The organism is Janthinobacterium darwini, from assembly GCF_051380905.1.
Classification (GTDB): domain Bacteria; phylum Pseudomonadota; class Gammaproteobacteria; order Burkholderiales; family Burkholderiaceae_D; genus Janthinobacterium.
On the sequence record NZ_JBNYXX010000006.1, the window covers coordinates 1 to 111684 of the forward strand.

The 111684-nt window shown below is 62.1% G+C and carries 112 protein-coding genes, 1 other RNA gene and 1 riboswitch (1 of these 114 only partly in view); of the genes, 46 read left to right on the forward strand and 67 right to left on the reverse strand.

Going from position 1 to position 111684, the window contains the following annotated elements; translation table 11 throughout:
• The first annotated feature begins 467 nt into the window (after positions 1–467).
• From cobT to ACQ4WZ_RS24520, 13 genes are all read left to right on the forward strand, one after another.
• Positions 468–1508, forward strand: coding sequence for a nicotinate-nucleotide--dimethylbenzimidazole phosphoribosyltransferase (cobT, locus tag ACQ4WZ_RS24460; protein WP_436574717.1), 1041 nt, complete (start codon positions 468–470; stop codon positions 1506–1508).
• Positions 1509–1512: 4 nt separating this feature from the next.
• Positions 1513–2319, forward strand: coding sequence for an adenosylcobinamide-GDP ribazoletransferase (locus ACQ4WZ_RS24465; RefSeq protein ID WP_101483962.1), 807 nt, complete (start codon positions 1513–1515; stop codon positions 2317–2319).
• A gap of 4 nt (positions 2320–2323) precedes the next feature.
• On the forward strand, positions 2324–2878 hold the full coding sequence (locus tag ACQ4WZ_RS24470; protein WP_436574718.1) for a histidine phosphatase family protein: 555 nt from the start codon (positions 2324–2326) through the stop codon (positions 2876–2878).
• A gap of 44 nt (positions 2879–2922) precedes the next feature.
• A riboswitch (cobalamin riboswitch) is annotated at positions 2923–3163 on the forward strand.
• A gap of 127 nt (positions 3164–3290) precedes the next feature.
• Positions 3291–5162: a TonB-dependent receptor domain-containing protein gene (locus tag ACQ4WZ_RS24475; protein ID WP_436574719.1), complete on the forward strand. Its 1872-nt coding sequence runs from the start codon at positions 3291–3293 to the stop codon at positions 5160–5162.
• An 89-nt stretch (positions 5163–5251) separates the two neighbouring features.
• Positions 5252–6277, forward strand: coding sequence for a FecCD family ABC transporter permease (locus ACQ4WZ_RS24480; RefSeq protein ID WP_436574720.1), 1026 nt, complete (start codon positions 5252–5254; stop codon positions 6275–6277).
• On the forward strand, positions 6274–7041 hold the full coding sequence (locus ACQ4WZ_RS24485) for an ABC transporter ATP-binding protein (protein ID WP_436574721.1): 768 nt from the start codon (positions 6274–6276) through the stop codon (positions 7039–7041). Before ACQ4WZ_RS24480 ends, ACQ4WZ_RS24485 begins: the two co-directional genes overlap by 4 nt.
• Positions 7042–7043: 2 nt before the next feature.
• Positions 7044–7688, forward strand: coding sequence for a cob(I)yrinic acid a,c-diamide adenosyltransferase (cobO, locus tag ACQ4WZ_RS24490; RefSeq protein WP_133988597.1), 645 nt, complete (start codon positions 7044–7046; stop codon positions 7686–7688).
• Between the two features lie 7 nt (positions 7689–7695).
• Complete coding sequence (gene cobU / locus ACQ4WZ_RS24495; protein ID WP_436574722.1) at positions 7696–8262, forward strand: bifunctional adenosylcobinamide kinase/adenosylcobinamide-phosphate guanylyltransferase; 567 nt, start codon at positions 7696–7698, stop codon at positions 8260–8262.
• Positions 8256–9209 carry an adenosylcobinamide-phosphate synthase CbiB gene (gene cbiB / locus ACQ4WZ_RS24500; protein WP_436574723.1) on the forward strand — a complete coding sequence of 318 codons (954 nt, stop codon included), beginning with the start codon at positions 8256–8258 and terminating at the stop codon, positions 9207–9209. The genes cobU and cbiB overlap by 7 nt, the downstream gene beginning before the upstream one ends.
• Entirely contained in the window at positions 9202–10188 is a 987-nt protein-coding gene (gene cobD, locus ACQ4WZ_RS24505; RefSeq protein WP_436574724.1) for a threonine-phosphate decarboxylase CobD, read from the forward strand. The genes cbiB and cobD overlap by 8 nt, the downstream gene beginning before the upstream one ends.
• Positions 10185–11084 (forward strand): cobalamin-binding protein, encoded by a 900-nt coding sequence (locus ACQ4WZ_RS24510; protein WP_436574725.1) that lies wholly within the window; start codon positions 10185–10187, stop codon positions 11082–11084. Before cobD ends, ACQ4WZ_RS24510 begins: the two co-directional genes overlap by 4 nt.
• Positions 11081–11878: an ABC transporter substrate-binding protein gene (locus tag ACQ4WZ_RS24515; protein ID WP_436574726.1), complete on the forward strand. Its 798-nt coding sequence runs from the start codon at positions 11081–11083 to the stop codon at positions 11876–11878. Before ACQ4WZ_RS24510 ends, ACQ4WZ_RS24515 begins: the two co-directional genes overlap by 4 nt.
• Positions 11875–13329 carry a cobyric acid synthase gene (locus ACQ4WZ_RS24520; protein ID WP_436574727.1) on the forward strand — a complete coding sequence of 485 codons (1455 nt, stop codon included), beginning with the start codon at positions 11875–11877 and terminating at the stop codon, positions 13327–13329. The genes ACQ4WZ_RS24515 and ACQ4WZ_RS24520 overlap by 4 nt, the downstream gene beginning before the upstream one ends.
• Positions 13330–13332: 3 nt before the next feature.
• Here ACQ4WZ_RS24520 and ACQ4WZ_RS24525 read toward each other — a convergent pair whose 3' ends face one another.
• Positions 13333–14487, reverse strand: a complete 1155-nt coding sequence (locus ACQ4WZ_RS24525) for a hypothetical protein (RefSeq protein WP_436574728.1) — start codon at positions 14485–14487, stop codon at positions 13333–13335.
• 207 nt (positions 14488–14694) lie between these two features.
• Between ACQ4WZ_RS24525 and ACQ4WZ_RS24530 the strand changes: the two genes are divergently transcribed.
• From ACQ4WZ_RS24530 to yacG, 6 genes are all read left to right on the forward strand, one after another.
• Positions 14695–16167 (forward strand): DHA2 family efflux MFS transporter permease subunit, encoded by a 1473-nt coding sequence (locus ACQ4WZ_RS24530; RefSeq protein ID WP_243857848.1) that lies wholly within the window; start codon positions 14695–14697, stop codon positions 16165–16167.
• 73 nt (positions 16168–16240) lie between these two features.
• Complete coding sequence (locus ACQ4WZ_RS24535) at positions 16241–17437, forward strand: type II secretion system F family protein (RefSeq protein WP_101483948.1); 1197 nt, start codon at positions 16241–16243, stop codon at positions 17435–17437.
• A 107-nt stretch (positions 17438–17544) separates the two neighbouring features.
• Positions 17545–18414, forward strand: coding sequence for a prepilin peptidase (locus ACQ4WZ_RS24540; protein ID WP_133988604.1), 870 nt, complete (start codon positions 17545–17547; stop codon positions 18412–18414).
• A gap of 34 nt (positions 18415–18448) precedes the next feature.
• Positions 18449–19096 (forward strand): dephospho-CoA kinase, encoded by a 648-nt coding sequence (coaE, locus tag ACQ4WZ_RS24545; RefSeq protein ID WP_101483946.1) that lies wholly within the window; start codon positions 18449–18451, stop codon positions 19094–19096.
• Between the two features lie 62 nt (positions 19097–19158).
• Positions 19159–19914 carry a cell division protein ZapD gene (zapD, locus tag ACQ4WZ_RS24550; RefSeq protein WP_133988606.1) on the forward strand — a complete coding sequence of 252 codons (756 nt, stop codon included), beginning with the start codon at positions 19159–19161 and terminating at the stop codon, positions 19912–19914.
• Between the two features lie 11 nt (positions 19915–19925).
• Positions 19926–20114 (forward strand): DNA gyrase inhibitor YacG, encoded by a 189-nt coding sequence (gene yacG, locus ACQ4WZ_RS24555; protein ID WP_101483945.1) that lies wholly within the window; start codon positions 19926–19928, stop codon positions 20112–20114.
• 3 nt (positions 20115–20117) lie between these two features.
• Here the strand turns inward: yacG and ACQ4WZ_RS24560 are convergent, their stop codons facing one another.
• The 6 genes from ACQ4WZ_RS24560 to secA form a co-directional block, all read right to left on the reverse strand.
• A complete protein-coding gene (locus ACQ4WZ_RS24560; protein ID WP_436574729.1) occupies positions 20118–20534 on the reverse strand; it encodes a PIN domain-containing protein in 417 nt (138 codons plus the stop codon).
• A gap of 6 nt (positions 20535–20540) precedes the next feature.
• Positions 20541–20750 (reverse strand): FitA-like ribbon-helix-helix domain-containing protein, encoded by a 210-nt coding sequence (locus tag ACQ4WZ_RS24565; protein ID WP_101483943.1) that lies wholly within the window; start codon positions 20748–20750, stop codon positions 20541–20543.
• Positions 20751–21009: 259 nt separating this feature from the next.
• Positions 21010–21444 carry an NUDIX domain-containing protein gene (locus ACQ4WZ_RS24570; protein ID WP_101483942.1) on the reverse strand — a complete coding sequence of 145 codons (435 nt, stop codon included), beginning with the start codon at positions 21442–21444 and terminating at the stop codon, positions 21010–21012.
• Complete coding sequence (locus tag ACQ4WZ_RS24575; protein WP_101483941.1) at positions 21441–22307, reverse strand: ATP-binding protein; 867 nt, start codon at positions 22305–22307, stop codon at positions 21441–21443. Before ACQ4WZ_RS24575 ends, ACQ4WZ_RS24570 begins: the two co-directional genes overlap by 4 nt.
• Positions 22304–23542: a bifunctional glutamate N-acetyltransferase/amino-acid acetyltransferase ArgJ gene (gene argJ / locus ACQ4WZ_RS24580; RefSeq protein WP_101483940.1), complete on the reverse strand. Its 1239-nt coding sequence runs from the start codon at positions 23540–23542 to the stop codon at positions 22304–22306. The genes ACQ4WZ_RS24575 and argJ overlap by 4 nt, the downstream gene beginning before the upstream one ends.
• Positions 23543–23682: 140 nt before the next feature.
• The gene (gene secA, locus ACQ4WZ_RS24585; RefSeq protein ID WP_436574730.1) at positions 23683–26451 is read right to left on the reverse strand and encodes a preprotein translocase subunit SecA; all 2769 of its coding nucleotides are present in this window, start codon (positions 26449–26451) and stop codon (positions 23683–23685) included.
• Positions 26452–26729: 278 nt separating this feature from the next.
• Here secA and ACQ4WZ_RS24590 point away from each other — a divergent pair, with 278 nt between their 5' ends.
• A complete protein-coding gene (locus ACQ4WZ_RS24590) occupies positions 26730–27239 on the forward strand; it encodes a DciA family protein (RefSeq protein WP_101483938.1) in 510 nt (169 codons plus the stop codon).
• 146 nt (positions 27240–27385) lie between these two features.
• Here the strand turns inward: ACQ4WZ_RS24590 and lpxC are convergent, their stop codons facing one another.
• From lpxC to ACQ4WZ_RS24605, 3 genes are all read right to left on the reverse strand, one after another.
• A complete protein-coding gene (lpxC, locus tag ACQ4WZ_RS24595) occupies positions 27386–28321 on the reverse strand; it encodes a UDP-3-O-acyl-N-acetylglucosamine deacetylase (protein WP_101483937.1) in 936 nt (311 codons plus the stop codon).
• Between the two features lie 75 nt (positions 28322–28396).
• Positions 28397–29239, reverse strand: coding sequence for a DMT family transporter (locus ACQ4WZ_RS24600; protein ID WP_101484870.1), 843 nt, complete (start codon positions 29237–29239; stop codon positions 28397–28399).
• Positions 29240–29399: 160 nt separating this feature from the next.
• The gene (locus ACQ4WZ_RS24605) at positions 29400–30173 is read right to left on the reverse strand and encodes a helix-turn-helix transcriptional regulator (RefSeq protein WP_101483936.1); all 774 of its coding nucleotides are present in this window, start codon (positions 30171–30173) and stop codon (positions 29400–29402) included.
• A 104-nt stretch (positions 30174–30277) separates the two neighbouring features.
• Here ACQ4WZ_RS24605 and ACQ4WZ_RS24610 point away from each other — a divergent pair, with 104 nt between their 5' ends.
• A complete protein-coding gene (locus ACQ4WZ_RS24610) occupies positions 30278–31045 on the forward strand; it encodes a class I SAM-dependent methyltransferase (protein WP_436574731.1) in 768 nt (255 codons plus the stop codon).
• Positions 31046–31110: 65 nt separating this feature from the next.
• Here ACQ4WZ_RS24610 and ACQ4WZ_RS24615 read toward each other — a convergent pair whose 3' ends face one another.
• From ACQ4WZ_RS24615 to rnpB, 17 genes are all read right to left on the reverse strand, one after another.
• Complete coding sequence (locus ACQ4WZ_RS24615) at positions 31111–31617, reverse strand: peroxiredoxin (RefSeq protein WP_101483934.1); 507 nt, start codon at positions 31615–31617, stop codon at positions 31111–31113.
• Positions 31618–31851: 234 nt separating this feature from the next.
• Positions 31852–33060, reverse strand: a complete 1209-nt coding sequence (gene ftsZ, locus ACQ4WZ_RS24620) for a cell division protein FtsZ (RefSeq protein WP_101483933.1) — start codon at positions 33058–33060, stop codon at positions 31852–31854.
• Between the two features lie 154 nt (positions 33061–33214).
• On the reverse strand, positions 33215–34447 hold the full coding sequence (gene ftsA / locus ACQ4WZ_RS24625) for a cell division protein FtsA (RefSeq protein ID WP_010394955.1): 1233 nt from the start codon (positions 34445–34447) through the stop codon (positions 33215–33217).
• A 45-nt stretch (positions 34448–34492) separates the two neighbouring features.
• On the reverse strand, positions 34493–35311 hold the full coding sequence (locus ACQ4WZ_RS24630) for a cell division protein FtsQ/DivIB (RefSeq protein WP_101483932.1): 819 nt from the start codon (positions 35309–35311) through the stop codon (positions 34493–34495).
• Between the two features lies 1 nt (position 35312).
• The gene (locus ACQ4WZ_RS24635) at positions 35313–36281 is read right to left on the reverse strand and encodes a D-alanine--D-alanine ligase (protein ID WP_436574732.1); all 969 of its coding nucleotides are present in this window, start codon (positions 36279–36281) and stop codon (positions 35313–35315) included.
• 1 nt (position 36282) lies between these two features.
• Positions 36283–37686 (reverse strand): UDP-N-acetylmuramate--L-alanine ligase, encoded by a 1404-nt coding sequence (gene murC / locus ACQ4WZ_RS24640; RefSeq protein WP_101483930.1) that lies wholly within the window; start codon positions 37684–37686, stop codon positions 36283–36285.
• Between the two features lie 10 nt (positions 37687–37696).
• Positions 37697–38791: an undecaprenyldiphospho-muramoylpentapeptide beta-N-acetylglucosaminyltransferase gene (gene murG, locus ACQ4WZ_RS24645; RefSeq protein ID WP_133988612.1), complete on the reverse strand. Its 1095-nt coding sequence runs from the start codon at positions 38789–38791 to the stop codon at positions 37697–37699.
• Positions 38788–39999 carry a putative lipid II flippase FtsW gene (gene ftsW, locus ACQ4WZ_RS24650; RefSeq protein WP_101483928.1) on the reverse strand — a complete coding sequence of 404 codons (1212 nt, stop codon included), beginning with the start codon at positions 39997–39999 and terminating at the stop codon, positions 38788–38790. Before ftsW ends, murG begins: the two co-directional genes overlap by 4 nt.
• Positions 39999–41555, reverse strand: a complete 1557-nt coding sequence (gene murD, locus ACQ4WZ_RS24655) for a UDP-N-acetylmuramoyl-L-alanine--D-glutamate ligase (protein ID WP_436574733.1) — start codon at positions 41553–41555, stop codon at positions 39999–40001. Before murD ends, ftsW begins: the two co-directional genes overlap by 1 nt.
• On the reverse strand, positions 41555–42730 hold the full coding sequence (gene mraY / locus ACQ4WZ_RS24660) for a phospho-N-acetylmuramoyl-pentapeptide-transferase (RefSeq protein WP_101483926.1): 1176 nt from the start codon (positions 42728–42730) through the stop codon (positions 41555–41557). The genes murD and mraY overlap by 1 nt, the downstream gene beginning before the upstream one ends.
• 2 nt (positions 42731–42732) lie before the next feature.
• Positions 42733–44163, reverse strand: a complete 1431-nt coding sequence (locus tag ACQ4WZ_RS24665) for a UDP-N-acetylmuramoyl-tripeptide--D-alanyl-D-alanine ligase (RefSeq protein WP_436574800.1) — start codon at positions 44161–44163, stop codon at positions 42733–42735.
• 11 nt (positions 44164–44174) lie between these two features.
• Complete coding sequence (locus ACQ4WZ_RS24670; protein ID WP_436574734.1) at positions 44175–45683, reverse strand: UDP-N-acetylmuramoyl-L-alanyl-D-glutamate--2,6-diaminopimelate ligase; 1509 nt, start codon at positions 45681–45683, stop codon at positions 44175–44177.
• A gap of 8 nt (positions 45684–45691) precedes the next feature.
• Entirely contained in the window at positions 45692–47470 is a 1779-nt protein-coding gene (locus ACQ4WZ_RS24675; RefSeq protein ID WP_101483924.1) for a peptidoglycan D,D-transpeptidase FtsI family protein, read from the reverse strand.
• Positions 47470–47739, reverse strand: coding sequence for a cell division protein FtsL (gene ftsL / locus ACQ4WZ_RS24680; RefSeq protein ID WP_034748894.1), 270 nt, complete (start codon positions 47737–47739; stop codon positions 47470–47472). The genes ACQ4WZ_RS24675 and ftsL overlap by 1 nt, the downstream gene beginning before the upstream one ends.
• On the reverse strand, positions 47736–48713 hold the full coding sequence (rsmH, locus tag ACQ4WZ_RS24685) for a 16S rRNA (cytosine(1402)-N(4))-methyltransferase RsmH (RefSeq protein WP_101483923.1): 978 nt from the start codon (positions 48711–48713) through the stop codon (positions 47736–47738). The genes ftsL and rsmH overlap by 4 nt, the downstream gene beginning before the upstream one ends.
• A gap of 9 nt (positions 48714–48722) precedes the next feature.
• The gene (mraZ, locus tag ACQ4WZ_RS24690; RefSeq protein ID WP_101483922.1) at positions 48723–49151 is read right to left on the reverse strand and encodes a division/cell wall cluster transcriptional repressor MraZ; all 429 of its coding nucleotides are present in this window, start codon (positions 49149–49151) and stop codon (positions 48723–48725) included.
• Positions 49152–49812: 661 nt separating this feature from the next.
• Positions 49813–50152: RNase P RNA component class A (gene rnpB / locus ACQ4WZ_RS24695), an RNA gene on the reverse strand.
• Between the two features lie 235 nt (positions 50153–50387).
• Between rnpB and ACQ4WZ_RS24700 the strand changes: the two genes are divergently transcribed.
• The gene (locus tag ACQ4WZ_RS24700; RefSeq protein ID WP_436574735.1) at positions 50388–52091 is read left to right on the forward strand and encodes a thiamine pyrophosphate-binding protein; all 1704 of its coding nucleotides are present in this window, start codon (positions 50388–50390) and stop codon (positions 52089–52091) included.
• Positions 52092–52164: 73 nt separating this feature from the next.
• On the opposite strand, the gene ACQ4WZ_RS24705 is transcribed toward ACQ4WZ_RS24700, so the two are convergent.
• From ACQ4WZ_RS24705 to ACQ4WZ_RS24750, 10 genes are all read right to left on the reverse strand, one after another.
• Positions 52165–52707: a hypothetical protein gene (locus ACQ4WZ_RS24705; RefSeq protein ID WP_101483920.1), complete on the reverse strand. Its 543-nt coding sequence runs from the start codon at positions 52705–52707 to the stop codon at positions 52165–52167.
• Between the two features lie 150 nt (positions 52708–52857).
• The gene (locus ACQ4WZ_RS24710; RefSeq protein ID WP_101483919.1) at positions 52858–53922 is read right to left on the reverse strand and encodes a porin; all 1065 of its coding nucleotides are present in this window, start codon (positions 53920–53922) and stop codon (positions 52858–52860) included.
• Between the two features lie 973 nt (positions 53923–54895).
• Positions 54896–55351, reverse strand: coding sequence for a nuclear transport factor 2 family protein (locus tag ACQ4WZ_RS24715; protein WP_101483918.1), 456 nt, complete (start codon positions 55349–55351; stop codon positions 54896–54898).
• Positions 55348–56115 (reverse strand): SDR family NAD(P)-dependent oxidoreductase, encoded by a 768-nt coding sequence (locus ACQ4WZ_RS24720; RefSeq protein WP_101483917.1) that lies wholly within the window; start codon positions 56113–56115, stop codon positions 55348–55350. The genes ACQ4WZ_RS24715 and ACQ4WZ_RS24720 overlap by 4 nt, the downstream gene beginning before the upstream one ends.
• Entirely contained in the window at positions 56112–56663 is a 552-nt protein-coding gene (locus tag ACQ4WZ_RS24725; protein ID WP_243857852.1) for a DUF3833 domain-containing protein, read from the reverse strand. Before ACQ4WZ_RS24725 ends, ACQ4WZ_RS24720 begins: the two co-directional genes overlap by 4 nt.
• A 14-nt stretch (positions 56664–56677) precedes the next feature.
• The gene (locus ACQ4WZ_RS24730; RefSeq protein ID WP_436574736.1) at positions 56678–57940 is read right to left on the reverse strand and encodes an MFS transporter; all 1263 of its coding nucleotides are present in this window, start codon (positions 57938–57940) and stop codon (positions 56678–56680) included.
• Positions 57937–58485, reverse strand: a complete 549-nt coding sequence (locus ACQ4WZ_RS24735) for a chalcone isomerase family protein (RefSeq protein WP_436574737.1) — start codon at positions 58483–58485, stop codon at positions 57937–57939. The genes ACQ4WZ_RS24730 and ACQ4WZ_RS24735 overlap by 4 nt, the downstream gene beginning before the upstream one ends.
• 2 nt (positions 58486–58487) lie before the next feature.
• On the reverse strand, positions 58488–59714 hold the full coding sequence (locus tag ACQ4WZ_RS24740) for a class I SAM-dependent methyltransferase (protein ID WP_436574801.1): 1227 nt from the start codon (positions 59712–59714) through the stop codon (positions 58488–58490).
• A 26-nt stretch (positions 59715–59740) separates the two neighbouring features.
• Complete coding sequence (locus ACQ4WZ_RS24745; RefSeq protein WP_133988618.1) at positions 59741–60535, reverse strand: DUF1365 domain-containing protein; 795 nt, start codon at positions 60533–60535, stop codon at positions 59741–59743.
• Complete coding sequence (locus tag ACQ4WZ_RS24750; protein ID WP_436574802.1) at positions 60525–61835, reverse strand: NAD(P)/FAD-dependent oxidoreductase; 1311 nt, start codon at positions 61833–61835, stop codon at positions 60525–60527. Before ACQ4WZ_RS24750 ends, ACQ4WZ_RS24745 begins: the two co-directional genes overlap by 11 nt.
• 202 nt (positions 61836–62037) lie before the next feature.
• Here ACQ4WZ_RS24750 and ACQ4WZ_RS24755 point away from each other — a divergent pair, with 202 nt between their 5' ends.
• From ACQ4WZ_RS24755 to rpoH, 5 genes are all read left to right on the forward strand, one after another.
• Entirely contained in the window at positions 62038–62988 is a 951-nt protein-coding gene (locus tag ACQ4WZ_RS24755) for a MerR family transcriptional regulator (protein WP_436574738.1), read from the forward strand.
• 165 nt (positions 62989–63153) lie between these two features.
• A complete protein-coding gene (gene ftsY / locus ACQ4WZ_RS24760; RefSeq protein ID WP_101483911.1) occupies positions 63154–64212 on the forward strand; it encodes a signal recognition particle-docking protein FtsY in 1059 nt (352 codons plus the stop codon).
• 8 nt (positions 64213–64220) lie between these two features.
• A complete protein-coding gene (locus tag ACQ4WZ_RS24765; RefSeq protein WP_133988619.1) occupies positions 64221–64964 on the forward strand; it encodes a cell division ATP-binding protein FtsE in 744 nt (247 codons plus the stop codon).
• Positions 64961–65881: a permease-like cell division protein FtsX gene (ftsX, locus tag ACQ4WZ_RS24770; RefSeq protein WP_101483909.1), complete on the forward strand. Its 921-nt coding sequence runs from the start codon at positions 64961–64963 to the stop codon at positions 65879–65881. The genes ACQ4WZ_RS24765 and ftsX overlap by 4 nt, the downstream gene beginning before the upstream one ends.
• 486 nt (positions 65882–66367) lie before the next feature.
• Entirely contained in the window at positions 66368–67261 is an 894-nt protein-coding gene (gene rpoH, locus ACQ4WZ_RS24775) for an RNA polymerase sigma factor RpoH (RefSeq protein ID WP_070222520.1), read from the forward strand.
• 89 nt (positions 67262–67350) lie between these two features.
• Here rpoH and ACQ4WZ_RS24780 read toward each other — a convergent pair whose 3' ends face one another.
• Positions 67351–67617, reverse strand: coding sequence for a hypothetical protein (locus tag ACQ4WZ_RS24780; RefSeq protein ID WP_101483908.1), 267 nt, complete (start codon positions 67615–67617; stop codon positions 67351–67353).
• 172 nt (positions 67618–67789) lie between these two features.
• Here ACQ4WZ_RS24780 and ACQ4WZ_RS24785 point away from each other — a divergent pair, with 172 nt between their 5' ends.
• A complete protein-coding gene (locus tag ACQ4WZ_RS24785) occupies positions 67790–68242 on the forward strand; it encodes a hypothetical protein (protein ID WP_101483907.1) in 453 nt (150 codons plus the stop codon).
• Between the two features lie 3 nt (positions 68243–68245).
• On the opposite strand, the gene ACQ4WZ_RS24790 is transcribed toward ACQ4WZ_RS24785, so the two are convergent.
• Both ACQ4WZ_RS24790 and ACQ4WZ_RS24795 read right to left on the reverse strand, forming a co-directional pair.
• Positions 68246–68593, reverse strand: a complete 348-nt coding sequence (locus ACQ4WZ_RS24790; RefSeq protein WP_101483906.1) for an antibiotic biosynthesis monooxygenase family protein — start codon at positions 68591–68593, stop codon at positions 68246–68248.
• On the reverse strand, positions 68590–69705 hold the full coding sequence (locus ACQ4WZ_RS24795; RefSeq protein ID WP_436574739.1) for a cytochrome P450 family protein: 1116 nt from the start codon (positions 69703–69705) through the stop codon (positions 68590–68592). The genes ACQ4WZ_RS24790 and ACQ4WZ_RS24795 overlap by 4 nt, the downstream gene beginning before the upstream one ends.
• A 76-nt stretch (positions 69706–69781) precedes the next feature.
• On the opposite strand from ACQ4WZ_RS24795, the gene ACQ4WZ_RS24800 reads away from it, so the two are divergent.
• The 5 genes from ACQ4WZ_RS24800 (at position 69782) to ACQ4WZ_RS24820 (ending at position 76323) form a co-directional block, all read left to right on the forward strand.
• The gene (locus ACQ4WZ_RS24800; protein WP_133988621.1) at positions 69782–70480 is read left to right on the forward strand and encodes an ArsR/SmtB family transcription factor; all 699 of its coding nucleotides are present in this window, start codon (positions 69782–69784) and stop codon (positions 70478–70480) included.
• Positions 70481–70619: 139 nt separating this feature from the next.
• Positions 70620–71474, forward strand: coding sequence for a DUF3667 domain-containing protein (locus ACQ4WZ_RS24805; RefSeq protein WP_436574803.1), 855 nt, complete (start codon positions 70620–70622; stop codon positions 71472–71474).
• A gap of 73 nt (positions 71475–71547) precedes the next feature.
• Positions 71548–72279 carry an ABC transporter ATP-binding protein gene (locus tag ACQ4WZ_RS24810; protein ID WP_436574740.1) on the forward strand — a complete coding sequence of 244 codons (732 nt, stop codon included), beginning with the start codon at positions 71548–71550 and terminating at the stop codon, positions 72277–72279.
• Positions 72279–74603 carry a CPBP family intramembrane glutamic endopeptidase gene (locus tag ACQ4WZ_RS24815; protein WP_436574741.1) on the forward strand — a complete coding sequence of 775 codons (2325 nt, stop codon included), beginning with the start codon at positions 72279–72281 and terminating at the stop codon, positions 74601–74603. The genes ACQ4WZ_RS24810 and ACQ4WZ_RS24815 overlap by 1 nt, the downstream gene beginning before the upstream one ends.
• 67 nt (positions 74604–74670) lie before the next feature.
• Complete coding sequence (locus ACQ4WZ_RS24820; RefSeq protein WP_166674639.1) at positions 74671–76323, forward strand: patatin-like phospholipase family protein; 1653 nt, start codon at positions 74671–74673, stop codon at positions 76321–76323.
• A 70-nt stretch (positions 76324–76393) separates the two neighbouring features.
• Here ACQ4WZ_RS24820 and ACQ4WZ_RS24825 read toward each other — a convergent pair whose 3' ends face one another.
• From ACQ4WZ_RS24825 to ACQ4WZ_RS24845, 5 genes are all read right to left on the reverse strand, one after another.
• Positions 76394–76612 carry a YqaE/Pmp3 family membrane protein gene (locus tag ACQ4WZ_RS24825; protein ID WP_101483901.1) on the reverse strand — a complete coding sequence of 73 codons (219 nt, stop codon included), beginning with the start codon at positions 76610–76612 and terminating at the stop codon, positions 76394–76396.
• 80 nt (positions 76613–76692) lie between these two features.
• A complete protein-coding gene (locus ACQ4WZ_RS24830) occupies positions 76693–77274 on the reverse strand; it encodes a TerD family protein (RefSeq protein ID WP_436574742.1) in 582 nt (193 codons plus the stop codon).
• Between the two features lie 39 nt (positions 77275–77313).
• Positions 77314–78009 (reverse strand): TIGR00266 family protein, encoded by a 696-nt coding sequence (locus ACQ4WZ_RS24835; RefSeq protein ID WP_436574743.1) that lies wholly within the window; start codon positions 78007–78009, stop codon positions 77314–77316.
• A 188-nt stretch (positions 78010–78197) separates the two neighbouring features.
• The gene (locus tag ACQ4WZ_RS24840) at positions 78198–78773 is read right to left on the reverse strand and encodes a TerD family protein (RefSeq protein WP_034784897.1); all 576 of its coding nucleotides are present in this window, start codon (positions 78771–78773) and stop codon (positions 78198–78200) included.
• Between the two features lie 143 nt (positions 78774–78916).
• Positions 78917–79996, reverse strand: a complete 1080-nt coding sequence (locus tag ACQ4WZ_RS24845) for a DUF475 domain-containing protein (protein WP_101483898.1) — start codon at positions 79994–79996, stop codon at positions 78917–78919.
• Positions 79997–80111: 115 nt separating this feature from the next.
• On the opposite strand from ACQ4WZ_RS24845, the gene nhaR reads away from it, so the two are divergent.
• The gene (nhaR, locus tag ACQ4WZ_RS24850) at positions 80112–81014 is read left to right on the forward strand and encodes a transcriptional activator NhaR (protein ID WP_133988624.1); all 903 of its coding nucleotides are present in this window, start codon (positions 80112–80114) and stop codon (positions 81012–81014) included.
• A gap of 11 nt (positions 81015–81025) precedes the next feature.
• Here the strand turns inward: nhaR and ACQ4WZ_RS24855 are convergent, their stop codons facing one another.
• Positions 81026–82045: a serine hydrolase domain-containing protein gene (locus tag ACQ4WZ_RS24855; protein WP_436574744.1), complete on the reverse strand. Its 1020-nt coding sequence runs from the start codon at positions 82043–82045 to the stop codon at positions 81026–81028.
• Between the two features lie 183 nt (positions 82046–82228).
• Between ACQ4WZ_RS24855 and ACQ4WZ_RS24860 the strand changes: the two genes are divergently transcribed.
• A complete protein-coding gene (locus ACQ4WZ_RS24860; protein WP_101483895.1) occupies positions 82229–83563 on the forward strand; it encodes an MFS transporter in 1335 nt (444 codons plus the stop codon).
• Positions 83564–83683: 120 nt separating this feature from the next.
• Complete coding sequence (locus ACQ4WZ_RS24865) at positions 83684–85024, forward strand: hemolysin family protein (RefSeq protein WP_101484864.1); 1341 nt, start codon at positions 83684–83686, stop codon at positions 85022–85024.
• On the opposite strand, the gene ACQ4WZ_RS24870 is transcribed toward ACQ4WZ_RS24865, so the two are convergent.
• The 6 genes from ACQ4WZ_RS24870 to ACQ4WZ_RS24895 are packed head-to-tail and all read right to left on the reverse strand — an operon-like array spanning position 85025 to position 90187.
• Positions 85025–86101 carry an AI-2E family transporter gene (locus tag ACQ4WZ_RS24870; RefSeq protein ID WP_436574745.1) on the reverse strand — a complete coding sequence of 359 codons (1077 nt, stop codon included), beginning with the start codon at positions 86099–86101 and terminating at the stop codon, positions 85025–85027.
• 42 nt (positions 86102–86143) lie between these two features.
• Positions 86144–86737 (reverse strand): SCO family protein, encoded by a 594-nt coding sequence (locus tag ACQ4WZ_RS24875; protein WP_436574746.1) that lies wholly within the window; start codon positions 86735–86737, stop codon positions 86144–86146.
• Positions 86734–87633: a heme o synthase gene (gene cyoE / locus ACQ4WZ_RS24880; protein WP_101483892.1), complete on the reverse strand. Its 900-nt coding sequence runs from the start codon at positions 87631–87633 to the stop codon at positions 86734–86736. The genes ACQ4WZ_RS24875 and cyoE overlap by 4 nt, the downstream gene beginning before the upstream one ends.
• A complete protein-coding gene (locus tag ACQ4WZ_RS24885) occupies positions 87634–88803 on the reverse strand; it encodes a COX15/CtaA family protein (protein WP_101484863.1) in 1170 nt (389 codons plus the stop codon).
• 18 nt (positions 88804–88821) lie between these two features.
• The gene (locus ACQ4WZ_RS24890; protein ID WP_101483891.1) at positions 88822–89451 is read right to left on the reverse strand and encodes an SCO family protein; all 630 of its coding nucleotides are present in this window, start codon (positions 89449–89451) and stop codon (positions 88822–88824) included.
• A complete protein-coding gene (locus ACQ4WZ_RS24895) occupies positions 89432–90187 on the reverse strand; it encodes an SURF1 family protein (RefSeq protein WP_101483890.1) in 756 nt (251 codons plus the stop codon). The genes ACQ4WZ_RS24890 and ACQ4WZ_RS24895 overlap by 20 nt, the downstream gene beginning before the upstream one ends.
• Before the next feature lie 36 nt (positions 90188–90223).
• Here ACQ4WZ_RS24895 and ACQ4WZ_RS24900 point away from each other — a divergent pair, with 36 nt between their 5' ends.
• The gene (locus ACQ4WZ_RS24900) at positions 90224–90424 is read left to right on the forward strand and encodes a twin transmembrane helix small protein (RefSeq protein WP_101483889.1); all 201 of its coding nucleotides are present in this window, start codon (positions 90224–90226) and stop codon (positions 90422–90424) included.
• A 122-nt stretch (positions 90425–90546) separates the two neighbouring features.
• Here ACQ4WZ_RS24900 and ACQ4WZ_RS24905 read toward each other — a convergent pair whose 3' ends face one another.
• The 6 genes from ACQ4WZ_RS24905 to coxB form a co-directional block, all read right to left on the reverse strand.
• Positions 90547–91407, reverse strand: coding sequence for a cytochrome c oxidase subunit 3 (locus ACQ4WZ_RS24905; protein ID WP_101483888.1), 861 nt, complete (start codon positions 91405–91407; stop codon positions 90547–90549).
• 40 nt (positions 91408–91447) lie between these two features.
• Positions 91448–91654, reverse strand: coding sequence for a DUF2970 domain-containing protein (locus tag ACQ4WZ_RS24910; RefSeq protein WP_101483887.1), 207 nt, complete (start codon positions 91652–91654; stop codon positions 91448–91450).
• Positions 91655–91663: 9 nt separating this feature from the next.
• A complete protein-coding gene (locus ACQ4WZ_RS24915; protein ID WP_101484862.1) occupies positions 91664–92224 on the reverse strand; it encodes a cytochrome c oxidase assembly protein in 561 nt (186 codons plus the stop codon).
• Positions 92225–92237: 13 nt separating this feature from the next.
• On the reverse strand, positions 92238–92354 hold the full coding sequence (locus tag ACQ4WZ_RS24920; protein ID WP_216350353.1) for a cytochrome oxidase small assembly protein: 117 nt from the start codon (positions 92352–92354) through the stop codon (positions 92238–92240).
• Positions 92355–92422: 68 nt separating this feature from the next.
• A complete protein-coding gene (gene ctaD / locus ACQ4WZ_RS24925; protein WP_133988628.1) occupies positions 92423–94009 on the reverse strand; it encodes a cytochrome c oxidase subunit I in 1587 nt (528 codons plus the stop codon).
• A 13-nt stretch (positions 94010–94022) separates the two neighbouring features.
• Positions 94023–95231, reverse strand: a complete 1209-nt coding sequence (coxB, locus tag ACQ4WZ_RS24930) for a cytochrome c oxidase subunit II (RefSeq protein WP_101483885.1) — start codon at positions 95229–95231, stop codon at positions 94023–94025.
• A 78-nt stretch (positions 95232–95309) separates the two neighbouring features.
• On the opposite strand from coxB, the gene ACQ4WZ_RS24935 reads away from it, so the two are divergent.
• Complete coding sequence (locus ACQ4WZ_RS24935) at positions 95310–95537, forward strand: hypothetical protein (RefSeq protein ID WP_133988629.1); 228 nt, start codon at positions 95310–95312, stop codon at positions 95535–95537.
• A gap of 159 nt (positions 95538–95696) precedes the next feature.
• On the opposite strand, the gene ACQ4WZ_RS24940 is transcribed toward ACQ4WZ_RS24935, so the two are convergent.
• Positions 95697–96620 (reverse strand): methyltransferase domain-containing protein, encoded by a 924-nt coding sequence (locus ACQ4WZ_RS24940; protein WP_243857854.1) that lies wholly within the window; start codon positions 96618–96620, stop codon positions 95697–95699.
• A gap of 57 nt (positions 96621–96677) precedes the next feature.
• Between ACQ4WZ_RS24940 and ACQ4WZ_RS24945 the strand changes: the two genes are divergently transcribed.
• Together ACQ4WZ_RS24945 and trmL are read left to right on the forward strand one after the other, a co-directional pair.
• Positions 96678–97433: a ComF family protein gene (locus tag ACQ4WZ_RS24945; RefSeq protein WP_101483883.1), complete on the forward strand. Its 756-nt coding sequence runs from the start codon at positions 96678–96680 to the stop codon at positions 97431–97433.
• A 36-nt stretch (positions 97434–97469) separates the two neighbouring features.
• On the forward strand, positions 97470–97940 hold the full coding sequence (gene trmL / locus ACQ4WZ_RS24950; RefSeq protein WP_101483882.1) for a tRNA (uridine(34)/cytosine(34)/5-carboxymethylaminomethyluridine(34)-2'-O)-methyltransferase TrmL: 471 nt from the start codon (positions 97470–97472) through the stop codon (positions 97938–97940).
• On the opposite strand, the gene ACQ4WZ_RS24955 is transcribed toward trmL, so the two are convergent.
• The 8 genes from ACQ4WZ_RS24955 to ACQ4WZ_RS24990 all read right to left on the reverse strand — a co-directional run bounded on the left by ACQ4WZ_RS24955 (position 97937) and on the right by ACQ4WZ_RS24990 (position 108033).
• Positions 97937–98683: a hypothetical protein gene (locus tag ACQ4WZ_RS24955; RefSeq protein WP_180338578.1), complete on the reverse strand. Its 747-nt coding sequence runs from the start codon at positions 98681–98683 to the stop codon at positions 97937–97939. The two genes, trmL and ACQ4WZ_RS24955, sit on opposite strands and share 4 nt — an antisense overlap.
• Positions 98684–98698: 15 nt before the next feature.
• On the reverse strand, positions 98699–99628 hold the full coding sequence (locus ACQ4WZ_RS24960) for a hypothetical protein (protein ID WP_436574747.1): 930 nt from the start codon (positions 99626–99628) through the stop codon (positions 98699–98701).
• Between the two features lie 339 nt (positions 99629–99967).
• Complete coding sequence (locus ACQ4WZ_RS24965; RefSeq protein WP_436574748.1) at positions 99968–103663, reverse strand: tubulin-like doman-containing protein; 3696 nt, start codon at positions 103661–103663, stop codon at positions 99968–99970.
• 37 nt (positions 103664–103700) lie between these two features.
• Positions 103701–104156 carry a hypothetical protein gene (locus ACQ4WZ_RS24970; RefSeq protein WP_101483878.1) on the reverse strand — a complete coding sequence of 152 codons (456 nt, stop codon included), beginning with the start codon at positions 104154–104156 and terminating at the stop codon, positions 103701–103703.
• Positions 104157–104200: 44 nt separating this feature from the next.
• Entirely contained in the window at positions 104201–105670 is a 1470-nt protein-coding gene (locus ACQ4WZ_RS24975) for a hypothetical protein (protein ID WP_436574749.1), read from the reverse strand.
• Positions 105667–107151 (reverse strand): hypothetical protein, encoded by a 1485-nt coding sequence (locus ACQ4WZ_RS24980; protein WP_436574750.1) that lies wholly within the window; start codon positions 107149–107151, stop codon positions 105667–105669. Before ACQ4WZ_RS24980 ends, ACQ4WZ_RS24975 begins: the two co-directional genes overlap by 4 nt.
• A gap of 124 nt (positions 107152–107275) precedes the next feature.
• Positions 107276–107758, reverse strand: a complete 483-nt coding sequence (gene rfaE2, locus ACQ4WZ_RS24985; RefSeq protein WP_133988637.1) for a D-glycero-beta-D-manno-heptose 1-phosphate adenylyltransferase — start codon at positions 107756–107758, stop codon at positions 107276–107278.
• 29 nt (positions 107759–107787) lie between these two features.
• Positions 107788–108033 carry a DUF3717 domain-containing protein gene (locus tag ACQ4WZ_RS24990; RefSeq protein WP_101483874.1) on the reverse strand — a complete coding sequence of 82 codons (246 nt, stop codon included), beginning with the start codon at positions 108031–108033 and terminating at the stop codon, positions 107788–107790.
• Between the two features lie 134 nt (positions 108034–108167).
• On the opposite strand from ACQ4WZ_RS24990, the gene ACQ4WZ_RS24995 reads away from it, so the two are divergent.
• The 6 genes from ACQ4WZ_RS24995 to ACQ4WZ_RS25020 form a co-directional block, all read left to right on the forward strand.
• Positions 108168–109100 carry a hydrogen peroxide-inducible genes activator gene (locus ACQ4WZ_RS24995; RefSeq protein ID WP_101483873.1) on the forward strand — a complete coding sequence of 311 codons (933 nt, stop codon included), beginning with the start codon at positions 108168–108170 and terminating at the stop codon, positions 109098–109100.
• 76 nt (positions 109101–109176) lie between these two features.
• Positions 109177–110031: a 4-hydroxybenzoate octaprenyltransferase gene (gene ubiA, locus ACQ4WZ_RS25000; protein WP_101483872.1), complete on the forward strand. Its 855-nt coding sequence runs from the start codon at positions 109177–109179 to the stop codon at positions 110029–110031.
• A gap of 107 nt (positions 110032–110138) precedes the next feature.
• A complete protein-coding gene (locus ACQ4WZ_RS25005; protein WP_046683402.1) occupies positions 110139–110495 on the forward strand; it encodes an ElaB/YgaM/YqjD family protein in 357 nt (118 codons plus the stop codon).
• 56 nt (positions 110496–110551) lie between these two features.
• On the forward strand, positions 110552–110938 hold the full coding sequence (locus ACQ4WZ_RS25010) for a phage holin family protein (protein WP_101483871.1): 387 nt from the start codon (positions 110552–110554) through the stop codon (positions 110936–110938).
• Positions 110935–111285 (forward strand): hypothetical protein, encoded by a 351-nt coding sequence (locus ACQ4WZ_RS25015; RefSeq protein ID WP_133988639.1) that lies wholly within the window; start codon positions 110935–110937, stop codon positions 111283–111285. The genes ACQ4WZ_RS25010 and ACQ4WZ_RS25015 overlap by 4 nt, the downstream gene beginning before the upstream one ends.
• 91 nt (positions 111286–111376) lie before the next feature.
• A protein-coding gene (locus ACQ4WZ_RS25020; RefSeq protein WP_133988640.1) for a DUF3455 domain-containing protein crosses the window boundary here: on the forward strand, positions 111377–111684 show its 5' portion. The gene runs 250 nt beyond the window's last position; the window shows 308 of its 558 coding nt (coding positions 1–308); it begins with the start codon at positions 111377–111379; the stop codon falls past the right edge of the window.

Genomic DNA, 111684 nt, shown 5'->3' on the forward strand with positions numbered 1-111684 from the left:
CATTTTATTGGCACCGTCTTGCGACGGGTCGCTCACTCAAAAAACTGACAGGCTACTTCCGAAGAAGTATCCTATTTCATTATTTCTTGTGAACATTTGATATTTTAAGTTTTACAGTGATCCGAAGATCACTGCTGCACTTACATCAAATGCCCACACTTATCGACTGTTAATTGTTAAAGAACTGTGATCGGTACTGCTTTCGCGCTATCGACAAAGCGTTGTGTTTGTCAGCTGCGAAGAAGGAAGAGTATGAAGCGTTTCGGCCATTTCGTCAACCCCGTTTTTCAGCGCATTGCACTTAAAAACTTTTCTCACTTTACTCGGCATTTGCATGCGTCGTTCAGCGAGGGGGCGAATTATAGCCCTGCCCCGCACGCCCCGCAAGGGCTATTTTGCAGCTGAGCAAATATTGCTGTGTGATATCGTAGCGCCGGAAATACCCTGCCACATCCACCTTGACTGCCATGCCTATCCCACACATCACCCCCACCGCCAATCCCGTACTGGCCAGCGCACTCGAACACGCCATCAATAGCAAGACCAAGCCGCTGGGCAGTCTGGGCCTATTGGAAACCCTGGCCCGCCAGATCGGCCTGATCCAGCAAAGCGCGCAACTAGCATTGCGCCAGCCTGCCATCATCGTTTTCGCGGCCGACCATGGCGTGGTCGCCGAAGGCATTTCCGCCTATCCACAAAGCGTGACCTGGCAAATGGTGGAAAACTTCCTCGGCAATGGCGCAGCCATTAACGTCTTTGCCCGCCAGTCCGATTGCGCCCTCTATATAGTTGATGCTGGCGTGAACCATGATTTCGGCCCGCGCGACGGCTTGCTTGATCGCAAGCAGGGTCCCGGCACCCGCAACTTTGCCAACGAACCCGCCATGAGCCAAGAACAATGCATGGCCGCCATGCAGGCCGGGATGGACCTGGTCGCCACGCTCGACGGCAATGTGCTGGGCTTTGGCGAGATGGGCATCGGCAACACCACCGCTGCTGCCGCCCTGATGCACAAGCTTACGCAAACGCCTGTCACCGAGTGCGTGGGCGCCGGTACCGGCCTGTCAAAGGAAGGCATACTACACAAACAGCATGTGATCGAAGCTGCCATCGCGCATCACGCGGCAGTCAATGAGCCACTCGACGTACTGGCCACCTTCGGTGGTTTCGAAATCGCCATGATGGCCGGCGCCATGCTCAAAGCAGCCGAGCGGCGCATGATTTTGCTGATAGATGGATTCATCGTCAGCAGCGCCCTGCTGGTGGCGGCGCGGCTGCAGCCTGCCATCCTCGATTACTGCGTGTTTTCGCACTGCTCCGATGAAAACGGCCACCGCCAGCTGCTGGCCAGCCTGGGCGCGCGTCCGCTGCTGCACCTCGATTTACGCCTCGGTGAAGGCACGGGTTCGGCCCTGGCCTTGCCGCTGCTGCACGCAGCCGTCAACTTCATGCGCGAGATGGCGACCTTCGCCTCGGCCCAGGTCAGCGAAAAGTCCACGCCAGACTAAGATCATGACCAATCCCGTTTCCGCCGCAGTCCACCAGTGCCGCCTGTTCTTCATTGCGCTGCAGTTCTTCACGCGTCTGCCCATCCCGCGCTGGGTGGGTTTCGAGCCGGACTGGCTGCAGCACGCCTCGCGCTACTTCCCCCTGGTGGGCGTGGTGGTGGCAGCTATCAGTGGCGCCGTGTATCTGGTAGCCAGCTCGCTCCTGCCAGCACCAGTGGCCGTGCTGCTGGCCGTCGCCGCGGGCATTTATCTGACGGGCGCCTTCCATGAAGACGGCTTCGCTGACATGTGCGATGGCTTTGGCGGCGGCATGACGCGCGAACGGGTGCTGGAAATCATGAAGGATTCGCGCATCGGCGCGTATGGCGCCATCGGCATTCTCAGCCTGCTGGCCATCAAGTGTGCGGCCCTCGCATCGCTGCCACCTGCCACGGTGGTGGCGACCTTATTCATCGCCCATCCACTTTCACGACTGGCCGCCGTTTCCCTGATCTGGCTCATGGACTATGCGCGCGACGAAGGCAAGTCCAAGCCAATGGCGCAAGAGATGAGCACCAGTGAATTCGTCATTGCCGCTACCTGCGGCCTGCTGCCCGCCATCGTCTGCGGCGCCTTGGGGATATTTTACTGGGCCGCGCTGGCCTTTGCCGTCGTGGCGGCGGCAGCTGCCGCTTTCTGGCTGGGCCGAAAGTGCCAGCACCGCCTGCAAGGCTATACGGGCGACTGCCTTGGCGCCGTGCAGCAATTGGCGGAAGTGGCGGTCTATCTGGCCATCCTGTCCAGCTTCCAACCACCCACACGCTTCTATTAACAGCATGCGCCTGATCCTCGTCCGCCACCCCACGCCGCAAGTGACCAGCAGCACCTGCTATGGCTGCAGCGATGTGGCGGTGGCACCGCAAGAAATAACCACGGTGCGCGCCAGTCTGCAAGCCACTTTGCCGACCGGCGTCCCGCTCTACGCCAGTCCGCTGCGCCGCTGCGCCGACCTGGCGGCAGCCTTGGCGCAAGACTTGCTTGCCAGCGCCCTGCACTTCGACGCGCGGCTGGCGGAGATGGATTTCGGTGCCTGGGAAATGCAGCCCTGGCACGCGATTGCGCGCGCGGACATCGATGCCTGGGCTGCCGACCTGGCCCACTACCGCCCCGGCGGCGGCGAGAATGTGCTGGCGATGGCCACCCGCGTCGATGCGTTTTTAGGCGATCTGTTGCGCGAAAAACACGAAACAGCCGTCATCATCTGCCATGCGGGCACCATCCGCCTGCTGTCAGCATTGCAAGCCCGGCTGCCATTGGAAGAAACTGCCCTTCTGGCCGCTCATTCGGCCCACAAAATCGCCTATGGTGCGACGGTCGTCGTCGATTTCTGATATCGAATCGTCCAGCCAGACATTTCAGTCTACGCCCACTGCACGTATAATGACCGGGTTTTGGTGCTCGCGCTCATGTCCATGAGCGCAGTTAAACGGGAAACACGATGCCGCAACCGCGGCGAACGTGTGCTGCCCCCGCAACGGTAAGCAAGTGTCGCCACTCCCGACAGGAAGCGGTCGACTAGCTATCTCTGACAACCACTGTGCCGCAATTATCAAGCATGGGAAGGTGGGATAGCCGTACTTGCCAGCCCGGATACCGGCCAGGACAGGTGGAAGTGTGCGAACGGGGATGTTCGCGATCCGAATGGCTGCTAGCCATCTTCGATCGTCATCGTCAGTTCCCACTTCTGTTCAATCTGGCCTACGGGGACGTCGGCTGGTTGCATATTACTAACTGAAAATTATCATGACCCATGCTGTTTCCCGCCACGCGGCGCTCACGTCGCTCGCGCTAGCTATTGCCGCACCAGCCGCTTTCGCTCAATCCACGCCGGACACCTTCGACCCCATCGTCGTCACCGCCAACCGCTATCCACAGCACCTGAGCGAAGTGTTGAGCGATACGCAGACCATCAGCGCGGAAGACATCGCGCGTTCTGGTGCTGGCTCGCTGGTCGACCTGCTGCAAAAGCAGCGCGGTATTGAAGTGAGCCGCAACGGCGGCGCAGGCACCTCGGCCAGCGTGTTCATCCGCGGCGCGAACAGCAATCAGAATATCGTCCTGGTCGACGGCGTGCGCATCGGTTCGTCCACCCTGGGCACGGCCAACTGGAGCGCTCTGCCCCTGTCGAGCATCGACCGTGTTGAAATCGTCTATGGTCCATTAAGCACCATGTATGGCGCCGATGCCATCGGGGGCGTCATACAGATCTTCACCAAGAAAGGCGACGGCGCCACGCGCTTTTCCGCTTTCGCTGGTTACGGCAGCAACAACACGCGCCAGGCTGAAGCCAGCGTTGCCGGCTCGACGGGTGGAGTGAACAGCTTCAGCTACGCACTGGCAGCAGGCAAGGAAAAATCGGATGGCTACTCCGCTTCCAAGCTGGGCGCCTCTTCGTTCACCTACAACCCGGACAAGGACGGCTACGAAAAGGAAAGCGTCAGCGGCCAATTCGGCTATCAGATGGCCAAAGGCCATGAAGTCGGCCTGGTATTCCTGAATAGCGAACTGAAAGCCCAGTACGACGCCGGCCCAGGTTACGATGCGCGCAGCAACCAGAAACTGCAAAACGTCTCCGTCTTCACGAAGAACGAATTCCTGCCCAACTGGACCAGCGAATTGCGCTACGCGGAAGCACGCGACAAGTCGGGCGATGACAGCAGCGCGGCATCGTATGGCAAAAGCCAGATCGACACCAGGCAGACCGACATCACCTGGCAGAACGACATCCGTATCGGCCGCGACAATCTGCAACTGCTGGCCAGCTACCGCGATGAAGACGTCATGTCGAGCAGCACGCCGGAAGTGACGGGCGCACGCAATACCAAGTCCTACGCAGCGGCATACAACATGGTGCGCGGCGCGCACCTGTTTAATATCAGCGGCCGCCGCGACGACAACTCGGCATTCGGCTCGCACAACACGGGCAGCATCGCCTACGGCTACCGCATCAGCAATGCGCTGCGCGCAAACGCCAGCTATGGCACCAGCTTCCGCGCACCGACCTTCAATGAGCTGTACTACCCCGGCTACGGCCTGGCATCGAACAAGCCGGAAACTGGCCGCAATGCGGAATTTGGCCTGCACTACAACGACGGCGTATCGCAAGCCAGCGCGACCTACTACCATAACAAGGTCACAGACCTGCTGGTCAACACCACGCCATGCCCGGACCCGCTGTTCAACGGCAGCTATGGTTGCGCCTACAACGTCAACAAAGCCCTGCTCGAAGGCGTGACCCTGGCAGCCAGCCGCAAGTTCGGCGCCTTCAATGTCAGCGGCAACATAGACCTGCAAGACCCACGCGACGAAACCAAGGACAAGCAGCTGCAGCGCCGTGCCAAGCAGCACGCCAACTTCGCTGTTGACTACACGCTGGGCGCGCTGACCTCGGGCGCCGAATGGCAGCTGTCTGGCAAACGCTACGACGATGCCGCCAACAAGAATGTCCTGGGCGGCTATGGCCTGGTCAATCTGTACGCCACCTACCAGTTCGCCCGCGACTGGTCGATGCTGGCACGCTGGAACAACATCGCCAATAAAGACTATGAACTGGCCCGCTTCTACGCGACACCAGGTTCGAAAGTCTTCGTCGGCATACGCTACGGCATGAAATAAGCACATGGCTATGATGTAAACTGCGGGCGATGGCATCGTGGTCACCGCCCGCAGTTGCAGTTCTGCAGTTCCCGATTTTAAGGCAGTACATGCACCCATTTTTCCGCAACATGCGCCACCGCGCCACCGTGATCCTCACGGTGCTGGTCGTGTGCGCCGTTGCCAGCCTGATTTTCTCCGGCATGATCGGTTCGATCGCGATTCCGCTCGCCGACCTGCCTTCCGCCCTGTTCCATGTAATACAGGGCAAGACCGATACCCTCGCCGCCACCCTGCTCGACCTGCGCCTTGGCCGCGCGCTGACCGCCTTTGTCACGGGCGCGGCACTGTCGCTGGCGGGCCTGATGATGCAGGCCCTGCTGCGCAATCCCCTGGCCGACCCGTATGTGCTGGGCATTTCCGCTGGCGCCTCCGTGGGCGCGCTGGCCGCGCTGCTGTTCATGTGCGCGCTGTGGGTGGTCGACGCGGCCGCCTTTGCAGGCGCCGTCGGCGTGTCCATGCTGCTGTATCTGTTTGCCCGCCGCGACCTGCGCGGCGGCACGGCGGCCGAAGGCGGCGCCTCGCTCTTGCTGCTGACGGGCGTGATCCTGGCCTCGGCCTGCATGGCCATCGTCACCCTGATGCTTTCCATCGCCCCGGAAAGCCGCTTGCGCAGCATGGTGTTCTGGATGATCGGCGACCTGTCTGGCGCCCCCGCGCGGCTGATGCCCTGGCTGATGCTGGCCGGCGCCATGGTCTTTGCACTGCGCTGCGCACGTTCGCTGAACGTCATGGCCCTGCACGCGGAAGCAGCCAGCACACTGGGCGTGCGCGTGGGCGCGCTGCGCAAGGGCCTGTTCTTCTGTTCCGGCCTGCTCACGGCCAGCGCCGTCACCAGCGCCGGCAGCGTGGGTTTTGTCGGCCTGATCGTGCCGCATGCGCTGCGCTTTGCCTGCGGCCCCGATCATCGCCTGCTGATACCGGCGGCCGCACTGGCCGGCGGTACCTTCCTGGTATTGGCCGATACCTTGGCGCGCACCGTGCTGGCGCCCTTGCAGTTGCCCGTCGGCGTGGTGACAGCCATGATCGGTGCGCCCGTCTTCCTGTACCAACTGCACCGATTACGCCGCACATGATACGTACTTACCAACTCGGCCTGAAGGCAGGCACACGCTCGCTCGTGGAAAACCTCACCTGGCACATCAAGGATGGCGAGTGCTGGAGCGTGATCGGCCGCAATGGCGCGGGTAAAAGCACCTTGCTGCGCACCCTGGCAGGCTTGCGCGAACCGGATGCGGGCCATGTGACGATACAGGGCCGCGCCCTGATCGACTGGCCGCTCGATGAGCTAGCGCGCGAACGAGCCTTCCTGGCGCAAGCGCGGCATGACGCGTTCTCGTACCGCGTCATCGAAACCGTGCTGTCGGCGCGCCACCCGTATCACGACAACCATTACTGGGAAGGCAGCGACGACCAGCGCATCGCCCTGGCTGCGCTGGCCTCGATGGAAGTGGAGCAGCTGGCCGAACGCGACGTGCGCAGCCTGTCCGGCGGCGAACGCCAGCGCGTGGCGATTGCCGCCATGCTGGCGCAGGATACGCCCCTGCTGCTGCTAGACGAACCAGCCAATGCACTGGACCTGGCGCACCAGGTCAGCGTCATGGGCCTGCTGTCGAAACTGTGCCGCGAACAGAATAAAACCGTGGTGATGGTGGGGCATGATCTGAACCTGGCGCACAGCGTCTCGACCCATGCGCTGCTGCTGATGGGCGACGGCGGCTGGCTGGCCGGCCCCGTGGCCGAGGTGATGCAGGCATCCATCCTGAGCGACTACCTGGGCCACCCGATCGAGATCATCGCCCACGGCAAACGCAAGATATTCATACCGAAAGAGGATTAAACATGAGCGACAACACACCCGTCGATGCGCAAACCGCAGCCAACACCGCAGCCATCAACGAACGCCACCGCGTGCGCATGGAGAGAAAAAAGGCCATCATCGACGCAGCCATTGCCAAGGCCGACAAGGAAATCGGCATCATCATCGTCAACACGGGCAATGGCAAGGGCAAGAGTTCGAGCGGCTTCGGCATGGCCATCCGTGCCATGGGCCACGGGATGAAAGTGGGCGTGGTGCAGTTCATCAAGGGCGCCATGTCGACTGGCGAGGAAAAATTCCTGCGCCGCTTCCCCGACGAAATCAGTTTTCATGCGATGGGCGAAGGCTATACCTGGGAAACGCAGAACCGCGAACGCGACATCGAAAAGGCCGAACTGGCATGGGAGCAGGCGAAGACCTTCCTGGCCGACCCCAGCTACGGCCTGGTGCTGTTCGACGAACTCAATATCGCCCTCAAATACAACTACCTCGACGTGCACAAGGTCATTGCCGACCTGCTGGAACGCCCGGCCATGCAGCACGTGGTCATCACGGGCCGCGGCGCACCGGACGAACTGATCGCCATCGCCGACACCGTCACCGAGATGGCCGTCGTCAAACATGCGTACGCGGCCGGCATCGGCGCACAAATCGGCACCGAGTGGTAACAGTGCCATGACGCGCATCCTGGTCTTCGGCGGCGCCCGTTCCGGCAAGAGCGCCTATGCGGAAAAGCTGGCCCGCGAGTCGGGCAAGGAAGTCGTCTATATCGCCACCGCGCAGGCGGGCGACGGCGAAATGGCCACGCGCATCGCGCATCACCGGGTACAGCGTCCGGCCGAGTGGGCCACCCAGGAAGAACCGCTGCGCCTGGGCGACGCCATCCTGCGGGAAGCACGGCCCGGCCGCCTGCTGCTGGTTGACTGCCTGACCCTGTGGCTGACGAATCTGATGTTTTCCACCGGCGAGACGTATCCGGACGTGGGCGACATCGCCCTGCCCGAACTGTTCCACAGCGAGCGCGCGCACCTGCTGCACGCGCTGGCCGAAATCGGCGATACCGGCTGCGACATCGTGCTGGTATCGAACGAAGTGGGCATGGGCATCGTGCCCTACGGCGCCATCTCGCGCTGCTTCACCGATGAAGCGGGCCGTCTGAACCAGGCCGTAGCGGCCATCTGCGACAGGGCCGCGTTTGTCGCCGCCGGCCTGCCGCTGTACCTGAAAGGCGCCCCATGCTGAGTGGCTTGTCGCTGTCCATGCTGGCAGGCCTGATGACGGCCGGCGTACTGCTCGATCTGATCCTGGGCGAGACGCGCCGCTGGCATCCGCTGGTGGGCTTTGGCCGCCTCGCCAGCGCGCTCGAATGCCTGCTGAACCGGGGCCATGGTCGTTTCCTGCGCGGCGCGCTGGCGTGGCTGCTGGCCGTGCTGCCGATCAGCTATGCCGCCTACTGGCTGTGCGGCCTGGCCGGTGCGGCCCTGCATGTCTTCCTGCTGTATCTGTGCCTGGGCTTGCGCAGCCTGCGCGACCACAATCGACCGATCGCCGATGCCCTGGCCATCGATGACCTGGACAACGCGCGCCTGCTGACGGCGCGCATCGTCAGCCGCGACACGGCCAACGCCGACGCGGCCAGCCTGGCCAAGGCCAGCACGGAATCCTTGCTGGAAAACGGCAACGACGCCGTCTTCGGCACCCTGTTCTGGTTTGCCGTGGCGGGCGGCCCCGGCGCCGTGCTGTTCCGCCTGGCGAATACGCTCGACGCCATGTGGGGCTACCGCACTGCGCGCTATGACTGGTTCGGCTGCTGCGCTGCGCGCATCGACGATATCCTCAATTACCTGCCGGCGCGCCTGACGGCTCTGTCCTATGTCTTGCTGGGCAAGACCATGGCGGACAAGCAGCGCGCCTGGCACTGCTGGCGCAGCCAGGCCCCCGACTGGGGCAGTCCAAACGCGGGGCCCGTGATGGCCAGCGGCGCCGGCGCCCTCGGCCTGGCCTTGGGTGGCGACGCCATCTACGACGGCAAGCTGGAACGCCGCCCGCCGCTGGGTGCCGGGCGTCCCGCCGAAGCGCGCGATATCGACCGCGCCTGGCGCCTGGTGGCCGAAACGGCCGTGCTGTGGCTAATCTGGGTGGCGCTGCTGGCCGGTCTGTACTACCTGCGGGGGAAATACCTTGCTTGAACATGGCGGCAATCTGCGCGACGCCGCGCGCGAGTATGGACGACCAATCGCCGACTGGATCGACCTGTCAACCGGTATCAACCCGCACTGGTATGTAGCGCCAGCGCCTGACGCCAATGCCTGGCATCGGCTGCCGGAAGCCGATCCCGCGCTGGCGGCCGCCGCCTGCGCATATTACGACGCGCCAGCCATGCTGCCGGTTGCCGGCACGCAGGCTGCCATCCAGGCCCTGCCCCGGCTGCGACCACCGTCACGCGTGGTGGTGGCCGCACCATCGTATGCGGAACATGCGCACCACTGGGGCCAGCACGGCCACGCATTACGCCAAGTGCCGTATGCGCAGCTGGCCGATGCCGTCGACCACTGCGACGTGCTGGTCATCTGTAACCCGAACAACCCCACGGGCGAGCGCATCGCGCCCGAAATATTGCTGGACTGGGCCGCCAAGCTGGCTGCGCGCGGCGGCTGGCTGGTTGTCGATGAAGCGTTTGGCGACACGGAAATGCAAGCCACCCTGGGTCCGCATACGCATCGACCAGGCCTGATCGTGCTGCGCTCCATCGGCAAATTCTTTGGCCTGGCGGGACTGCGCCTGGGCTTTGTCGCCGCCCATGCTGCGCTGCTGGCCCAGCTGGCCGACATGCTGGGACCGTGGAGTGTCAGCGGCCCGGCACAACACGTGGCGCTGGCAGCCTTGAGCGATACGCACTGGCAGGCGGAAATGCGAGAACGCCTGCGCGGCGAAGGCGCCCGCCTGCGCCAGCTATTGGTCGCGCACAGTATCCCCAGCAGCGGCACGGCGCTGTTTCAGTGGTGGCCAGAAGAGCGCGCCGAGACATTCTGGCGCCACATGGCAGAATCAGGCATCTGGGTGCGCCTGTTCCGCCACGCCGCTCATGGCATCCGCCTGGGCCTGCCCCCCGACGAACACGCCTGGCTGCGCCTGCAGCAGACCCTCACCACATGGAATCACACATGAACCACTTGAAAACCACATTGCTGCTGGCCGGACTGATCTCGCTGCAGGCGCATGCCGCCATCACCGTGCGCGACGACGACGGCAATACCGTCACCGTGGAAAAACCGGCGCAGCGCATCCTGGCGCTGGCGCCGCATGTGACGGAACTGCTGTTCGCGGCCGGTGGCGGCGACAGGATCACCGGTGTCGTCAGCTATAGCGACTACCCGGAAGCGGCAAAGAAGATCACGCAAGTGGGCGACAACCGCCAGTACGACATGGAGCGCATCATCGCCATGAAACCGGACCTGATCGTCGTCTGGATGCATGGCAGCGCCGAGCGCCAGATCGCCATGCTGCGCCAGCTGAAGGTGCCCATCTATCACAGCGAGCCGCGCAAATTGGCCGACATCCCCGACAGCATGGAGCGCCTGGGCCAGCTGATGGGCACGGAAAAAACGGCCAAACCGGCCGCCGCCCTGCTGCGCGCCAAGCTGGCCAGCCTGACGGCGCAATACGCGCAGCGTCCGCCCGTGCGCGTGTTTTACCAGGTGTGGGATAAACCCTTGTACACCTTGAGCGGCGCGAGCATCATCAGCGACTCCATGCGCGTGTGCGGCGGCCAGAATGTGTTTGCAGGGATGAAGGTGGTGGCACCCGTCGTCACGCCGGAGGGCGTGCTGCAGGAAGACCCGGAAGTCATTTTCGGCACCAGCGAAAAAAGCGATCCGCGCAGCGAAGGCGGCCTGAGCATGTGGCGTGCCTTCCCCTCCATGACTGCCGTGCGCAAGAATAACCTGTTCCGCCTGAATGGCGACCTGCTGAACCGCGCCGGCCCGCGCATGATCGAAGGTACGGTCGCCATGTGCGAGCAGCTGGAAGTGGCCCGCCAGCGCCGTACCAAAGCTGCTCAATGAGTCACTACCAACGCATCGCCTGCCTGTCGACGGAAGCCGTGGAGACACTGTATGCGCTGGGTGCGGAAGACGTCATCGCGGGCATTTCCGGCTTCACCGTGCGTCCGCCACGGGCGCGCGAGGAAAAAATCAAGATCAGCGGCTTTTCGTCCGCGAACCTGGAACGCATCCTGGCCATCCGGCCCGACCTGGTGATCGGCTTTTGCGACATGCAGGCTGATATCTGCCGTGACCTCGTCAAGGCCGGCATCGAAGTCCATCAGTTCAACCAGCGCTCGGTGGAGGGCATCCTGCGCATGATCGCCGTACTGGCCGCGCTGGTGCAGCGCGAGGAAGCGGGCCGTATACTGATCGCCAGCCTGCGCGCCGAGATCGCCGCCGTCCAAGCCCGCGCCGCCTCCTGGGTGCGCAAGCCGGTGATTTACTTTGAAGAGTGGAACGATCCCCTGATGAGCGGCATCGGCTGGGTAGCGGAATTGATCGGCATCGCTGGCGGAACTGACGCCTTCCCGGAATTGTCCGCGCATGCTGGCGCCAGGGAGCGCATCATCGCCGATCCTTTGGCCGTGGTGCGGCGCGCGCCCGACATCGTCATCGCCAGCTGGTGCGGCAAGAAATTCCAAGCCGCGCAACTGGCGGCACGCCCTGGCTGGGACGCGATTCCCGCCGTACAGAACCAGATGCTGTTCGAAATCAAGTCGCCCGACATTCTTTCTCCCGGTCCGGCCGCCATCACAGAGGGCTTACGCCAGATCAGCGATATCGTCGCGCAGTGGCAGGAGCGACAACCATGAAAAGCCCCTTCCCCGCCCTGATGGTGCAAGGCACGACGTCCGACGCGGGCAAGAGCACCGTCGTCGCGGCCCTGTGCCGACTATTGAAGCGCCGTGGCGTGACTGTCGCGCCGTTCAAGCCGCAAAACATGGCATTGAATAGCGCCGTGACGGCGGACGGCGGAGAAATCGGCCGCGCCCAGGCTTTGCAGGCACTGGCCTGCGGCATTGCGCCGCACACGGACATGAATCCGGTGCTGCTGAAGCCTTCGTCGAACACGGGCGCGCAGGTGATCATCCATGGCAGGGTGCGCGCCGAGATGGATGCGCGCGACTACCAGCAATACAAGACCATCGCCATGGGTGCCGTGCTGGAGTCGTACGCGCGACTGCGCCAGCAGTACGACGCTGTCGTCGTCGAAGGCGCGGGCAGCCCCGCCGAAGTCAACCTGCGCGCGCGCGACATTGCCAACATGGGCTTTGCCGAAGCCGTCGACTGCCCCGTGATCCTGGTGGCCGACATCGACCGGGGCGGCGTCTTCGCCCACATCATCGGCACCCTGGCCTGTCTGTCCGACAGCGAGCGCGCGCGCATCCTCGGCTTTGTCATCAACCGCTTCCGCGGCGACATCTCGCTGCTGCAACCCGGCATCGACTGGCTGGAGCAGCAGACGGGCAAGCCCGTGCTGGCCGTGCTGCCCTATCTGCAAGGCCTGTTCCTAGACGCGGAAGATGCCGTGGAAGCGATGCAGGCAGAACGCGGCGCCTTCAAGGTGGTGGTGCCGCAACTGCCGCGCATCAGCAACCACACGGATGTCGATGCGCTGCGCGCCCACCCCGGCATCGACCTGCAATTCATCCAGCAAGGACAGCCGATTCCGCCTGCCGACCTGGTGATTCTGCCCGGCAGCAAGAACACGCGCGGTGACCTGGCCTGGCTGCAGCAGCAGGGCTGGCCCGCCTATCTGGCGAAGCACCTGCGCTACGGCGGCAAGGTGCTGGGTATCTGCGGCGGCTTCCAGATGCTGGGGCAGTCCGTACACGACCCGCTGGGAGTGGAAGGCGCAGCGGGAGAGTCAACGGCGCTGGGATTGCTCGACATGATGACTGAACTGACGGCGGAAAAACGCCTGCAACAGGTGGCGGGGCACTGCGTCTTTGCCGGCGCGGCCGGCGCACCCGTAGCCGGCTACGAAATCCACATGGGCGTCTCGCAGGGCGCCGCCCTGCGGCAGCCGGCGTTCATGATCGATGGACGACCGGAAGGGGCCGTATCGGGCGACGGGCAAATCCTGGGCAGCTATTTGCACGGCATGTTCGATACGCCCGCCGCATGTTCGGCGCTACTGCGCTGGGCGGGGCTGGACTCCGGCCACACGGTAGACACCGCCGCCCTGCGCGAAGCCAGCCTGGAGCGCATCGCCGACGCGGCGCTGCCGCTGCTGGCCGCCCTGGAGCAAATCAGACGCTAGTGACTACTTTTTCAGGCACATGCCCATGTACGAACGGTCGGTCGAAAACTCGATTGTCAAGCTCGACGACACGGGCATGAACATCGAATAGTCGGCTGGCACATCGGCAGGGTCCTTGAACACGGCGATGCCATCGAAATCGACGGCTTGCGCGCCCAGGCCCAGCTTGTTGACGGTGATGGTTTCCGCATGCGCCTTGCCGGTGGTGTTGTTCGTCAGGGTGGCTGTGCTGCCGGCAACGACGATGTTCGCGCTGATGCCCTGCGCCGCACAAGCGTAGTTGCCATTGATTTCCGTGCCGATCTTCTGTTGTTTCGCAGCCACGATGGTGCCCACGCGCATGACGTTTTCCTGGTTCCGGCTATAGCGGTCGATGAACAGCGCCAGCCCCCGGTCCCCCGCATGCACATGCACGATGCCGAAGTCCTGGCCACCCTGGCGGGCGACGAGCAAGCCATTGTTTGCATCCTTGACCAGAGTCAGGCTGGCGTTTTCCGCTTCCAGTTGCGGCGATACTGCAGAGCACACGCCTTGCGCATTAAACACGCCGCCATTGCACAATTGGGCCGCTCCGTCGGCTGCAATCTTGAGACTGCCTTTCGGATTGAAACGGTCAGCGCCGTTCGATGCATTGCGCATGGCACCGAGGAAAATATAGCTGCCGGCCAGCTTGGCCACATCACCGACCGCATAGCCGCTGCCGCTGACGGTTGAGACCATGCTACCCAATTTGATATTGCCCGACAGTAGACGCGTGCGTGCATCGACAGTAACGCTGAAATCTGTCGCCGTGTAGGTGGTCAAATTGCCGGTGGTAGTAGCGCTGAACGTGCCGCTGCGGTCGCTCAAGCCGAACTGCGTCGACAACACGCGGATGGCATAGGTTTTCTTGACGCTGTCAAACGTGATGCGCCAGGTGTCGCCGATATCGGCGGCCACGTCATAGACGCTTTCGTCAGCGCTGGCACCGGCAATGACATTCAGGCCAGCCTCTTTCGCCACGGCTGCCGATGCCACCGTCACGCTGTCGGCAGGGATGACGGGAGGCGTCACCACGATGGGTGGCTTGGCGGGTGCTTCCGGCGTGCCGCCATCGCTGCCGCCACCGCATGCGGACAGGGCCGCGCCCAGGACAAGGAAGGTAAGTGCATTTTTCATGTATGTGACTTTCGGGAAAGGAGGAGGCCGGAGCTGCCAGAAAACACATGCTAGCCTTGCCCGCAATCTATTGCCATGGAACAAATGTTCCATGGACTCTGCCACCGGCACGCTGTCAAAATGGATGGCGCGGGCGGCACGCCTGCGCCATTTATGTGACAATTCATCGTACTGTCGGCTCCGTTTCTCCTCCTCAGGCTCGCATCCATGACAAGTTCCCCCGTTAAAAGCTACCTTCCCTGGGTGGTTGCCACCGCCCTATTCATGGAGCAACTCGACTCCACCATCGTCAACACCGCCATCCCCGCCATGGCCGCCAGCCTGCATGTGACGCCGCTCAGTCTCAAGGCTGTCGTCACCAGCTACATCCTGAGCCTGGCCGTGTGCATTCCCATCAGCGGCTGGATGGCCGACCGCTTCGGTACGCGGCGCGTGTTTTCCGCCGCCGTTGCCATCTTCACCATCGCCTCCATCCTGTGCGGTCTGTCCGTGAATGCGCCCATGCTGGTGGCCGCGCGCCTGCTGCAAGGGGTGGGCGCGGCCATGATGATGCCGGTGGGCAGGCTCACCATCATCCGCACGTTTCCCAAGTCGCAATTACTGGCGGCCATGAATTTCGTCATCATCCCCGCCTTGATCGGGCCCCTGCTGGGCCCCACGGTGGGTGGTTTGATCGTGCACTGGCTGTCGTGGCGCGAGATTTTCTTCGTCAACGTCCCCGTCGGCCTGGCGGCGCTGTACCTGGCGCACCGCTACATGCCCGATTACTACGGCGACAAACCCCGTCCGCTGGACCTGATCGGCCTGGTGCTGTTCGGCACGGGCATCGCGCTGCTGTCCTGGCTGCTGGAAATCTTTGGCGAGCACAAGATCGACCCTACCTCGGCGGCCGTACTGCTGTTCATTTCCATCAGCCTGCTCGCCGCGTACGCCTGGCATTCGAGCGAAGTGCTGCACCCGCTGCTGCGCCTGACCCTGTTCAAGATCCGCACCTTCCGCGTCTCAGTGGTAGGCGGCTTCGTCACCCGCCTGGGCGTGGGCGGCCTACCCTTTCTCTTGCCGCTGCTTTACCAGCTGGGTCTGGGCTTGCCCGCCTGGCAGTCGGGCTTGCTGATGATGCCGTCGGCCGCTGCCGCCATGGGCATGAAATTCATTTCCGCGCGCGTGCTGGCCCGCTTCGGCTACCGCCAGGTATTGATCGTCAATACTGTGCTGATCGGCATCACCATCGCCATGTTTTCGCAAGTAGGCGCGGGTACACCGCTGTACGTGATCGTCGCTATCAGCCTGTGCATGGGCTTTTTCAATTCGCTGCAATTTTCCAGCATGAACACCATCGCGTATGCCGACGTCGACAAGGCCGACTCCAGCATGGCCAGCACCATCGCCAGCTCGATGCAGCAACTGTCGATGAGCTTTGGCCTGGCCTTCGGTTCGCTGATCACGGGCTGGTACCTTGGCGACATGCCGCAGTCGGACCGCGCCATGCTCAGCACGGCCCTGCACCACGCCTTCCTCACCCTCGCTGCCCTGACGGTGCTGTCCTCGCTGACGTTCTGGACCTTGCGCCGCGACGATGGCGAAAGCATCAGCAAGGGCACGGACAGCGACGAGGAAGAAGCGGCCGACGTGAAAGCCCAGGCCCTTGTGCAAACGGAAGTACAAACCACAAAAAGCTGAGCCAGATCAAGCTTGCCGCCAGCGCGGCTGGTGCTTTTGCCTGACGCTGCTACCGTGATGGCAGGAGGTGCGCATGGTGGTCGAGCGGCGGTTTGCATGGAAGGGCACCGACCGCCATGGCAAGGCGGTCGATGGCATCTTGCGCGCCGCCGATGCCACCGCAGCCGGCATGGCCTTGCGGCGCCAGGGCATCCTCGCCACCAGGGTACAGGCTGCTCGCGCCGCGCCAGGCAAGGCCATCACGCATAAGGATATTGCACTGTTCACGCGCCAGCTGTCGACCATGATGGCGGCCGGCGTGCCACTGCTGCACGCCTTCGACATCGCCGGCAAGGGCCATGCCAAACCCGCCGTCACCGAGCTGATGCGAGACTTGCGCCACGACATCGAAGCGGGCAGCAGCCTGCAGCAGGCCTTCCGCCAGTTTCCGTTACTGTTTGACGAGCTGTATTGCAACCTGCTGGCGGCCGGCGAACAGGCGGGCATCGTGCAGAACTTGCTGGCGCGCCTGGCCACGCACCAGGAAAAATCCATCGTGCTGCGGCGGCAAGTACGCGGCGCACTGATGTATCCGCTGGCCATCGTACTCGTCGCCATCGTCGTCACGGCCATCATCATGAGCGTGGTCGTGCCCGCCTTCCGCCAGGTATTCGACAGCTTCGGTGCGCCATTGCCCCTGCCCACCCTGGTCGTCATGGGCTTGTCGGCCTTTCTCGTGCGCTACTGGCTGGCCTTGCTCGCGACGCTGCTGCTGGCCTGCCTGTTATCGCACCTGGCCTGGCGCCGCTGGCCCGCCTTGCGGCGCAACGTGCAACTGCGGGCATTGCGCCTGCCCGTGTTCGGCCCACTGTTGCGCAAGGCGGCGATTGCCCGCTGGACGCGCACCCTGGCCGCCATGTTTGCCGCCGGCGTGCCACTGCTCGACTCGCTCGGCCTGGTGGGCGCCGCCTCCGGCCACGCGCTGTACCAGGAGGCAACGATGCGCATCGAGCGTGAAATCCGCGCCGGCGGCAGCCTGGCCTTGGCCATGGAGCACAGCGCCGTGTTTCCCCCGCTGCTGACGCAACTTGCCCTGATCGGCGAGCAATCGGGTGCCCTCGACGCCATGCTGTCGCGCGCTGCCGAGATCATCGAGGCGGACATCGACGCCACGGTGGCCACCCTTTCCGCGCTGCTGGAACCGGCGCTGATAGTGGTGCTGGGCGTGCTGGTCGGTTCACTCGTGATTGCCCTGTATTTGCCGATTTTCAAGCTGGGCGCCGTGATTTGACATCGCGCCCCGCGCAAAACGTCCCCACGTGCTGGCAGATGTTTTACACTACGGCAATGCCAGGCAATGTTTGCGCGGCAACGATCTTCACCTCAGACAAATCCACCATGCTGCAAGATACCCTGCTGTTCGCTGCGCCCGGCACCCTGCCCGTCGCCCTTGTCGCCGCCCTGTTCGGCCTGATCGTCGGCAGCTTCCTGAATGTGGTGATCCACCGCGTGCCAAAAATGATGCAGCGTGAATCCGATAATTACGTGGCGGAAGAAAGCGGCTTGCCCTTGCCGCATACGGACCGCTACAACCTGATGCTACCGCATTCGAACTGCACCGCTTGCGGCCACCGCATCACCGCCATGGAAAATATCCCCGTCATCAGCTACCTGCTGCTGCGCGGCAAGTGCAGCGCCTGCCAGGCGCCCATCTCCGTGCGCTATCCGCTGGTGGAACTGCTGACGGCTGCACTGTCGGCCATCTTGATCTGGCACTTCGGCAGCGGCTGGACGGGCCTGGCCACCCTCGTGTTTGCCTGGCTGCTGATCGCCATGACCTTCATCGATGCCGACACGCAAATGCTGCCGGACGACCTGACCTTTCCCTTGCTGTGGGCGGGTCTGCTGGTCAATATCAATGGCACCTTCGTGCCCCTGCAGGATGCCGTCATCGGCGCCGCCGCCGGCTATCTGACCCTGTGGGCCGTCTATTGGGCCTTCAAGCTGGCGACAGGCAAGGAGGGAATGGGCTATGGTGACTTCAAATTGCTGGCGGCGCTCGGTGCGTGGCTCGGCTGGACCATGCTGCCGACGATCATATTATTGTCGTCGCTGGTCGGTGCCGTGGTTGGCATCGGCCTGATCGTGTTTGCCAAGCGGGGACGCGACAAACCGATTCCATTCGGCCCCTACCTGGCGGCGGCAGGCCTGATTGCGCTGCTGTACGGCACGCCCCTATCGCGCCTCACGCTCGGGCTGACCAGCTGACCCGCACGGCGCTGCACACCCTATGGATAAACACATGCAACGACAAGACGCCCCTTATTTCAGCGTGGGACTCACCGGCGGCATCGGTTGCGGCAAGAGCACGGTGGCCGACCTGTTCGCCGCGCGCGGCGCCACCATTGTTGACACCGACCTGATCGCGCACAGCCTGACGGCGCCCAATGGCGCGGCCATGCCAGCCCTGGTGGCGGAATTTGGTCCCGACTACGCCGATGCGCGCGGGGCCCTCGACCGTACCAGGATGCGCAAGCTCGTGTTTTCCGACGCCGCCGCCAAGGCAAGACTGGAAGCCATCCTGCATCCGCGCATCCGCCAGGCCACCCTGGCGGCCGCCGCCGCAGCGACGGGCAGCTATGTGATCTTTGCCGTGCCCTTGCTCGTCGAGTCCGGCGGATGGGTGGAGCGTGTCAACCGCGTGCTGGTCATCGATTGCCTGGAAAGCCTGCAAGTGTCGCGCGTGATGGCGCGCAATGGTTTATCGGAAGAACAAGTCAACGCCATCATGGCGACGCAAGCCACGCGCGCCATGCGCCTGGCGGCGGCGGACGATGTGATCGACAATAACGGCGATTTGGCCGCCCTGGAGCCGCAGATTGCCCAGTTGCACGATTTATATCTGGCATTTTCAAAAAGAATGGCCGGAATCGGGCCGCAACGTTTGTAATTTGTCGACGCTTGGTTCAAAATCACGGGATTGTTTGCAGGTCCTTACTTAAGGGAATTATTTTGATTGTCTACGAATACCCTTTCAACGAACGCATACGTACCTTGTTGCGGCTGGAAGACCTGTACGACAAATTCAAGTTCTTCATCCAGCAAGAGCACGCAATGCAGCATCATGTTGCCTTGGCAACTATTTTCGACATGCTCGAAGTGGCCGGCCGCGCCGACCTGAAGTCCGACCTGTTGCAGGAACTCGAGCGCCAGCGCCAGAGCCTGCTGGGCTACCGCAGCAATCCGAATGTGGAGCCGGAAACCCTGGACGCCATCCTTGGTGAACTCGACAGTGTCAGCGGCGCCCTGGTGGCGGCGCAAGGCAAGACGGGCCAGAATATCCGCGACAATGAATGGCTGATGAGCATCCGCGGCCGTACCATCATCCCGGGCGGCGCCTGCGAATTTGACTTGCCGTCCTACTTTGCCTGGCAAAAACGCAGTTCCGAGCAACGCCTGACCGACATCCACGCCTGGTTTGCCCCGCTGGCACCGCTGTTCGATGCACTGGCCCTGGTATTGCGCCTGCTGCGCGATTCCGGCGGACCCGTTAAACTGATCGCCAATGGCGGCAGCTACCAGCAGATGCTGCAAGGCAAGGTGTATCAGATGCTGCGCTTGAGCCTGGATGAAAACAGCGGCGCCATCCCGGAAATTTCCGCCAACAAATATATGCTGTGGGTACGCTTCACCACCCAGGGCGGCGACCTGAAGCCCAAGCCGCTGGAAGAAGATATCCCGTTCGAGCTCACGCTCTGTAATTTTTAACTGTTATTACCATGACCGTCGTAAACTGCCCTACCTGTGCCGCCAAAGTCGAATGGACTGAGGCCAACAAATTCCGCCCCTTCTGCTCGGAGCGCTGCAAGCAGATCGACCTGGGCGCCTGGGCCGAAGAAAAATACACGATCCCCGCCGCCGATCCATTCGAAGATCCGCTGGCTGACGAAGACAACAAACCGCAGTAATTCTCAGCGGAACGGATTTTCCAGGCGCAAACCCTTCGCCCTGAAACCGTCGAGCCTGCCACTAAGCACCGTCAAGCCATAGGCAATACCCATCGCAGCAATCTGTCCATCCACGCCGTGCGCGTGGCCGCGACCATGCACGCGCGAGCACACAAGCGCGCAATCGAGGTCGAATTCCAGCAGCCGCGGCGCGTACTCTGCCAGCACGGCTTGCAGCCAGCCTTCCAGTGCCAGTGCCTCCAGCGCCGCTTCGCGCCGCCAGCTGCGCTGTATGCCTGCGCGCAATTGCGCAATCACCTGCACCGGCACATAGCGCGCTTCAGGCGGCACCCTTTCGAAAAAAGTGACCACGCCTGCCGGCGCAGCGCCGCCCTTGCGCGCCGCGATGATCACATCCGTATCGATCAGGTAGGCGGGCATGGCGGCTCAGGAGCGGCGTTCGAAATCCGTGTCGGGTCCCACGTCGGGCATGCTGCGCAAAATATCGTCGAGCGGGCGCTTCGGCAGGGGCCGCAAGGCGCTGCGCAAGATGTCGCGGTGCTCATCTTCGATGCTGCGCCCATGCGCACGGGCACGCTTGTGCAACGCGGCGATCAGCAATTCATCGGTATCGGTAAAGGTCAGTGTCAGCGGCATGCGAAACTCCCCGGTGCTTGATGCAAGTACTGTAGCGCAAAGCGCGCACGATACAAGGAAAGCAAGGGGAAAGTTTGCGCCAGCGCGCAGCATGGCGCTGCCCGCTGGCACAAGTAGACATTGACAACCCCTAACAAAACCGTAGCTAGCGGAAGTGAGAAGTGGCCAAGAAGCGCAACCGTATGAAGGTACGGGGGCGCCGAGCCGGTGAGCATCGCAGGCCGCCTATACCGACGCGCAGCAGGTTTTGATAGGTGTACTAAGCAGGCGCCAGGGATTCCCGGCGCACCTCATCGAGCCATTCCAGCAGGGGAATGGTGGCCGGCAGCAAGGGCTCCACACCGACTGTGCCCTGCCAGGCGAACGCCTGCCCTTCCAGGCTTTGCGGCTCGCCCCGCCAATCGCGGCTGATATAGAAATGCAGGCGCACATGGGCGTGAGGATACACATATTCTATGCCGCACCAGGCCTCTGCACTGTCGATATACAGCCCCAACTCTTCGACAAACTCGCGTTTCAAGGCATCGAGGATGGCCTCGCCCGGCTCGACTTTGCCGCCAGGAAATTCCCAATAGCCGTCATACGGCTTGCCTGCCGGGCGCTGGCCCAGCAGCACATCGCCATTCGGCTTCATCAGGATGCCAACGGCCACATCAACAGGCTGGACTTTATCCTTCAAGCTCACTTCGCTCATTGCGGCAGCTTTCCCGCGTAATCGCGCGCGAATTGCCAGGCCACTCGCCCCGAGCGCGAACCGCGCTGCAAGGCCCAGCGCAGGGCGTCGCCGCGCGCTTGCGCGATCTGTTCCGGCGTGCAGCCAAACGAGGCCAGCCAGTGCGCTGCGATATCGAGATAGTCGTCCTGCTTGAACGGGTAGAACGACAGCCACAGACCGAAGCGCTCGGACAGCGAGATTTTCTCTTCCACCGTCTCGCCCGGATGCAAATCGCCATCGTCGTCCGTCTTGTAGCTGGTGTTGTCCGACATGCGTTCCGGCATCAGGTGACGGCGATTCGACGTGGCGTAGATCAGCACATTGTCCGATTGTGCGGCGATGCTGCCGTCGAGCGCCACTTTCAGCGCCTTGTAGCCACTTTCGCCCTCTTCGAACGACAGGTCGTCGCAAAAGATGATGAAGCGCTCAGGACGCGCCGCCACCAGGTCGACGATGTCGGGCAAGTCGGCCAGGTCGGCCTTGTCCACCTCGATCAGGCGCAGGCCCTGGCCAGCGAACTGGTTCAGGCACGCCTTGATCAAGGAAGACTTGCCCGTACCCCGCGCACCCGTCAGCAGCACGTTGTTGGCCGGGCGGCTGGCAACGAACTGGCGCGTGTTCTGTTCAATTTGCGCTTTTTGCGGGCCGATATTGTGCAAGTCGTCCAAAGCGATGGACGACACGTGGGCCACGGCCTGCAGATACGCTGCTGCGCCCTGCCGCCGGCGCCAGCGGAAGGCAAAGCTGCTCCAGTCCGGCGCGGGCATCGGCTGCGGCAAGATCGCTTCCACCCTCGCCAGCAAGGCTTCGGCACGGATCAGGAATAGATCGAGACTGGTCATGAGCGATAGTCGGCGTTGATCGACACGTAGTCATGCGACAGGTCGCATGTCCACAGGGTCGCCTTGGCTTCGCCGCGAGCCAGCTTCACGCGAATGGTGATTTCGCTTTGCTGCATCACGCGCTGGCCATCCTGTTCCTGGTAGTCCGGGTTGCGGCCGCCATTCTTGGCCACCCACACGTCGTCAAGGTACAGGTTCAACTGGCCCACGTCCAGGTCGTCCACGCCCGCGTAGCCGATGGCGGCCAGGATGCGGCCCAGGTTCGGGTCGGAGGCGAAGAAGGCCGTTTTCACCAATGGCGAATGGGCGATGGAATAGGCGATCTTGCGGCATTCTTCCACGTTGCGGCCGTCTTCCACGGTCACGGTCATGAACTTGGTGGCGCCTTCGCCGTCGCGCACGATGGCTTGCGCCAGGAAGGTCGACAATTCGGTGACGGCAGCGGCCAGTTCCGCATAGTGTGGCGAATCGATCGAATCGATGACCAGGCTGCCGGCGCCCGTGGCGACCAGCATGAACGAGTCATTGGTGGACGTGTCGCCGTCGATGGTGATGCAGTTGAACGATTTGTCGGCCGCCTGCTTCACCAGCTGGTCGAGCACGGGCTGGGCCACGGTGGCGTCAAACGCCAAAAAGCCCAGCATGGTGGCCATGTTCGGCTTGATCATGCCGGCGCCCTTGCTGATGCCCGTCAAGGTGACCGTGTGGCCACCGATGGTGACCGTGCGCGAACCCGCTTTTGGCTGCGTGTCAGTGGTCATGATGGCTTCGGCGGCCGAGAACCAGTTGTCCGACGTCAGCGCGGCCACGGCTTGCGGCAAGCCGGCGACCAGGCGCTGCACGGGCAGGGGTTCGAGGATCACGCCGGTGGAAAACGGCAGAATTTGCTGCGGCGCACAGCCCAGCAGCTCGGCCAGCGCCGCGCAGCTGGCCTGCGCATCGGCCAGGCCCGATTCGCCCGTGCCCGCATTCGCGTTGCCCGTGTTGACCAGCAGCGCGCGGATCGGCGCGGCGCCAGCCGTCACGGCGGCCAGGTTGGCTTTCGAGATTTGCACGGGCGCAGCGCAGAAGCGGTTCAGGGTGAACACGCCAGCCACGGTGGCCGTCGGTGCCAGTTTCAATACCAGCAAATCCTTGCGGTTGGGTTTTTTGATGCCGGCTTCGGCAACACCGATTTCAATGCCGGCGACGGCTTTCAAGTCGGCGGCGACGGGCTTGGGAGAATTGACGGCCATAGGAGTTCTTCTGCGAGGGAAAATGGAAGCGCTATTGTAGCGCCTTCGCGGCGCCGTTGAACATGCACGCCCGTAAATTGAAACGGCATAAAAAAACGGAGACCGCGGTCTCCGTTCTTGTTCAAGCTGCCAAACCGGCTTTACGCCAATTTTCCATGACAGGCTTTGTACTTCTTGCCGCTGCCGCAAGGACATGGGTCGTTGCGGCCCACTTTGACGCCCATGCTCACGCTCATGTCGTCAACGTTGTCCGTGTTGCCGCCAGCCGTAGGCGCCAGCAGTTCTTCCGGCGCCGCGTTCGGGTCGAATTCGGCGTGCTGGTAGTGCACGTTTTCCACATGCGACTGCTGCAGCGCCTGTTCGGCCGCATCGACTTCTTCGCGCGACTGGATACGCACCGTCATCACGTGCTTCGTGACGTCGTTCTTGATCATGTCGAGCATCTGGCCAAACAGTTCAAACGCTTCGCGCTTGTATTCCTGTTTCGGGTTCTTCTGCGCATAACCGCGCAGATGAATACCCTGGCGCAGGTGATCGAGCGCCGCCAGATGTTCGCGCCAGTGGCTGTCCACGCTTTGCAACATGACATTGCGCTCGAAGCCGCCAAACGATTCCTTGCCGACGATATCGATCTTCGACTGGTACACGGCATCGGCTGCGACCAGCACTTTTTCCAGGATCTCTTCGTCCGTCAGGCTCGAATCGGCTTCCAGCATGGAACGCAGCGGCAAGTCGAGCTGCCACTCGCTGGACAGGGTGTTTTCCAGGCCCTTGATATCCCACTGCTCTTCCACCGATTCGTGCGGCACGTACTCGTGCACCAGGTCGGTGAACACGCCGTGGCGCAGCGAGCCGATCATTTCCGAAATGTCGGTCGTTTCCAGCAGCTCGTTACGCTGCTGGTAAATCACCTTGCGCTGGTCATTGGCGACGTCATCGTATTCCAGCAATTGCTTGCGGATGTCGAAGTTGCGCGCTTCAACCTTGCGCTGGGCCGATTCGATCGAACGCGAGACAATGCCTGCCTCGATCGGTTCGCCTTCCGGCATTTTCAGGCGGTCCATCACGGCGCGCACGCGGTCGCCGGCGAAGATGCGCAGCAGCGCGTCGTCGAGCGACAGGTAGAAGCGCGACGAACCCGGATCGCCCTGGCGACCGGCACGGCCACGCAGCTGATTGTCGACGCGGCGCGATTCATGGCGTTCGGTGCCGATGATGTGCAAGCCGCCAGCATTGACCACATGGTCATGCAGCGATTGCCATTCATCGCGCAGGGTCTGCGACTGGGCGACCTTGTTGGCATCGTTCAGTTCAGGATTGGCTTCGATGAACTTGATCTGGTTCTCGACGTTGCCGCCCAGCACGATGTCCGTACCGCGACCGGCCATGTTGGTGGCGATGGTGATGGCTTTCGGACGGCCTGCCTGAGCGATGATTTCCGCTTCGCGGGCATGCTGTTTTGCGTTCAGCACGTTGTGCGGCAAACCGGCCTTGGTCAGGATGCCCGACAGCAGTTCCGAGTTCTCGATCGAGGTCGTACCCACCAGCACGGGCTGGCCGCGCTCGTAGCAGTCACGGATGTCGTTCAACATCGCGTTGTATTTTTCCGCCGACGATTTGTAGACCTGATCCTGGCGGTCCTTGCGCTGCAGCGGACGGTTCTGCGGGATCACGACCGTTTCCAGGCCGTAGATTTCCTGGAACTCGTACGCTTCGGTATCTGCCGTACCGGTCATGCCGGCCAGCTTGGCGTACATGCGGAAGTAGTTCTGGAAGGTGATCGAGGCCAGGGTCTGGTTCTCGTTCTGGATCTTGACGCCTTCTTTCGCTTCGACGGCCTGGTGCAAGCCATCGGACCAGCGGCGGCCCGTCATCAGACGACCCGTGAATTCATCGACGATGACGACTTCACTGTTCTGCACCACGTAGTGCTGATCCTTGAAGTACAGCGCGTGTGCGCGCAGGGCCGCGTACAGGTGGTGCACGAGGGTGATGTTGGCCGAATCGTACAGCGAGGCGCCTTCCGGCAGCAGGCCCATTTCCATCAGGATGCGCTCGGCCTTTTCATGGCCCGCTTCCGTCAGCAGCACCTGGTGCGCCTTTTCATCCTTGGTGTAGTCGCCCGGCACGTCAACCTTGCCTTTGCCATCGGGCGTTTCTTCGCCGATCTGCAAAGTCAACAGCGCAGGCACTTCATTGATCTTGTAATACAGGTCCGTGTGGTTCTCGGCCTGGCCCGAAATGATCAAAGGCGTACGCGCTTCATCGATCAGGATCGAGTCGACTTCATCGACGATGCCGAAGTTCAGGCTGCGCTGCACTCTTTCGCGCGCTTCATAGACCATGTTGTCGCGCAAGAAGTCGAAACCGAATTCATTATTCGTGCCATACGTGATGTCGGAGTTGTACGCCTGCTGCTTGGCGCTGTGCTCCATCTGCGACATGTTCACGCCTGTCGACAGGCCCAGCCATGCATACAGGCGGCCCATGGTCTCGGCATCGCGCTGCGCCAGGTAATCATTGACGGTAACGATATGCACGCCCTTGCCCGACAAGGCATTCAGGTAGGCCGGCAAGGTTGCCATCAGGGTCTTGCCCTCGCCCGTGCCCATCTCCGCAATCTTGCCAAAGTGCAAGACCATGCCGCCGATCATCTGCACATCGAAGTGGCGCATGCGCAGGACGCGCTTGCTGGCCTCTCGGCAGACGGCAAATGCTTCCGGCAACAAGGCATCAAGCGATTCGCCAGCGGCGATGCGTTCCTTGAAGGCAGGCGTCTTCGCTTGCAGCTCGGCATCCGACAGCTTTTCGATGGCCGGCTCGAGCGCATTGATCTCGCGTACCGTTTTTTGGTATTGCTTGAGCAGCCGCTGGTTGCGGCTACCGAAAATCTGGGTCAGTAATGACATGCTTGAATTCTTGAAAAAACGCCGTTAAAAAAAGCTCGGTAGGTAACAACGAGGTAACAATCGCGTGACCGCACGGAGTTCGACTATGGCAAAAGACGATGATTTTATCATGCGTCCCGCCAAGGTTGGGCTAATGCACCATATAACAATAGCTTAATGACAAACAAATGGCAGAAATTGCGGACATTTTCCATACTGTAAAGCAATACGACCAACCAGCTTGCTCCGTACCTGTCGCCGCACTCGTCATGCGCGGGCGAGTGTGCTATGTTTCGGCCATGCGAACTCCCACTTACTCGAAGGCAGAACGCCGCGGCTACGGCTTTGCCCGTTCGGGCCCGGCCGTCACGGGCGCAACCGATTTTCTGCGTGGCAACGCGACGATGGCCTCCCTGATGCCCACCGTCACGCGCCTGGCCGCCCTGCAAAAAGATTGCGCCAAGGCATTGCCGGCGATGTTCGAGCATTGCGACATCCTGCAATTCGAAGGCGGCCAACTGGTGCTGGCGACGCCGAATGCGGCGCTGGCGGCCAAGCTCAAACAGCAATTGCCGAAACTGCAAGGGGAACTGGAAAGGAAAGGCTGGCAGATTTCAGGCATCAAGCTGAAAGTGCAAGTGATCAAGAGCATCGCGCCCATCGTGCATACACGCGCGCTGGTCTTGCCGGAAAAGGCCATGTCGGCCCTGGAAGAACTGAGCACGGCCCTGCCCGCGTCGAAACAGAACGAGCAGTTGATCGCGGCGCTGCGCAACATGGTCCGCCACCACCGCGAACCTAAAGATTAAGACTGCCCGGCAACATTTTGACACCTCAGAAAACCGTAGCGAGCGGAAGGGAGAGGTGGCTAAGTAGCGCAACCGTACGAAGGTACGGTGAGCATCGCAGGCCGCCTATACCGACGCGCAGTAGGTTTAATGAGGTGTCGCTCAGATCAGGTCAACGACCACTCGCGCTCCATCTGGCGCAGGTAGGATTGCGGCGCCGCCTCGTTGGTATCGAACGAGACAATTTCATACGCTTCCGGCTGCTCCAGCAGCGCCAGCAGCAGCTGGTTGTTCAGTGCGTGGCCCGACTTGTGCGCCGTGTAATACGCCAGCAAGGGGTGGCCCACCAGATACAGGTCGCCGATGGCGTCGAGGATCTTGTGGCGCACGAACTCGTCTTCATAGCGCAAGCCATCGGCATTCAAGATACGGTATTCATCCATGACGATGGCGTTTTCCAGCGAACCGCCACGGGCCAGGCCCATGCCGCGCAAGCTTTCCACGTCCTGCATGAAGCCAAAGGTGCGCGCGCGCGCCACGTCGTGCACGTACGACACGTCGCCAAAGTCGACGGAGGCGCGCTGCATCGTGCCATCGACGGCCGGATGATTGAATTCGATAAAGAAATCGAGCTTGAAGCCGTCGTACGGCGACAAGCGCGCCCATTTCTCCGCATCGCCCTTGCCGTGACGCACTTCCACCGGCTTGATGACCTTGATGAATTTCTTCGGCGCCTGCTGCTCTTCCACGCCAGCCTGCTGCAGCAGATAGACGAAGGACGAGGCGGAACCATCCATGATGGGAATTTCTTCTGCATTCACGTCGATGACCATATTGTCGACGCCCAGGCCGGCCGCAGCCGACATCAGGTGTTCCACGGTGGACACCCTGGCGCCATCCTTGATCAGCACGGAAGCCATGCGCGTATCGCCCACAGCCATGGCGCTGGCGGGGAACTCCACGATGGGATCGAGGTCGATGCGGCGAAACACGATGCCCGTGTCGATGGCGGCAGGGCGCAAGATCAGCTCGACCTTGGTGCCAGAGTGCAAACCGACACCGATGGTGCGGACCTGTTGTTTGATAGTGCGTTGTTTTAACATCTGTCGATTATATCTATTTGCCGGATTTTCGTTGCGGCGCGGCATGGCTCACGCCAGAAATACCACAACCGTTACTTATGGATGCTCGCTCTCGGCATGGACAGCCTCCCTGCGCACGAGGTAAATGCCGCTGCCGATGATGATGGCCGCGCCGATCAGGGTGTATTCGTCGGGCAAGGCGCGCCACAGCATCCAGTCCAGGGCCATGCCCCAGGCCAGGGCCGAGTATTCGAACGGCGCCACGCTGGACGCCTTGCCAAAGCGAAATGCCTCCGTAATGGCCAGCTGGCCCAGGAAACCGCTCAGTGACAGGCCAGCCAGCAGCCACCAGTCTTCGCGCCGGATGCTCACCCATTCATGCGCCGACAGGGCCACGCCACCGATGGCCATCATCACCATCAGCCAGAAGACCATGCTTTCGCTGGCGTCCGTGCGGCTCAGGATGCGCCCCGTGACGGCTGAAATGGCGTAACAGGCGGCAGAACCCAGCACGGCCAGTCCGGCCAGCGAAAAGAAACCCGAACCGTCGGGACGCAGCGCCACCAGCACGCCCAGCAACCCCACGGCGATGGCGCACCAGCGCGCGAAGTCAACTTTTTCCTTCAGGATAAACACCGACAAGACCGTAATCAGCAAGGGCGCGACGAAGAACAACGCATACGTCTCGGCCAGCGACATGCGCTTCAAGCCGTAGGCGAACAGCGTAATCATCAGCACGCCCAGCGCGCCGCGCAGCAAGTGCAGCGGCCAGCGCACCTTCAGCAAGTTCTTGAAGGCGCCACGGTACAGCAGGTACAGGCACACGAGCGGCAGGGACGACAGGGCACGCAAGGCCGTCACCTGCATCGGCGGATAATGGGCGGACAGCAGCTTCATGGCCGTGTCCATCAAAGAAAACATGGCGACGGCGACCAGCATCACATAGATGCTGCGCAGGTTTTGGTTGCGGGGTAGCAGGACAGACTCCTGGCGAAAGAGCGGGACCGTCATCATGGCGACGGCCGGAGCCAGGACAGCATGGTTTGGAAAGGCAGGGCCAGGCGGTCGGCCAGATTATAGCAAGCCCGGCTGTTTTCCCTTATGACACAGGCAACAACATCACCAGTTTCAATTCATGCTGGCGCGCCAGGTGCAGGGTTACCTGGTGATAGCCGAGCAAGCCCTGCTGCGGATGCTGGAAGCGGCGCAAGCCGCCATCGCGGCCCTGCACCTGCTGCGCGCCCCACCACTGGCGAAATTCAAGGCTGGCCTCAGTCAGTTCGCCGATCAGGCCGGCCAGCGGCGCCTGGTCCGCCTGTCGGCCGATATCGGCACGGAACTCCGCCACCAGGCGCTGCGCCCGCTCGGGCCAGCCGACGATCAGCTCACGCGCTCCAGGGGCCAGGAACATGAAGCGCAGCTGGTTCGGTGCGGCAGCTTCGCCATGCAGCCAGCCCGTGAACAGAGCGGACGCCGCCCCGTTCCACGCCACGGCGTTCCATTCCCGGTCCAGTATGTACGCGGGCGCGTCGATGGCGGCGACGATGGCGGCCAGCTCGGCGGCGGCTGGCCCCTCGCCTTCGCCTGTACCGTGGCTGGGGTCATGCTTGTCAGCCACTTCGAACAGATAGGCGCGCTCTGCCGCGCTCAGCTGCAGCACCTGCGCCAGGCGGGCCAGCATCTTGGCCGACGCCGACACGGGCCGCCCCTGCTCCAGCCAGGTCAGCCAGGTAGGGCTGACATTGCACAGCTGCGCCAGCTCTTCGCGCCGCAAGCCCGGCGTGCGCCGCCGCCCGCCACCGGGCAAGCCAGCCATGGCGGGGGTGACGGCTTCGCGCCGGGCGCGGATGAATTCAGCGAGTTTGTTCGACATGGCAGGGATGCATGGTAGTGGATATACCAGTATAAGTTATGGTCTTGTTACAGGATAATTTTATCCCTATTCTGCAGGAACTCACCCATCAACAGGAGAAAACCATGCAGCAGCACGATGTTGTCACCGAACAGTTTGGCAAGACGGCCAACGCCTACCTGAGCAGCGCGGTGCACGCGCAAGGCGCCGACCTGGTGCTGATGCAGGAATGTGCGCGCCGCCATGGCAAGCCAGTCGTCCTGGACCTGGGCTGCGGCGCCGGCCACGCCAGCTTCGCCGTCGCTCCCGTGGCCAAGTCAGTCGTCGCCTACGACCTGGCGCAGCCGATGCTCGACGTGGTGGACTACGCCAAGGCGCAGCGCGGCTTGCACAACATCTGCACGCAAGTGGGCGATGTGGCCCGCCTGCCGTTTGCCGACGCCAGCTTCGACATGGTCGTCACGCGCTTTTCCGCCCACCACTGGAACGACGTGGCAGGCGCACTGGCGGAAGCCTGGCGCGTGCTGCGTCCCAACGGCACCTTATTAGTGGTCGACATCGTGGCGCCCAAGACGGCCCTCTACGACAGCACCCTGCAGGCGGTGGAAATGCTGCGCGACGCCTCGCACGTACGCGACTACCGTACGTGCGAATGGGGCGCCAAGTTCGACCATGCAGGATTCACGCACAGCTTGCGCAGTGTGTGGAAACTGAGCATGCAGTTTGACGAGTGGGTGGCGCGCATGCGCACTCCCGCCGAACGCGTAGCGGCCATCCGTAATCTGTTCGATGGCACGCCCGATGAAGCGCGGCGATATTTTGCGCTGCAGGACGATTATTCGTTCAGTATCGATGCGGCCATGTTCGAGGCGACGAAACCTCAGGTGCAATAAAAAAACGGCGCCGATGGCGCCGTTTTTTGAAGGGGTCAGACCCGCCGGGTCTGACCCCATATAACTTAAGCCAGTTGGCCCAGCAGCGTCTCGGCATTCGATACTTCAAACTTGCCGCCCTGCTCGATGTTCAATTGCGTCACGACGCCATTGTCGACCAGCATCGAGTAGCGCTGCGAGCGCGTACCCATGCCGTGCTTGGAGAAATCAGCATCCAGGCCCAGGGCCTTGCTGTAGGCGGCATTGCCGTCAGCCATCATGCGCACGACGCCGGTGGCTTTCTGATCACGGCCCCAGGCGCCCATCACGAACGCGTCGTTGACGGAGATGCACCAGATTTCATCGACGCCCGCAGCTTTCAGGTCGGCAGCGTGCTGCACGTAGCCTGGCACGTGCTGTGCGGAGCAGGTTGGGGTGTAGGCGCCGGGCAGGCCGAAGATGGCGATCTTCTTGCCCTTGACCAGGTCTTGTACGTTGAACGTGTTCGGGCCCAGTGCGCAACCTTCGGTTTCGCTTTCGATGAATTCGGCCAGGGTGCCTTCTGGCAGGGTGTCGCCGATCTTGATGGTCATGTTGACTCCTTGTGTACTGTCGGTTATGGACGCCGCCCGTTCCGTGGAGCGGACAGCGCCCGGGATCTGGTTCTGCCGGCATGATGCCGACACTGCGCGATAGTATGCCTGACTTGCCGTATTTGCGCAGAAAGTGGCCGGAAAGGCAAACGCAAAAGTCAAAACCCGGCAAAAAAAAACGGCGGCCCTCAGGCCGCCGTCATCTTTGCTGACATCAGATCACCTTAGCTCATCTTAATCCGCTTGTTTACGCAGGAAGGCTGGAATGTCATACGTCTCCATGCCATTCTTTTCCATCGCGCGCACTTGCTCGGAAGCCGATTCGCGACGCCATACTGCCGGCGCCTTCATGCCGTCGAAACCGGCAGCCGGCGTGGCCACACCCACGGTGGTCGTCGCTGCCTGCGCGCCGCCCATCGCCGCTGACGGGGTCAGCGGGCTGTTGTGGGTGCCGGTGCGCAGCACTTGCTGCGGTACCAGCTGGATGTTCTTCTTCGCGCGGCCCAGGCCAGTGGCCACCACGGTAACGCGGATATCGTCGCCCATGGCGTCGTCGTAGGCGATACCTTGGGCGATGGACGCGTCCGGTGCGGCAAAGGCGCGCACGGCAGCCATGACTTCCTTGATCTCTTTACCCTTCAAGCCACGGCTGGCCGTGACGTTGACCAGCACGCCGCGCGCGCCGGACAGGTCGATGCCATCCAACAGCGGCGAAGCGACAGCCTGTTCGGCGGCGATGCGCGCGCGGTCAACGCCGGAAGCGGTCGCCGTGCCCATCATGGCCTTGCCCTGCTCGCCCATGATGGTTTTCACGTCGTTGAAGTCGACATTGATATGACCCGGCACGTTGATGATCTCGGCAATGCCGGCCACCGCGTTATTGAGCACATCATCGGCGTGCTGCATCCATTCCAGCATGCTTTCGTCTTCGTAGATCTCTTCCAGTTTTTCATTGAGGATGATGATCAGCGAATCGACGTGCAGGGACAGCTGCTCCAGGCCTTCGTCGGCGATGTCCATGCACTTCTGGCCTTCGTACGAGAATGGCTTCGATACCACGGCCACCGTCAGCGCGCCCAGTTCCTTGGCCACTTCGGCGACGATAGGAGCGGCGCCCGTGCCCGTGCCGCCGCCCATGCCGGCAGCGATGAAAACCATGTGCGCGCCGCGCAGCGCATCGGCGATGCGCGCGCGCGATTCTTCGGCCAGCTGGCGGCCGACGGCAGGCTTCATGCCGGCGCCCAGACCGGTATCGCCGATCTGGATGATGTTGTGCGCCTTCGATGTCGACAGGGCCTGTGCGTCGGTGTTGGCGGCAATGAACTCCACACCCGACATGCCTTTGTTGATCATGTGTTGGACTGCATTGCCACCCGCACCGCCGACGCCGACGACCTTGATGACGGTACCTATAGCTGTGTTATCGACCATATCGAACTCCATGATGTGCTCCTATCAGATGCGGTTTCCAAGCGCCAGGCCTCATATTGGTAGGAGAACTGGAGATTGAAAACTGCGGTTAAATATAAAATAAAGTTATGTGTGTGTACCTGCGATGCTGCCAAAAAACCTGTGCTGCCGGGCCTGAAATACGCCCTTAAAAATTCCCTAAAAACCATTCCTTCATGCGCTGCCAGACTGCCTTCACCGAGCCGTCCTGACGCGTCACAATGTGGCCGCGCAGGTATTGCTTCTTCGCTTCCAGCAGCAGGCCCAATACCGTGGCATAGCGCGGACTGCGCACCACGTCGGCCAGCTGGCCCCGATACTCGGGCGTGCCCAGGCGCGCCGGTTTCAGGAAAATGTCTTCCGCCATTTCCACCATGCCGGGCATGATGGAAGTGCCGCCCGTGAGCACGATGCCCGACGACAGCACGCCTTCATAACCGGATTCGCGCACCACCTGGTGCACCATCGCGAACAGCTCCTCGACGCGCGGCTCGATCACTGCCGCCAGCGCCTGGCGCGACAGGTTGCGCGGGCCACGGTCGCCCAGGCCTGGCACTTCCAGCGATTCGCCGGGGTCGGCCAGGACCTGCTTGGCTACGCCATAGCGGATCTTGATTTCTTCCGCTTCCGCGGTCGGGGTACGCAAGGCCATGGCGATGTCGTTGGTGATCTGGTCGCCGGCGATGGGAATGACTGCCGTATGGCGGATCGCGCCATCGGAGAATACCGCCACATCGGTCGTGCCGCCGCCGATGTCGATCAACACGACGCCCAGTTCCTTCTCATCGGGCGTGAGCACCGCATCGGCAGACGCCATCGGCTGCAGGATCAGGTCCGACACTTCCAGGCCGCAACGGCGCACGCACTTGACGATGTTCTGCACCGCCGACACGGCGCCGGTGACAATATGCACCTTCACCTCCAGGCGGATGCCGCTCATGCCGATAGGCTCGCGCACATCTTCCTGGCTGTCGACGATAAACTCTTGCGGCACCGTGTGCAGCAATTGCTGATCGGTCGGAATGTTAACCGCTTTTGCCGTCTCGATGACGCGCGCCACGTCGGTCGCCGTCACTTCCTTGTCCTTGATGGCCACCATGCCGCTGGAATTGAAGCTGCGGATATGGCTGCCGGCAATGCCAGCATAGACATTGCGGATCTTGCAGTCAGCCATCAGCTCGGCCTCTTCCAGCGCGCGCTGGATGGACTCCACCGTGGCCTCGATATTGACCACCACGCCTTTTTTCAGGCCCTTCGATTCGTGCTGGCCCAGCCCGATCACTTCGTGGCGCCCGTCGGACATCACTTCGGCTACCACCGCCACCACTTTCGAGGTGCCGATGTCGAGGCCGACGATCAGGTTTTTCGCGTCTTTTGTCATTTCTGTCGCCTAGTTTTTTGGGCTATTGTTAAATTGATTATTCGGTTAAGTCGGTTTTTTAATCGGACTGCCATTTTTCTTCTTGATCGCTGGCGCCGGCCTGCCATCCTTGCCTTCGGCCGGTATCACCAGGCCGGCGGAACTGAGCGCCAGGCCATTCTGGTAACGCATATCGATCGTGTCGATATTCTCCAGCCGGCTCGCCAGCTGCGGGTAGATGCCCACCAGCCGGTCGACCCGCGCCTTCAGGGTCGTATGATTCTGCTCGCGCCCCAGCGCCACGCTCATGCCGTTGTTCAGTTTCACGGTCCACGCATAGCGGCTCGACAGCGACAGCGATTCAGGCACCATTTTCAGGGGCGAAAACCACTTTGCCAGCTGCACGTAGGTCGCCAGAACTTCCTTTTCGCTGCCATCGGGGCCGGCGAAGGCAGGCAATTCATGGTCGTCTTCGGCTTCGGCCACATTGGCCGTAAACACGTCGCCCTTGACCGACAGCAGGCGTCCATCCTCGCCCCAGGTACCCAGCGCCTCGTGTTCTTCCAGCGCCACGATCAGCTGGTTAGGCCACTCGCGCCGCACACTGGCACGGCGCACCCAGGGCACCGATTCGAACACCCCGCGTACGCTTTCCAGATTGGTCGTAAAGAAATTGCCCTTGATGCGCCCCAGGGTGCCGCTGCGCAGGGTCAGGTAATTCACGTGGCGCAGGCCCTTGTCGTCCGCGCTTTCCACCTTGATCGTGCGCAGGTCGAACATGGGACGCTGCGACACCCACCAGACGCCGGCCGCCACGCACACGACCAGAACCGCGGCCAGCAAGCCGTTGGCAGTCGTATTGAGGCTTTTAGCGTCATGCCACATATCAGCGCTGTCCCTTGTGCATTTTCAGGCTTGCGCCGGAAACGATTTCCAGGCACAGGTCTTCATAGCTGGTGCCTTCCGCGCGCGCCGCCATCGGTACGAGCGAGTGACCGGTCATGCCCGGCGAGGTATTGACCTCCAGCAGGAACAGCTTGCTGTCGGCAGCGCGCATCAGCACATCCACACGTCCCCAGCCTTCGCAGCCGAGCGCGCGGTACGCTTCCAGCGCGATGCGCTCCATTTCGGCCACGATCGCCGGGTCTAGCTGCGGCGGGCAGAAGTACTTGGTGTCGTCCGTGAAGTACTTGTTCTGATAGTCGTAATTACCTTGCGGGGCGACGATTTCAATCGGCGGCAGCGCGCGCGCCGTGGCGCCCTTGCCCAGGATCGCCACAGTAAATTCGCGGCCCTTGATGAATTCCTCGGCCAGCACCGAATCATCGAGACCGGCGGCGATGTCGTAGGCTGCCTGGAAGGCCGACGCTTCGTTGACCGTCGTAATGCCGATGCTCGACCCCTCATGCGGCGGCTTGACGATCAGCGGCAAGCCCAGTTCGGAGGCCACTTTGGCGAGGTCCGATCTGCCATCGAGCACCGCGTATTTTGGCGTCGGCAGATGGTGCATCAGCCAGATCATCTTGGTGTAAACCTTGTCCATACCCACCGAACACGCCATCACGCCGCTGCCCGTGTAGGGAATGCCCAGCTGCTCCAGCGCGCCCTGAAGGCTGCCGTCTTCGCCGAAGCGGCCGTGCAGCGCGATGAAGACGCGATCAAATTTCTCAGCGGCCAGTTCGGCCAGGCTGCGTTCGCCCGTATCGAAGCCATGCGCATCCACGCCATGACTTTTCAAAGCGGCTAGCACGCCGGCACCGGACATCAGCGACACTTCGCGCTCGGCCGAGCGGCCGCCGAACAGGACGCCGACTTTGCCCAATTGTTTAACGTCGATAGCTGAAGCTTGGTTCACGTCAGGCCTTTACAGTGTGAGATTGATACGTTGTCAGTTGTTGCGGGATGCCGCTGATCGAGCCAGCTCCCATGGTCAGCACGACGTCTCCGTCGCGCGCCACGCTCATGATGGTGTCGGCCATGTCCGTCATGGACTCGACGAAAATCGGTTCGATCTTGCCGCGCGCGCGCAGCGCATGCGCCAGGGCGCGGCCGTCGGCGGCGACGATAGGCGCTTCGCCTGCCGCATACACTTCGGACAAGAGCAGCACGTCGGGTGCACCCAGCACCTTGACGAAATCCTCGAACAGGTCGCGCGTGCGGCTGTAGCGGTGCGGCTGGAACGCCAGCACCAGGCGGCGGCCAGGATAGGCAGCGCGCGCGGCAGCCAGGGTCACTTCCGTTTCCACCGGATGATGGCCGAAATCGTCGACCAGGGAGAAGCTGCCGCCATTTGGCAGCGCCACGTCGCCATAGCGCGTGAAGCGCCGGCCCACGCCGGAAAACTCGGCCAGGCCCTGCTGCGTGGCGCTGTCGGCGATGCCGATTTCGCGCGCGATGGCGATCGCCGAGCAGGCATTTTGCACGTTGTGCATGCCGGGCTGGTTCAGCACCACGTCGAGGTCGGGATAGCCTTCCTGCAGCACCGTAAAATGCATTTCCAGGCCGACGGCGCGCGCGTTGATGGCGCGCACTTGCGCGTCTTCAGCGAAACCGTAGGTGGTGACCGGCTTGGTGACGGACGGGATGATGGCGCGTACGTGCGGATCGTCGATGCACAGCATGGCGCGGCCATAGAAAGGCAGACGGTGTGTGAACTGCACGAACGCCTGCTTGAGCTTTTCGAAATCGTGCTCATAGGTGTCCATGTGATCGGCATCGATATTCGTGATCACTTCGATCATCGGCGTCAGGTTCAGGAACGAGGCGTCCGACTCATCGGCTTCGGCCACCAGGTAGTCGCCGGAACCGAGCTTGGCGTTCGCGCCGGCGCTGGTCAGGCGTCCGCCGATCACAAAAGTAGGATCAAGGCCGCCCTGCGCCAGCACGGACGCGACCAGGCTGGTCGTCGTCGTCTTGCCGTGCGTGCCGGCGATGGCGATGCCGCGCTTCAAACGCATCAATTCACCAAGCATCACGGCGCGCGGCACCAGCGGGATCTTGCGCGCGCGCGCAGCCGCAACTTCCGGATTGTCTTGCGGGACGGCGCCCGAGGTCACCACCGCATCGGCGTCGCCGATGTTCTCGGCCGCGTGGCCGAGCATGACGGTCGCACCAAGGCTCGCCAGTCGCTGCGTCGCCGCATTGCTGCCCAGGTCGGAGCCCGACACCTTGTAGCCCAGGTTGACCAGCACTTCGGCGATGCCGCTCATGCCGCTGCCGCCAATGCCGACAAAGTGGATATTGTTTACTTTATGCTTCACAGAGCTAACCTCATGCCAATTTTTCCAATACGTGTGCGATCGCCTCATTGGCGTCGCGCTTGCCTGCTGCCAGTGCCGCTTGCGCCATCTGCTGGCAGGTATCGCGGCTCAGCGACGCCAGCAAGGCGCTCAGCGACGCCGCACTCATTTCCGTCTGCGGCAGATGAATCGCCGCGCCCTGCTTCGCCATCCATTGCGCGTTGTCGCGCTGGTGGCTGGTGGTTGACGCTACCAGCGGCACAAGCACGCTGGCCACGCCGGCCGCCGTCAGTTCCGACAGGGTGATGGCGCCAGCACGGCAAATCACCAGGTCGGCCTCGGTATAGGCCTTGGCCATGTCGTCGATGAAGTCGACCACATCGGCCTGCACGCCCGCCTGCGCATACGCTGCATGCAGGGCGTCGATATTCTTCTTGCCCGACTGGTGCGTCACCAGCGGACGTTCGCCCTCCGGCATCAAGGCCAGCGCGGCGGGCAGATTGTCGTTCAGCGCTTTCGCGCCCAGGCTGCCGCCCACCACCAGGATACGCAGCGGCCCGCTGCGGCCCGCAAAGCGGGACGCCGGCGGCGCCATGGCGAGAATCTCCGCGCGCACGGGATTGCCCGTGACGACGGCCTTGCCCGCAGCGCTGCCGAAATCGGCGGGAAAACCGAAACAGACCTTTTGCGCCAGCGGCACCAGCGTCTTGTTCGACAGCAGCAGCGCCGCGTCGGCATTGACCAGCACCAGCGGCACGCCCTTCAGGCGCGCCATCAGGCCGCCCGGCACGGTCACGTAGCCGCCCATGCCCATCACCACGTCCGGCTTGCGGCTGGCGATAAAACGGCGAATGGCAAAGAAGCTCGCCAGCATCTTGAAACCGCCTTTGACCGTATGCGCCAGGCCCTTGCCACGCATGCCTGAGAACGCGATGGCATCCATGGGAATGCCGCTTTTCGGCACCAGTTCCTGTTCCATGCCGTGGGTCGTGCCCAGCCAGCTCACTTCCCAGCCGCGCGCGCGCATCGTCTGCGCAATCGCCAGGCCCGGGAAAATATGGCCGCCAGTACCGGCCGCCATGATCATCAGTCTTTTCGTCGTTTTCAAGTTCGTCACATTGTTCATAGCCGGCCTCCGCGCATCAGGATCCGGTTTTCGTAATCGATGCGCAGCAAAATCGCCAGGCCGATACAGTTAATCAGTACGCCCGTGCCGCCATAACTCATCAGGGGCAAAGTCAGCCCCTTGGTCGGCAGCAGGCCAAGGTTCACGCCCATGTTGATGAAGGTCTGCACGCCGATCCAGATGGCGATGCCTTTCGCCGTCAATCCGGCGAAGGTCTGGTCGATGGCGATCGCCTGCCGGCCGATGTCGAAGGCCCGCTTGATAATCCAGTAAAACATGCCGATCACGATCAGCACGCCCACCAGGCCCAGTTCCTCGCCGATCACGGCCAGCAAGAAGTCCGTATGCGCTTCGGGCAGGTAGTGCAGTTTTTCCACGCTGCCGCCCAGTCCCACGCCAAACAGTTCGCCGCGCCCGAAGGCGATCAGCGAGTGCGTCAGCTGGTAGGCCTTGTTGAGCGCATTATCTTCCTGCCACGGATCGAGATACGCAAAAAACCGCTCGCGGCGGAATTTCGACAAGGCGATGATGGTGACGAAGATCGCCGTCAGCATGGCGCCGATGCCGCCGAACCAGATGGCGTTGACGCCGCCCAAAAACAGAATGCCCATGGCGATGCAGACGATCACGCCGAAAGCGCCCAGGTCGGGTTCCATCAGCAGCAGCAGGCCGACGAAGCTGACGGCCAGCGCCATCGGCATGAAGCCCTTGGTCAATTTGTGCATGTACTCCTGCTTGCGCACGGTGTAGTCGGCGGCGTACAGCACCATCACTACCTTCATCAGTTCGGACGGCTGCGGACGCAGGCCCGGCAAGTTCAGCCAGCGGCGCCCGCCATTGACCGACACGCCCAGGCCAGGTATCAAGACCATTACCAGCAGCACCAGCGTGCCGATGAACAGCCACGGCGCGATCTTTTGCCAGGTGGCGATGCGGATGCGGAACACCATTGCGGCGACGATGATCGATACGCCGATGAACAGCGCCTGACGCACAACGAAATAATTGTTGGTGTAGGCGGCGAACTTGCGCGCGTCCGACAGCGAAATCGATGCCGAATACACCATCACCATGCCCAGCAACATGAGCAACAGGACCACCCACACCAGCGGCTTGTCATAGTCCATCATCTTCGACTGCCGCGCGCGGCTATCCAGCGGCTTGGCAGCCGAGCCGGAACCAAAGCTGAAGGGCAGTTGGAAGGCCATCAGATATCCTGTCCGTTTTCCAGCGCGATGTCGCGCACGGCGTCGACAAACACCTGCGCGCGGTGCGCATAGTTCTTGAACATGTCCAGGCTGGCGCAAGCGGGCGACAGCAGCACGGCATCGCCGGCCAGCGCCAGGCTGCTGGCGCGCTTGACGGCTTCCGGCAAGGTGGTGCAGTCGACGATGTCCACGCCGGCCGGCTCAAGGGCCGTGCGCAGCGCCGGCGCGTCGCGGCCGATCAGCACCACGGCACGCACATAGCGCGACACGGGTTCAGCCAGCGGCGAGAAATCCTGGCCCTTGCCATCGCCGCCGGCGATCAGCACCAGGCGCTGTTCCGCACCGCCAAACGCCTTGCCCAGGCCGAACAACGCAGCCACTGTCGCGCCCACGTTGGTGCCCTTGCTATCGTCGTAGTATTCGACTTCATTGACGGCCGTGATCAGTTCCACCCTATGCGGCTCCCCCTGGTACTCGCGCAAGCCGTGCAGCAGTGGCGCGAACGGCAGGCCGATGGCGCGGCACAGGGCAAGCGCCGCCAGCGCATTCGAGGCATTGTGCTGGCCACGGATTTTCAGCGCATCGGCCGGCATCAGTTTCTTGGCCATCGTCGGCACCGGTTCCGGTGCCGGATCGTTCTTCCTGCGTTTCTTCTCGATGACCTCTTCGCTGGGCACGGCTTGCGCCAGCCAGAAAATACCCCGTTCATTGACCAGGCCAAAGCTGTCCACCTCCGCCGGCTCGCCCGTGCCGAAGGTAACGGTCTCGGTCAGCGGATCGGCCATGTGCATCACGGCGGCATCGTCGCGGTTCAGGATGCGCACGGTCTGGTCGCCGAAGATGCGCGCCTTGTCTTTGGCATACGCAGCCATATCGCCATGCCAGTCCAGGTGGTCCTGCGACAGATTCAGGACCGTGGCCGCATCGGCCTGCAGGCTGAAGGTCGTGTGCAACTGGAAGCTGGACAACTCCAAAATCCACGCCTGCGGCAAGGTGCTGGCGACAGCTTCCGCCACGTCAGCTTCCGCATCCACCGGCTGCGGCGCAGGCTCGGCATCGAGCACTTCGCGCAGCACATCCAGCGCCGCCGGGCTGATATTGCCGGCCACGCGCGTGGCCAGGCCCGCGCGTTCGCACAGCAAGCCTACCAGGCTGGTCACCGTCGTCTTGCCGTTGGTGCCCGTGATGGCGATGACTTTCGGCGCATAGCCGCGTTCCGCCTTGAGCGCGGCCAGCGCTTGCGCGAACAGTTCGATCTCGCCCCATACGGGGATATTTTTCTCGGCAGCGGCAGGTGCAATCTGCGCCAGTTCGCGGCCCGGCGCCAGGCCGGGGCTGACCGCGACGAAGTCGACGCCATCGAGCAATTCGGCCGTGAAGGCGCCAGCGATGAAGCGCGCCTGCGGCACGGCACTCTGCAACGCGGCCAGACGCTCTGGCGCCTCGCGCGTATCGGCCACGCGCACGGCCGCACCGCTGCGGGCCAGCCACAGGGCCATGGCCAGGCCCGACTCCCCGAGGCCCAGTACCAGTGCGGTTTTAGCGTCGTACATCATTAGCGCAGCTTCAAGGTGGTCAGGCCGAGCAGCACCAGCATCATGGTGATGATCCAGAAACGCACGACAACCTGCGTCTCTTTCCAGCCTTTTTGTTCAAAATGGTGATGCAGTGGCGCCATCAGGAAAACGCGGCGGCCCGTTCCGTAGCGCTTCTTGGTGTACTTGAACCAGACGACCTGGATGATCACGGACAGTGTTTCGACGACGAAGATGCCGCCCATGATGAACAGGACGATTTCCTGGCGCACGATGACGGCCACGGTGCCCAGTGCGCCGCCCAGTGCCAGCGCGCCCACGTCGCCCATGAACACTTTCGCAGGGTGCGTGTTATACCAGAGGAAGGCCAGGCCGGAACCGGCCAGCGCGCCGCAGAAAATTACCAGTTCGCCGGCGCCCGGAATATGCGGGATGAACAGGTAGCGCGCATACGTGGCGTTGCCCGTCAGGTAGGCGAACAGGCCCAGGGCCGTACCCACCATCACGGTCGGCATGATGGCCAGGCCATCGAGACCATCGGTAAAGTTGACGGCGTTGCTGGTGCCGACGATGACGCAATACGTTAGCGCGATAAAGCCCCACACGCCCAGCGGATAGCTGATGGTCTTGAAGAACGGGACGATCAGGTCGGCCTTGGGCGGCAAGTCCATGGCGAAGCCGGACTGCACCCAGGCGTAGATCAGATTCCACACCTGGCCAGCATTGGGCTCGGAGATGGACACGGAAAACGCCAGGTAAAACGCGGCGGCGATGCCAATCAGCGACTGCCAGAAGTATTTTTCGCGCGAGCGCATGCCTTCCGGGTCCTGGTGCACCACCTTGCGGTAGTCATCAGCCCAGCCGACGGCGCCAAAGCCCAGGGTGACGATCAGCACTGGCCAGATGAAGCGGTTCGACAAGTCGGCCCACAGCAAGGTGGAAATGCCGATGGCAATGAGGATCAGCACGCCGCCCATGGTCGGGGTGCCGTGTTTTTTCAGATGCGTTTGCGGGCCGTCCGTACGCACGGCCTGGCCGACCTTCATGCGCGTGAGCATGCGGATCACGGCGGGACCGGCGCACAGGCCGATCAGGATCGCGGTCAGGGTCGCGAAGACGGCGCGGAAAGTGATGAAGTTAAAGACCCGCAGTGGGCCAATGTCGTCCTGGAAATAATGAGCGAGCCAGAGCAGCATGATTAGTGAGCTTCCTTGTTTTTGTTGTTTGAACCAATCAAATGCTGCACGGCCCGTTCCATTTTCATGGAGCGGGAGCCCTTGATTAATACTGTTGCATCCGAGCGGCCGGACAGATGCGCATCGAGCGCTGCCAGCAAGCCGTCGAACTGTTCGAAATACTCCACGACCGTGCCCGATTCCTGGCTGGCGGCAGCCTGCGCCGCATTCACCAGATGGCGCGCCAGGCCGCCCGTCGCCAGCACGTGTTCGATGCCTTTGGCGGCGGCGTAGGCGCCGATCTCTTCGTGGAACTGCTGCCCCTGCGTGCCAACTTCCGCCATCTCGCCCAGCACCAGAATGCGCGGTGCCGCGGCCTGCGCCAGCACGTCGATGGCCGCCCTCACCGAATCCGGATTGGCGTTATACGTGTCGTCGATGATGGTGGCGCCGTTGAGGGCACGTTTTTTCTGCAGGCGACCGTTCACGGGCGCGAACGCCTCCAGGCCCTGCTTGATATGCTCGATGGCGATACCGGCGCCAATGGCGCATGCCGCCGCAGCCAGCGCATTGCGCACATTGTGCTCGCCCGCCGCCTGCAAGCCGACGAAGAACTGGCGCAAGCTGCCATCCTGCGCGCGCACGCTGACGAACATGTCGCTGCCAAAATCCTCGGCCACGCGATGCGTGCAGCTTACGTCGGCATCCTTCGACAGCCCGAAGGTGATGACGGCGCGCGCGCCGGCCAGTTCGCGCCACAGGGGCGTGAATTCGTCGCCGTGCGGGAACACAGCCACGCCGTCGTCGGCCAATGCAGCCAGCGCGGCGCCGTTTTCACGCGCCACCGCTACCACCGTGTGCATGAATTCCTGGTGCTCGCGCTGCGCGTTGTTAACCATCGCCAGCGTCGGCGCGGCGATTGCCGCAAGGCGCGCGATTTCGCCCGGATGGTTCATGCCCATCTCGATCACGGCCGCCTTGTGCTGATCGCTGAGGCGGAACAGGGTCAATGGCACGCCGATTTCATTATTCAGGTTGCCGCGCGTGGCCAGGCGGCCTTCTTCGCCAAAGGCCGTCGCCAAGATGGACGAAATCATCTCCTTGACGGTGGTCTTGCCATTGCTGCCGGTAACGCCAATGACGGGCAGGTTGAAACGGCCGCGCCAGTAATTGGCGATGCGGCCCAGCGCGACCAGGGTATCAGCGACCACGATGGCCGGCACCTTGCTGCTATCCCAGCCTGCGGGCAGGCGCTCGACCACCACGGCGGCAACGCCACTGGCGGCCACCTGGTCGAGGAAGTCATGGGCGTCGAAACTTTCGCCGCGCAAGGCGACGAAGAGCGAGCCGGCTGGCGCGCTGCGGCTATCGGTTGATACACCGTCAAAAACGGTGTCGCCCGTCATCTGCGCGCCATGCAGGGCAGGCATCAGTTCGGCCAGGGTCGCGTGCATGAGGCGGTCCATCAGTTCGTCCTCATCATGGTCAGGCGCGCGGACAGGGCCAGCTGCGCATGATCGGCATCGGAGAACGGCAGTTTCTTGCCCTTGATTTCCTGGTACGGCTCATGGCCCTTGCCCGCCAGCAGGATCACGTCCGGCTTGGCGGCATGCTTGATGGCCGACAGGATGGCTGCGGCGCGGTCTTCGATAGCCTGCGGCTGCGGTCCGTCTGTGCGCATACCGGCGACGATCTGCGCGATGATGGCGTGCGGGTCTTCGCTGCGCGGATTGTCGCTGGTAACCAGCACGTGATCGGCCAGCTGCGCGATGGCGCCCATCTGCGGACGCTTGCCCGGATCGCGGTCGCCACCGCAGCCGAACACGCACCACAGCTGGCCGCCCCGTTCCTGCGCCACCTGGCGCAAGGCGGCCAGGGTTTTTTCCAGCGCGTCCGGCGTATGCGCGTAATCGATGACGACCATCGGCGCTTCCTGTCCACCCACCTGCTGCATGCGGCCGGGAGCCGGCTGCAGCGATTCGATGCCGTCGATGGCGGCGCGCAGGCCGGTGCCGTGCGCCAGCAAGGCGCCCAGCACGGCCAGCGCGTTGCTGATATTGAAGTGACCCACCAGTTGCGTTTTGACCAGCGCCACGCCCAGCGCACATTCCAGATGGAAGTCGGTGCCGGCATTGCGGCTGCGGAACTGGCTGGCACGCAGCATCAGCACGCCCGGCAGGTCGGGCAAGGCCGCCGCATCCTGCAAGGTGTAACCGATGACCGGATACTCGCCCGCCAGCTTGCCGTCCACGTGGCGCGCCAGGCGCAAGCCCATGGGGTCGTCCAGGTTGATGACGGCCGTCTTCAGGCCGGGCCAGTCGAACAGCTTGACTTTGGCCGCCTCGTAAGTGGCCATGTCGCCATGGTAATCGAGGTGGTCGCGCGTCAAATTGGTGAACATGGCGACATCGAAATGCATGCCGGTCGCCCGGTCCTGATCCAGGCCAATCGACGACACTTCGATGGCAACAGCCTTGGCGCCAGCGTCGCGCATGGCGGCGAGTTTACGCGCCAGCAGCACGGCGTCGGGCGTGGTGTAGCCGGTGACGTCGAATTCGATGGCGCCGCGCGGCTTGCACAGGCCCACGCCCAAGGTACCGATGACGGACGATGTTTCGCCCAGGCGCGCCAAGGCCTGCGCCAGCCACAAGGCGCACGAGGTCTTGCCATTCGTGCCCGTCACGCCGGCGCTGAACATGGCACTGTCGGGCATGTCGTAAACAGCATGTGCCACGGGGCCAGCCAGGCGCTTCAGGTCGCCGACCAGCAGATGCGGCACATTCCATGCGGCGTTCCATTCCACGGCGTCATGCACGATGGCGGCGGCGCCCTGCTCGATAGCGGCGTCGATGAAATGAGTGGCGCCAGCGTAGGCGAAAAACACGTCGCCGCGCTGCACGCGCCGCGAATCGGACGTCAGCTGCCCGGACGGGGCAGCCGCTTTGATCCACAAACTGATGTCTTGTATGGTCATGAGTGACTTCACATGGCCTCCGGGCCGGCATTGGCCGGGACCACGATTTCGGTAACGGAGGAATCGGGCGGTACGTTCATCGCGCGCAGCGCGTTGGTCGCAATCGCCGCGAAAGCGGGAGCGGCAACCTGGCCGCCATAGTGGGCGGGGCCGGTCGGTTCATCGATCATCACGGCAATGATGAAGCGCGGCGCCGACATCGGCACCATGCCCACGAAAGAGCCAATGTATTTGCGCGGCATCGCATAACGGCCGTTTTCCACCTTGTAGGCGGTACCCGTCTTGCCGCCGACGCGGTAACCGGCGACCTGGGCGCGCTTGGCCGAGCCGTGCGCGCCGGAGACCACCAGTTCCAGCATGGCGCGCATTTCGGCGGCCGTCTTCGGCTTGATCACCTGCTGGCCCACAGGCAGCTCATTGACCTTCTGGAACGATAATGGAATCGTGTCGCCATCACGGGCGAACATCATGTAAGAGCGCGCCAGCTGGATCAGCGACACGGAAATGCCGTTACCGTAGCTCATGGTGGCCTGTTCCACCGGGCGCCACGATTTATATGGACGCACGCGGCCGGCCACAGCGCCGGGGAAGCCCCATTTCGGCTGCTGGCCGAAGCCTACCTTGGTAAACATTTCCCACATTTCCTGCGACGGCATGCCCAGCGCGATTTTCGAGGTGCCGATGTTCGACGACATCTCGATGATTTCAGAGACATTGATCACGCCGTGCGGCTTGGTATCGGTAATGGTTCGGTCGGCGATGGTGTAGCGGCCCGGCCCCGTGTCGATCAGGGTGGTCGGCTTGACGCGTCCCGTATCGAGCGCCAGCGAGACGGTGATCGGTTTCAGGGTCGAACCGGGCTCAAAGGTGTCGGTCATGACGCGGTTGCGCAGCTGCTGGCCCGTGAGCTTGCGGCGGTCGTTCGGGTCATAGCTGGGGTAGTTGGCCAGGGCCAGCACTTCACCCGTGTGCACGTCGAGCACCACGGCGCCGCCAGCCTTGGCATTAAATTTTTCCACCGCTTCCTTCAACTGCGTGAAGGCGATGTACTGGATCTTGCTGTCCACGGACAGGGTCAGGTCCTTGCCGTCATGCGGTTCGTGGATGAAGCCGATATCTTCGACAATGTGGCCCAGGCGGTCCTTGATCACGCGGCGGCTGCCGGTGGTGCCGACGAGGGTTTTCTGCTGCGCCAGTTCCATGCTTTCCTGGCCCACGTCTTCCACATTGGTAAAACCGACCACGTGGGTCATCACTTCGCCCTGTGGATAAAAGCGCTTGTATTCCTTGCGCTCGTCGATGCCGTCGATGCCCAGCTTGGAAATTTTGTCGGCCACGTCCATCTCGACCTGGCGTTTCAGGTAAACGAAGCTGCGGTCCGAATCGAGCTTCTTGCGCAATTCGTTGACATTCATTTCCAGCAAGCCGGCCAACGCGTTGATTTTCTCGGGTGACGCCTGCAGCACGTCGTCGGGAATGGCCCAGATGGCTTTCACGGGCACGGACGAGGCCAACACCTGGCCGTTGCGGTCGGTGATCTTGCCGCGCGTGGCCGGCAGTTCCAGCGTGCGTTCGTAGCGTGCCTTGCCCTGCTTTTGCAAAAACTGCGTCGACACGCCCTGCAGCCACAGGGCGCGCACGCCCAGGCCGGCGAAAGCGAAGAACAGCAGGAACAGCACGACGCGCGAACGCCAGACGGGCAGTCGCACCGCCAGTACGGGGTTCTTCGAGAATGGCACGCCTTTCGATGCCGCAACCCTGCCGTTGCTGTTACCGCCCAACTTCATTATTCGCCCTCCGTCAGGTACTGCGTACGCGCCGCCGTCAGCGGCGTCATGCTCAGGTCACGCCGAGCAATCGATTCAATGCGCTCATGCTTGCCCAGGGTCGACTGGTCCAGCTGCAGCTGCGCCCAGTCGATGTCGAGCTGGCGGGACAGCGCTTGCGCGCGCTCCAGGTCGATCAGCAGGTGGCGCGACTGGTACTGCGCGTTCACCAGCGACAGGCCACAGCACACCAGCAGGGCCGACAGCACGACACACAGCTTGCCAGTCATCGGGAGCCGCCATTCGCAGGGGCGACCAGCGGCAGGCGCTGCGCCACGCGCATCACGGCCGAACGCGAACGGGGATTCCCCTCGATCTCGGCATCGGACGGCTTCATCTTCAAGATCAGCTTCATTTCCGGCTGCGGCAAGTCGACCGCGCGGATCGGCAGGCGGCGGTCAGGCTGCTCCACGTTCGCCTTCGAGGCGAAGAAGCGCTTGACCATGCGGTCTTCCAGCGAATGAAAACTGATCACGGCCATGCGCGCGCCGGGCGCCAGGCATGCATACGCCTGGCTCAGCCCGATCTCGAGATCCTCGAGCTCTTTGTTAATGAAAATGCGTATGGCCTGAAAGGTGCGGGTAGCGGGGTCCTTACCCTTCTCGCGGGTCTTGACGGCGCCTGCCACGATGCTGGCAAGCTGTCGTGTGCTTGAAATTGGCTGGACTGCCCGGCCAGCAACAATCGCCTTTGCAATCTGAAAAGCAAACCGTTCTTCCCCATAATCGCGTATCACTTTCTCTAAATTCTGCTCGGTTTCCACCGCCAGCCATTCGGCCGCGGAGATACCGCGCGTGGTATCCATGCGCATATCCAGCGGTCCGTCGTTGCGGAAACTGAAACCGCGCGCCGCATCGTCGACCTGCGGCGACGAGATGCCCAGGTCGAGCAAGATGCCGTCCACCTGCCGAACGCCACGCGCGGCCAGGCTGGCCGTCATGGTGGCAAAGCTGTCATGGACAATTTCAAAGCGGGGGTCGCCGATCTGTTCGGCCGTGGCGATGGCTTGCAAATCCTTGTCGAAGCCGATCAGGCGCGCATCAGCGGCCAGGCGCGACAAAATCAATCGGCTATGCCCGCCGCGGCCAAACGTGCCATCGACGTAAATGCCGTGCGCGCGGTCGCCCGTGAGGTCGAGCGCATCGACCGCTTCATCGAGCAGCACCGTGCGATGCTGAAATTCCGGCACCGTGAGTTGTGTCATTACGGAGCCTTAGAAAGAAAAATTGGAAAGTACATCGGGGGTGCCGGCATCGATCGCCTGCTGTTCTTTGTCAGCCAACTTGACGGCATCCCATATTTCAAAGTGACTGCCCATGCCGATCATCATGACTTCGCGCGACAGCCCCACGGCGTTGCGCAATTCGGGCGAGATCAGCACGCGGCCAGCCGAGTCCAGCTCGACGTCAACGGCGTTGCCGAGGAAGATGCGCTGCCAGGCGCGCGCCGACATGGGCCAGGCGGCGATTTGCTGGCGGTGGCTTTCCCACACGGGACGGGGGAAAAACAGCAGGCAGCCATCGGGGTGTTTGGTCAGGGTCAAACGGCCTTCGCATTGAATCGCCAGCGCGTCACGGTGCTTGGCAGGGATAGACATCCTGCCTTTGGCATCGAGATTGATTGCGGACGCGCCTTGAAACACGGAAGACCTTTTTTGAGCTTGGGTTGCGACGCTTGCGCATCACGATGAAAAGGGAAAATTTCCCACAAAAACACACTTTTTCACACAGTTGCCCACTTTAGAGTAAGCAAAGATAGTGGTCAAGCGGTTTCCGATTGGTAAAACAGGAATTTTATTAATGAAATTAAGGACTTAGCGCATATCGTTGAAGCAGTCTCAAATAAAAATATATCGATAAATTAGATACTTATGAAAGATAGTGAATGTGCTACCTCATCTACACACATGTGTTTTCCTACCGTAAACATCGAAAAAGACGAAATCGAAAAATTGAATTTTTTACAGTTAGTTGACACATGACAATACTTTCGTCATCCAGGCACAACAGCAAGCAGCCACAGCAAAAGACTTGGTTTAAGGCAAAAAAAATTCGCCCATGACGCGTTCCCGCCCGGTTTTCCGGGGCTAGCCTGATGCAGGCAAACTATTTTTGCAATGCAGCAATTAATTGAAAAGAAGAAACTTTAACCAATTGTTCATTTTTAGTTGTATATACAACTTTATCTTAACTGCTATATTTTTAGAAACAAAAAAAGCCCCTTTGCGGGGGCTTTTTGATGGCGCGCAGCAGGCAAGCCGCTGTGACCGATACACTCCCCGGCAGACCAGGGAACACAAATTCAAGTGAAGCAGGCCGATAGGCCGGATTTTGTTACGGCGCCTTCCCTTGCAGGTTGGCGCTATGACAGTCATTCCTCTAGGCGCCAGATTACTCGGGCGCTCAAGCTTTCTACCCGCACGCTCCGCGAGCAGCATCATCGCGTGCCTATTTGAAATTGCACCAGGTGGAGGTTACCGCGTTTCACCGTAACTTAATACGCTCGTCTCTGTGGCCCTATTCCTCGCCTTATACCTTGCGGCTTTCAGCGGACGGCCGTTAACCGTCACCCCGCTCTATGGAGTCCGGACCTTCCTCCCGCCAGTGCATTGCTGCACCAGCCAGCGACTGTCTGGCCTGCTTCACCCGCCATTGTACCGCGCCGCAGCATGTTTCTGCAAAAAGGCCTGTGCAGGCGCGAAACCGCTCGCCGGCCCCCTCGTCGGGCCCCGGCCCGGGGGATTGTGTAATTCGGTGTCGCCATTTCAAAAGCCGGGCCAAATCGGCTCACATAGAATGAGGCAAGCTGCTTGCATGCAAGCGCATGCGCACCGCTTGCCCCACTTCTTTGCCACCCACTAGAATATAAAGAGCCGAACATGACGCAACAATCCCGTACCGGCGGCCAGATCCTGGTCGATGCCCTGCAGATCCATGGTGTCGACACCGCTTTTGGCGTGCCTGGCGAAAGCTACCTGGACGTGCTCGACGCACTGCACGATTCGGGCATCCGCTTCATCATCAACCGCCAGGAAGGCGGCGCCGCCTTTATGGCCGAAGCCTACGGCAAGCTGACGGGCAAGCCGGGCATCTGCTTCGTCACACGCGGACCGGGCGCCACCAATGCCTCGATCGGCGTGCACACGGCGTATCAGGATTCCACCCCGATGATCCTGTTCATCGGCCAGGTCGGCAATGATTTTGTCGACCGCGAAGCGTTCCAGGAAATCGACTACCGCCGCATGTACGGCCAGATGGCCAAGTGGGTGGCGCAGATCGACCGCGCCGAGCGCATTCCCGAATACCTGGCACGTGCCTTCCAGGTGGCCACCAGCGGCCGCCCCGGCCCCGTGGTGCTGGCCCTGCCGGAAGACATGCTCATTTCCATGGCGACTGTCGCAGACACGCGCGCCTACCAGCCCGTGCAGGCTGCGCCATCAGACGCGCAGCTGCAGCAGCTGCGCGCCATGCTGGCCACGGCGAAACAGCCGCTGGTCTTGCTGGGCGGCACCACCTGGACGCCGCAGGCGTGCGCCGACCTGCAACAGTTCGCCGAAGCGAATCACTTGCCCGTCGCCTGCGCCTTCCGTTTCCAGGACTTGCTCGACAATGCCCACCCGAACTATATCGGCGACGTCGGCATCGGCATCAACCCGAAACTGGCAGCGCGCGTGAAAAATGCCGACCTCGTCATCGCCATCGGCCCGCGCCTGGGTGAAATGACGACGGGCGGCTACACCCTGTTCGACTCGCCCGTGCCGCGCCAGCGTCTGGTGCACATCCACACGGACGCCGAAGAGCTGGGCAGCGTTTACCAGGCTGAGCTGATGATCAACAGCGGCATGCCGCAGGTCTGCGCCATGCTGGCCGCCATGCCCCCCGTGGACGCTTCCGCATGGAAACAGTCGCCGGCCGAAGCCAAGGCCGAGCTGGCAGCCTACCAAGAGCAGCCGCCCATCTTCCAGGATGGCCAGGCGCCGCTGGACCTGTGGCAAGTGACGCAGGAAATCATGGCACAGGTACCCCCCGACACCATCCTGACGAACGGCGCCGGCAATTACGCCTCGTGGGCGCACCGCTTCTACCGCTATGGCGGCATGCGCACGCAACTGGCACCGACGAATGGCGCCATGGGCTACGGCGTGCCGTCCGGCGTGGCGGCAAAGATCGTGCATCCGGAGCGCACCGTGATCACCTTTGCCGGCGATGGCGAATACATGATGAATGGCCAGGAACTGGCCACCGCCGTGCAATACCAGGCGGGCGTGGTCATCATCGTCTTCAATAACCAGATGTTCGGCACCATCCGCATGCACCAGGAGCGCGACTACCCGGGCCGCGTCTCTGGCACGACCTTGCACAATCCCGATTTCGCGGCGCTGGCGCAAGCGTATGGCGCGCATGGCGCAGTGGTGAATACGACAGAAGAATTCGCCCCTGCCCTGCAACGGGCGCTGGCGCACGCCAGGACGCACAGCTTGCCGGCCCTGATCGAGCTGCGCTACGACGGCAACCTGATCACGCCGAATGCCACCCTGGCCACCATCCGTGCCACGGCAGAAAAGGCGCAGGCGGCAAAATAAGCCCCTTGCAAGGCGAGAAATAACAAAGGCCCGGTCGATACCGGGCCTTTTTCTTTTTGACAGAGGCAATCGCTCAGGCAGCGGGCACGGGCGCACTTTCCTCGGCAGGCACGGCCTCCGCCGGCGCTTCCGGCATCGGTGGGCATGGCGTGCAATTTTTCAGGGGACGGCCGAAATCGCGCACGCGGCTCAGTTTCATGGGCATGCGCACATTGCCGCCGCAGTAATCACCTTCCAGTGTCAGGGTTTGCCCATCTTTGGAAAACTTGCCGACGATGGTGCGCTCTTCATTGTCGGCGCCCGCGATGGTGAAATCGAAGGCGCCCGTGGCGGTGTCCAGGTTGACGTCGTTGGCCACGATAGGCCAGCTCAGGGCACCCGCCGTGAATTCGTAGATGACGGAATCAGCCTCGGCGAAGCGGTGCAGGGTCACGCGCTGGCCGCCGATCTCGCCGCTATCCTTTTGCAGACATAGATCCGAGTAGACGGCCACGCCATAGCGCTCCAGTCCAACCGGCTTCTTGCCCTTGACTGCGGCGAAGGCGGCACCGGTGGCGCTGGCGAGCAGCAGCGCGGCCAGCATGGCAGCCAGACGCGGCGAGGTGTATGAATTCATGGCATTCCTTTACTTGAGTAACGGCGCCATTATAACTGGCGCCGCACATGCAAAAACGCGCCGCCAGGCCGAAGCCAGACAGCGCGTTTCTTTGCTTGCAGCATCCCCGAGGGGATGCCTTGGCGGTACTAAGCTTCGCTTGCGCGAATATTAGAACGAGTGACGAACACCAACGTTGAAGGCTTTGTCGCCCGTACCAACATTGCTGTTGTTACCAACGGTGTAGTTAGCGCCGTTTTTGTTCTTGATCTTGGCGTACGAAGCGTAGGTGCTCGTGCGCTTCGACAGAGCGTAGGAGTAACCCAGTGCCCATTGATCAGCATCAGCGTTAGCAGCGGTTTTGTCGTTCGTACGGATGAACGAAGCCATTACGGTGCCAGCTGGGCCGACTGGTACGGTTGCGCCGACCAAGATGTTGTTGCTGTCGGTGCTCAGAGCAGCAGGAGCGTAGTTGTAGTTCTGTACGTTACCGTTGTTCAGGTTGGCGCTTTGTGCACCTTTGTTCACGCCGTATGCGACGTAAGCTTTAGCAACTGCGAAGTCGTAGTTAGCTGCAGCCAACCAGTTGCGGCCGCTACCTTGTTCGATGGTCGCGGTGTCGTTGCTGGTGTTGTTGTAAGCCAGACGTGCATTCAGAGGACCATTCGAGTAGCCAACCGACGCGCCGATTTTGCGGCCGATTTTGTTCGAATCAGCGTTTTCGCCGAAGGTGTACGCTACGTCGCCGTCAAAACCGTTGAAGTTTGGCGAGGTGTACAGCACGGTGTTGCTGGTGCGGGTGTTCGCTGGGAACAAGTTTTTAGCGGAACCAGCGTAGCCAGCTGCGAATGGATCAGCAACTTTCGACAGGGTGTTGTACCAAGGGGTGTATTGACGACCCAGGGTCAGGGTACCGGTCGTTTTGCTGCTCAGACCAACGTAAGCTTGACGGTTGAACAAGGTACCTGCAACGTCTTGTTGACCGTTGTCAACGCTGAAGCCCGATTCCAACAGGAACAGAGCCGACAGGCCGCTGCCCAGATCTTCGGTGCCTTTGAAGCCCAGACGGGAAGCCGAAGCAACGCCGCTGTCCAGCTTGTTTACATTGCCTTTAACGCCGCCGCGCTCGCTGACGAAACCAGCGTCAACGGTACCGTAGATAACAACGCTCGATTGAGCTTGAGCTACGCCAGTGGCTGCTGCCAGAACTGCCAGGGTGATCAGAGTTTTTTTCATTGCAATTTCCTTTAATTTTTGAAGCAAAAAGTAATACAGCCTATGCATCTCGAGCTGCGCTCTAGCAGAGCGCTTTTTATGAGTGAGGGCAAGGTCTCCACCTGCCACATTGCTGTTCCGGTCAGGGGAACATTCATATCGGTATCGGCACGCTATTGCACCGATAAGCTTGAAGGCTGCATAACGACCGTCATTCGTGCGCCGGTTCGGTGCTCAAAGGGCACCGGAAGCGGCACTATAACGACCGTTTCACATTCCATCAAGTTCCAACATGTTACTTCCGGTACCAGGCCAGGGGCTTTTTCAGGCATCCCGACCATCGCCAACCGTACTACGCGACAGAGCCAGTGCCCCTTGCCAACCAATGCATTGGCCTGATTGACCATTCCATCATAGCGCATGGCATGCTGGCACCCGTTGTATTAGTGCAACAGTATCAGGCGAGTGATTAAAACGTCAACATGCTTTACCCGTCATTTGCCCTCAAAGATTTACGCGACAAAGCGCACAATTTGTCAGGCGATAATGGATAAACGGGACGAAGCATACACGGCATCGCCGATGTTTGCTGCCGAATGCCCAAAAACGGGAAATAATGCGCGCTTTTTTGGTGCGTTGCCGCATTATTCAGGGGCGTAGGCACAAATTTTCACGTCGACGTAGGCCCCCAAAAAATAGCCAGAGTGACAATGAAATTACTGACTTTCCGGTAATTTAAATTGCTCACATAGAAATGTTTTCCCTGTTTACCAGCGCATGCGCCAGCGACCCGAGCGAAGCGGATGAGGACGACTCTTGCTTGCAAATTGCGCATCAATTGAAACAATTTCTTACAATGTTGCCTTCTAAATATTTTGACAAATTTGTGTCAAAAAAACGACACTTTGAGCGAAATCAAGTTTTTACGCGCCCGAATCCGCACAATTTACTTTTTCTTTTTCGCATTTTTTGCTTAAAGCATGAAGAAACAATACTAGCGCTGGCTGGCCCGCCGGAGCAGGCGCATGAGGCCGCCCAGCAACGGCAATTTTTCATACAATTCTTCCGCCGCATCCCAATAATCGCGGTGCATAAGCACCCGTCCCTGCGCATCGAAGCGCACATGGGTTGCGCCACGAATACATTGATCGCCAGAGACCAGTCGTTTCATGCGGAAGCGAAACTCCCACGTCAGGAACGCCTGCTGCCCCTGCCCCAGGCTTTCCAGCACGACAAACCGGGGCGCGTCGACTTGCACGAACATGTGCTCGAAGATGGCCAGGATAGCGGCATGCCCCACCACCTCGTTGAAAGGATCCTTGAAATGGGCGTCCGGCGCATAGACGGCGCCCAGTTGCGCCAGGTTTTCGAGGCTCAGGTGCTCATAAAACGCCACCAGGCGCGCCAACGCCTCCTCCACGCGCTCCGTCTCCGGCATGCTTGCGCTCATACACCCGTCACTTTGCGGATCAGCCAAAAATAGGCGCGGTACGGCAACAGCCGCGCCAGGCGCAGGGTATTCGTAAAGCGTTTGGGAAAGTGGATGTGAAACTGGCCCCGCTCGATGCCGTCGAGCATGGCGGCGGCGGCATCGTGCGCCGTCATCAGGGCGGGCATCTTGAAATCATTGTCCGCCGTCAGGGGCGTGGCGACAAAACCCGGGTTGATTTGATACACATCAATCCCGCGTGGATGCAAATCCAGATACAGCGACTCCGTCAGGTTGATCAGCGCCGCCTTGCTGGCGCCATACGCGAGCGCCTTGGGCAAGCCGCCATAGCCGGCCACCGAGGCGACGATGCCGATGCCGCCGCTACCCTGGCGCAACAACCACGGCAAGGCCTGCTCCAGGCAATTGAAGACGCCGCCCACATTCAAGGCCAGCAAGCTCTGGGCAGCCTCAAGATCGAAACTATCGGCGCGCATGGCCTGATAGCCGCCGGCCACCACCAGTATCAGGTCGATATGCGTCCACTGCAGCTGCAGCTGCGCGCAGACGCCCCGTAGCTGCGCGGGCTGGGTGATATCGAGCGGCAATGCCTGCGCCAGCGGCTGTCCCTGGCACAGCTGTTCCAGGCTGGCGCGATGGCGGGCCGACAAGGCTACGCACGCGCCCTGCTCCAGCAGCAAGGTGGCGCACGCGGCGCCGATGCCGCTGGACGCGCCGATGATCCACACGCGCTTGCCGGCCCAGCTGGTGATCTTGCGATTCATGGGACCGCCTGTGGACGCTTGCTGAACGATAAAGTGACGGCGCCCAGGCTGAAGCCGAATTTGCTCATGGCAGCGCGGTTGAGCATGACCTTGTCATCCATCAGGAACATCCAGTCCTCGAAGTCGACGTGGTAGACCGTGCCATCGACGGGCAGCGCCAGCACGTATTGCCAGCGCAGCGCATTACCGGCCACTTCGCCGATGGCCTCGCCGACCACGTCGGGCGCCGTGCCGATGAAGCGCCCGGGCGCCGTCTTGCGCAGGGTCCACACGCGCCGCTGGCGGCTGCCGTCCGAATACGTGAAATCCTCGTCCAGGGTGCCCGTCTCGCCCGCCCAGCTGGCCCGCATCACCACCGTGAAGCGCTTGACCACCTTGCCCGACCGGTCCTGGAAGATGCCGTGGGCATCGAGCGTGCCATTGAAGTACTGTTGCAGATCCAGCACGGGCAGTTCCTGCGCGTACATGGCCGGTGTGGGTGGCGTGGAACAGGCGGCCAGTGCCAGCAGCAAGGCCGTCGCCGTGATGCCGCGTTGGCAGGATCTCATGAGGTGCATAGTCGCTACTCCCTGTTTTCACTATATATATGTTGTAAAGGCGCGCGCCACAGCAGCAGCGCCGCCAGCAGTTTCAGGGCGCAGGGCAGCAAGGCGTAGGCTGCCGACAAGGCTGGCAAGCCGCTGCTGCTGCCCGGCACATAACCAAGCCAGGCCAGCAGGGGCAAGGCAATGCCGGCCGCCAGCGCCAGGCTCATCTGCACGCCCCAGTTCCACCAGCCGAAATACGCCGCCTCATGCCGCCCGGCGTGGCCCGCCGCGCCGATCAACCCTGCCAGCAGGGCCGGCGGCAAGGCCAGGTCGGCACCCAGCGCCAAGCCCGAAAGCAAGCAGATGCTGGCAAAGCCCCAGGCGGCGCCCGCGTCCAAGCCATACGCCCAGACAAACACGCTGGCCGCCAGCAGCATGGCGCCGCCCCAGGCGCGCGCTTCGCCAAAGCGGCGCGCCAGCGCCACCCAAAGGGGCATCGAAGCGGCTGCCGCGCAAAAATACACAATCAGGAACGGCCCCGCGTAATGCCCCAGGCGCAAATAATCGCCGGCAAAGAACAGGAACAGGGTGGCGGGGATGGCGGCGGCTACGCCATTGACGAGCAAGACGGCGAACAGCCAGCGAAATGCGCGCTGGCGCAACGGGACTTTCCAGCCACTGCCGACGATCACGTCCCCGGCACTGCGCGAGGTCGGCCGCGGCGCGCGCGCCAGCAACAGCGCGCCCGTCGCCAGCAGGCAGACGGCAAAGGCCAGCGACAAGCCGTCATAGCCGAGCACGGAAGTCAGTGCCGCCGCCAGGATAACGCCGAGCAAGCCGCAGCCTTCCCGCACGGCCGCCACCCGCGCCCGCTGCGTGGGCGCCTGACTCAGCGCCGCGCCCCAGCTCTGGTGCGCGATGCCGGCCAGGCCATAGGCGGAATACACGAGCAACAAGGACGCCAGGAACCATGCCAGGGTCGCCCCGTGCGACAGGAGCGGCGGATGGAACAGGGCGCCAAAGCCCAGCAGCAGCAAGGGCAGCGCGGCACCGACCAGTACGGCATAGCTGCGCCCGCCGCGCGCCATCCAGGCGCCCATGGCGGGATCGATGAAGGCGGCGGCGATGCGGGCCGCCAGCAGCACGGCGCCGATTTGCGCCAGATCAAGGCTGCTGCGCTGCGCATAAAATGGCGCAACATATATATAGATGGGCAACGCCAGCATGGCCAGCGGCAAACCGAACAGGCCATAACTGAACAAGGCAGGCAAGGTCAAGGCGCTGGTCCCGCTGCTCATGGCAGCGGCGCCGCACTCTGCAGCAAGGCCGCCCGCAGCTTCGGCGCCGTCGACTCGGGCGACAGCCAGATGGCGAAGAAAGCGCGCGCGAAGTCGCCATCGCTCACATCGGCCAGCATCTTGCCATCGAGATAAAAGCGCACGCCGGGTGCGATGCCGGCCCGATAGGCGCCCGCGATACGCTGGCCTTCCTTGACGTCCGGAAAGATGCGCTGCATGGTGGCCAGCCACGCCAGGCGCTGCTGTTCCGTTCCCACGCCCAGTTTTTGCATCTGCTCATAGCTGGCCTCGGCAATCTTCTTGCCATCGAGGGCGCGCGCGTAGCGCAATTCCAGCACAAAAGGCGCCGTTGCCGACGCCGCGCCCTGGTAGCCTTGTGCGCCCACCCACAGTTGCGCTCGATAAATACGCATGCCGAACCACGTATAGTCGCCCTCCCCCGCCAGGCGGGCCTCGGGCACCTCCACATTCACAAAGGCCGGGGGCGCGGCCACGGCACCGTACATGGTCAAGGACAGCACAACAGCAGTAAGCAAGCGGCGCATGATCACTCCTTGACCAGGGTAAATTGCATGACGTCCGTGTTGTGCGCCTGGAAGGCCGCTTCGCAATAGGCCAGGTAAAACTCCCAGGTCAGCAGGAAACGGCCATCAAAACCCTGCTTTTCCAGCGCCGTGCGCTGGGCCAGGAAGCTGGCGCGCCACAGGCGCAAGGTTTCCGCGTAATCGAGGCCAAAGCTGAAGGCGTCCACTACGCGCAAGCCCTGCGCCTCGGCGGCACGGCGAAACTCGGCCGGCGAAGGCAGCATGCCACCCGGAAAAATGTATTGCTGGATGAAGTCAGTGCTCTTGCTGTAGCGCTCGAACAATTCATCGGCGATGACGATGGTCTGGATGCAGGCACGCCCGCCGCGCTTCAAGTTGTGCGCCACGCAGGCGAAATAGCCGGGCCAGTAGCTTTGCCCCACCGCTTCGAACATCTCTATCGAAGCGATGGCGTCGTACTGGCCGTGGCTGTCGCGGTAATCGCACAGCTGCAAATCGGCCAGGCTGGCCAGCCCCGCCTCGTGCAGGCGCTGGCGCGCATACGCCAGCTGTTCGGTCGACAAGGTCAGGCCCGTCACGTGGGCGCCATAGTCACGCGCCGCCGTTTCCGCAAAGCCGCCCCAGCCGCAACCGATTTCCAGCACGCGCTGGCCCAGCTGCGGCTGCAGCTGCAGCTGGTCGGCGATGCGCCGGTATTTCGCCAGCTGCGCCTGTTCCAGGCTGGCGCCTTCAGTAAACAGCGCGCTCGAATACGTCATCGACGGGTCCAGCCACAGCTGATAAAAGGCGTTGCCAATGTCGTAATGGGCGTGGATATTCTTCTTGCTGCCGGCGCGCGAATTGCGGTGCAGCAAATGGCGCACCTTATAGATCAGGTTGCCCCACCAGTTGCCATAGATCAAGGACTCGATCTGCGCACGGTTGCGTATCATCAATTCGATCAAGCCCGGCAAATTGTCGGTGCGCCAGTCGCCCGCGATAAACGTTTCGGCAAAGCCGATGTCGCCCGAGCGCAGAACGGCCGAGCACAGGCGCCAGTTGTGCAAATCCAGGGTGACGGGGTGGCTGCCATCGCCGTACAACAAGATACTGCCATCCGGCGTGCGCAGGCGCAGGGCGCCATATTGTAATTTCTGCAGCAGGCGCAGAATCATGCGCCCGGTGGCGGGCAGGTCCAGATGCGCGTGGTCGCTCAGGTGATCAGGACGTACACTGCTGCGCGCATGCATGCCGGTCGGTAGGGAGTCAGAGCTCATCAGGAGACCTTTTCTTGTGGAGGGTGGGGTTTGCTGAAAAACGGCACGCGGCGCAGCCACAGGCGCAAAGCTTGCCAATGGATGCGCACCATCACGCCAAACGTCATCAGGGGGTAACGCAGCAAGGCCCAGGCAATGGCGCCGTCGCGCAGCGGCTGCGCCGTGCCGGACAAGCTCGTTTCCAGAATCGGACCGTCGAGGTCGTCGTAATCGACCCGGGCCAGGTGGCGCTCGCCGCCCTTGTCGTTGTTGCGCAGGAAACGGAAACGGTACTGTCCTTCCACCTTGCAAAATGGCGAGACATGGAAAATCTTCTTGGCGCGCAACTCACTGCCATAGGCGATGGCGCCGCCCTGTTCGAGCAGGTACAGGTGGCGCTCGCCAAAGGTATTGCGCACATCGCACAACACGGCGCGCAGCGCGCCATCCGGGCGGTGGCAAAACCAGAAACTGACGGGATTAAAGACATAGCCGAACATGCGCGGCATGGTTTGCAGCCAGATTTCGCCGTCCGCGTCAGGCACGCCATGCTGGCGCAGCACGCCGTCGATCCACTCCAGCAGCGGCGTCGTGCCATCGCCATGGTCGCTGTCGCGGAAGGCCAGCACGTTGGCGCCATTGCGCGAGATCAGGCGGGCAGGAAAGTCGTGCGCGCCCATGCTGCGCAAGGGCAGGCGCAGATAAAACATGCCGTAACTAAAAGCATGCGCGCGCGGACGCAGCCGCGCATGGCGCACCCGCCCAAGGCACAGCTGCGGCTGCGGCGGCACGGGCGGCGAGGGATCACGCGGCATGGCCGAGCTCCGCCGACGCCATGCCGTTCAGCGCTTCGGCCACGCCCAGGCCCGACTTCAAGCCGTCTTCATGAAAACCGTAGCCCGTCCAGGCACCCGCAAACCACGTGTGCTGCGCTCCCTGGAACCCGGCCAGGCGCGCCTGGGCGGCAATGGCGGCGCCGTCGAACACGGGGTGGGCATAGGAAAACTCATCGATGATGGACGCCGGATTGGGCTCGTCGAGCGGATTGAGCGAGACGATGACGGGCGTGCTGAATGGCAGCGGCTGTAACTGGTTCAGCAAATAATGTACGCATACCTGCGGCGCATCGCCGTGCGCAGCCGGCCTGCCCTGATAATTCCAGGCCGACCAGGCCTTGCGACGCTGCGGCAGGCAGGATGCATCCGTATGCAGCACAGCGCGATTGGGCTGGTAGCGCACGGCTTCGAGCACACCGCGCTCGTCGTCGCGGATATCGGCCAGCAAGGCCAGCGACTGGTCGCTGTGGCAAGCGAGCACCACATGATCAACATGCTCGACGCCAGCGGCCGTGTGCAGCTCGACCATGCGCGCGCCGCCGTGCAGCTGGCGGCGCACGGCGAGCACCGGGCACGCCAGGCGCTGCTGAGGGATGCCCGCCAGCAGTTTTTCCACATAAACACGCGAGCCGCCGCGCACCGTGCGCCACTGGGGCCGGTCACTCACTTGCAGCAAGCCATGGTTGTGGCAGAAACGAATAAACGTCGCCAAGGGAAAGGCCAGCATCTGGCGCGCCGGGCACGACCAGATGCAGGCAGCCATCGGCAACAGGTACCAGTGGCGGAATTCGTCACCATAGCCGTGCAGGTCCAGGAACTCGCCCAGTGACATGGCCGGCGCCGGAACGCTCGCCGTGGCCAGGGCGCTGGCCTGACGGTTGAAGCGCACAATATCGCGCAGCATGCGCAGAAAGGCGGGGCGCAGCAGGTTGCTGCGCTGGGTAAACACGGTATCAAAATTGGCGCCCGCCCATTCCAGCACGCGGGCATCGGGCGTAGTGCCCAAGGGCATTTTCACGGAAAACGACATATCGCTGTCGGCCGCCTCGACGCCCAGTTCCCGGAACAGTTGCACCAGGTTCGGGTAAGTGGCGTGATTGAACACGAGAAAACCCGTGTCGACGCCATGCGTGACACCATCAAGCGTAACGTCCACCGTATGGCTGTGACCCCCAAAATAGTCACCCGCCTCATACAAGGTCACGTCCTGGCCGGCCTGCGCCAGACGATAGGCACACGACAAACCTGCTATTCCTGCACCGACGACGGCGATCTTCATGGCTGCACCCGTTTCATATTTGTCCTGGACAAAATAAGTTTTCTGCATAGTCAGTCAAATATTGATCTATGTCAATGAGGGCGCTTGCCGCTCACAAACTTATACGCTGGCAACTTTCAATCGGATTCAGCTATTTGGTCCCGGGCGATGGAAGGCGTAAAATGCTTCCCACGTTCTTTTGGCATGCGAGCAAGCCCTCTGTATGGATACTGATTTGCAACCGCTGCACCCCCCTTCCGCCTTCAGCATCAGCGACGTCGAGCGCGACACGGGGCTGGCCAAGGAAACCTTGCGTGTCTGGGAACGCCGCTACGCCTTTCCCCAGCCACAGCGCGATGCCTTTGGCGAGCGCAGCTATCCGGCCGAGCAAGTGCAAAAATTGCGCATGGTCAAGCGCCTGCTGGATCTCGGATTTCGCCCGGGCAAAATCATGCAGCACAGCACCTTGCAACTGCAGCAACTAGCCAGCGCCGGCAACGCGGCGCCGCCTTCGCCGCAACCGCAACTGGCGTACTACCTGTCCCTGTGCCGTGGCCACCAGATGGCGGAACTGGCCGGTGCCCTGCGCCAGGCCTTGGCCGTGCTGGGCTTGAAAGCCTTTACCATCGACGTCATAGCGCCCCTCACGGCCATGGTTGGCGAAGCGTGGGCCTGCGGCGAATTGGCCGTGTATGAAGAGCATCTATATAGCGAAACCTTGCAGACGGTAATGCGCCATGCCATTTTTTCCCTGCCGCAGGCAAGCAGCCCGTCCACGCGCACGCCGCGCATCGTCCTCAGTACCTTGCCGCAGGAACGTCATGGCCTGGGGCTGCTGATGGCCGAGGCGCTATGTGCGGCGGCCGGCGCCCACTGCATGTCGCTGGGGGTGGAAACGCCGCTGACCGACATCGTCGCGGCCGCCCGCGTGCAACGGGCCGACATCGTGGCGCTGTCGTTTTCCAGCGCCAGCAAGCAAAAGCAGACGCGCGACAGCCTGCAGCAGCTGCACGGGTGCTTGCCGCCAGACATGGAATTGTGGGCTGGCGGACGCAGTCCCGTGCTGACCAGGCAACCGCCGCCCTTTTTGCATGTGCTGGACTTGCGGCAAGTCGACGAAAGCATCGCCGACTGGCGCCGCCGCCACCAGGCGCGCGCCCTGCAAACACACTGAACCGGCTGGAAAGCGGAGCAACTGCGGCGATCTCCGTGGATAGCCGCGCAATGTTGCCAATCGAACAGTAAAGCATGAAGGGCCGGGCGCGCTCTGGTAGAATAGCCCGTAACAACAGTGTCCGGCGCCGCCGGGCCTTAGGTCAGCACCCGCCACCACACATCCATGTTTAGTTTCTTCAAGAAAAAACCCGTCACTCCCGAGGCTGCGCCAGCCGAGCCCCTCGTCCTTCCCGCCGCCACGCCGCCTGCCCCGCAGCCTGCCGCTGCGCCGCTGAGCGGCGCGCCGGCCGAGCTCGTGCCCGTCATCGTGGCCGCTGAACCCGAGAAAAAATCGTGGATGACGCGCCTGAAAGCGGGCCTGTCGAAAACCTCGAACACCTTATCCGTGCTGTTCGTCGGCGCAAAGATCGACGACGCCCTGTACGAAGAGCTGGAAGCGGCCCTGCTGATGTCCGACGCGGGCATCGACGCCACCGAATTCCTGCTCACGGAATTGAAGAAAAAAGTCAAGGAAGACAAGCTGCTCGACGCCGCCGCCGTGAAGGCCGCGCTGAAGGTGCTGCTGATCGACCTCCTGAGCCCGCTGGAAAAGCGCTTCGAGCTGGGCCGTCACAAGCCCCTGGTGATGATGATTTCCGGTGTGAATGGCGCCGGCAAGACCACCACCATCGGCAAGCTGGCCAAGCACATGCAATCGAACAACCAGTCCGTGCTGCTGGCCGCCGGCGACACCTTCCGCGCCGCCGCGCGCGAGCAGCTGATGGTCTGGGGCGAGCGCAACAACGTCACCGTGATTTCGCAGGAATCGGGCGACCCGGCCGCCGTGGCCTACGACTCCGTGCAATCGGCAAAAGCGCGCGGCATCGACGTGGTGATGGTCGACACGGCAGGCCGCTTGCCGACGCAGCTGCACCTGATGGAAGAATTAAAGAAAATCAAGCGCGTGATCGGCAAAGGCATGGAGGGCGCGCCCCATGAAACCCTGCTCGTCATCGACGGCAACACGGGCCAGAACGCCTTGACGCAAGTAAAGGCCTTCGACGATGCCCTGCAGTTGAGCGGCCTGGTAATCACCAAGCTGGACGGGACCGCCAAGGGCGGCGTGCTGGCGGCGATCGCCCGCGTGCGCCCCGTGCCCGTGTATTTCATCGGCATCGGTGAGAAAATTGAAGACTTGCAGCCTTTCGTGGCTGCCGAATTTGTCGAAGCGCTGCTCGGATAAGCCTATACATGATTGAATTTCAGCACGTCTCCAAGCAATACTCCCCCGACGCCGTGGCGCTTAGCGACATTTCGCTCAGTATTGCCAAAGGCGAGCTGGTCTTTCTGGCCGGCCCGTCCGGTGCCGGCAAATCCACCCTGCTGAAAATGATCGCCGCCATGGAACGCCCCAGCTCGGGCAAGCTGATCGTCAATGGCCAGGACATGGCGAAGATCAAGCCGGCTGGCGTGCCGTTTTTGCGCCGTAACATGGGCTTGATCTTCCAGCAACAAAAACTATTGAACGACCGCTCCATCCTGGCCAATGTCATGCTGCCACTGCTCGTCGTCGGTGCGCACAAGGCGGCCGCCGAGCAGCGCGCGCGCGCCGCGCTCGACAAAGTGGGACTGCTGGACCGCGCCATGGCGCGTCCCCTGTCGCTGTCGGGCGGCGAACAGCAGCGCGTGTCCATCGCGCGCGCCATCGTCAACCGGCCGCAAATCATCCTCGCCGATGAACCGACGGCCAACCTGGACCGCGCCAGCGCCAACAAGGTGCTCGACGCCCTGAAAGCCTTTCATTCCGTGGGCGTGACCTGCCTCATTTCCAGCCATGACGAACAGATGCTCGACGCCGCCGCCCGCGTGATCCACCTGAAAAACGGCCAGCTGGTAGCCATCGACAAGGCCACGCAAGCACCCGTCTTCGCGCCGCCCGATCCCGATTTTGCCCCGCCACCTGGCCCGGATGACACGCAGGGAGAACAGGCATGAGAGGCTGGTTCCGTCAACACCGCTTCGCGCTGGGTTCGGCGCTGATTCATTTGCGCAAGTCGCCGGGCGGCTTCCTATTGAACGTGCTGGTCGTCGCCATCGCCCTGTCGCTGCCGTTCGCCGGCCTGACCATGCTCGATAATGTACGCCCCATGTCGGAACAGATGTCGGTCGATCCGGAAATCAGCGTTTTCCTGAAGATCGATACGCCGCGCGAGCAAGCCGTGGCCCTGGCCAGCGCCATGCGCAAGATCGTGGGCGAGCAAAAGGCGAAGATCGTCTTCATCCCGCGCGAACAGGCACTCGACACCCTGAAAAACAAGAACGGCCTGGCCGACGTGCTCAGCACTCTGGGCGACAATCCCCTGCCCGACAGCTATGTGCTGAAACTGGACGCATTCAGCAGCGCCAGCGAAGCGCAGGATGTCGATGCGGTGGCGGAACAGTTGCGCCATCTGCCATTCGTGGAATCGGCGCAAGTCGATTCGGCCTGGGTCAAGCGCCTGGCGGCTCTGCTGGGCGTGCTGCGCCTGGTGCTGCTGCTGCTGGCCATTACCCTGGGCGTGGCCGTGATCGCTGTTGTCTTCAATACCATCCGCCTGCAAGTAATGCAGCAGCGCGATGAAATCAGCATCTCGAAATTGATCGGCGCCACCGACACCTTCATTCACCGCCCCTTCTATTACACGGGCGCCCTGCTGGGCTTGTGCGCCGGCGCGCTGGCCCTGGGCGCCGTGGCGCTGGCCTTGCATCCGCTGAACACGGCGATTGCCGAGTTTGCCCGCCTGTATGCGTCCGAATTCCAGCTGGTGCCGCTGGCACCACTGCCGATGGCCGGCTTGCTGGCCGTCAGCGCCGGCCTGGGCCTGATTGGCGCCTTCCTCTGCGTACAGCGCCACCTGGCGCGCCTGAACTGACCGTCACTCCCACGGCGGCGCCCCTGGCGCCGCCGTGCGCCTCACCCTCTCCTTGTTTTTTACCATCCACGCCATGCTGTGGTTATCTTGATATTTAGCAAGTATCCTTAAGGTTCGCTTCAGCCAGAGGCCGTAGACTAGCCATGTTGTCGTAGCGAGCCGTGCAGCCCTCTCAGGCGCGAGCGGGCAGGCGCACACACTGCAGCAACCATGCGCCCTGGCGGCGCGTTTTAGATAAATTATCAACTAGCAAACCGCCATAGCATTTAGGCTATCAGGACGATTAAATGTGCTGATTGGCACTCTCAAGCAGAGAGTGCTAATATAGGGACATACCAACAGCAGAACCGCCATGAGCGCCAGATATAGATGGAGCCGCGATCTGCAAGTGCAAGACCGAATACGCAAAACGAACAGACTATCGGGCCACGTCGCGTGACATGGCCAACTGGAACAAAGCAAGACTACGAGGGAGAAAACATGACTATGATGTCCGCAACATCCGCATTGGTTCCGACCAAAAGTAATGCGCTGGGCCTCGGGTTCACTGGCAATCTGGGCAATATCGACGCCTATATCTCGGCCGTGAACCGCCTGCCCATGTTGACCCACGACGAAGAAATTTCGCTGGCGAAACGCCTGCGCGAAAAAAATGACCTGGCCGCCGCGCAAGAGCTGGTGCTGTCGCACCTGCGCCTGGTGGTCTCGATTGCCCGCGGCTACCTGGGCTATGGCTTGCCACATGCCGACCTGATTCAGGAAGGCAATATCGGCTTGATGAAAGCCGTGAAACGATTCGATCCGGACCAGGGCGTGCGCCTGGTGTCGTACGCCATGCACTGGGTGAAAGCCGAGATGCATGAGTACATCCTGAAAAACTGGCGCCTGGTCAAGGTTGCAACGACGAAGGCACAGCGCAAGCTGTTCTTCAACCTGCGCAGCCACAAGACGGGCCTGGACGCGATGACGCCGAAACAGATCGATGCCTTGGCCAAGCTGCTCGACGTGAAACGCGAAGAAGTGATCGAGATGGAAACGCGCCTGAGCGGCCGCGACATCGCGCTGGAATCGCCGACCGACGATGAAGACGACAAGTTTTCGCCGATCGCCTACCTGTCGTCGGAGCAAAGCGAACCGACCAAGGTGCTGGAAGCGGAACAAGTGACGCGCCTGCAATCGGAAGGCCTGGAAACGGCACTGTCCAAGCTGGACGCCCGTTCGCGCCGCATCATCGAAGCGCGCTGGCTGGCCAACGACGACGGTTCCGGCGCCACCTTGCACGCTTTGGCAGAAGAGTTCGGCGTATCGGCCGAGCGCATCCGCCAGATCGAAGTGGCGGCGCTGAAAAAAATGAAGGGCGCGCTGGCAGCTTACGTATAAAGAAAGCCATTCCGCAATGCAAAAGGCGCCGCAAGGCGCCTTTTAGTTTTATTACTTGATGTTTATCAACAGATAAACATGGCAGCTCATTAAGCTGCAGCCAAGCCCTTGACCAGGATTTCGGCGACCAATTCATTCAGATCTGCGCCGCGCTCCTTGGCCAGGGTCTGCAATTGCAAGACCAGATCGCTGTTCAGCTTGACGGCGAATGGCACCAGGCCCAGGGCCTGATCGCGCTTGCGCTGCTCGCGGCGGTCGACGACCACCGCTTCCTTACCGAATGCACCGGCGCCGGGAACATTCATCTTTCCCATCAGTTTCTTGGCATCGCTTTTCGCCAGGGCAGTTTTTTTCATGGTTGTTTCCTGATTTTCAAAACAGCCATTCTACGCAGTAATCGGCGCGCCGCGCGGCCGGCGCATCAATTCATCCGCAACGCGCCTATGGCGCGCCAGGAAAATATCATTTTGTTATTATTATCCCATGCGTGGACGCCGCGCCAGGGACGTTCTACCTGAAAGGAAAAACATGCCTAATCTGACCCGCTTTTGCCCTACCCTGTTACTTCCCCTGTTTTTTGCCTTCCTGGCAGCGCTGGCTGGCTGCGGCGCAGCCGGCAGCACCGGCGACGCGGAAAACACGCCGCGCAGCGTTACCCACGTGCTCTCGCCAGGCCAGCAAGTCGCCATTACAGCCACCGACACCCTGAAACTGGAGCGTGTCAACGACAGCCGCTGCCGCAAGGGTGCCGTGTGCGTGTGGAAAGGCTACGTCAGCTACAGTTTCAGCTTGCTCAACAGCGCGGGCGCCACGGACATCGTCTTGTCCGATTCCATGCCCGGCGCCGCCAGTTCCGTCAGCATCAGGCACCTGACGTTCACGCTGCTCGACGTCGACCCCGCCACGCCGCCCGCCCTGAACGCGGCCGAGCCCACGTACCGGGTCAAAGTAAAAATCACGCAGGGGGCGCTTCCCCGCTAAACGCTAGGCATCGTGGCGCTGGCGGCTGTCGGTGGGCGCCTGTTGCCGGTCAAGCATGCCGTAATCACGTACCACGGCGGCAATACGCAGCCGGTAATCATCAAACACGCCGTACCGGCCGGCCGACTGCGCCGCGCGGTGCGCCTCGCGCTGCCGCCACTGCGCCAGCGCCGCCTCATCGCGAAAGAAGGATAGCGACAGCAATTTGCCTGGCTCGCTCAGGCTGCTGAAGCGTTCGATGGAAATGAAACCGTCGACCTCGTCGAGCAGGGGCCGCAACGCGGCCGCCAGGTCCAGGTACTGCTGGCGCCCTCCGGCGCTGGGCCAGACTTCGAAAATCACGGCGATCATGCTATTCCTCCCGCGCAAAAGACAGGGATGCGGGCGTTCAGCGACGGCAAATAACTCCACGCCAGCGGCATGCGCTCCAGGCCCTCGGCCCATGCCTGCAGGCAAGCCGTGGCGATCACATGCGCGATAGCCTGGCCCGGACAGGCGTGGCGGCCATGGCCAAAGCCTGCCTCCGTATGGCCGGCGCTGGCCAGCACGACGACGATCATCTGCCCGGCCGGCACGCACACGCCATTGAACTCCACGTCTTCCACCGTGTAGCGGCGCGTGTTGTGAATGGCGGGATCCTGCCGGCTGACCTCGCGCAACATGGCTGGCCACAGCTGTGGCGCCGCACGCAGTCGCGGCAGAAAGTCCGCTTGGGTGCGCAAGGCCACGATGGCATTGCCCAGCAAGCCGGCCGTGGCGTCGCAGGTCTGCGACAGCAGACCCACCAGATTGGCCAGCACGCCGCCCGATGCGTGCCAGCCTGCCTGCCGCGCCCCGGCGACAATATCGTCCAGCAAGCTGCCGGGCAGCACCTCTCCCTCCCGCAGCAACACCGTGAAGCGTTGCAATAGCGCCTCGGCTGCCGCCTGCGCTCCGGCCAGCTGCGCGCCATTGCTCAGCGGCGACAGGCAGGCGACGAAATCGCGCGTCCAGACGGCCAGCAGCGGCCATTGCGCTGGCGCAAAACCCAGCAAGTCCGCCATGACGAACAGGGGCAGTTCGAACAACGCATCATTCAGCCGGGTGGCGCTGCCGGGCAGCTGCTCTTGCGCCAGATGCAGGGTGCGCGCATGCAGGCGCGCCAGGTCCACCTGGCCCAGCGCACGCGCCAGCACCTGTTTCGGCCCGGCATGCCGCTCGCCATCGTTCATACGCACCAGTTCGGCAAAAATCGCGCCGCACGGCGTGCCCGCCAGCTTGTGCGGCACGCCCTGTCCAGGCGGGCGCACGCGGCAGGCGGGATGCGCCAGCACGGCCTGCACGCCGGCCATGCCCGTCGCCAGCCAGCCATCGAGCTGCGCCTCGAATCGCAGGGGCGGACCGTCCGCCAGGCGGCGATAGTAGTCATACGGCGCCGCGTGGGTGACGGCAGAAATAGGATCGGTGGGATCAGCGAGCGGCATGCGCATTCCGTTGCAGTGAGATAGGGACACGAGTATGCTGCTCCTCCCGCTACAACACTTCGCCCGCGAACGAATCATGGATGACAGCACCCTTCCCCACACGGCCGATGTACGCCTGGCACAGCTGGCAGGCGCCATCGCCGAACCGGCGCGCGCGCGCATGCTGTGCAGCCTGCTCGATGGCCATGCACGTACGGCCACGGAATTGGCGGCACTGGCCGAGGCCGGCGCTTCGACGGCCAGCGCCCATCTGGCGCGCCTGCGCGACGATGGCTTGCTGTCGATGGTGGCGCAGGGCAAGCACCGCTATTACCGCCTGGCCAATGCAGAGGTGGCACGGGCGCTGGAAGCGCTGCTGGTGGTGGCCGGCGTGCCGGCAATGCCCTTTACGCCCACCACGCCGGACCGCTTGCGCCATGCGCGCACCTGCTACGATCACATGGCCGGCACCGTCGCTGTCACCCTGCACGACCAGTTGCACGCGCAAGGCTGGCTGCTGGACGATGGCGGAGAATATCGCCTGTCCGAAGCGGGCGCGGCCGGCATCGCGGCCCTGGGCATCGACGTGCTGCAACTGCAGCTGCAGCGCCGCCGCTTCGCCTGTGCCTGCCTGGACTGGAGCGAACGGCGCGCCCACCTGGGTGGCGCGCTGGGGGCGGCCATCCTGCAACTGGCCCTGCGCCAGCGCTGGGCCGAGCGCGAACTCGACAGCCGCGCCCTGCACCTCACACCGGCTGGCGAACGTCGCCTGCTGGCCGCCTTCGCTGGCGGCTGAACGGCGTAGGTATTTTGTATCTCTGGAGCAACTACGGCGAGAAAAATGCCCTTTTATCATTGTTTTCATTCATCATATGCTGCGCTCTTGAGCGCTCATTTTTCCCTTTCGGCTATAGAAAGAGTCCATCTTGAAAACAGTGTCGTCCAGCGCAAGTCCCGCCAGCACCTGCCATAACTGCAACACCGACGCGCCAGGCAACTTCTGCAGCGCCTGTGGCCAGGCCACTACCCTGCATGTGCCCAGCGCGCGCGAATTCCTGCATGAATTTGTCGCGCATTATGTGGCGCTCGAAGGCAAGCTCTGGCGTACCCTGGCCCTGCTGCTGTTTCGCCCCGGCGCGCTGACGAATGAGTACATTACAGGACGCCGCGTGCGTTACGTCGAGCCGCTGCGCGTCTACCTGACCTTCAGCATCCTGTTCTTTGCCATCCTCAAATTTGGCGACTTCGAATTCCTGCAGGTACACAATGGCGTGCAAGTCCAGGAGAGCGCCCACGTCTCCCCTGCGGCGCCAGAAAACCGGCCATCGCAGATGCAGATACGCATCCTGGGCCAGACACCCACGCTGCCACATCAGTGGCAGGACTTTCAGCAACTGCCCGCGGTCGGAAAACAAAAGCTCATCAGGGAAAGCTTTTTCCATTACGCACCGTACGCCATGTTTTGCCTGATGCCGCTGTTCGCCCTGTATCTGAAGATCCTCTACCTGGGCAGCGGGCGCCGCTATGGAGAGCATTTCCTGTTCGCCCTGCATACAAATGCCTTCGCGTTCGTCACGATGGCGCTGATGACCCTGATCCCCATCGATTTCGTCCGCCTCATGCTCGGCGCCTGGCTGCTGGCCTATCTGCCCTGGGCCATGTGGCGGGTGTATCCGAGCGGAAAATTCGCTACCCTCTGCCGCTGGGCGCTCCTGATAACGGCATATGGCCTGACCATGAGCGTGGCGATCATCTCCTGCATCGCCACAGGCGTCATGCTGCACCATTAAAGGCGCAGGCATCCCTGCGGACGGCGAGTGTCAGGCTATCATCCTGCCATCGACCTTTTTTGCGGGATGCTTGATGATTACCTTTGAAAGCTTGTCCAAACAGTACGGCACGTTCGAGGCCGTCAAGCCGCTGACCTTGCAGGTAGGCAAGGGGGAAGTCTTCGGCTTCCTGGGTCCGAACGGGGCCGGGAAGACCACCACCATCCGCATGCTGATGGGCATACTCGTTCCCAGCAGCGGCCGTGTCCTGGTCGATGGCCTCGATTGCCACAGCGACGGCGCCGCCGTCAAGCGCAAGGTGGGATATCTGCCCGACAATCCCATCTTTTACGATTATTTGCGGGGCCGTGAAATCCTGCAGTTCGTGGCCGAAATGCATGGCTATCCACGCGCCGAGGCCGCCGTGCGCACGGCGCGGCTGCTGAAGGAGTTCGGCCTGGACGAGGCGAGCGAAGATTTTGCCGTCAACTACTCGCTGGGCATGAAAAAAAAACTGGGCCTGGCCTGTGCGCTGATCCACGATCCGGCCGTGCTGATCCTCGACGAGCCGATCAACGGCCTCGACCCGCGCGCCTCGCGCGACGTACAGGAACGCTTGCTGCGCATCGCTGCGGCCGGCACCACGATTTTTGTCTCCACGCACTTGCTCGACATGGCGCAAAAGCTGTGCAGCCGCGTCGCCATCATTCATCGGGGCGCCCTCGTTGCCACGGGCAGCCTGGACGATATCCGCCATCAGCTATCCAGCGAGGGCAGCCTGGAAGACATTTTCCTGCAACTCACCGATGAAACGGCCACCGCGTGATGCCCGTGCCACCCGACAACTGGCGCGCCGTCTGGCTGCTGACCCGCTTGCGCCTGCAGCGCCTGCTCAACGTCAGCGGCCGGGGCTTTTCCTTCCAGAAAAACAATACAAGCCGCGCCGCCACGCCCGGCAAGAGACGGGGGCGCTGGCTGCTGGGCGTGCTGCTGGTACTGCCCATGCTCTTTTCCTTCGGCAATATCGCCCGCCATAGCCTGCTGAACATGCATTGCCTGCTGGACCAGGTGGCCGCCTGCCAGGCCAAAGGCAGCATGCAAACCAGCAGCCAGTTGCTCGACCCCGTCATCAACCAGCTCATCCACACTCCCTTCAGCGCGCTGCTGATGGGCGGCCTGACCCTGCAGTTGGCGCTGTTGTGGCTGGTCAGCGTCCTGCTGCCGCTGGGTATGGGAGAGTTGTCGAAGCCGGACTGGGACCTGGAATGGCTGGTCACCCTACCCGTCGAGAAAAGTACCATGCTGTGGGCGCGCGTGCTCGAACGCACGGTCGTCAATCCAGCCGGCTTGCTGGCCTTGTGGCCCAGCACCACCGTGATCGCCTGGTATTCGGGCCAGGGCTGGCTTGCACCACTGTCCGGACTGCTCGCCAGCCTGCTCCTGCTGGCCCTGGCCGCCATGCTGCGCACCCTGGTCGACACGGGCTTGCGCCTGTCGCTCAGCCCTGCCCAGCTGGGCAACCTGCAGGCATTGATCTCGGTAGCCGGCCTGTTTCCCATGTATATGGGCATGTCCTTCGGCGTAGGTACGGGCGGCTACGCGTATACGTGGGCGACCACCATGCCCGCCTGGAGCGCCTGGACGCCGCCGGGATTGCTGCTGCGCCTGCTCAATGCATCCGACCTGGCAGCAATGCTGCTGCCAGCCGTCTTGCTGCTGGCGCAAGTACTGCTGTTGATGTGGCTGGGCATGGCCATCCTGCGCCACCAGCTGCGTCACGGCGTGGTCGGCGCGGGCCAGCGCGAGGCCAGCCGCAAGAGTGCCCCGATAGCGCTGCCTGCCGGCACGTGCTTCGCGCGCATCGGCACGGTGATACAGCGCCGTGAACTGACGCTGCTGGCACGCGACCGTAACTTCATGGTGCAAACCCTGCTGCTGCCCCTGCTGATCCTCGGCGGCCAGGCCCTGTTTACGGGCCAGGCGCGCAACCTGCACGCGCTGCTGGAGCATCCCGTCCTGCTGGTCTCCACCGGCTTTTTCCTCGGCACCTATGTGCTGATGATGTCGGCCTTCCAGACCCTCAACAAGGAAGGCGGCGCGCTGTGGCTGCTGTACACCTTTCCCGTCAGCGTCGAGCAGGCGCTGCGGCAAAAGGCGCAGCTCTGGGCCGTGCTGGCCCTGCTCTACCCGGTGATGCTGTTTGGCGCGGCGCTGGCCTGGCTGCCAGCCTGGTCCTGGCAGACGGCGGGGCTGATGCTGCTGGCCCTGGCCGGCATTCCCATGTACGCGGTGATCGCCGTGGCGCTGGGTGTATTTGCCAGCGACCCGCTGGCCACCGAGGCAACGGCGAAGATGCGCCCCACGTATATGTATCTGTATTTGCTGCTCACCGGCCTGTACGTCGCCGCGCTGGCGGCCGGCAGCCTGGCGCAGCAGTTGGCCTTCGTCGTGCTGACGGCGGCGCTGGCTGTGGCCCTGTGGCAAAAGGCGCGCGATGAAGTGCCTTACCTGCTCGACCCGGCCGCCTCGCCGCCAGCCAAAGTTTCCGCGTCGGACGGCCTGATCGCCGCCATGCTGTTTTTCACCTTGCAGACCCTGGCCTTGCTCCTGCTCAAAGGCAAAGTGGCCGAACCACTGGCGCAAGTAGCCATCGCTTTCGGCGGCGCCGGCGCGCTCACGTACGCGCTGGTGCGCCTCGTGTACTGGCGCAGCAAGACGGCCGACGTGCCGCGCATCGGAGCAGGCCGGCACCCCGGGCGCTGGGGTGCGGCGGGCGCGGCCGTGGCGGCCCTCTGCGGCATCGCCTACGCACTGCTACTGCAGCCGCCTGCGGCAGCGCCCTTGGGCGGCAATTCGTGGAACGGCATGTGGCTGCTGGGCTTGACGGTGCTGGCCGCGCCCCTGTGCGAAGAATTCATCTTCCGCGGCCTGATTCAGGGCGGCCTGCGCCGCTCGCTGCCCGCCTGGCAAGCGATCGGTATCGCCGCCGCCCTGTTTGCCATCGTGCATCCTCCCGCGTCGATGCTTCCCGTGTTCGTGCTGGGCCTTTGCACGGGACTGGCGTACGAGCGCAGCGGATCGCTGCTGGCACCCATGCTCGTGCATGCGGGCTATAACGCGGCCATTCTGGCGTTTCAGCTGGGCAGGTAATGCTTATTTGCTAGAATCGCACACGTTTCCGTCCGTATCCCAAGCAATGACTACGCACAGACCACGCATGCATCCACCTTTGTTCGCATCCTTTATCCTCCTTGCGCTGCTGAGCGGCTGCACGGTACTCGCCCTGCGCCCCAACAGCGGCGTCGAAAACCGCACATTTACGGTGCAGGAAGCACCGCGCCTGCGCATTGACGCGCCCAAGGCGCGCATCCAGAAGCCCATGCCCAACGACCACTTCATCGGCATCGCCCTGTCCGGCGGCGGTAGCCGGGCGGCCAATTTCTCGGCCGCCTCGCTGGAGCAGCTGGAAGAATTCGGCCTCGTCAGCGGCGCCTCGGCCATTTCCGGCGTCTCGGGCGGCGCCATCGCGGGCGGCTACTATGCGCTGCACGGCAAGCAGACGGACTGGCCCTTGCTGCGCAGCAAGCTGAAAACGGATTTCTTCGGCCAGACCATCCTGAAACCCGCCAACCTGACGACGATGTTGTTGACGAACAAGACGCGCACATCGTTCCTGTCCGACGTGTTTGACGATGTGCTGTACGATAAAAAAACCTACCAGGACTTGCCGCATGACGGCCCCATCTTCCTGGCCAATGCGACGGACGCCACCGATGGCGGCAAGCGCGTGGTGTTTTCCTATGAGTATTTTTACGGCACCCTGCATTCGCCGATCCAGGATATCCGCCTGGCCACGGCTGTGGCCACCTCGGCCGCTTTTCCCGGCGTGTTCGATTCCGTCACCTTCGAGCGTTTCCGGCCAAAAAACAGTTTCGTGCCGGAACTCGGTTCCGAATCGCGCGAATCGCCGTCCTACGTGCATCTGTTCGACGGCGGTGCGGCGGATAACCTGGGCGTGGAAACCCTGTGGGACGTGGCCCTGACGCAGCTGTATGGCAACGACATGGCCGTCGTGCCGCCGCGCCTGAACAGCAAGCCCTTCATCCTCATTTCCATCGATGCCAACGCGCCCAATTCCAGCGCCGTGTTTGAAAAGATGTCGGACGAACGCCAGCCACTGGACCGCATTTTCAACAAGAATATCTACGATGCCGTCGACGCGCTGTTTTCACGCCAGCGCAAGGAAAACCTCGTCAAGATGGGCTTTGGGCAAGCCCGCTTCGACACCATCACGCATGAAAACTTTGGCGACCTGAGCCAGAAATTCGTCAAGGGCAAACGCACTTCGGCCTTTGCCATTCCCGTGCTGTGCCGCCCCCACCTGGGCCAGTACCGCTGCGAAGTCGATGCGGCCGATCCCTTGCCCGGCCAGATCCGCACGCGGCTGGAAGGCTTTGCCTGGCATATTTCCATCGACCAGATCGCCTCGCTGGCGCTGCGCCTGTCCAGCGGCGATGCGCGAGTCGATGGGGCGCGCAAGGAAGAGCGCGCCGCCCTCGTCAAGCTGCAACGCCTGGCCACGCAGACAAAAACCCATTTGAAACTGACGGGCCCGGAAAACTGCAGCCCGGACGTCTTGCAATCGGCCCTGTACAGCGCCGCGCGCGTACTGATCCTCGACGATGAGGAATCGCGCTTCGCCCTGTGCGACTACATGCTGGCGGGCCGGCTGATCAATGACGACACCGTCTGCAAGCAGCGCTATGTGCACGCCGTGCCCCGCTTTGCCATCGAAAGCGAAGATTTGCAGTACCGCAACCTGAGTTCGGACGGCAATTCTGTGAATGTGCCGATACGCTGCAAAAAGTGAGCGCGCACAAAAAAGCCCGCACGATCGCTCGTGCGGGCTTTAGCGCAAGGATTCCAAGCGCCCGGTTGACTTAGATCAACCGACTACGCCTGCGCATGTAGCTGCGGCTTAATGCACCTTCCAGTTCCTGCTCCGTTTTATGCTGGTTCACCGTGTACAGGGCCCACAGGGCCGCCGGCGCCCAGCCGATCACAGTGCACTGCAAAATCAAGGCGGCGGCACCGGCCAGCGTGCGCCCCAGCATGAAAAACGTGAGACACGGAAATAGCAAGGCTATCAGCAATCGCATCACGACATACTCTCCTTCAATATAGAGCAGCGGACAAGGGCCGGTATCCGGTCCGTCCCCCGCCCGCTGCGTACTGCTCCTTATAGATGCACGGAAATTTGCGGCATCAAGTCGTCAAAAGTGCGACCGTTGCCGTTTTCTCCGATGGCGTGCATCTTCCATTCGCCGTTATGGCGGTACAGCTTGGCCATGATCTGTGCCGTGTGGGAACCTTGCACAGACAGGTTGAAACGCGCGACTTCCTGGTTATTGCTGGCATTCAAGATGCGGCAATAGGCGTTTTCCACCTGCGAGAAGTTCTGGCCAGTAAAGCTGTTGACGGTGAAGACCAGGCTTTTCACGTTCGCCGGCACTTTCGACAGATCGACATTGATCTGTTCGTCGTCGCCATCGCCCGCGCCCGTGCGGTTGTCGCCCGTGTGGACAATGCTGCCGTCCTTGCTTTTCAGCTGGCGGAACCAGACGATATCGGACGTGCTCTTGTTTTCATCGAACATGACGCACGAGGCGTCCAGGTCGACGGCTTCCGTCTTCGAACCGAAACCCAGGAAACCCTTGGTCTTCACGGCATCCCAGCCCAGGCCCATGGTGATATGGGTCAGGGTGGCACCAGCTTCTTTGTCCAGAGAAATCTTCTGGCCTTTGCTCAAATTGACAGACATACGCATTGCTCCTGTTTGGTTGGTTACATCAACTACGTGTTACGCCGGCTTGCTTTGGGTCCAGGCGAGGAAGGCCGCGCGATTGCGCGAGCATACGAGGATTTTCCCCGTGCCTGAAAACTTCAGCACCATGCCCTCGCCGCTGGTCTGGCTATTGATCAAATTACCCAGAAAGCCGCCGCTGCTGCCGGTCGTCATGGAAATTTCGTATTGCAGGCGGTTATCCCAGCACACGACGTGGGCGTTATCGATCACCACGTCCTTGCCAGGCGTTACTTCCAGTATCGACATCGCGCCAAAACCGGACACCGCCAGTTGGCCGCTGCCTGCCGTCTCGGTGATGAAAAAACCACCGCTCTGGGCAAACAGCGCATTGCCAAGGCTTTGCGTGCGCACCTTCAATTCCACGCCAGAACTGGCCGCCACGAAGGCGCCGTCGCTGATCATGTATTGCTGGGCGCCCACCTCGAGCACCCGCATCGCGCCGGGCAAGGTGGGCGACAGCAGGCAGTCGCCGTCGCCCCGCATGGCCTCGATATGCTGCTGAAAGAACGATTCCCCGTTGGCAAAAGTGCGCATCAGCGCCGCGCCTATGCCGCCAGTCATCTTGCCTTTCAGCTCAAGATTGGTTTCCATCATCACCATCGCGTTGGATTCGCAATAAATCTTCTCGCCTTTGGCAAGCGACACATGCAGGAACGGGTCGACGTCCCCGGTAATATTGAAAACTGGCATACAACTGTTCCTTCCTTGACGATGATGATGGTGTCGGGCTAAACCGCCGCCCTTACTACAGAATAACGGTGCCGCACAAAACCGTAGCGAGCGGATGTGATTTGTGGCCGAGAAGCGCAACCGTACTTTAGTACGGTGAGCATCGCCGGCCGCAAAGCGCACCGCGCAGTAGGTTTGGTGTGGCTACCTTACACACCGACGCCGAACGAGGCTGCCAAAGGACCCAGACCGCCCTTGTAGCCCTGGCCGATGGCCTTGAATTTCCAATCGGCGCCATTGCGGTAGATTTCACCGAAGACCATGGCCGTTTCCGCCGAACCGTCTTCCGACAGGTCGAAGCGGGCGATTTCCGTGTTGCCGTTGGCATTCACGCAACGCACGTAAGCCTTCGATACCATACCAAAGTTTTGCTTGCGCGCTTCGGCATCGTGGATCGTCACGCAGACGGCGATCTTGTCGATCTCGGCTGGCACGGTGGCCAGGTCGACGATGACGGTTTCATCGTCGCCATCGCCGGCGCCGGTGGTGTTGTCGCCCGAGTGGGTGACGGAGCCGTCGCTCGATTTCAGGTTGTTGTAGAAAATCATGTCGACGTCGGCGCGTACCTTGCCATCGGCCTTCAGCAGGAACACGGAACCGTCGATGTCGAAGGCGGCGCCGTCGGTGGCGCGGGCATCCCAGCCCAGGCCGATGATCATTTTCGAAATGCCAGGAGCTTCCTTGCTCAGGTTGACGTTGCCGCCTTTTTGCAGACTGATTGCCATGATGTATTTCTCCTATGTGAAATAAAGTCCAGCTAATGAAATAAATAACACCTGGCGCCCTCCACCGGCCTGACTCCCCAGGCCGGCGGCGACGCTTGCTACAACTTGCCGACAAACCGGTGTAGTCGTTTGCCGCGCATTCTTTAGGCTACTGTTGCCTTGACTGGTTCCAGCGCTTCCATCTTGCCTTCTTCGAGGGCCATCCTGCGCTTGTAGCGGATCGACGACCACAGCGAGGCGAGAATGAAGGCCACACCGATCAGACCCGTGAAAATCTCGGGAATGTGGAACTTCATGCTGACCAACATGATCACGGCCAGGATACCGATCGCATAGTGCGCGCCGTGCTCCAGATAAACGAACTCGTCGAGCGTACCCTTGCGCACCAGGAACACTGTCATCGAACGCACGAACATCGCGCCAATCGCCAGACCCAGCATGATGATCACGACATCCTTGGTGATGGCAAACGCGCCGATCACGCCGTCAAAGCTGAACGAGGCGTCGAGCACTTCCAGGTACAGGAAGCCGCCAATACCGCCGCGCTTGATGATGTCGCCCATGTTGCCGTCGCCGTTATCGCCTTCCAGCAAGCCACTGATCACATCGACGCCCACGTAGGTCAGGATACCCCACAGGCCGGCCGTCAAGACCACCAGCTTCTGGCCTTCTTCGATCATCGACAGGCTGACCATCAGGGTACCCAGCGCGATCATCACGGAAATCGAGGAGATCTTGCCCAGCGCGCCCAGTTTTTCTTCAATACGGCCCAGCCAGTGCGTTTCTTTTTCCGAGTCCAGCAGGAAGTTCAGGAACACCAGCAGCAGGAAAATGCCGCCGAAAGCCGCCACTTCCGCATGGTGATTCGTCAGGTGCATCGAATACTGTTCCGGGTTGCTCAGGGCCAGATTCCACACTTCCATCAAGCCCAGGTCCGCCGCTTGCGCCACGATGACCAGCGGGAACAGCAGACGCATGCCGAACACGGCGATGATGATACCCACGCCCAGGAACAGGTTCTGCCAGAACTTGTCCCAGTTCTTCAGCACCGAGGCATTGACCACCGCGTTGTCAAACGACAGCGACACTTCCATCACGCCCAGGATCACCGCAATGCCCAATGCCGACAGCATGGTCGACACGCCACCGTGCGTGTAACCCCACCAGGCGGAAATTCCCAAGCAGATAAATGTCACTAAAAATGACACTCTGAAATGTTTCATCGATAGTTCCCCTTTATCCAAATTCAATGGAACGTAGTATAGGGATGTGTGACACATTTAAAAATAGAAGATAATGGAAGTATTACTTCGTAAAAACAGAAGATAGGCCCTCACGATGAAAACTACCGGTTTCAATTACCGCCATTTGTATTTCTTTTGGGTAGTCGCCAAGGAAGGCGGCGTGACGCGCGCGGCCGAACGCCTGGGCCTGGCCGTGCAAACCATCAGCACCCAGTTGGCCTTGCTGGAAAAGGAACTGGGCAAGTCCCTGCTGCAGCCGCAGGGACGGCGTTTGGTGCCGACGGAAGCGGGCCGGCTGGCGCTCGGCTACGCGGACCAGATTTTCCTGCTCGGTGAACAGATGCAGGAAGCGCTGGCCGACACCGACGCGGAAAAGATGCGCCTGACCGTGGGCATTTCCGATTCCCTGCCGAAACTGATGGCCTACCGCATGCTCGACGCCACGCGCAGCCTGGACAAGCCCGTCAAGCTGGTGTGCCTGGAAGATGAATTCGAGTCCCTGCTGGCCGACCTGGCCCTGCACAAGCTGGACCTGGTATTGACGGACCGCGCCGTGCCGGCCGGCGCCAGCCTGCGCGTGTCCAGCCACCTGTGGGGCGAAAGCGCCATGAAGCTGTTCGCCATCCCCGCGCTGGCCGAACAATACCGCGATAATTTCCCGCACAGCCTGCACGGTGCGCCATTTCTGCTGCCCGCGCGCAATAACGCCCTGCGCGGACGCATCGACGAATGGATGGTGCAGCAGGGCGTGCGCCCCGACGTGGTCGGTGAATTCGAAGACAACGCCATGCTCAACGCCTTCGGCCGCAAGGGCCTGGGCCTGTTCTTCGCCTCGGCCAGCCTGGCGGCCGATATCGAGGAGCAATTCGGCGCCGTGCTGGTCGGTGACGCCTCGTCCCTGCGCGAGCAGTTTTACGTCATCTCGAACGAACGCAAGATCATGCACCCGGCGCTGGACGTGATCCTAGCGGCCGTGCCCGGCCGCGCCGTGCACTGAAGCGGCACTGATCAGGCGTCCAGATCGGTGGCGATGGCTGCCAGCCAGGCCGCCTGGTCTGGCTCGCAGCTATCCACGTTCGCCAGCTGGATCACGGACAGGCCTGCCTCGGGCACGCGCAGCAGCAAGGCACGGAAACCCCACAGCCCGCCGTCATGGAACACCACCGCACGTCCGCCATGCTCGATTTGCTCCAGGCCAAAGCGGTAGGACCAGCTTTGGCCATCGGGGCCCGGCGTTTCGGCCAGCTGCGCACGCACCAGGCTGGCCGGGTCGTGGTACTGGCGCTGCCAGTCGCGCTCCCACAAGACCAGGTCGTGCAGCGAGGCATACACGCCGCCGTCACCGACCGTATTCGCATTGCCCAGGTGCTGGCGATAGGCGCACGCTTGCGCAGGATCAACGGTATAGCTGCGCACGCGCTGCGGCATGACAGCTTGCCGGTCGACATCAAATGCCGTGGCGTGCATGCCCAGCGGCGCAAACAGGCGTTCGCGCGCCTGCGTGGCCAGCGGCTGACCAGATACCACCTCCACCAGTTTGGCCAGCAAAATGTAATTGCAATTACTGTAGGCATGCGCGCTGCCGGGCGGGAACGTCAGCGCGTCCATCCGGGCGATCAGGCGCAGCAGCAGCGCATTGTCAAAGTAATCGCTGTCGTGGCGACCCAGCTGGCACGCCAGGTAGTCAAAATAATCGGGAATGCCGCTGGTGTGATTGAGCAACTGGCGCACCGTGATGATGGCGCCGAACTGCCGCACCTCGGGCAGATGGGACGCCACGTCATCGTCGAGGCCAATGGCGCCACGGCGCACCAGGTCCAGCACGCAGGCTGCCGTGAATTGCTTTGATTCCGAGGCCAGGTAGTAACGCGACTGCGCCGTCAGGGGCACGCCCAGTTCCAGGCACGCCAGGCCGTGATGCAGCTCCAAAATGGTCTCGCCGTCGCGCAGGATCAGCGCGCTGAAACCGGGGCCGTGCGCCGGCAGGCTGGCTTGCAGGGCAAGAAAGTGGCTAACAAGATTTTTCATGGCGCGATATTAGCATGTAGACAAGGTTACTTCCGCGCCATATTCATTAGTTAAACCGATAAATCCATTCGAAAATAACGTTTGAATAATCAATCAAAAGCGATTGTAATGAAGCCTGAGACAAACACGCGCCTATCCCTCGCCGGAAGGGCGCGACCACCATAAAAAAACAGGAGCGGCACCATGTCCACGGCAGGCAAGACGATCGATATTCCCGATCTCATCAATAACAACAAGATCGGCTCCTTCCAGATCGGCATGCTGATTCTGTGCGGGCTGTGCGTCATCATGGATGGCTTCGACGTGCAGGCGATGGGTTATGTGGCGCCCGCCATCATCGCCGACTGGCATGTCAGCAAGGCCAACCTGGGCCCCGTGTTTGGCGCGGGCCTGTTGGGCATGCTGGTCGGCTCGCTTGTCTTCAGCATCACGGCCGACAAGTTCGGCCGCCGCCCCGTACTGATCGGCTCGACCATCTTCTTTTCGCTGTGCATGCTGGTCACGCCGCTGGCGACGAACATCGAACAATTGCAGCTGATCCGTTTCATCACGGGACTGGGCCTGGGCGCCGTGATGCCAAACGCCATGGCGCTGGCCGGCGAATACAGCCCCCTGCGCAAGAAAGTCACGCTGATGATGCTGGTCTCGTGCGGCTTTACCCTGGGCGCCGTGCTCGGTGGCCTGTTGTCCGCCGCGCTGATTCCCGCATTCGGCTGGCAATCCGTGTTTTACGTGGGTGGCGTGGTGCCGCTGGTGATCGGCGTGCTGATGTTCTTCCTGTTGCCGGAATCGATGCAATTCCTGGTATTGAAGAAACGCAAGCTCGACAAAGTGGCGCAGTGGCTGAAACGTATCGATCCGACCGTGAGCATCACGGCCGACACGCAATATGTCGTGCATGAGAAGGCACACAAGGGCGCGCCCGTGCTGCAATTGTTTACGGGTGGCCGCGCGAAGATGACAATTCTGTTGTGGGTCATCAACTTCATGAACTTGCTGAATTTGTATTTCCTGTCGAACTGGCTGCCGACCATCGCCAAGGAAGCGGGCCTGTCCACGGCCAACGCCGTGCTGGCGGGCACGGCCCTGCAAGTGGGCGGCACCATCGGCACGCTCGTCATGGGCCAGCTGATCGACCGCTCCAGCTTCCGCCGCATCCTGCTGCCATGCTTTTTAGTCGCCGCCGTGGCGATTGCCCTGATCGGCCGTCCCGACGTGTCGCTGGCCTTCCTCTTCATCACCATCTTCATCGCGGGCTTTTGCGTGGTGGGCGGCCAACCTGCCGTCAACGCCCTGGCGGCAAGCTACTACCCGACCACCTTGCGCTCGACGGGCATAGGCTGGAGCCTGGGCATCGGGCGTATCGGCTCCATCATCGGCCCCGTGCTCGGTGGCGAACTGATCCGCCTGAACTGGCCCAACAGCACGATTTTCCTCGTCGTCGCCATCCCCGCCATCGTCTCGGCCGTCATGGTCTTTGCCATGCGCGGAGGACCGCAAACGGCGGCCAAAGGCTGAAAAAGCGGGAATAACCCAGCGCGCGCCACCGCCTGCAGGGGCGGGGGGCGCGGCTAAATTAGGTTATGCCGCCCTTCGTCGTTTAAGATGACGTTTTTACAGCCCATCTTCAGCGCCCCCATGCACAATGTCTTGCTAGTCCTGCTCGCCCTCTTCCTGGTCGCGCTGAACGGTTTTTTTGTTGCCGCCGAGTTTGGCATCGTTACATTACGGCGCACGCGCATTCGCGCCATCGCCAAGACACAGGGACTACGGGGCCGCATCCTGTCCAAGGTGCATGGCCAGCTGGACGCCTACCTGTCCGCCTGCCAGCTGGGCATTACCCTGGCCTCGCTGGGCCTGGGCTGGGTCGGCGAACCGGCGTTTGCCGGCTTGCTGGAGCCGCTGTTCGGCGCCGTCGGCGTCACTTCGCAAGAACTGATCCACGGCGTGTCTTTCGTCGTCGCCTTCAGCGTCATTTCCTTCCTGCACATCGTCGTGGGCGAACTGGCGCCCAAATCGATGGCCATCCGCAATCCGGAAGCCGTCGGCCTGTGGAGCGCGATTCCCCTGTATGGTTTCTATTGGGCCATGTATCCAGCCATTTACCTGCTCAACGCCAGCGCCAACTGGGTGCTGCGCATGGCGGGCCTGTCCGGCAAGGGCGGCCACGACGCCCATTACTCGTCCGAAGAGCTGAAACTGATCCTGCGCACCAGCCAGCCGGGCGAAAAATTTACGCGCGACGAGCGCAACATCCTGGCCCAGTCGCTTGATTTCGAACAAATGACGGTGTCGGACCTGATGCGTCCGATCAATGAAGTGATCGCCCTGCACGCGTCGAGCACCCTGGAAGAAAACCTCGACACGGTGCTGCGCAACCGCTTCAGCCGCTACCCGTATTTCGACATGAATGAAGACGATGTGCTAGGCGTGGTGCACCTGAAAGACCTGTTCTTTGCCCAGCAGGCGGGTAAACCGATCACCTCGTTTACGCCCTTCCTGCGTCCCGTCGATATCATTTCCGCGCGCACGCCGGCGCTGGAACTGTTCCGCCGGTTCCGAGATGGCGCGCCCCACTTCGCCCTGATCGGCGAAAAGGGCAAGCGCCCGCTGGGTTTCATCACCCTGGATAACTTGCTTGGCGCCATGGTGGGCGAAATCCGCGATGAATTCCGCCGCAATGAAAACGACTGGCTCAAGCAAAGCGACGGCACCCTGATCGGCAAGGCCAGCCTGCCCATCTTTTCGCTCGAACGCATCCTCGGCATCGATATTGAAAACGAGGAACTGGGGCTGGACGATGTGGAATCGGTGGGCGGCTTGATCATGGTCAAGCTGGGGGACATTCCGAAGCAGGGCCAGCGCATCACCTTTGTCGACTTCGACATCGTCGTCAAGAAAATGAACGGGCCCCGCATCGTACTGATCAAGGTAATCCCCAAGCAGGAGCGGGATCTGGATGCGGATTTAAGAGACTGATTACTTCTTGCGCGTCAGCGTATCTTTGCCCTGTGGCACGGTGGTCTCTCCCACCGTCCACGTTTGCAGCAAACTGTACAGCACCGCCAGCAGGGTCGGGCCGATGAAGATGCCGACGAAGCCGAAGGCCAGTACGCCGCCCAGCACGCCCAGCAGCACCAGCAAAAATGGCAGGCTGCTGCCGCGGCTGATCAGCATGGGCTTGACGACATTGTCCACGCCGCTGATCAGCAGCGCGCCCCACACCACCATGAAAATACCCCAGCCCGTCTGCCCTTCCGTAAACAGCCAGATGGCGGCACCGCCCCAGATCAGGGGCGGCCCCACGGGGATCAGCGAAAAGATGAAAGTGGCCACGCCCAGCAACGCCACAGCCGGCACGCCGGCGATCAAAAAACCCACCACGGCCACCAAAGCCTGCGCCAGCGCCGTGCCCAGCAAGCCGTACATGACGCCGCGCACGGTGCGGCTGATGGTCAGGCCCACGCCCGGTGCGCTGTCGCCGATGATGCGGCCGGCGCCCGTCATCAGGGCACGGCTCAGTTGCTGGCCGTCGCGGTAGAGGAAGAAGCTGACAAACACGGCCAGGCTGGTCTGCGCCAGGCCCGTGCCCAGCAAGATGCCGCCGGAAGCGAGGAAATGGCGCGCCGGCTCCAGCATGGTCTTACCCAAATTCAATAATTCTTCGCGGTCTTCCAGCAGGCGCCGCACATAGCCATCGATGGTTTCGCCCACCACGGGAATGCTGGACAGCCAGGCCGGAGGATGCAGGCCGCCCGATTCCAGCGCGACGCGGATCTGCTCGTACACGCGCGACACATTGTCGGCCAGGTTGTAAGTGACGAGGGCCAGCGGCAGCACGATGACGAGGATCAGGGACACGGTCATGATGGCGGCCGCCCAGTTGCGCCGGCCTTTCAGACGCTCCAGCAAAAGGATATACAGGGGCCAGCTGGAAATGCCCACGCAGGCGGCAAACAGCATGGCGGCCAGGAAGGGCCGCAGGACGAAAAAGCAGCCGATCAGCAAGAAGATGATGGCTGCCAGGCGTGCGTGAGGCTCGAAACGTTTATCCATGTACTGCAAATCCTGAAGATGGCGCCCGGGGGCGCGACCGGATCAGGATAGCAGAAGTTTAAGATCGTGCGCGATGACGGCAGGTTTTTCGCCGTGGCGCACGAACAGGCGGATCTTGCCTTCGCGGTCGAACACATAGGTGCCGGCCGTGTGGTCGACCGTGTAGCTGCTATCCGTTTCGCCCTCGACCTTGGCGTAATACACTTTGAATTCCTTAGCTACCTTGGCCGTCGCGGCGGCGTCGCCATACAGGCCCACGAAGCGCTTGTCGAAGGCGGGCACATACTGCGCCAGCAATTGCTGCGTGTCGCGCTCGGGGTCGACGGTGACGAACAGTACTTGCACCTGCTCCGCCTGCGGCCCCATTTCCCGCATCACTTGCGCCATGTCGGCCATGGTAGTGGGACACACGTCCGGGCATTGCGTGTAACCGAAGAACATCAGCACCAGCTTGCCCTTGTAATCGGCCAGGGTGCGCGGGTGGCCCGTGTGGTCCGTCAGCGCGAACTCGCGCGCATAGCCCAGGCCCGTCACGTCCGTATTCTTGAATGCCAGCTTGGGCGCGGCCGGCTTGCCGCAGCCGGCAAGGACGGCGACCAGGGCGGCCGCCAACAACAAGGTCAGGTATTTTTTCATGTTCCGAGGGGAATATAGTGGTCGACCAGCAAGGCTGCGAACAGCAATGCCAGGTAAATGATGGAATACGTAAAAGCTTTGCGCGCGATCAAGTCCGTGTAGTGGCGGTACATTTTCCACGAGTAATACAGGAAACCGGCATTGAGCAGCACGGCCGAGACCAGGTAGATCAGGCCGCTCATGCGCACGGCAAAGGGCAACAAGGTGGTGGCGGCCAGCGCGATCGAGTACAGCCAGACGTGAAATTGCGTGAATTTCAAGCCGTGCGTGACGGGCAGCATGGGCAAGCCCGAACGCGCATAATCGTCGCGGCGGTACATGGCCAGCGCCCAGAAGTGCGGCGGCGTCCACACGAAAATGATCAAGACCAGCAGCCAGGCCTGCATCGGCACGTCGTTGGCGACGGCAGCCCAGCCCAGCGCAGGCGGCATGGCGCCGGACAGGCCGCCGATGACGATATTTTGCGGCGTGGCCGGTTTCAGCACCATGGTGTAGATCAAGGCGTAGCCGACAAAGGTGACAAAGGTCAGCCACATGGTCAGCGGATTGACGAGGTTATACAGAATCGCCATGCCCAGGCCGCCGATCACCAGCGCGAACACCACCGTCTGCTTGACGGTGATGTCGCCCATGGCCATCGGGCGGCGCGCCGTGCGGGCCATGCGCGCATCGATTTCGCGCTCGGCCAGGCAGTTGACGGCAAACGCGGCGCCTGCCAGCAGCCAGATGCCGACGGTGCCAAACACCACCGCGCGCCAGTCCGGCAACTCCTCGCTGGCCAGGAACATGCCGATGACGGCGCAAAACACGGCCAGTTGCGTCACGCGGGGCTTGGTCAGCGCCCAGTACTGGGCGATGCGGGGGGATGGTTTACGGCTGATGGTCTGAGTAGTCATTTATGCGATACGGGAAGAACTGGCTGGTGCCGAGGGCACTGGCGCGGAGGCGGAAGCAGATTTCCGCGCTACATCGAGTTGGAATTTAGCCTTGTAGTTTAACATGGTCAGCAACAACACGAGCAGCGCCGCCCCGCCGTTATGCAGGACGGCAATCGACAATGGCCAGCTCAGGTAGATCGTCGCCAGGCCCGTGGCCGCCTGCAAGGCCAGCACCAAGGCAAGCCAGCGGGCCGTGCCGCGCAAGGATGGAAGTTTCCACGCGCGCAACACTGTATAGCCGACACCGGCCAGCACGATGAAGGCGAAATTGCGGTGCACCCAGTGGATGGCTGTCAGCGCTGAAAACGGCAAGTAATGGCCGGCGGCCGTCTTGCCCAGTTCGCGCCACAAATGGAAACCATGCTCGAAATCCATCTCCGGAATGACTTTGCCGCCGCACAGGGGGAAATCCGTGCAGGCCAGGGTGGCGTAGTTGGTGCTCACCCAGCCACCGAGCGCGATCTGCATGGTGAGCAGCACGAGCGACATGACGGCCAGCGCGCGCACGGGGCGCAGCACGGACGCATCCGCATCGGCGCGCAGCAAGGGTTTGACGGCATGGTCCTGGCGCCCGCCCAGCCACGTCAGCATGGCCAGCAAGCCCATGCCCAGCAGCAAGTGGATGGTGACGATCACCGGCTGCAGCTTCAATGTGACGGTCCAGGCACCGAACGCGCCCTGCAGGCAGACGAACAAAAACAGCGCCGTCGGCAACGCCGGGGCAAATTCCTGGCGTTTGCTTTTCTTCCACTGGCGCCACGCCTGCACCATCATCGCCACGATCAGCACGCCAATGGCCATGGCCAGATAGCGGTGCGTCATTTCGATCCACGCCTTGACCACCGTCACGGGTCCCGTCGGCATCAGGGTTTCCGCCGCCACGATGTGCTCGTGCGCGAGGAAAGGATTGGCGGAACCATAGCAGCCTGGCCAGTCAGGACAACCGAGGCCCGAATCGGACAGGCGCGTAAAGCCGCCAAACATGATCAGGTCGACCGTCAAAAAGACGGCGATCCACACGAGCTTGCGGTATTTGTTGGCGTCCGCGGACACCCAGACCATGGTCAACGGCAGCAGCGCCACCAGCAGACCCGTCAAGCCCAGCTGGGCCAGCGCAGAGAGATGCATCGTCGGCATGCAGACTCCTTAACCGATCGCCGAAGCTTTGAGCAGCTTGGCGATGTCTTTCTTGATCTTGTTCGGGTCCGCATCTTTCGGAAAGCGCATCATCAAATTGCCCAGCGGATCGATCAAGTACAGGTGGTCGCTGGTCTTGCCTCCCGCCTCCACGGGCAGCCAGGCTTTCAGGGCGTCGTTATTCACGCGCAGCATGCTGGTGCCGTCGAATTCGCGCATCACGAGCGTGTCGAGCGGCTGCGCATCCGTCACCAGCCAGACCCGTTCAAGGCGTTCGCGCTCCTTGCCCTGCATCAGGCGCAGTTGTTGCATGTCAAATAATTGCTTCTTGCATGCTTCCTGGCAATCGGACGGCCCCGTTTGCAGCAGCACCCACTTGCCCTTGAACTGCGCCAGCGGCGCGGCCTTGCCGTCGAGTTCTGTCACCTGCAACGCCTCCTCCGGTATAGGATGCAGGCGCGGGTCGATCAGGGCGCCGTAATTGTTGCGGCCCGTGGGCTTGATGATGTAGTACGTGAAATACGAGGCGATGATGGGAAAGGCGCACACGGCCACCACGGCCAATAGTTTCCACCGACCCGTGTTCTGTAGCTGCTTGCCGGTGCTGTCTTGTGTTGTTTCAGGGCTGTTTGTTTGCACGTCGAAATCCTGTAAAGACAAAAAATAAAAAAGCCATCAGTGCCAGTGCATACCACTGGAATGCGTAGCCGCGGTGCTTGTCCGCGCCCAGGTCGGGTGCCGGCCAGTCACGCACGGGAAGCGCGCTGGCCGCTGGCGGCGCTGTCAGATCAACTGGGGCGACTGTTTGTTCGATGAGGAAGGGCTGCAAGGCCAGGCTGCTGGCCTGTGCCAGCTGGCCGATGTCGGCATTTTGCACGATGGCGTGCGGCGCCAGGGGCGGCGCCGTGCCCAGTTCCATGACATGGCCAGCGTTCAGGCGCGCGATGCCGCTGATGGTCACCGTGCCCGTGGGCGTGGCGTAGTCGGGGATGCGCGTGCGCTCGGCGTTGTTGCGCGGCAACCAGCCCTGCGCCACCAGCACGTGCATCCGGGAACCGTCGATCTGGAAGGGAGTGAGCACATGGAAGCCGGCCTGGCCCTTGTAGGGACGGTTGTCCAGGTAGACCGTCCAGGCGGGCAGGAAACGGCCCGTGACGGTGACGCGGCGGTATTCGATCGCTTGCGCATCGGCCGGCAGCAAGGGCACGGCCGTCAATGCCAGCGGTGCGGCCTGGTTGCCAGCCTCGAGCCGGGCGGCGCGGGCGATTTTCTCGTCGCCACGGCGCTGCTGCCATTGCGCCAGAGAAATACCCAGCGCCACCAGTAGCAGCATTACAACAAATGGAATCCATCTAAAATGGAAGCGGATACGCATTACAATGAAACCTCCTCAAGCCTGGCGCTACCATCCATGAAAATCCTCGTTGCCATTGCCTTCATCCTGATTCTGGGCAGCCTGGGCTCGGCCCTGTTCTTCCTCATGCGCGACAAGGGCAAGAGCAACCGCACCGTGCAGGCGCTGGCCATGCGCGTGGGCTTCTCGATCACGCTGTTCCTGCTGATCCTGCTGGCGCATCATCTGGGTTACATTCAGCCGACCGGCATACATTAAGCTTCTTCTTGCCTGATTGGCAAATTCTTCACGCTAAGAAAAAAGCCGTACCCAGGATGTCCCGGTACGGCTTTTTTTGTGGTGCAGGCGCAAGCGTCAACGACGCACGCCCTGCCCCGCCATTATAACCAATACACGACCACGTACAGTCCCAGCCAGACGACATCGACAAAGTGCCAGTACCAGGCCGCGCCTTCGAAGCCGAAGTGGTGGTCGGGCGTAAAGTGGCCCTTCAGCACGCGGTACAGGATGACGGACAGCATGATGGCGCCCAGAGTCACGTGGAAGCCGTGGAAGCCCGTCAGCATGAAGAAGGTGGCGCCGTAGATGCCGGACGTCAGTTTCAAATTCAGTTCGCTGTAGGCGTGCATGTATTCATACACCTGAAAGCCCATGAAGACGGCGCCCAGCACGATGGTGGCGAACAGGAACAGCGCCGTCATGGCGCGGTGGCCGGCGCGCAGCGCGTGGTGCGAGATGGTCAGGGTCACGCCCGACGTCAGCAGCAAGGCCGTATTGATGGTCGGAATCCAGAACGGCGTCATGGTGGTAAATTCCTGCACCGTGCCTGCCGGGCCCGTATTGCCCCATTGGGCGGCGAAATCGGGCCAGATGACCTTGTGGTCGAGGTCAGCCAGCCATGGCATCGAGATGCTGCGCGCATAGAACAGAGCGCCAAAGAAGGCGGCGAAGAACATGACTTCCGAAAAGATGAACCAGCTCATGCTCCAGCGGAAGGAGTGATCGATGCGCTCGCTGTACAGGCCCTGCTCCGATTCGCTGATGGCGTCGCCGAACCAGAAATACAGCACCAGCAGGATGCCGGCGATGCCCAGGTAATTCACGTACGGGCCCCAGGAGACGTCGTTGACCCAGGCCGAGGCGCCGATCATGGTCAGCAGCAGGCTGGCGCCGCCCAGCATGGGCCAGCGCGACGGGCCGGGCACGAAATAATAAGGTACGGCGGCGTGGTTGGAACTCATCATCATCTCCTCAAAAACTTATAGGGTGGTTTTTTATAATTTATAAAACGACGAATTTAACAATCGAAATCAGGATGCCGATCAGGCAAGCCACCACCAGGAAACCGGCGATGACGATGTGCACGGGATTGAGCTTGGCCGAATCCGTGTCGAAATCGCTCTTGCGGCGCAGACCCGTGAATGACCACACCACGGCCCGCAGCGAATACAGGAACGACGCTTTTTCAGGCTGCTTGGGTTCGCCCATGACACTCTCCTATTGGACGGCCGGCGTTTGAGCCTGGCTCAGACCGGCGATCTCGAAAAACGTGTACGACAGGGTGATGGTTTTCACCTCTTTCGGCAGCGCCGGATCGAGGAAGAACACCACCGGCATCTGCCGCGCTTCGTGGGGTTTCAAGGTCTGCTGCTTGAAGCAGAAGCACTCGACCTTCTTGAAATGCGGCGTGGCGCTCTGCGGCGCATAGCTGGGAATGGCTTGCGCATTGACGACGCGGTTTTGCGTGTTGACCACTTCATACATGACGGTCACCAGTTCGCCCGGATGCACCCGCATGCTCGACACGGTCGGGCGGAAGCGCCATGGCCCCTGGGCATTGCCGTCGAACTCGACGGTGATGCTGCGCGTCGTATCGACCTGCGTATTGTTATCGTAGGCCACCGTGCCATCTTTTTGCGTCAGCACATTGATGCCCATCACTTCGCAAATCTGCTTGTAGACGGGAATCAGGGCATAGCCAAAGCCAAACATCAGGATGGCAATGACGATCAGCTTGCCCAGCATCTTGCGGTTCAGGCCGCGTGTTTCCTGTTGCATCGGCGTCGTCACGTCAGAGCCACATGCGCTTGACAAATACGGACAGGAAGAAGAAGGCCGCCAGGGCCCCCAGTATCAGCCCCGTACGCAGGTTGTTGGGTTTCTTGCGCTCAGTTTTTACTTCGGTCATGGCAGGCACTCTATTCAAAGGGGCCGGCAGCAGCGCCGGCCCGTGACACTGGCATACATTGACGATGACTACTTGACGGTTGGCGGCGTTTCAAACGTGTGGAATGGCGCAGGGCTCGGCACGGTCCATTCCAGGCCTTCCGCGCCTTCCCATGGTTTCGCTGGCGCAGCTTTGCCGCCGCGGATGGTCGGCAAGACCACGAAGAACAGGAAGTACACCTGCATCAGGCCAAAACCGAAGCCGCCGATCGAGGCGATCATATTGAAATCCGTGAACTGCGCCGGATAGTCGGCGTAGCGGCGCGGCATGCCGGCCAGGCCCAGGAAGTGCATCGGGAAGAAGGTCACGTTGAACGTGATCAAGGACAGCCAGAAGTGGATCTTGCCGCGCGTCTCGTTGTACATATGGCCCGTCCATTTCGGCGACCAGTAGTAGAAGCCGGCGAACAGGGCAAACAGCGAACCGGCCACCAGCACGTAGTGGAAGTGCGCCACCACGTAATAGGTATCCTGCAGCTGGATGTCGATCGGCGTCACCGCCAGGATCAGGCCCGTGAAACCACCCATGGTAAAGACGAAGATGAAGCCCACCGAAAACAGCATCGGCGTTTCGAACGTCATGGAACCCTTCCACATCGTGGCGATCCAGTTGAACACTTTCACGCCCGTCGGCACGGCGATCAGCATGGTCGCGTACATGAAGAACAGCTGGCTCGTCACCGGCATGCCGGTGGTAAACATGTGATGCGCCCAGACGATGAAGGACAGAATCGCAATCGAGGCCGTGGCGTAGACCATCGAGGCGTAGCCGAACAAGGGTTTACGGGCAAACGCGGGCAGGATCTGCGAGACGATGCCGAAGGCCGGCAAGATCATGATGTAGACCTCGGGGTGGCCGAAGAACCAGAAGATGTGCTGGTACATGACGGGGTCGCCGCCACCGGCAGCGTTAAAGAAGGACGTGCCGAAATGGCGGTCCGTCAGGGTCATGGTAATGGCGCCGGCCAGCACGGGCATCACGGCGATCAACAGGTAAGCGGTAATCAGCCAGGTCCAGCAGAACATCGGCATTTTCATCAAGGTCATGCCGGGAGCGCGCATGTTGAGGATGGTAACGATGATGTTGATCGAACCCATGATGGACGAGGCGCCCATCAGATGCATGGCAAAAATCGCCATGTCCATGCCGGGGCCCATCTGCGTCGACAGCGGCGCATACAGGGTCCAGCCGGCAGCAGTGGCGCCGCCCGGCACGAGGAAGGACGTGGCCAGCAGCAGCGCGGCCGGTGGCAGCAGCCAGAACGAGAAGTTGTTCATGCGGGCGAAGGCCATGTCGGATGCGCCCACTTGCAGCGGGATCATCCAGTTGGCGTAGCCGACGAAGGCCGGCATGATGGCGCCAAACACCATCACCAGGCCGTGCATGGTGGTCAGCTGGTTGAAGAATTCAGGGTGAAAGAATTGCAAGCCTGGGTGAAACAGTTCCGTACGTATCATCAGGGCCAGCACGCCGCCCGACAGCAGCATGATGAACGAGAACCACAGGTACAGGGTACCGATATCCTTGTGGTTGGTGGCAAACAGCCAGCGGCGGTAGCCAGTGGGATGGTCGTGGGCATGGTCGTGACCGGCGTGGTCCAAGGTGCTAGTGCTCATGTACGGCTCCTAATTACTTGCGTGCAGCCACGACTTCGGCTGGTTGAACGATGTTCTCTTCGGCCTTGTTCGACCAGGAATTGCGCGTGTAAGTGATCACTGCGGCAATTTCCGTGTCGGACAGCTGTTTCCAGGCGGGCATTTCCGCTGGATACTTGCCGCTCTTTTGCCCGTTCAGCAAGACATGAATCTGTTCCGCTTTCGGACCGTTCACCACAGCAGAGCCGTCCAGCGCTGCAAAGGCACCGGGCACGCCCTTGCCTGTCGCCTGGTGGCAGACCACGCAGTTGGCCGTATACACTTTCTCGCCCTTGACCTTCAATTCGTCGATGGTCCACACCTTGCTTGGATCATCGGCCAATGCCGCCATTTCCTTTTGTTTTACATCAACCCAGGCCTTGTAGTCCTCGTTGGATACGACCTTGACGACGATGGGCATGAAGGCGTGCTCCTTGCCGCACAGTTCGGCGCAATTGCCGCGGAAGGTGCCGATATGGTCGGCCTTGAACCAGGTGTCGCGCACGAAGCCGGGAATCGCATCCTGTTTCACGCCGAAGGCGGGCACGGACCAGGCGTGGATAACGTCGTTGGCCGTCAGCACCATGCGGATCTTCTTGTTGACCGGCACCACGACTTCGTTATCGACTTCGATCAGGTAGTTTTCGCCGCGTTTTTCCGTCGGCGGCGCGCCTGGCGCACCCACTTGCGAACGGGGCGTGGACAGGTTGGAGAGGAAGGAAATGCCTTCGCCCTCGCCTTTCAGGTAGTCATAGCCCCATTTCCACTGCATGCCGGTGGCCTTGATGGTGATGTCGGCGTTCGAGGTATCCTTCATGCCCACCACGGTGCGCGTGGCAGGCAGGGCCATGCCGATGACGATCAGGAAAGGCACGACGGTCCAGGCGATCTCGACGGTGGTGCTTTCGTGGAAGGTGGCCGGTTTGTGGCCCAGGGACTTGCGGTGCTTGAAGATGGAATAAAACATGACGCCGAACACGGCCACGAAGATCACCAGGCAGATGATCATCATCAGGGTGTGCAAATCGTAGATTTCATGGGCGATCTGTGTCGCCGGCGGTTGCAGATTCATTTCGAACGGCACGGGACCGCCGGTGCCGGGATAGGTGCCGGCAGCCGGTGCCGCCGTGGCCCATCGCCCGATGCCAAACGCTGTCAAAGACAGCCCGAGCAGCAACGATTGAAGTCGCTTTGCATGTGTCATGTTTTCCCCAACCACCCAAAAATAATGATATTTTAAACGGCTGCGGACTTCTCCGTACTGGACCGCTGCCGCTCCTCCATGAAAGCAACACGGCCAGAATACGGCCATGTGCGTCAAGCACCAGCGAATTCCATGCTGGCTGCCGCAGCAAAAACGGCGGCGCGCAACCATGCTGGAACCCTGTTTTTCTTCCCCACCTTGAAATGGCCTCGCGTGGAAGATGGTTACTATACTAATGCAGTAACTTCGAATAAGTCTTGCTTTGTTTTTTTTATTTTGTATGCAGCCCTTGTTTTTTCTACTTAACAAGCTGACAAACAATCAACGATTATAATCAAGTAAACTTGAATCCATCAAGCAATAATCCGCTTTGTGCGCGCCCTTCTCCCGGCCGCCGCGCGCTTTGCAACGGTTACTGCAGCATTGACGCACGGATGCCGACCAAGTGTCGGTTTCTTTCCCCTTTTATCGAGGTTTTCTGGGTAAATCAAAGCGGATGATCGCCTCGCCATTGCGCGTCACGCGCGGTGCGGGACGGAAGGCGTGGCCATAGATCACCTCGAAACTCAGGCCCAGCTTGCCGTCGGGACGACGCATCTTTTCCAGCGCGGCCAGCATGCGCTGCCAGGCAGCCTTGCCCATCAGGCCGCGCCGGCGCGTGGTGAGCGGGTTGCCGCCAAAGGCACGCACGTCCGCCAGCAGTTTTTCCGCCGTATCGTAAGTGACGGTGATGATTTCCATGTCCAGCACGGGCGTGGAAAAACCCGTCTCAACCAGCATGTCGCCAAAGTCGTGCATGTCGACAAAGGGCAAGGCGTGCGGAAACAGGTCCGCCTCGGCAAAAGCGTCACGCACTTCGCGGAAGGTGTCGGGACCGAAGCAGGAAAACATCAGCAAGCCATCGAGGCGCAGCGCGCGCCGCCATTCGGCGAACACGCGGTCTGGCTGGGCATGCCAGTGCAGCGCCAGGTTCGACCACACGAGGTCGATGCTGCCCTGCGCCAGCGGCAGGTCGCCCAGGTCGCCGCACAGCAGATCCACGCCCGCCTTGGCCGGCAGCAACTTGCTGAGGAACTGGTTCAGGCCGGCCAGTTTCGACGCGGGCGCGCGCGCCGCCTGCATCATCGCTTGCGCTGCATCGAGACCAATAATCTGCGCGGCGGGATAATCCTTTTGCAGCTGCGCCAGGTCCGCACCGGGGCCGCAGCCAGCATCGAGCACGCGATGCGGCGTGATTTTCACCAGCTCCAGGCGCTCGTGCATGCGCTGTGATACTTCGCGGCGCAGGAAGTCCGACGGTGCGCTGCGCGCCGGACGGGAAAAGAAATCGCGTACTTGCACCGCATCGATGGGCGCACTCATTTTGGGCGGACTGGTGGGAACTGGCATGTTGAATCGGGGGAGGTGAGATAATGTCGGCAGTGTACATGGAACGACGCCATCGCGATGCGGACCGCCATCCGGCCCCGGCTTGATGCCGCCTGGCAGGCGCTGCACCGTTGGCTGGGCGCCACGGTGCTGCCGGCCCAGTGCGCGCTGTGCGGCATCGGCTGCCCGGAAGTGCTGTGCCTGCCCTGCCGCGCACAATACCTGGGGCTGCTGCGCCACCGCTGCCGCCAATGCGCCAATCCGCTCGCAGACATTGATGTGGCTCTGCTGTGCGGACGCTGTTTGCGCCAAAGGCCCGCATATGACACCACGATCACGGCGTTTGATTATGCGGCGCCTGTCGACCAGTTGCTGTTGCAGCTGAAATTCGGCGCGCGCCTGGCGCTGGCGCCCCTGTTTGCGCAACTGCTGCATGTTGCCATTCAGCAACAAGCAGATTGGGACGCGCCGCAATTGCTGTGCCCCATACCACTGGGACCGGCCAGGCTGGCCGAACGGGGATACAACCAGGCGCTGGAAATTGCCCGCCCGCTGGCGCGCCTGCTGGACGTACATTTGCAGCCCCGCCTGGCGCTGCGCGTGCGCGACACCAGGGCGCAAAGCAGCGTGGCGCCACAGGAACGGCAAGCCAACCTGGCGCATGCCTTCGCCATCGCGCCCGAACACGGGGCGTTATTGCAAGGATGCCATGTCGGCATCGTCGACGACGTGATGAGCAGCGGCCATACCGTCAACGCCCTGGCCACCGCCTGCAAGCGCGCGGGGGCGGCGAAGGTCAGCATCCTGGTCGTGGCGCGCACGCCGCCGCATTGAATGAACTATATGAGAGATAGACCCAAGGAGAGCATTTTGTTTCACGTTGTTTTGGTAGAACCTGAAATCCCGCCCAACACGGGCAACGTCATCCGCCTGTGCGCCAATACGGGTGCGCAGCTGCACCTGGTCGAACCGCTGGGCTTTCCGCTCGACGACGCCAAGATGAAGCGCGCCGGCCTCGATTACCACGACTACGCCAAGATGAAGGTGCACAAGAACTGGGCAGCGTTCCTGGCTGACACCCAGCCCGACCCGGCCCGCATGTTCGCCATGACCACGCGCGGTTCGCGCCCGTTCGGCGACGTGGCCTTCCTGCCGGGCGACGTATTCGTGTTCGGTTCGGAAACAAAAGGCCTGGATCCGGCCCTGCGCGACAGCTTTCCGGCAGAGCAACGCATCCGCCTGCCCATGCGACCCGATAACCGCAGTTTGAATTTGTCGAATACGGTGGCCGTCGTGGTCTACGAGGCCTGGCGCCAACATGGCTACAGTGGTGGAGCTTAACGCTGCGCCAGTTGCGCTGCGGCACCGTCCGCGTCCAGCATCACCAGCTGCGTGCGCAAGTCGCGCGTGGCGGCCAGCTTGCCGTTCACGTACAGATTCGTCTTGACGCCATACACGCCCTGCGACACGCCGGCCGGCAAGGTCAGCTCGAAGGAGTTTTCAAAACGTCCGCCCGACTTGTTGCTGCTGGCCAGGGCTTTCGAGCCGGACTTGAATGGCTGGCCTTGCGGGTCGAGCACCACCAGTTCTTCGCGCACGTCATTGACGCTCTGCGCGCTGCCGTTGACCAGCTCCACCACGCTTGTGACCTTGAACGGCTGGCCCCGCTTGACGGTCGATGCGCTCAGCTGCGGCGTGTACGACACCACTTGCGGCTCGCGCGGCAGCGCGCCGCGCGCGCGGATGTAGTCGCGGTCCGCCTGCGCCGCCGTCTTGGTCTGGCGCGAATTGACGTTGATGGCCAGGCAACCGGCCGCCGCCAGGCCGCCGCCGATGGCCGCGCCCTTCAGCGCGCCATTCTTGCCGCCCGCCAGCGCGCCCAGCAGCGCCCCCACGGCCGCGCCGGCCGCAGCCGACGTGCCCACGCTGCACGGGTCCTCATCTGTTGCCGCCTGGGCGCCACTTTGCGTATAGGAACCGTCCTGGCGCACGCCGTTCGGTTGCATGGTCGCCGTGGCGCAGCCGGCCAGCATGGCCGCGATGGTCAGCGCAGCGACCGCGCGCAAGGTGGTGTGATTCAGCATGGTGCCCCCTGATAACTAATTGATCGTTGTTTCCGTCTGCAGCACTTGCCGTTCGCGCTCGCGGATGCGGCGCGACAGGTTGTCAATGCGCGCATTGCCGGGATCGACGCGGCGCGCGCTTTCCAGATAGGTCTTGGCCGCATCAAACTTGCCTTCCAGCAAAGAGCGTTCGGCGTCGCGCAGGAACGATTGCGCCATCTCGCTGCGCATGGCCGCGCCGCTATCGACGGGCGACGTGTCCAGCGGACGGCGTTCAGCCACCGCTGAACGTTCGACCGCGCGCACGGGCGCCGGTTCCGTTGGCACGATGCGGGCCGGCGCCGTTTCCAGCGGTGCCGGTGCAGAAACGGGCGCGGGTGCAGGCGCCGCGGCTGCCGACAGCGCTTGCACGTCGGCCTTCAACTGCGGCAACTCCACCGCTTCGCGGTCGATCGCTTCCAGCCGGGCGATGCTATTCCTTGCCGCTGCTGCATCCTTGGCATCGAGCGCCTGGCGCACCCCCACCAGCACCGATGCGGCTGCCGCCTGCTGGCGCGCCAGCTGCTTGCGCAAGGATGCCACGCTGGATGCGCCCGCACAATCAACGTCGAGCGCGGCGATGCCCCTGGCGGCACTTTGCAATTGATGGCCGTCAATATTGCGTTCGATGGCGCGCACGCCCCGCTGGCAACTGCCCGATGCGGCGCCCGCCTTGCCGATCGCCGCCTGCAAATCGTCCGCCTTGGCGCTGGACTTGCCCGCACACACATTTTTCGCCGTCGCCAGCTTCTGGCGGGCACCGTCCAGGCTGCCATTCGCTACCAACTTGAGGCCGCTATCGATGGCGTCATTGCAGGCTGCATCGTTCTTGCCACCCGGCTTGCCATTCATGTAGACGATGACGGCCGCCAGCACGGCGGCTCCGCCCAGCCAGCGCAGCCACTTGCGCGGCGGTAACGGCAGCACTGGTGTTGCCGGGGCTGGCGCCGGTGGAGGCGCCGGTGGAAGCATAGGCGCAGGTACGGGCTTCGGCATGGCTTGCGGCTGCGCGGAAGCCGGTTGCGGCGGCGCTTTCGGCGCAGGCGCCGGGGCTACCGGCACGGGCGGCGGCTTGGGCGCCACAGGCGGTGAAGCTGGCAAAGGCGGGGGCACAGGCCGCGGTGGCGGCACGGCCACAGCTGGCCGGGCCGTGCCAGCCTGCGCCTGTCCGCAGTACGGGCAATGACTGACAGCGGTCCACAGGCCCGTTTTACATTTGTTGCAGATATCCAAAACTAATCCTTCATTCCAGCGTCATTCCAGCGTTCACAGGGGCGGCGGCATCAACGGTGGCGGCGCGCTGAGGAACAGGAGTGCCAGCTCGGGGAACTGGGCCAGGTCGGCCCAGGCCGGCAAGCCGGCGCGCCATACCTTGGTGGTGGCCGGCACGACTTGTCCCGCCTGCACGTACTGCACGATCTGCTGGGCCGTGAACGGTCCCTGCTGCTGGCCGTTGATGCCCAGGAAATACTGGTATTCCACCAAGGGCGGCGGCATGCCGCCCAGCGGTGGCGGCGCCATGCCGAACGCGGCTGCCACGGGGGCGGCGGCGCCTGCAGGGCGCAGCAATTGCTCGAGGCGCCCCGCTTCCAGCATTTCCCCCTTGATCGCATATTTCAAACGGGGCTGGCCATCCGCTTCCGGCTCGCGCACTTCCCAATCGTAGGCATCGCTGTCGGAGTCGCCGATGACATTCGCCCACTCCTTCAGTCGGCCCAGCAAGTCTTGCACCGTGCGGTCGAGCTCATCGCTGGTCATGCCCTTGCGGCGCGCCGACTCGCGCAGGCGCGCGCCCACTTCGGCGGAAATGGCGCTGCCAAAGCCGATATACGGCAGTTGCGAGCCATCGGCCTGCGCCACCAGCCTGGGCGCATACACGCCCCGTTCATAATATTTTGCCAGCGCCGCCAGGGCCGCCGTCTGCACGGTGTCAAGCGCAGCCAATTTTTCTTCGATGCGCAGGGCGATATTTTTCTCGTATGAAGCGGGCATGCCGTTCTGGCGGATGGCCCGTTCATTGCCGATGCGGCGCAAGTCGCCCGGTTCGACCGCAAACTGGTATTGGCCCGGCGGCACGACGCGGCCCGTGTGGCGCGTCAGTATGCCCAGCATGATCGCTTGCAGGAATTCGCCGAAATCTTCCGCCAGGCGCTTCATTTCGTCCGTGTTCGGTGCGATAGGGTGCGTGAATTGCGTTGGGTCAATATGGGTGTGCGTCGGCGCCTTGTCGTTGTCGCCCTCCTTGCGGTAGCTGGTGCGCCAGCCTTCCAGGCCCCGCAGCACCGTCATCGGCACGCCGGCCAGTTCGCAATAGCAGACGGCACGCCCGCGTATGCCCGTCTCGACAATTTCCAACTGGCTCACCGTGATACCCACCTGGGTCGGCACGCACGATTCGAGCTCGGCGACGAACTTCGCCTTGAAGGCGGCCGCGTTGGCCACGCCGATCACGCACTTGAACTGGTCCGACACGACCGTGAAATCGCCCGCCATATTGGCGTCGATCCATGGCATGGAGCAGGCCAGCAACTTGCGGAAGCGGTCCAGGCGTTCGGACACATCCATCTGTTCCAATGCCTCGAACAAGGGGTCGGGCGTGCTCGTCACCCCTTCGGCCAGGCCCGCCGTGGCGATCATGTTTTCGGCCATGCGCGTGACCTTGGCCAGGATCAAGCCCCGTTGCGCCGGTTCGCCCAACATGGGGAACAGAGCTTTCGAGCCGCCCATGTCCTTGAACGCTTCATCGGCCCACTGGCGCAAGGTGGCCGCCGACGGCAGCGCTATGTCTTTTTCCGTAACGGGAATGACGATCAGGGTCGCATGTTCCTTGTCCAGGTCCTTTTGCAGGATGGTATTGGCCGTTTTCAATTCCGCCAGCATGGCCAGCACGCCTTCGCGGCCCGATTGCAGCTCGCCCACCAGGCCATTCCACTGCGCGCGGCCTTGCGCATCGACGCCCACGCGGTTGCCCAGCCAGCGCGACAGTTCGCCCAGCAGGATGACGGACTCGTCCGCCGCCTTGGCGCGCAAATGGAATTTCAGGGCATTCGCCATTTCCGTGCGCAAATGGTCCATCACCACGCCAGCCTGCTTTTCGCCATTGCTGAGGAAACCGAAGGTGCTGCGCGTCTGCTCCAGGTTGTTCAGCAGGCGCTCGTATTCGCGCGAACGCACGGCTTCCTTGATTTCGCGGTAGCGCTCGGCATTCGCGCCGATCTGCGCCGTCAAGCCGCTGCCCGGCGCCTCGATACGGTCCTTGATCTGTTCCACCAGCGACAGCACGTACTCCAGGCCGCCGAACTCTTTATTGTCAAGATAGCCATACAGCTGGTCGCGCACGACTTTCTTGACATCGTCGAGCACTTCGCGGCGGCGCTTGCTGATGCGGTCTTCCGTCGTGTCGGCCGTGGAATCCTGGTCGCGCACGGCGTCGCGTTCCAGGTGTTTCATGGCGTCGCGCACTTGCGCCGGCCATTCGCTGCGGTCGAAACCCGTGCGGATATCGTTGATGCGCGTATTGACCCTGTTTTCCACGCCGGCCAGCAAGTGGCCGTGGCGGTCTTCCAGCAATTCGTCGACGACGCGAAAATCGATGAAGTCGCCGCTGGAGCGCTTCAGTTCGATGCTCTTGTCGGAAAACTCGGGGAAATCGCTGAATGGCGTTCCTTTCAGGAACATATTGGCGGCGAGGAAATTATCGCGCTGCGTATCGGTGGCGCGGTTGGCGCCCGCATCCGTGCCGCCCACGCCAAAGAACGCCTGCAGCATGGCGCCGGCCCAGCGATGGGCCCGCTCATCACGCGCCGCTTCCTGGCGCGTATCGAGCACGGCCATGCCGAATGAGGAAAAACGCTTCGAGAAATACAGGCGCATGTCGCCGAAGCGGTCTTGCGGCACGGGCGCGTTGTACAGGGAATTCTTGTGCTGCGCCTGGTTGACGGCGATCGAGCGCTTGGCGCGCGCGAAGTCGGCCGAGGCGAAATCCTCGAACAGCGAGTCGGCCACCATGTGGTAGACGTCGCTGACATCCTTGGTGTGCTGCTGGGCAAGATTACCCGAATCGATGAGATAAACCTCGCTGTACGGCTCGCGCGACAGTTCCGGCCGGTCATACGCATCCCAGCGACCCACATAGCCCTTGTTGCCCATCATCGCCGATTCCAGCTCCATCAGCGCCGCATAGCCGTTGGCCTCGACCCGGTCCTTGTTGGCCTTGGTGTAGCCGGTCGGCAAGAACAGCATCAGCTCGACGTCGGCAGCGCCCACTTCGCTGCGCGCCAGCCAGCGCGCCAGCAAGCCCATGTCCAAAAAGGAACCGGAACCCGTGCCGCCCGCCACGGAACCGACGATGACGATGCGGAAACGGTTCGTTTCCATGCGCAAGCCCAGCTCGGCCAGCTGGCGCTCGTGCGACAGGCCCGCCTTCAGGGCTTTCAATTTCAAGCGGATCTTGTCGCGGATCTTCGCATACTTGTCGAAGAAATACAGGCGCGAGACGGCGCGGATCTGGCCCGCACCGCTGCTCATGTCGAAACGCAATTCGCGGATGCGCTGCGGCGTCAGCGGCAGCCATTCCTTGATGTGTGGATATTTTTCCAAGGAATCTTCATCACGGCTGTACTTGTCCATGTCGAACGCTTCGACCACCTTGTCGTCATCGGTGAACTTCACCTGGTCGAACTGCAAGTCCTTGGCCTGCGATTCGCCGCTTTCGATCACGGCACCATTGTCCAGGTCGAAATGGATGAATTGCGCGATGGGAAAGTCCGCCAAGCCCTCGATGCGCGTGCGGTTACCCGCGCCGCCCCACAGGGTGTTGAGGATGCGCCGGCGCACGCGCATCAGCACCTGCATGCCCGTGCCGCCGATGCCGATGAACAGGGTCGGGCGCAGCTCGATGATCTTGTCCTGCTTGCGCTCGCTGGCGCCGCCGGTGATGGTTTGGTTCAGGTTCTCTGCCATGGTGATTCCTTCGATGATGCGTACGACGGCGTGCGGCTTAGCGGCGGCTCGATGTAAAGGTCAACAGTAACGCGACCAGGCCCACCAGCACCAGCGGTCCCATGAATAGTGGCGCGAGGAATTTATGCGCGTTCACGGCGGCCAGCACCACGCCCGTGGCCAGGCTGGCCAGGAAGATGAACAGCCACCAGCCTGAAGCATTGGCCTTGTTCGGCGGAACGCGCTTGGCCACCAAACCATTCGCATAGGCATTCTTGGCAAAGAAAAAGGCGATGAACAGCAGCAACAGCACCACGCCGCCGACCAGGGTGTCGCGCGACGAGGTATCGGTCGTGCTGGCAGGATCCAATGCGGGCGCAGCTTCGGTGGTGGCCGTGGTGCCGCTGGCAGCGCTGGCGGCGGAGGCGTCGGCGGCGGGCGGCACGGACGCCGGGGCCGTTACCGGGACCGGCAAAGTAAAGCCTGTGTTGTCTTTTGGAGTATCTTGCGCCATGGTATGCCTCTGTTGAATGGGAGTAATTTTTAAGGATTCGTTGTTCAGGCCAGGCTCAGGGTATGGCCGTCCGCCACGCGCACGACGGCCGGTTTGCCCAGTCCACGCTTGAGTTCGCCGATGTCGCGGCCGTTATCATCGCGGATCTGCACGCTTTTAAATGGTTTTATTAACACTTGCCGCTGCAGGCCGTCTACCATCACCTTGTAGCGCGTGGCGCGCGTACCCAGCAAACCCAGCGCCAGCAGACCCAGCACGAGTGCCAGCACGCCGCCCAGTATCACCAGCACGGGCAGCAGCGGGTACTGGATGCGCACCAGCAGCGGGATCGTCGCCTGCGAGGCGCGCACGCTGTCTGGCGGCGTAAACATGCTAGATATCGGGTCGCCGGGGAAGAGTTCCTGCAAATCCTTGCCAAAACTTCCGGCCAGCGCCAGCCGCTGTTCCGACAAGCTCACTTGCGCCTGCATGGGCAGCATCACTTGCTTGCCCATGGCGGCGATCGCCTGCGCCGACCACGGCGAGGGAATCTGCGCCATCGGCAACGCAAACTGTACCTGCACGGCCTGGCTGGCGCCCGGCTGCAGCTGGCGGATTTGATCGGGCGCCACGTGCAGGGGCGCATTCTGGCCCGCCAGACTGGCGTGCACTTCGGCGCTATCGATGACGTACGGGAAAAACATGTTTTGCAGGGACGCCTGCAGCACCACTTGCGGCACCAGGCTCGCCGCATCGACGTCGAGCACGATGGTGCGCCCGTCGCGGCCCAGGCTGGCGTGCACGTTGGGACTGTTCTTGACGGACTGGGGCACGATGCGCACGGCATCCTGATCCACCGGTTTTAATCGTGCGGGCGGACGCGTCAGCACTTGCGACAACCGCCCTTCAGCCAAGATGCGGGTCAAAGCCTCGGACGCGGGCTGGCCATACGCCAGCGCATACACCATCAAGCCCTTGGCACTGTACAGCTTGCCCTGCACGGGCATGCGCAGCGGAAACACCAAGGTCTTGGTGATCGATGGTTCCAAATGCAGCAAGCGGTAAAAGTCGCGGTTGCGCTCGGCCGTCTGGCTGTCGTTGTTCGGGCTGTTCTTGTTATTGGTAAAGATCCACACGATGCCGGAGGCGGACTGGAACGGCCCCGTGATGGTTTTTGTGACGGCTTCCTGGAAATCCGTGTCAGCCAGTGCGCCGCCATTGCCCTTGCGCGCCAGGCCCAGGCTGGCCAGCTGGCTCGCCACGCCGGCGCCACCCTGGCCCTGCCCCAGCAGCGACGGCGACACGTGCGCGCCGCTGCTCTGGCTGAAGGCCAAGGTATAGACTTTATCGGACGGGTTCGTGGCAGCCTGCGCCACGGCGCCCACCAGGGCTTTCAGTTGCGAATGCTCGTCCGTGTAGAACGGTTCCATCCAGCCCGAGTTTTGCACCAGAAACGCTTGCTGGATGCCCGCGGCCTGCACGCCGGCTGCACTGAGCAAAGCGGCACAGGCCGCGATCAGGACGCGCGCCTTCATGCCTGCAAGGTCCAGCCATCGATGCGCGACAGCAGCGGGTGGTACCCCCACAGCGTGCGTTCATGGATAAACAGGCGTACGCGCCACGGCTCGCTGACGGCAAAGGTATGAAACACGGTTTCGCGCAATTCATCGTCCTGCACCAGCTGGGCTGCCAGGCGTTCATTCGAGCGCAGCACGCTGGACAGACCGGCGCTGGTGGCGAACTTGACACCGAAGACGCTGTTGCCCCCGCCCGATTCGAGCAGCGGCATGACAGCCTGGTTCTTGCCGCCATCGTCGCCGTGTTCCGGCTCTTCCCACGGCGCCGTCTTCAGCTTGGTGGCGAAGCGGTAATTGAAGCTGCCCGAGCACAGGCGCGGCGCCAGCGCGTCGGCCTTCTCGACCTGGACACCCAGTTTCACATACACGTAGCTGCCGCGGCGGTTTTCAAAGCACAGTTGCCACAGGCCACCGTCGCGCGACAGGTAGGGGCTGCCGAATTCGAAGTGCGGCACCAGTCCTTCGGGCCAGGGCGTAAACGAAGCGGCCACGTTGCCGTCCGGCTGCAGTTGCAGCCGCAGCTGGCCGTTGGCGCAGGGCCACACGGCCATGCGGTTGTAAGCCACGGGCGCACTGACGGCGCCCAGGTCCACGACGCCGTCGAGCAGCACGTCGCTGCCCGGCTTTTGCGTTGCGTCAAGGTTGACGAAGCGGATACGGCCATCGTCGTCGCGCAGCGGCGCCCACAGGCGGTTCTGGAACCAGACGGGCGCGGCCGCGCAAGGCGCGCCGCCCACATGCTCGACCACGTAGCTCAGCGAAGGCACGTCGGGACGGAGGCAAGCGAGGCCGTGACTCGTCGGCAAGACCAGCACGCTGTTAAATTCCGGCACCAGCTCGGCGCGCCAGGCGCCGTGGACCAGGTCCGATTCAGCCAGCAAGCCGCCATACGCGGGGTCCAGCGCCAGCCAGCGTTTCGAGGCGGGCAGCCAGGCGTGCAAGACGGCCTTGCGCGGGTCCAGTGCCAGCAGCGCGGCAGCGCTGGTGCCAAACTGGGCGGAAAAAAATTCATACTCGCCCGGCGGCGGCATGGGCAGCGAGGCGTCGGCCTGCGCATGCTCTTCGCGCGCGCGCTGGTCGGCCAGTTTCAAAGGCACGCTGGCCTGGCGCAAGCCGGCCGCGCCAGCCGGTGGCACCTCGCTGACGGGATGCGCACCGTAGGGCGGCACCCACGGCGGCGTGACGGCCGTGTCGGGCGGCACCTGCAAGGCCGTGCCGGTGGCGGGGTCGAACGAGAATTCAGGCGGAAACTGCCGCACGGGCGCGCCGGCGGCAGCGGGCAGGCGCCGCGCGTGCATCAGCAGGCCGATATCGGCAGGGCTCAGCAAAGGCGAGACGTTCTGGCCGTCCGCGCTGCGCTGCATGGTCCACGCGCCATCGTCATCGACGAACCAGACGCCAGAGGGCACGCCCCAATCCCCAGAAGTTTTAAGATCCATGTATTTTCTATGACAAGCAATGCATATGGTGTAACGTGTGCTGGGGCTGACGCAACGAGGTCGCAGCCCTGGCAGTTCTCATAGTAACGTCTTTTTATCTGTATGGAAACATTGACGGCGTTCCTCAGCCCTGCTGCGTCCGCACTTTCGTCAACAGCTTCGTGGTCGAGCGGTCGTGTGCGAAATCGATGGCCACGGCCTGGCCGCCATACGCCAGCACGGCCTTGCCTTCAGGAATGGCCGCCATATCGTAGTCGCCACCCTTGGCATAGATTTCCGGCTCGATCTCCTGCACCACTTCCAGGGCGCTGTCTTCCGAGAACGGCACCACCAGGCTCACCGCTTCCAGCGCGGCCAGCACGGCCATGCGGTCTTCGCAGCTGTTCAACGGACGGTCGTCGCCCTTGCCCAGGCGTTTCACCGAGGCATCCGTGTTCACGGCCACCACCAGCGAGGCGCCCAGCGCGCGCGCCTGCGCCAGATAGGTCACGTGGCCGCGGTGCAGAATGTCAAACACGCCATTCGTCACCACCACCGGTTTCGGCAGGGCCGCGGCGCGGGCGCGCAGTTCGTCACGGCCGCACAGTTTGTTTTCAAAATCAGGCATGGATATCTCTTGTTGGGTTATATATGTGGTCACGACCCGGCGTGGCTATCGCCTTGCATGCCGCCGCCATCGTGGCGCCAGGCATCGATCAAGGCCAGGATGGCCGGTTCCAGGCCCTCTTCGGCGATGTGATCTTGCCGGTAGTAAATCATCAGCGCATACACGCTGGCCAGGCGGCTGACGGGCGGCGACAGCGCATATTCATTGCCGCGCGCCGGTTGCCTGGCACGCCAGTAGTTGATTGCCGCTTCCAGCGCCTGCATCTGCAGTTCCATCGCCCTCTCCCTTCGCTGCCTGGTCCCGCATTATAGGGGGCGATCCGCTACAATACGCCATCGGCGCCACAGTTTCACGTTTGCGCCACCTTTCATTCATTGCAAGTAAGCACTTCCTGTGTTTCAATCGAACTATGACACTGACTGAACTGAAATATATCGTTGCAGTCGCGCGAGCGAAGCACTTCGGGCATGCTGCCGAAGCCTGCTTCGTTGCCCAGCCCACCCTGTCAGTGGCGATCAAGAAACTCGAAGACGAATTGGGTGTGGTCCTGTTCGAACGGGGCGGCGCGGAAATCTCCGTCACGCCCCTGGGCGCGCAGATCATTGCGCAAGCCGAGCGTGTGCTGGAACAGACGGCCGCCATCAAGGAACTCGCCAAGCAAAACAAGGACCCGCTGGCCGGCCCCCTGCGCCTGGGCGTGATCTATACGATCGGCCCCTACCTGCTGCCGCCCCTGGTCAAGGCCATGATAGACCAGGTGCCGCAGATGCCTTTGATTTTGCAGGAAAACTTCACGGTTCGCCTGCTCGAATTGCTGCGCCAGGGCGAACTGGACGTGGCCATCATGGCCCTGCCGCTGCCCGACCACGGCATGTCCATGCAGGAACTGTATGATGAACCGTTCGTCGTGGCCATGCCGCGCCAGCATCCGTGGACAGCGCGTGAAAAAATCGCCGCGCAAGATTTGAAATCGGAAACCATGCTCCTGCTGGGCAATGGCCATTGCTTCCGCGACCAGGTGCTGGAAGTGTGCCCCGAAATGGCACGCTTTTCCTCGCCCGGCAACGGTATGCAGCGCACGTTTGAAGGTTCCTCCCTGGAAACCATCCGTCACATGGTGGCCAGCGGCATTGGCCTGACGGTCTTGCCGCGCGCCTCCGTGTCAAATATGCACACCACCGAGGGCATGCTCGAATACCGGCCATTCGCCGCCCCCGTGCCATCACGCAGGGTGGTGATGCTCTGGCGCAAGAGTTTTACGCGAAAGGCCGCCATCGACGCCCTCTGCGCAGCCATCGCCAGCTGCGACTTGCCCGGCATCACACCACTCTGCGAGGAGTAGGTCGGCGGCGTCAAATAGTAGACCACGCACTATTTTGCGATAATCGATCTTTCTCTTCAACAAGATCGAGTCTTCCATGAACAAGCTGGCGCTGTATTTCCGCCTGATACGGCTGGACAAGCCTATCGGTACCGTATTGCTGCTGTGGCCTACCCTGTGTGCGCTATGGCTGGCGCAGCAGGGCGTGCCGGACTGGCGGCTGCTGCTCATCTTCACCCTCGGCACTTTCCTGATGCGCTCGGCTGGCTGCGCCATCAACGACTACGCCGATCAGGATATCGACAAATTCGTCAAGCGTACGGTGGACCGTCCCATCACCAGCGGGCGGATCAGCGGCAAGGAAGCGCTGGCCGTTGCCGGCGTACTGAGCGTGCTGGCCTTTTGCCTGATCCTGCCCTTGAATGCGCTGACCAGGCAGCTGTCGGTGGCCGCCGTCATCATCGCCGGCACCTACCCCTACTTCAAGCGCTTCTTTGCGATTCCGCAAGCCTACCTGGGTATCGCCTTCGGCTTCGGCATCCCCATGGGCTTTGCCGCCATCACGGATAGCGTGCCCGTCGTCGCCTGGCTGCTGCTGCTGGGTAATGTCTTCTGGGCCGTGGCCTACGATACGGAGTACGCGATGGTCGACCGCGACGACGACTTAAAAATCGGCATCAAGACCTCGGCCATCACCTTTGGCCGCTACGACGTGGCCATCATCATGCTGTGCTATGCCGCTTTCCTGCTGCTGTGGCTGGTCTGCGGCTGGCACCTGGGCTTGCGCTACTGGTATGTGGCGGGCTTGCTGGTGGCGGCCGGCTGCGCCGTTTACCACTACACCCTGATCCGCGCACGCGAGCGTATGCCGTGTTTTGCGGCGTTCCGGCATAATAACTGGCTAGGAGCAGCGGTGTTTGCGGGCGTGGTGCTGGACTTTGCTTTCCGTTAATCAATGATCTTGCGCTGCGGCAACCCTTGAGGCGGCGCAAGACTAGCCTGTCCGCTGCTGCCTACACTGGTATTTCACTGTGCAGTTTCACTTCCATGAGGTAATACATGAGCTCGATACATACCGGAAAATCCAGCAGCGACAGCATCCTCGCCGACGCCGACAAGGCCCGCGACAAACTGGTCGGCGACCTGAAAACCGTCATCAATGAAGCGGAAGGCTGGCTCGATGGCGCCAAGGATCAGACGGGCGAGAATGTCAAAGCCGTCAAGGACAAGTTCATCGCCACCCTGGAAACGGCCAAGAAAGACTTGATCAAGCTGGAAGAAGACTTGCTCGAACGTACCAAGAAGGCGGCCAAGGCCACCGATGAATACGTGCAGGACAATCCATGGAAAGCCGTGGGCGCGGGCGCCGTCGTGGGCGTGCTGTTCGGTCTGCTGCTCTCCTCGTCACGCCGCTAAACAGTAACGACGCCGTACCGACGGCCTAGGCCGTCTCCTGACGCGAAAGGCAGCATATGGCTATCGTGCACCATGTCGCCCAAGTCGCAGCGACCCTCGCCGCCATCGTCCAGACCCGTCTGGCCCTGGCGGCCGTGGAAATGGAAGAAGAGTCGCTGCGCTTCCTGTCCTATCTGGCGCTGGCCATGTTGGCACTGCTGTGCCTGTTTGTCGGCCTGGTGCTGCTGGTCTTCCTCGTCATCGTCGTATTCTGGGACACGCATCGCATTGCCGCCATCGCCATCACGGCCGCCGTCTTCATCACTGCCGCCCTCGCCACCCTGCTGGGCGTGCGCGCCAGCTTCCGCAGCAAGCCGAAACTGCTGTCCTTCACACTTTCAGAACTGAACAAAGACCTGGACGAGCTGCAACTGCTGGCGCGCCGGGAATCGGAGCGGCCATGACCACGCATCCCACCAAACTGTCGCATGTTCACACGGCCGCCAGCCTGGCGCAGCGGCGCGACGCGCTGCTGGCCGAATGCACGCTGCAGCGTCTGGCCCTGGGCGTGCAGACGCGCCAGTTGCTGGAACCATTGACAGGCGGCAATCTGCGCCACACCCTGGCCACGCGTTTCAAGATTCCCCTGATGCTGGGCGGCGCCGCGCTGGGCCTGCTGCTGGTACGCCCGCGGCGTTTCGTGCCGCTGCTGCTGGCTGGCGCCTCGCTGCTCAAGCATGCGAACGCTGCCCTGCCCCTGATCCGCACCCTGTTGCACCGCGTCGGCAAGCAGGCGCCGCCTCCGCCCTGAAAAATATTTTTACCTGGCTGCATCCAAATGACAGGCCCATGGGTAGTCATGGTATCAACCAGCCGGTTGAGCCAACTACCAGGAGTTCGCCATGCTTGCCCACACTGCACCACGCCACGCCGTTCCCGCCTTCGCCCTGCTGAGCGCAGCCCTGCTGCTGAGCGCCTGCGCCCCCATGAGCGCGCGCTATTCGCAGGAACAATTACCGAACGCCGTTAAAGTACCCGATGGCCACCAAGTCGCCATGCAGACTGTAGGCGTGGGCAAGATCGCCTACGAATGCAAGGTAAAAAAAGACATGACGGGCCATGAATGGGTCTTCGTGGGCCCGGATGCGGCCCTGAACGACCGCAGCGGCATGCAAGTGGGCACGTATGTCGGTCCGCCTGCGACTTGGGC

Bases quoted from the DNA above. Each gene is read 5' to 3' on its own strand.
- ACQ4WZ_RS24470 (WP_436574718.1), top strand. From the start codon at position 2,324: ATGCGCCTGATCCTCGTCCGCCACCCCACGCCGCAAGTGACCAGCAGC.
- ACQ4WZ_RS24895 (WP_101483890.1), bottom strand. From the start codon at position 90,187: ATGCGTATCCGCTTCCATTTTAGATGGATTCCATTTGTTGTAATGCTG.
- ACQ4WZ_RS24665 (WP_436574800.1), bottom strand. From the start codon at position 44,163: ATGCACGCGACCCTGGCCGAACTGATGCCTGCCCTGCATGGCGCGCAG.
- ACQ4WZ_RS24720 (WP_101483917.1), bottom strand. From the start codon at position 56,115: ATGAATCGCAAGATCACCAGCTGGGCCGGCAAGCGCGTGTGGATCATC.
- rsmH (WP_101483923.1), bottom strand. From the start codon at position 48,713: ATGACACAACTCACGGTGCCGGAATTTCAGCATCGCACGGTGCTGCTC.
- ACQ4WZ_RS25010 (WP_101483871.1), top strand. From the start codon at position 110,552: ATGGCTATCGTGCACCATGTCGCCCAAGTCGCAGCGACCCTCGCCGCC.
- ACQ4WZ_RS24750 (WP_436574802.1), bottom strand. From the start codon at position 61,835: ATGAAGATCGCCGTCGTCGGTGCAGGAATAGCAGGTTTGTCGTGTGCC.
- ACQ4WZ_RS24520 (WP_436574727.1), top strand. From the start codon at position 11,875: ATGAAAAGCCCCTTCCCCGCCCTGATGGTGCAAGGCACGACGTCCGAC.
- ACQ4WZ_RS24605 (WP_101483936.1), bottom strand. From the start codon at position 30,173: ATGTCGAACAAACTCGCTGAATTCATCCGCGCCCGGCGCGAAGCCGTC.
- ACQ4WZ_RS24475 (WP_436574719.1), top strand. From the start codon at position 3,291: ATGACCCATGCTGTTTCCCGCCACGCGGCGCTCACGTCGCTCGCGCTA.
- ACQ4WZ_RS24940 (WP_243857854.1), bottom strand. From the start codon at position 96,620: ATGCCAGTTCCCACCAGTCCGCCCAAAATGAGTGCGCCCATCGATGCG.
- ACQ4WZ_RS24945 (WP_101483883.1), top strand. From the start codon at position 96,678: ATGCGGACCGCCATCCGGCCCCGGCTTGATGCCGCCTGGCAGGCGCTG.
- ACQ4WZ_RS24725 (WP_243857852.1), bottom strand. From the start codon at position 56,663: ATGAGATCCTGCCAACGCGGCATCACGGCGACGGCCTTGCTGCTGGCA.
- ubiA (WP_101483872.1), top strand. From the start codon at position 109,177: ATGAACAAGCTGGCGCTGTATTTCCGCCTGATACGGCTGGACAAGCCT.
- ACQ4WZ_RS24540 (WP_133988604.1), top strand. From the start codon at position 17,545: ATGCTGCAAGATACCCTGCTGTTCGCTGCGCCCGGCACCCTGCCCGTC.
- ACQ4WZ_RS24615 (WP_101483934.1), bottom strand. From the start codon at position 31,617: ATGACCATCAAGATCGGCGACACCCTGCCAGAAGGCACCCTGGCCGAA.
- ACQ4WZ_RS24840 (WP_034784897.1), bottom strand. From the start codon at position 78,773: ATGGCAATCAGTCTGCAAAAAGGCGGCAACGTCAACCTGAGCAAGGAA.
- ACQ4WZ_RS24955 (WP_180338578.1), bottom strand. From the start codon at position 98,683: ATGCTGAATCACACCACCTTGCGCGCGGTCGCTGCGCTGACCATCGCG.
- ACQ4WZ_RS24800 (WP_133988621.1), top strand. From the start codon at position 69,782: ATGGATGACAGCACCCTTCCCCACACGGCCGATGTACGCCTGGCACAG.
- ACQ4WZ_RS24710 (WP_101483919.1), bottom strand. From the start codon at position 53,922: ATGAAAAAAACTCTGATCACCCTGGCAGTTCTGGCAGCAGCCACTGGC.
- ftsW (WP_101483928.1), bottom strand. From the start codon at position 39,999: ATGGCCTTCCAACTGCCCTTCAGCTTTGGTTCCGGCTCGGCTGCCAAG.
- ACQ4WZ_RS24630 (WP_101483932.1), bottom strand. From the start codon at position 35,311: ATGTGGCATGACGCTAAAAGCCTCAATACGACTGCCAACGGCTTGCTG.
- rpoH (WP_070222520.1), top strand. From the start codon at position 66,368: ATGATGTCCGCAACATCCGCATTGGTTCCGACCAAAAGTAATGCGCTG.
- ACQ4WZ_RS24820 (WP_166674639.1), top strand. From the start codon at position 74,671: ATGCATCCACCTTTGTTCGCATCCTTTATCCTCCTTGCGCTGCTGAGC.
- ACQ4WZ_RS24485 (WP_436574721.1), top strand. From the start codon at position 6,274: ATGATACGTACTTACCAACTCGGCCTGAAGGCAGGCACACGCTCGCTC.
- ACQ4WZ_RS24855 (WP_436574744.1), bottom strand. From the start codon at position 82,045: ATGAAAAATCTTGTTAGCCACTTTCTTGCCCTGCAAGCCAGCCTGCCG.
- ACQ4WZ_RS25005 (WP_046683402.1), top strand. From the start codon at position 110,139: ATGAGCTCGATACATACCGGAAAATCCAGCAGCGACAGCATCCTCGCC.
- ACQ4WZ_RS24885 (WP_101484863.1), bottom strand. From the start codon at position 88,803: ATGCATCTCTCTGCGCTGGCCCAGCTGGGCTTGACGGGTCTGCTGGTG.
- cobO (WP_133988597.1), top strand. From the start codon at position 7,044: ATGAGCGACAACACACCCGTCGATGCGCAAACCGCAGCCAACACCGCA.
- ACQ4WZ_RS24810 (WP_436574740.1), top strand. From the start codon at position 71,548: ATGATTACCTTTGAAAGCTTGTCCAAACAGTACGGCACGTTCGAGGCC.
- ACQ4WZ_RS24935 (WP_133988629.1), top strand. From the start codon at position 95,310: ATGAAAGCAACACGGCCAGAATACGGCCATGTGCGTCAAGCACCAGCG.
- ACQ4WZ_RS24730 (WP_436574736.1), bottom strand. From the start codon at position 57,940: ATGAGCAGCGGGACCAGCGCCTTGACCTTGCCTGCCTTGTTCAGTTAT.
- murD (WP_436574733.1), bottom strand. From the start codon at position 41,555: ATGATGTACGACGCTAAAACCGCACTGGTACTGGGCCTCGGGGAGTCG.
- ACQ4WZ_RS24915 (WP_101484862.1), bottom strand. From the start codon at position 92,224: ATGCAACAGGAAACACGCGGCCTGAACCGCAAGATGCTGGGCAAGCTG.
- ftsA (WP_010394955.1), bottom strand. From the start codon at position 34,447: ATGACAAAAGACGCGAAAAACCTGATCGTCGGCCTCGACATCGGCACC.
- ACQ4WZ_RS24480 (WP_436574720.1), top strand. From the start codon at position 5,252: ATGCACCCATTTTTCCGCAACATGCGCCACCGCGCCACCGTGATCCTC.
- ACQ4WZ_RS24845 (WP_101483898.1), bottom strand. From the start codon at position 79,996: ATGAAACATTTCAGAGTGTCATTTTTAGTGACATTTATCTGCTTGGGA.
- ACQ4WZ_RS24910 (WP_101483887.1), bottom strand. From the start codon at position 91,654: ATGGGCGAACCCAAGCAGCCTGAAAAAGCGTCGTTCCTGTATTCGCTG.
- ACQ4WZ_RS24865 (WP_101484864.1), top strand. From the start codon at position 83,684: ATGCACAATGTCTTGCTAGTCCTGCTCGCCCTCTTCCTGGTCGCGCTG.
- ACQ4WZ_RS24900 (WP_101483889.1), top strand. From the start codon at position 90,224: ATGAAAATCCTCGTTGCCATTGCCTTCATCCTGATTCTGGGCAGCCTG.
- ACQ4WZ_RS24870 (WP_436574745.1), bottom strand. From the start codon at position 86,101: ATGGATAAACGTTTCGAGCCTCACGCACGCCTGGCAGCCATCATCTTC.
- ACQ4WZ_RS24565 (WP_101483943.1), bottom strand. From the start codon at position 20,750: ATGCCGCTGACACTGACCTTTACCGATACCGATGAATTGCTGATCGCC.
- ACQ4WZ_RS24700 (WP_436574735.1), top strand. From the start codon at position 50,388: ATGACGCAACAATCCCGTACCGGCGGCCAGATCCTGGTCGATGCCCTG.
- ACQ4WZ_RS24975 (WP_436574749.1), bottom strand. From the start codon at position 105,670: ATGAAGGCGCGCGTCCTGATCGCGGCCTGTGCCGCTTTGCTCAGTGCA.
- ACQ4WZ_RS24815 (WP_436574741.1), top strand. From the start codon at position 72,279: ATGCCCGTGCCACCCGACAACTGGCGCGCCGTCTGGCTGCTGACCCGC.
- ftsL (WP_034748894.1), bottom strand. From the start codon at position 47,739: ATGACTGGCAAGCTGTGTGTCGTGCTGTCGGCCCTGCTGGTGTGCTGT.
- argJ (WP_101483940.1), bottom strand. From the start codon at position 23,542: ATGGCCGTCAATTCTCCCAAGCCCGTCGCCGCCGACTTGAAAGCCGTC.
- cbiB (WP_436574723.1), top strand. From the start codon at position 8,256: ATGCTGAGTGGCTTGTCGCTGTCCATGCTGGCAGGCCTGATGACGGCC.
- ACQ4WZ_RS24755 (WP_436574738.1), top strand. From the start codon at position 62,038: ATGGATACTGATTTGCAACCGCTGCACCCCCCTTCCGCCTTCAGCATC.
- ACQ4WZ_RS24740 (WP_436574801.1), bottom strand. From the start codon at position 59,714: ATGCATGCGCGCAGCAGTGTACGTCCTGATCACCTGAGCGACCACGCG.
- coxB (WP_101483885.1), bottom strand. From the start codon at position 95,231: ATGACACATGCAAAGCGACTTCAATCGTTGCTGCTCGGGCTGTCTTTG.
- ACQ4WZ_RS24735 (WP_436574737.1), bottom strand. From the start codon at position 58,485: ATGCGCCGCTTGCTTACTGCTGTTGTGCTGTCCTTGACCATGTACGGT.
- nhaR (WP_133988624.1), top strand. From the start codon at position 80,112: ATGAAAACTACCGGTTTCAATTACCGCCATTTGTATTTCTTTTGGGTA.
- ACQ4WZ_RS25015 (WP_133988639.1), top strand. From the start codon at position 110,935: ATGACCACGCATCCCACCAAACTGTCGCATGTTCACACGGCCGCCAGC.
- ACQ4WZ_RS24465 (WP_101483962.1), top strand. From the start codon at position 1,513: ATGACCAATCCCGTTTCCGCCGCAGTCCACCAGTGCCGCCTGTTCTTC.
- rfaE2 (WP_133988637.1), bottom strand. From the start codon at position 107,758: ATGCCTGATTTTGAAAACAAACTGTGCGGCCGTGACGAACTGCGCGCC.
- ACQ4WZ_RS24830 (WP_436574742.1), bottom strand. From the start codon at position 77,274: ATGTCTGTCAATTTGAGCAAAGGCCAGAAGATTTCTCTGGACAAAGAA.
- ACQ4WZ_RS24530 (WP_243857848.1), top strand. From the start codon at position 14,695: ATGACAAGTTCCCCCGTTAAAAGCTACCTTCCCTGGGTGGTTGCCACC.
- ACQ4WZ_RS24765 (WP_133988619.1), top strand. From the start codon at position 64,221: ATGATTGAATTTCAGCACGTCTCCAAGCAATACTCCCCCGACGCCGTG.
- ftsX (WP_101483909.1), top strand. From the start codon at position 64,961: ATGAGAGGCTGGTTCCGTCAACACCGCTTCGCGCTGGGTTCGGCGCTG.
- ACQ4WZ_RS24745 (WP_133988618.1), bottom strand. From the start codon at position 60,535: ATGCCGCGTGATCCCTCGCCGCCCGTGCCGCCGCAGCCGCAGCTGTGC.
- ACQ4WZ_RS24790 (WP_101483906.1), bottom strand. From the start codon at position 68,593: ATGATCGCCGTGATTTTCGAAGTCTGGCCCAGCGCCGGAGGGCGCCAG.
- ACQ4WZ_RS24825 (WP_101483901.1), bottom strand. From the start codon at position 76,612: ATGCGATTGCTGATAGCCTTGCTATTTCCGTGTCTCACGTTTTTCATG.
- ACQ4WZ_RS24610 (WP_436574731.1), top strand. From the start codon at position 30,278: ATGCAGCAGCACGATGTTGTCACCGAACAGTTTGGCAAGACGGCCAAC.
- ctaD (WP_133988628.1), bottom strand. From the start codon at position 94,009: ATGAGCACTAGCACCTTGGACCACGCCGGTCACGACCATGCCCACGAC.
- ACQ4WZ_RS24980 (WP_436574750.1), bottom strand. From the start codon at position 107,151: ATGGATCTTAAAACTTCTGGGGATTGGGGCGTGCCCTCTGGCGTCTGG.
- lpxC (WP_101483937.1), bottom strand. From the start codon at position 28,321: ATGTTAAAACAACGCACTATCAAACAACAGGTCCGCACCATCGGTGTC.
- ACQ4WZ_RS24875 (WP_436574746.1), bottom strand. From the start codon at position 86,737: ATGAAAAAATACCTGACCTTGTTGTTGGCGGCCGCCCTGGTCGCCGTC.
- ACQ4WZ_RS24675 (WP_101483924.1), bottom strand. From the start codon at position 47,470: ATGAAGTTGGGCGGTAACAGCAACGGCAGGGTTGCGGCATCGAAAGGC.
- coaE (WP_101483946.1), top strand. From the start codon at position 18,449: ATGCAACGACAAGACGCCCCTTATTTCAGCGTGGGACTCACCGGCGGC.
- ACQ4WZ_RS24535 (WP_101483948.1), top strand. From the start codon at position 16,241: ATGGTGGTCGAGCGGCGGTTTGCATGGAAGGGCACCGACCGCCATGGC.
- ACQ4WZ_RS24835 (WP_436574743.1), bottom strand. From the start codon at position 78,009: ATGCCAGTTTTCAATATTACCGGGGACGTCGACCCGTTCCTGCATGTG.
- ACQ4WZ_RS24905 (WP_101483888.1), bottom strand. From the start codon at position 91,407: ATGAGTTCCAACCACGCCGCCGTACCTTATTATTTCGTGCCCGGCCCG.
- ACQ4WZ_RS24525 (WP_436574728.1), bottom strand. From the start codon at position 14,487: ATGAAAAATGCACTTACCTTCCTTGTCCTGGGCGCGGCCCTGTCCGCA.
- ftsY (WP_101483911.1), top strand. From the start codon at position 63,154: ATGTTTAGTTTCTTCAAGAAAAAACCCGTCACTCCCGAGGCTGCGCCA.
- ACQ4WZ_RS24970 (WP_101483878.1), bottom strand. From the start codon at position 104,156: ATGGCGCAAGATACTCCAAAAGACAACACAGGCTTTACTTTGCCGGTC.
- mraY (WP_101483926.1), bottom strand. From the start codon at position 42,730: ATGCTGCTCTGGCTCGCTCATTATTTCCAGGACGACATTGGCCCACTG.
- ACQ4WZ_RS24715 (WP_101483918.1), bottom strand. From the start codon at position 55,351: ATGAGCGCAAGCATGCCGGAGACGGAGCGCGTGGAGGAGGCGTTGGCG.
- secA (WP_436574730.1), bottom strand. From the start codon at position 26,451: ATGTCATTACTGACCCAGATTTTCGGTAGCCGCAACCAGCGGCTGCTC.
- ftsZ (WP_101483933.1), bottom strand. From the start codon at position 33,060: ATGGAGTTCGATATGGTCGATAACACAGCTATAGGTACCGTCATCAAG.
- yacG (WP_101483945.1), top strand. From the start codon at position 19,926: ATGACCGTCGTAAACTGCCCTACCTGTGCCGCCAAAGTCGAATGGACT.
- cobT (WP_436574717.1), top strand. From the start codon at position 468: ATGCCTATCCCACACATCACCCCCACCGCCAATCCCGTACTGGCCAGC.
- ACQ4WZ_RS24705 (WP_101483920.1), bottom strand. From the start codon at position 52,707: ATGAATTCATACACCTCGCCGCGTCTGGCTGCCATGCTGGCCGCGCTG.
- ACQ4WZ_RS24590 (WP_101483938.1), top strand. From the start codon at position 26,730: ATGCGAACTCCCACTTACTCGAAGGCAGAACGCCGCGGCTACGGCTTT.
- cyoE (WP_101483892.1), bottom strand. From the start codon at position 87,633: ATGACTACTCAGACCATCAGCCGTAAACCATCCCCCCGCATCGCCCAG.
- ACQ4WZ_RS24990 (WP_101483874.1), bottom strand. From the start codon at position 108,033: ATGGAACTGCAGATGCAGGCGCTGGAAGCGGCAATCAACTACTGGCGT.
- ACQ4WZ_RS24795 (WP_436574739.1), bottom strand. From the start codon at position 69,705: ATGCCGCTCGCTGATCCCACCGATCCTATTTCTGCCGTCACCCACGCG.
- ACQ4WZ_RS24785 (WP_101483907.1), top strand. From the start codon at position 67,790: ATGCCTAATCTGACCCGCTTTTGCCCTACCCTGTTACTTCCCCTGTTT.
- ACQ4WZ_RS24515 (WP_436574726.1), top strand. From the start codon at position 11,081: ATGAGTCACTACCAACGCATCGCCTGCCTGTCGACGGAAGCCGTGGAG.
- ACQ4WZ_RS24920 (WP_216350353.1), bottom strand. From the start codon at position 92,354: ATGACCGAAGTAAAAACTGAGCGCAAGAAACCCAACAACCTGCGTACG.
- ACQ4WZ_RS24570 (WP_101483942.1), bottom strand. From the start codon at position 21,444: ATGAGCGAAGTGAGCTTGAAGGATAAAGTCCAGCCTGTTGATGTGGCC.
- cobU (WP_436574722.1), top strand. From the start codon at position 7,696: ATGACGCGCATCCTGGTCTTCGGCGGCGCCCGTTCCGGCAAGAGCGCC.
- ACQ4WZ_RS24600 (WP_101484870.1), bottom strand. From the start codon at position 29,239: ATGCTGGTCGCCGTCGCCATGTTTTCTTTGATGGACACGGCCATGAAG.
- ACQ4WZ_RS24560 (WP_436574729.1), bottom strand. From the start codon at position 20,534: ATGCCCGCCTACCTGATCGATACGGATGTGATCATCGCGGCGCGCAAG.
- murG (WP_133988612.1), bottom strand. From the start codon at position 38,791: ATGAACAATGTGACGAACTTGAAAACGACGAAAAGACTGATGATCATG.
- ACQ4WZ_RS24780 (WP_101483908.1), bottom strand. From the start codon at position 67,617: ATGAAAAAAACTGCCCTGGCGAAAAGCGATGCCAAGAAACTGATGGGA.
- ACQ4WZ_RS24965 (WP_436574748.1), bottom strand. From the start codon at position 103,663: ATGGCAGAGAACCTGAACCAAACCATCACCGGCGGCGCCAGCGAGCGC.
- ACQ4WZ_RS24860 (WP_101483895.1), top strand. From the start codon at position 82,229: ATGTCCACGGCAGGCAAGACGATCGATATTCCCGATCTCATCAATAAC.
- ACQ4WZ_RS24670 (WP_436574734.1), bottom strand. From the start codon at position 45,683: ATGACCATACAAGACATCAGTTTGTGGATCAAAGCGGCTGCCCCGTCC.
- ACQ4WZ_RS24995 (WP_101483873.1), top strand. From the start codon at position 108,168: ATGACACTGACTGAACTGAAATATATCGTTGCAGTCGCGCGAGCGAAG.
- ACQ4WZ_RS24575 (WP_101483941.1), bottom strand. From the start codon at position 22,307: ATGACCAGTCTCGATCTATTCCTGATCCGTGCCGAAGCCTTGCTGGCG.
- ACQ4WZ_RS24510 (WP_436574725.1), top strand. From the start codon at position 10,185: ATGAACCACTTGAAAACCACATTGCTGCTGGCCGGACTGATCTCGCTG.